The following is a 115,343-nucleotide window of genomic DNA, read 5'->3' as shown; positions in this document are numbered from 1 at the left end:
GGTGGTGTCGTCGTCGTTGGTGATCTCGTCGAAGGTGAAACCGTACTGGAAACCGGAGCAGCCACCACCTTGCACAAAAACGCGCAGCTTCAGATCGGGATTGCCTTCTTCGGCAATCAGATCGGCCACCTTGGCAGCAGCGCTGTCGGTGAAGACGATGGGGGAAGGCATTTCGGTGGTCGTGGTTTCAGCAACGGCGCTCATGGCATTACTCCGTAGTTTCTTGATTGCCTGAAATGGTACAGCAAGGGGCTCGGGAATACCGGCCGTATCTCTTTGTCGCCAGTGCAAGTGGGGGCTTTGCGCAGGCGCTGGACAAGGCTGCGGCCGCCCATGAAAAAACCGCCAGGAATTTGCATTCGAGGCGGTTTTTTCGTGAAAAGACTCCGCAGAGTCTTTCCTGCAGGGGAAACGGATTAACGCTTCGAGAACTGCTTGGCGCGGCGTGCGGAGTGCAGACCGACCTTCTTACGTTCGACTTCACGAGCGTCGCGAGTCACGAAGCCGGCTTGGCTCAGTGCAGGCTTCAGAGCTGCGTCATAGTCGATCAGGGCACGGGTGATGCCGTGACGGGTTGCACCGGCTTGACCGGATTCGCCGCCGCCATGGACGTTCACTTGAATGTCGAAAGTCTCCAGGTTCTCAGTCAGAACCAGGGGTTGCTTTGCGATCATGATGGAGGTTTCGCGACCGAAGTACTGCTGAATGTCCTTGCCATTCACAGTAATCTTGCCGGAGCCCTTCTTCAGAAACACGCGAGCGACGCTGGACTTGCGACGGCCTGTGCCATTGTTCCAATCACCAATCATCTAGGTCTCCTTAGATTTCCAGAGCCTTAGGCTGCTGTGCGGTATGGGGGTGCTCAGCACCGCCGTAAACCTTCAGCTTCTTGATCATGGCGTAGCCCAGAGGACCCTTGGGCAGCATGCCCTTGACGGCCTTCTCGAGAGCACGGCCAGGGAACTTGGCTTGCAGGTCGCGGAAGTTGGTGGCAGTGATGCCGCCGGGGAAACCGGAGTGACGGTAGTACACCTTGTCCAGGTTCTTGGTACCAGTGACCTTGAGCTTGGAGGCGTTGATGATGACGATGTAGTCACCGGTGTCAACGTGAGGTGTGTAAATGGCCTTGTGCTTGCCGCGCAGACGGAGTGCCACTTCGCTGGCGACACGTCCGAGCACCTTATCGGTGGCGTCAATCACAAACCACTCGTGTTGCACCTCAGCGGGCTTTGCGCTGAATGTAGACATGAGTTTTCTCTTTCAAGAAGGTTTGGCGGTCCCTTTTCCGCGGTCGGTGCTTCTTCTTGAAAAAGACAGGTCTTTTAAAGGAAGCCTCTTAGGCGGGGTTACTCGGACCAATTTAAACTCGGACCAAGCCTTCGCCGCGGGAACCATAAAATCGCTGCGAAGCCCGCCATTATACAAAAACGCCAGAATCTGCGTGTTTTCGTGCAGCAGCCTGTTGTGAAACAGCCCCTAGTGCCTGTTTCTCCCTCTGCACCCAGGCGCCGACAGCCTTTAAAGACCACAGGGTAAAAAGTGCTGTTCCCCTCTTGCCCTGCTGGTTACCATCCATTTCTATGTTCAGTTACCGCCACGCCTTCCATGCAGGCAATCACGCCGATGTGCTCAAGCACACCGTTCTGATTGCCACCGTGCAATACCTCACGCAAAAAGAGGCTGCGCTGACGGTGCTCGACACCCACGGCGGCGCCGGCCTGTACCGCCTGGACGGCGACTACGCCAGCAAGAGCGGCGAGGCCGATGAAGGCGTGCTGCGCCTGGCTGCCACCAAGGAGGCCGAGCTGGCCCCGGTGCTGCAGGACTATCTTCAGATGGTGCGTCGCTTCAACCAGGGCAATGCCATCCGCAACTATCCCGGCTCGCCCTTCATCACCCAGGCGCTGCTGCGCGGTCATGACCGTCTCAAGGCCTTCGAGCTGCACCCCACGGACATGCGCTCGCTGACCGGCAACATGGCCCAGCTGGAAGTCAGGCGCCAGGTCGCCATCCTGCATGAGGATGGCTTCGAAGGTGTGAAGAAATTCCTGCCTCCGCCATCGCGCCGCGCCTTGCTGCTCTGCGATCCGAGCTACGAATTGAAGACCGACTACGGCCGCGTGCTGGACATGGCGGCGGACGGTCTCAAGCGCTTTCCCACAGGCACTTACGCCGTCTGGTACCCCATCATCCCGCGCCCCGAAGCCCATGATCTGCCCAAGCGCCTCAAGACCATGGCCACCAAGGCCGGCAAGAGCTGGCTGCATGCCACGCTCACGGTCAAGAGCAACAAGACCTCCGAACGCGGCGGCCTGCCCGCCAGCGGCATGTTTCTGATCAACCCGCCGTTCAACCTCAAGGATCAGCTCAAGCCCGCCATGCCGCAGCTGGTCAAGCTGCTGGGTCAGGACAGCAATGCAGGATTCACGCTGGAGTCTGGCGGCTGATTGTGCGGCAGAGGGTCGGCCCTTGCCGGCCCTCTGCAGTCCGGGTGCACCAGCTTTACAAGCGGCGCGCCCCCTTCAACAGCAATAATGGCTCAGCGTTTGCGCTTGGCGCTCTGGGAGACCTTGCGCGCGGGCTGATTCGCGGATGCCGCGCGAGTCTTGGCGGCGGCAGCGCCCTGCGCCACACTGGGGTGACGCTTTCGGCTCGACGCATTGAGCGTGGCCGGGCACTCGTCCTCATCGGCGTCCAGCTGCCACAGCTCCACGGGCTTGATGCCCAGGCCCAGCATGCCAAGCTCCTGGGCCGCGGCCTTGCTCAGGTCGATGACGCGACCTGGCGCGAAGGGGCCGCGGTCATTGATACGCACCACCACGCTCTTGCCGGTCACGGAGCTGCGCACGCAAACGCGCGTCCCGAAAGGCAGGGTCTTGTGCGCTGCCGTCATGTCCATGCTGTCAAAGCGCTCGCCGCTGGCCGTCTTGCGGCCGTGGAACTGCTCGCCATACCAGGAGGCCAGGCCCGCCTGGTCGCTTTCTCGCGGAGGGCTCAGCTCGTACTTGTTGCTGTCTTCGGGCAAGTCTGCCCTGTCGGCATCCGCAGGCTTGTTGGCCTTGACGCCCAGGCCTTTGTCGCGATAGTTGCTGCGCGCATAGGCGTCGGGCAGCAGGGGGGCGGAGACACTGGGTTGCGCGCCCTTTTTTCGGGGATGGCTCTGAACGACGGGGGGCTGTTCCTCGGGCTTTTCCGGCAGTGGAGCACAGCCGGCCATGGTCGCGGTGACGACGGCAAGACCCATCCACTGACAACAACGCAAGCGCCAAAATTTCGGTTGCACGGGCGCAATCTCCTTGAAAGCTCAAGTGAGAGCCGCCCAAGACCGGCCGCCTCGCGGCCGGCAAGCTTTTGGCTTACAGACCCAGACGGTCGCAGATCTCCAGAGTGGCGACGCTCTGGTTCATCGTATAGAAGTGCAGCCCGGGAGCACCCTGGCTGCGCAACTGCTCGCATAGATGAGTCACGACATCCAGACCGAACGCACGAATGGAAGCGGTGTCATCTCCGAACGCCTGCAGACGCAGACGAATCCAGCGCGGAATCTCGGCACCACATGCATCCGAGAAGCGCATCAGCTGCGTAGAGCTGGTAATAGGCATGATTCCCGGCACGACCGGCACGTCGAGCCCCAGGGCCTTCACCTCATCGACAAAGCGCATGTATGCGTCGGCATTGTAGAAGTATTGCGTGATGGCGGAATCTGCACCAGCGCGCACTTTAGCAACAAATGCGTCCAGATCGCTGCGAGGGGACTTTGCTTGAGGGTGAGTTTCAGGATAAGCGGCGACTTCGATGTGAAACCAGTCGCCGAACTCCTGGCGCACGAAAGCCACCAGATCGCTGGCGTACTGGAACTCGCCGCCGAGGCCGTAGCCGCTGGGCAGGTCACCGCGCAAGGCGACGATGCGCTTGACGCCCATGGCCTTGAGTTCGTTCAATTCGGCGCGCACTTTTTCATGCGTGGCGCCGATGCAGGAGAAGTGCGAGGCCGCGCCCACGCCTTCGTTCTGGATGTCGCGCACCATGGTGAAGGTGCCGGCCTGGGTGGAGCCGCCCGCGCCATAGGTCACGGAGCAGAACTCGGGCTTGCGCGCATACAGGGCCTGGCGCACGCCCACATGCTTGGCAGCGCCTTCGGGCGTCTTGGTGGGGAAAAACTCGAAGCTGACGGGAAAGCTCATGGCGGTCTATGTCTCTGAATCCTGGGTCATGGGCGGGCTCCGAAGGCTCGGCACCCGCCACGCTTTTTTACTCAACGCTCAACGTTCGTTGCGTTTTTTCTGCTTGCTGCGGGCCGGGCCGGGCTGGCCGAAGCTGGCCACCTCGGGGTCCTCATACAGCTCCTGCTTGGCGCGCTGGGCCTTGATGTCGGCACGCGAAGGGCGCTTGGCGGCCGCCTTGACGGCCGGCCTGGCCGCAGCCGCTTCGTCCGCAACGACGGGGGCCGGAGTCTTGACTTCAGCGCCCTGCTGGGCCCAGACAAAGAATTCGTGATTGCCGTCGCCGCCCTCAATGGGCGAGTCCAGCCACTGCTTGACGCTCAGCCCCAGATCGCCGAGGCAGTCGCGAATGCGCTTTTCAACCTCGGCGTACAAGGCCGTGTCGCGCACGATGCCGCCCTTGCCGATCTGGCCGGGCTGCAGCTCGAACTGGGGCTTGACCAGCATCAGCAACTGGCCATGGGGCTTGAGCAGCTGCACCACGGCAGGCAGCACCAGGGTCAGCGAGATGAAGGACAGATCGCCGGTCACGAAATCGAAAGCCGGGCTGATGTCGATATTTTCGGTGCCGGGCTTGCGGCGCAATTCCACCGGAGCCAGACCTTCGGCACGGGCCTTGGCCTTGGCGGCGCGCTCGGCCTTGAAGCTCTCGACATCCTGCTCCTTGGCATCGTCGCTGTCGTCATAGTCCTCATCGACCTGACCGCCGTTGCGCATCCAGGCATAGGGAGCGACGGGCTGGGTGTCGTTGTCCTCTTCTTCCTCGATGACTTCGCACAGCGCCTCGTCGCAGGCCTTCTCCAGCAGCTCGGGCGTCAGCGCGCGGGCGTTGAAGCCCTCGACGCAGACCACGCGCTCGTCATTCTTCAGGCGCTCGTGCAGCTGGCCGTGGCCCACGTCGAGGCCGATGACCTGGGCCGCACCGGCCTGCAGCAGGCAATCGGTGAAGCCGCCCGTGCTCTGGCCCACATCCAGGCAGCGCAAGCCCTTGACGCTCAGGCCGGTCGCGGCCAGCGCGCCCTCGAGCTTGAGCCCGCCGCGCGAGATGTATTTGGCCTCTGCGGCGTCCAGCAGCTGCAGCTCGGCACCGGCAGGAATGTCATCGCCGTTCTTGGCCACTTTCTTCCATGGCGCCAGCGGCGTCAGGCGCCACTCCACACCCGAGGCGATCAGGCGCTGGGCCTGGGAACGGGTGGCAGCATGACCTGCTTCAACCAGAAAAACATCTGCGCGCATAGCGTCGCTTCCTTTGAAATAAACCGGTGCCAGGCGCTGCACGGCGTGCAGCGGGCAAAAGAAATCTTTTTTGATAGCTGCTTGCGTTCGTCCTGCTTAAGATTCAGATAGATATCCATCTGAAAGCATTACCTAACAAGCGCAAACAGCTATCAAATAAATCAACACAGTTCCGATACGGGCGCGCTCCAAGCTCAGGACAGCGAGCAAGGGCCGCCCCGCAGCGAGGCTGTCGTCCCCCTCCCATAGCGCGAAGCGCGTAGAGAGAGGGGGAAGCGGCAAAGCCGCTCAGGGGGTGCTTAGTAGCGATACGTTTCAGGCTTGTAAGGGCCTTCCTTCTTCACGCCGATATAGGCGGCTTGCGCTTCGGTCAGCTCGGTCAGCTGTGCGCCCACCTTCTTCAGGTGCAGGCGGGCCACCTTTTCGTCCAGCACCTTGGGCAGCACATAGACCTTGCCCACTTCGTAGGCGTCGGGGCGGGTGAACAGCTCGATCTGCGCCAGGGTCTGGTTGGCAAACGAGTTGGACATCACAAAGCTGGGGTGACCGGTGGCGCAACCCAGATTCACCAGACGGCCCTTGGCCAGCAGGATGATCTTCTTGCCATCGGGGAAGGTGATGTGGTCAACCTGGGGCTTGATCTCTTCCCACTCGTACTTCTCGATCGATGCGACATCGATTTCGTTGTCGAAGTGACCGATGTTGCAGACGATGGCCTCATCCTTCATCGCGACCATGTGCTCGTGGCGGATGATGTCCTTGTTGCCGGTGGTGGTCACGAAGATGTCGCACTTGTCGGCGGCATATTCCATGGTCACGACCTTGTAGCCTTCCATCGCAGCCTGCAGCGCGTTGATGGGGTCGATCTCGGTCACCCACACCTGGGCGCGCAGAGCGGACAGCGCCTGAGCGCAACCCTTGCCCACATCACCGTAGCCAGCCACCACAGCCACCTTGCCGGCGATCATCACGTCGGTCGCGCGCTTGATGCCGTCCACCAGCGATTCGCGGCAGCCGTACAGGTTGTCGAACTTGGACTTGGTCACCGAGTCGTTCACGTTGATCGCGCGGAACAGCAGGCTGCCGTTGGCCGACATTTCGTTCAGGCGGTGCACGCCGGTGGTGGTTTCTTCGGTCACACCCAGGATCTGGGCCGACTTGCGGCTGTACCAGGTGGAATCCACGGCCAGCTTGGCCTTGATGGCGGCGAAGACGATGCGCTCTTCTTCCGAACCGGGGTTGGCCAGCACGGACAGGTCCTTCTCGGCGCGCTTGCCCAGGTGCATGAGCATGGTGGCGTCGCCGCCGTCGTCCAGGATCATGTTGGGGCCTTCGCCTTCGGTGCCGGCGGCGCCGAATTCAAAGATGGAGTGGGTGTAGTTCCAGTAGTCTTCCAGCGACTCGCCCTTGATGGCGTAGACAGGCACGCCGGTTTCGGCGATGGCGGCAGCTGCGTGATCCTGGGTCGAGAAGATGTTGCACGAAGCCCAGCGCACTTGTGCGCCCAGAGCCGTCAGCGTCTCGATCAGCACGGCGGTCTGGATGGTCATATGCAGCGAGCCCGTGATGCGCGCGCCCTTCAGGGGCTGGGCAGCGGCGAACTCTTCACGCACGGCCATCAGACCGGGCATCTCGGTTTCGGCGATCCTGATTTCCTTGCGGCCCCAGGCAGCCAGGGAAATATCGGTAATGGCCGAATCAGCGGGGTTGAAGCGCACGGCAGCGTTCATGGTTTTCTCCAAATCTTGAATGAAAAACCACGTTCTGCAGCAGAGGGGGAATAAACCGGCTCACCGCACAGAAAGCGTGGGCGAGCGTCGTTGCGGGATGAAATCCGAGCCTCACGCCCCGCGCAGACCAGCTCATGGCTGGCTGGGGAACGCTGCAACGCTCCTCGGATGGACAGCGATTATAAAGGAATCAGCCTTCCAGGCCCACCAAGCGATAACCGACTTGCAACTCGGTTACCAGATGCCGGGGCTGGGCCGGATCAAGCTCTATCTTCTGGCGCAGATTGGCCATGTGCACGCGCAGATAGTGGGGGCGGTCCAGATATTCAGCGCCCCAGACCTGCAGCAGCAGCTGGCGGTGGGTCAGCACCTTGCCATGGCCTGCAATCAGGGCCGCCAGCAGGCGAAACTCTATGGGCGTCAGGTGCACGGCCACACCGTCACGCCTGACATCGTGCGCCGCCAGATCCACCACCAGAGCACCGAAACGCGCACAGCTGCCGGGCTTGTCTGCCGCCGATGCCTGCTGGCGGCGGCGCAGCATCACGCGCAGCCTGGCCAGCAGCTCGGGCACGCCAAAGGGCTTGGTCAGGTAGTCATCGGCCCCAGCGTCCAGCGCCGCCACCTTTTCCTCTTCCCTCTCGCGTGCGGACAGGATCAGAATCGGCAACTGGCTCCAGGCGCGCAGCTCTGCAATCACGGTCTTGCCATCGGCATCGGGCAGCCCCAGGTCCAGCACCACGGCGTCGGGCTGGCGGCTGGCGGCCTCGATCAGGCCGCGCCTGGCGGTTTCGGACTCGAACACCTGCCAGCCTTCGTCCTCCAGTGCCAGGCGCACAAAGCGGCGGATGCTGGCGTCGTCTTCAATCAGCAAGATGCGGGGTGCGGCGCTTGTCATGTTCGGATTTGCATGTGATGCACGGGATTGTCGGCTCATTCGTCCATGGCCGGCTGCTCGGGCACGGGCAGGTGTACGCTGAAAATGGAGCCCGGGCCGGGCTCTGCCTGTGCCACCTGCAATCGGCCGCCATGGGCCTGCACGATGCGCTGAGCCAGAGCCAGGCCGAGCCCCATGCCGAACACGGCACTCTCCGCCTGGCCGCGCGTGAACGGCTCGAACAGTTGCTCAGCCGACAGATGCCCGGGCAGACCCGGCCCCGCATCCTGCACGCTCAGCACACAATCGCTGCCCAGCACACGCGCGGCCACGGTGATCGTCGTGCCTTCGGGCGTGTACTTGATGGCGTTGTCCAGCAGATTGACCAGCACCCGCTCCATCAGCACGGCATCGAGCTGCAGCAAGGGCAGATCGGCCGGCAGCGAGGTCTGCAGCGCATGAGCGGCCAGTCGCTCGCGCATCTGCGCCAGCGCGCTGCCCACCAGCTCGTCCACCGGCAGCCATTCGCGCTTGAGCTGCACGCCGCCTTGCTGCAGGCGCGCCATGGCCAGCAGGTTGTCCACCAATTGCTGCAGCGCCTGTGCCTGATTGCGGATCTGCACCAGCATGTGATGCGCCGGACCTTGCGGCGCATGCGGCAAGGCCGCCTGGGCCGCGCCCAGGATGCCCGTCAGCGGCGTGCGCAGATCATGCGAGACGGCCGAGAGCAAGGTGTTGCGCATGCGCTCGCCTTCCATGGCGATCTGGGTCTGCTGCGCCACCTCCACAAAATGCACACGCTCCAATGCCAGGGCGATCTGGCTGGCACAGGCTTCAAGCAGGCGGCGCTCCTCGGGCACTCGCAATCGTTGCGGCGCACGCAACTGCAGTACCAGCACGCCGCGCGAACGCACGGGCGCCATCAGCGGCACATAAAGCGCCGGCGCAGCTGCCAGGGTATCGGTTCCATGACCAGCCATCTGGCCATGCTCCATGCTCCAGCGACCCACGCTGGTGTCGATCTGAGCTTCGCTGCCAGGTGCCAGCTGCAAGCGCTCATCGGCATCGGGAACAAGCAGTCCGGTCTGGGCATCAAAAACGCCGGAAATCGTAGTCAGCGCGATCTGCGTGACCTGCTCCTGCGTCAGCGCACCCGACAGGTCACGCGCCAGCCTGGCCAGTGCGCCGGCCCGCCTTTCGCGCTCTGCGGCCACGCGCGCCTCGTGGCGCAATCGCGCCGTCAGCTGGCCGCAGACCAGGGCCACACCCAGCATCAGGCTGAAGGTGAACAGGTATTGCGTATCGTTGACGCTGAAGGAGTTGCGCGGTGGCACAAAGTAGAAATCGAACAGCAGCACCGAAAGCAGGGCCGCCCATGCTCCGGGGCCGCGTCCCCAGCGCACGGCGGACAGCACCACCACCAGCAGGAAAAGCATGACCACATTGGCAGGGTCGAACACTCGCAGCAGCAGCTCCGCCACCGCTGTCGCGGCCAGGCAAGCCAGGGTCACGCCCGCATAGCCCTTCCATGGAATGGTATTTTCACGCGCCGCCGGCAATCGCAAGGTGCTCTCGTTCTTGCTTTGCTTGACGGACAGCAGCAGCACGTCCAGGCCGGGATCCAGCGCCGCAATCTGTTCGGACAGGCTGGGGGCACGCCAGCGCAGCCAGCGGCCCAAGGGTTCATGCACACGTGCCAGCACCAGATGACTGGCATTGCGCTCACGCGCAAAGTCCACCAGAGCCTGGGCCACATGGGCACCGGGGATGGTGGCCGTTTCCGCGCCCAGACGCGCCGCCAGCGCCAGGGTCTTGAGCACGGCCTCCTGCGCCGCCCGAGGCCGATGCTGGCGCTCCGGCGCATCCACATAGACCACCACCCAGTCGGCCTCCAGCCGCCTTGCCAGGCGTGCCACCTGGCGCACCAGGGCATCGTCACCGGCGCGGCCGCCCACGCCCACCAGCAGGCGCTCGCGCGTGGGCCAGACATCGCCGATGGAGCGCTCGCGGCGGTAGTCGCGCATGTCCTCATCGACACGATCGGCCGTGCGGCGCAAGGCCAGCTCGCGCAGTGCCAGCAAATTGCCCTGGCGAAAGAAATTGCGCGAGGCCCGCTCGGCCTGCTCCAGCGGGTAGACCTTGCCCGACTTGAGGCGCTTGAGCAGTTCCTCGGGTGGGATGTCGACCACGATGACCTCGTCGGCATCGTCAAAGATATGGTCGGGCACGGTCTCATGGACCTGTATGCCCACAATGCCGCTCACCACATCGTTCAGGCTTTCCAGATGCTGAACGTTGAGCGTGGTCCACACCTCGATGCCAGCCTCCAGCAGCTCCTGCACATCCTGCCAGCGCTTGGGATGGCGTGAGCCGCTCACATTGCTGTGTGCCAGCTCGTCGAGCAGCAGCACCTCCGGGCGGCGTGCCAGAGCGGCATCGAGGTCGAACTCGTCCAGCTGCCTGCCCTGGTAGGCCAGCATGCGCCGCGGCAGCAGCTCCAGGTCGTGCAACTGCTGCTCGGTCTCGGCACGGCCATGCGTCTCCACCAGCCCCACCAGCACCTTGCGCCCAGCCTGCCGCTCGCGCTGCGCGGCCGCCAGCATGGAATAGGTCTTGCCCACTCCGGCATTGGAGCCAAAGTAGATGCGCAGCTTGCCGAGATGGGCGCGCTGCCGGTCTGCCTGCAGTTGAGCGACCAGCGCGTCGGGGTCGGGGCGCTGCGCGGCGGATGAGGGTGTGGATGAAGGCATCAGGCGATCAGCGTATCACTCAAGTCCGGTCAGAACCCGGCACTCAGGCCCAGCAGCCAGCCGCTGCGCGCCAGATCACGCCATTGGCCACGACTGTTGACGGCGCTGTAGTACCTGGCATCGGCCGAGGTACCCGCGTAGGCAAGCGATGCCGTCCATGGGCCCCAGGCCCTGGATAGCGAGATGCGCCAGTCGGCATAGGAAACATCGCTGTAATTGCGCACCCAGGTGTAGCCGCCATGCAGGCCCAAGGTGGCGAGATCGCCCAGCCGATGCTGGTAGTTCAGATCCAGATACTGGCTGCCGCGGCTGCTGCCTGCTGGTTGCAGCGCAGTGGCAAACGCCGAGTCGGCGGTACTCTGACCCAGGCCGAAATAAGGCGTCAGTGCCACAGACCATTTGATGCTCAGACCACCATGAGTCGCCCCCAGATAGAGCTCGGTGGTGTCAAAGCGTTTGCTGCTGCCATCGCTTGTGCTCAGGCGCGCGCCGGGATAGCGGTACTGCAAAAGCCCGGCATCCAGCAACCAGTCAGGTACGAGCTCGCCGCGCCAGCCACCATAGATATCGTGTTCCAGCCCCTGGCCTCGGCCGTAGCTGTTGGTTGAGACATTGGACAGCGACGTGCCCAGATAAAAGCCCTTGGGCAAGGCCAGTTCCACTCCGCCCTGCACGGCAGCCCCCTGCTAGGTCTGCGAGATGCCGCGAAAGCGGTAGTCACTGATCAGGCCCAGCGAGCCGGTCAGGGAAGACCTGCTGTCGGCCTGCGCAGGAGCTGTGATTTCAGAAGCAGATTGCGCTTTCATTTCCTCGGCAGCAGAGGGCTTTGCACAGCTCAAGGCAATCATCAACAGCACAGAGCTGATGACCCAGGAACGCGATGCGTGAAATGTTTTTTGGGGATGGGAGAGACGCATGATGGTGAAGCAAACAGATCAGACTTGCCGCGCCCGCTGGGACGCGGACAAGCCAGAGAAACGAGAGAGCAAGGCTTGGAGATGACTCAGACGAGACCCAGCGCGGTCAGCAGCAGGTCTATGAGCTTGATGCCCACAAACGGCACGATCAGCCCGCCCAGGCCATAGATCAGCAGGTTTCGGCGCAGCAATATGGCGGCGCCCACGGCGCGATACTGCACACCACGCAAGGCCAGCGGCACCAGGGCGATGATGATCAGTGCATTGAAGATCACGGCACTCAGGATGGCGGAATCGGCGCTGTGCAGCTGCATCACGTTGAGCGAGGCCAGTTGCGGATAAGTGCCCACAAAGGCGGCAGGAATGATGGCGAAGTACTTGGCCACATCATTGGCAATGCTGAAGGTAGTCAACGCACCGCGCGTCATCAGCATCTGCTTGCCGGTTTCCACCACCTCGATCAACTTGGTGGGGTTGCTGTCCAGATCCACCATATTGCCGGCCTCTTTGGCAGCCTGGGTGCCGCTGTTCATGGCCACGGCGACATCGGCCTGGGCCAGGGCCGGAGCATCGTTGGTGCCGTCCCCCGTCATGGCCACCAGGCGGCCCGCCGCCTGATGCGAGCGGATCAGCTGCAACTTGTCTTCGGGCTTGGCTTCTGCCAGGTAGTCATCCACCCCGGCCTCGGCGGCAATGGCGGCAGCCGTCAGCGGGTTGTCGCCCGTCACCATCACCGTCTTTATGCCCATGCGGCGCAGCTCGGCAAAGCGCTCGCGCATGCCCGGCTTGACGATGTCCTTGAGTTCGATCACGCCCAGCACCTTGGCGCCATCGGCCACCACCAAAGGTGTGCTGCCCTTGCGCGAGACGTTGTCCACGGACAGTTGCACCTGAGCCGGGAAGCTGCCTCCCAGCGCCTCGACATGCCGGCGCACGGCATCGGCGGCGCCCTTGCGCAAGCTGCGCAAGCCTTGCGGGCTCTGCAGATCCACCCCGCTCATACGCGTCTGTGCGGTAAAGGGAACGAACTCGCCCGGAAAATCCTCGCTGCTGCGATCGGGCAAGCCATGGCGCTCCCTGGCCAGAGCCACCACGCTGCGGCCCTCAGGCGTCTCATCTGCCAGAGATGAGAGCTGTGCGGCTTCGGCCAGCTGCGCGGCGCTCGTTCCGGGGGCCGGCAGAAACTCGCAGGCCTGGCGGTTGCCCAGGGTGATGGTGCCGGTCTTGTCCAGCAGCAGCACGTCCACATCGCCGGCAGCCTCCACGGCCCGGCCTGAAGTCGCGATGACATTGGCCTGCATCATGCGGCTCATGCCGGCCACGCCAATGGCCGACAGCAGGCCGCCAATCGTGGTCGGAATCAGGCAGACCAGCAGCGCAATCAGCACGGCAATGCCGACCACCGAGCCCGTTCCGGCCTGTGACACCGCAAAGGCCGAGAAGGGCCACAGCGTGACGATGACCAGCAGGAAGACCAGCGTCAACCCCACGAGCAGGATCGTCAAAGCCATCTCGTTCGGGGTCTTCTGGCGCTTGGCCGATTCGACCATGGAGATCATGCGATCCAGAAACGACTCGCCGGGGTTGACCGTGACTTCCACCACCAGCCAGTCCGACAGCACGCGCGTGCCGCCGGTCACCGACGAGAAGTCGCCTCCGGCCTCGCGGATCACGGGTGCCGATTCGCCGGTGATCGCGCTTTCGTCCACCGAAGCAACGCCTTCTATCACCGTACCGTCAAGCGCAATCGTGTCGCCGGCTTCCACGAAGATGACCACGCCCTTGCGCAGTTCGCTGGCGCGCATGGGAATCCAGGAGCTGCCGAAATGCGGTTGCTGCAGCAGCTTGGCCACGGTATCGCGCTTCATGCCGCGCAGGCTGGCGGCCTGGGCGCGGCTGCGGCCCTCGGCCAATGCTTCGGCAAAGTTGGCAAACAGCACGGTGAACCACAGCCACAGCGCAATCGCCAGCACAAAGCCGCTGTTTTCGCTGCCCGGCTCCATCAGGCTCTGCCACCACAGCAGAGTGCTCAGGATCGCACCCAGATACACCACAAACATCACGGGGTTGGCCCACTGCGTACGCGGCGAGAGTTTGCGCACCGCATCCCATAGAGCCGATTTCACCAGCTTGGCATCGAGCAGGCTTCGGCCTGCCGTCATTTTCTTGGTGCTCATGGCTTACTCCTTCACTGCGCCGGTGGCGGGCTGCAAGGCATCCAGCGCCAGATTGAGTTGCAGCACATTCACGCGCGGCTCACCCAGCAAGCCCAGACTGCGCTGCTCCGTGGCCTGAGCCAGCAGCTCCTGCAGTTTGGCCTGGGGCAGCTGGCGTGCCTGCGCCACACGAGCCAGCTGAAGCTGGGCATTGGCCATCGAGATATGCGGGTCCAGGCCCGATGCCGACGCAGTGACTGCATCCACCGGCACCACCAGGTCTGAGGCCAGACCGTTATCGGCGCGGTACCGGGCGACACGCTGCGCCACGGCTTCGGACAAGTCCTTGTGCGTTGCCCCCTGGTTGCTGGCACCGGACAGGCCTGCGTTGTAGGGAGCCGCAATATTTGCACCCTCCTGGGTCGGATCGGGAGCGACTGTGGCGCTGGGACGGCCGTGGAAGTACTGGGGCCCGTTGAACTGCTGGCCGATCAGGGCCGAACCCACGATCCGGCCCTCGCGCTCGATCAGGCTGCCATTGGCCGCCTGGGGAAACAGCGCCTGCGCCACGCCCGTGGTCAGCAAGGGATAGGCAATGCCCGAGACCGCCATCACCAGCAAGGCAGCGCGCACGCTGCTGCCCAGCAGGCGTGGCCAGGAGGCGGATTGCGCCTCGGGCTGCGCTTGTGCATGGCTTGGCAGCACTGAAGTGCAAAGAGTTTGAGTCGATGTTTTCATGGTTTGCTCCCTGGTCTGCAGCCGTGCATGGGCTGCAGACCATTGGCATCAATGGGATAGGACGTTAGGCGTACAGCTGAGCCACCAGCATTTGCAGGTGTTCGATCACGGGCCCCAGGGCCAGCGCCGGCAGAAAGGTCAGACCGCCCACCACCAGCACGACAAACACCAGCAGCCCCATGAACAGCGGTGTGGCTGTGGGGAAAGTACCCGGGCCTGCGGGCACGGTGGCCTTGGCAGCCAGGCTGCCGGCCACGGCCAGCATGGGCAGCAGCGTCAGAAAGCGCCCCGCCAGCATGGCCAGGCCCGTGGTGGTGTTGAAGAAGGGCGTGTTGGCATTCAGCCCTGCAAAGGCCGAGCCGTTGTTGGCCGTGGCCGAGGCATAGGCGTAGAGAATCTCCGAGAAGCCATGCGGGCCGCGGTTGTTGAGACTGGCTGCAGCATCCGGCCAGAGCGCGGCAAGCGCCGTGAAACCCAGAATGCAGGCCGGCGGCACCAGCACCGCAAGCATGACCAGCTTGATCTCGCGCACCTCGATCTTCTTGCCCAGGAATTCAGGGGTACGACCAATCATCATGCCGGCCAGAAACACCGTGAGGATGGCGTACTGAATCAGATTGATCAGTCCCACGCCGTCGCCGCCGAAGACGCAGTTGAGCATCATCTGCGCCAGCGGCGTGATGCTGCCCAGCGGGGTCAGCGAATCATGCATGGCGTTGACCGAACCCGTGGTGGCTGCTGTCGTGGTGGCCACAAACAAGGCTGTATCGGCAATGCCGAAGCGCAGCTCCTTGCCCTCCATATTGCCGCCGCTCTGGGTCAGGCTGTATTGCTGATCGGCTCCGGCTCGCGCCAGCAACTGGCTGCCGTTTTGCTCGGCCACAAACACCAGGCTCAGAAAGCCGACGAACATCACCATGCAGGCCGCAAACAGCACCCAGCCCTGCTTGCGGCGCAGCAGCATGGAGCCAAAGGCGTAGGTCATGCCGGCCGGGATCAGCAGCATCGAGAGGATGTGCAGCAGATTGGTCAGCGGCGTCGGGTTCTCGAACGGATGTGCCGCATTCATGCTGAAGAAACCGCCGCCATTCGTGCCCAGATGCTTGATGCTCTCCAGGCTGGCCACGGGTCCCATCAGCAGCTGCTGCCGGGCACCCTCGAGCGTCGTCGCTACCGCGTCGGTGTGCAGAGTCTGCGGGATGCCCTGCCAGACATAGACCAGGGCCATGATGAAGGACAGCGGCAGCAGAACACGCCAGAACACGCGCACGAAGTCGACCCAGAAGTTGCCGATATCCTGGGCGCTTGACCGCGCCAGACCGCGCACGAAACCGGCGCCCGCGGCGACACCGGTGGTGGCACCGGCAAACATCAGGAAGGTGATGACCACCATCTGCGTCGCATTGCTCAGGCTGTTCTCACCCGCGTAGGCCTGCCAGTTGGTATTGGTGATGAAGGAGGCGGCGGTGTTGAAAGCCAGGTCGGGCGCCTGCGCCGCAATCTCCAGCGGGTTCAGTGGCAGTCCGCCCTGCAGGCGCAGCAGCAGATAACCCAGCATCATCATCAGCGCATTGCTCAGGACCAGGGCGGCGCCATAGCGCTGCCAGCCCATGCGCTCCTGCGGGTTCACGCCCATGACCCGGTAGCTCAGGCGCTCCAGCCAGCCATGGTGCTCGCTGGTAAAGCAGCGTGCCAGCCATTGGCCCATGGGTATGGTCAGCAAGGTTGCCGCAGTCAGCACGGCGGCAAATTCCATCCAGGGTAACCACATGATGTACCCCTTTCACAGACGCGCCAGGGCGCGCACAAAGCCCAGCAGTCCGACAAAGCAGACCACCGTCAGGCTCACAAAAATCAGGTCTTGCAGCACTTGCATGGCGGCCCCTTCAGAATTTCTCGGGGCGCAGCAGCGCATAGCCCAAATAGGCAAACAGCCCCAGCGCCGTCAGGGCGGCCAGGGCTTCAATCCAGGTGATGGTCATTTCATTCCTCCCGCAAGCCGTTCACGCGGCTTGATTGCGATGGAGGAACTTTAGGAATTAGCCCGTCAAGAACGGGTAGAGATTGGGCTTGCCGATATCAAGATGGCATCAAGAAGCGGCTCGATTCGCGGCCGCGACCTTGGCCAGCCACTGCACGCGCAGGGCCAGCACGATGACCAGCGCCAGCACCATCAGGGCCACGGAACCGACGCCCGTCCAGCCCCAGCGCGACCAGAACCAGCCCGCCCCGGCCCCCAGCACGCTGGAGCCCATGTAGTAGCCCCAGAGGTATAGCGATGATGCATGGCCCTTGGACTGCATGGCCAGCCGCCCCACCCAGCCGCTGGCCACCGAATGCGCGACGAAGAACCCTGCCGTCAGCAGGACGATGCCGGTCACGATGACGGCCAGCGGCTGCAACAGGGTCAGAACCACGCCCACGGCCATCAGCAAAGTGCCGGCAATCAGCACCGGGCCGCGACCCAGCCTGTCGGCCAGCCCTCCGGCAATCGGCGACGCCGCCGTGCCCAGCAGATAGGCGTAGAAGATATGGCTGATCTGCAGCTGGCTCAGGCCATAGGGCGATGCGCTGAGCAGAAAGCCGGCATAGTTGTAGATGCTGACAAACACGCCCATCAGGCCGAAGGCGATCAGGAACAGCAGCGGCAGGCCCGGATGGCGCAGATGCCGGCCCCAGGCCTGCAGGTGATACCGGGCCCCCAGCCCGGTCTTCTTGATGAAGTTGCGCGAGCTGGGCAGCAGCCAGACAAAGCCCAGGGCTGCCAGCAGGTCAAGCGCCGAAAGCGCAGCCATGGCGTGGCGCCAGCCCCAGAACTCGGTCATCGCGCTCATGCCGACCCGGCCCAGCATGCCGCCCAGTGCCGTGCCGCCCACATACAGGCCCATGGCAAAGCCCAGGCCGGGCGGGTCGATCTCCTCGGACAGATAGGCCATGGCCACGGCAGGCACGCCGCCCAGCAACAAGCCTTCCAGCGCACGCGCGGCCAGCAGCGCATGCCATTGCGGCATGAATGAAGCCAGCAGATTGCACAGCGCCGCCAGGGCCATGGAGATGAACATCAGCTTGCGCCGCCCCAGTCCCTCGGACAGGGCCCCTGCCAGCACGATGGAGCCGGCCAGGCAGGCCGTGGATACCGACAGCGCCAGCGCGCTCTGGGCCGGACTGACGGCAAAGCTGTGGGCCAGCTCCGGCAGCAGCGGCTGCACGCAGTACAGCAGGGAGAAGGTGGCAAACCCTGCCAGGAACAGCGCCACGCTGACCCGCCAGTACTCGGGAGTGCCGCGCTTGATCCATACCGGGGCGGCAGAGGCTGGAGGCTGGGCGGGTAAGGATGTGTTCACATCCTGCGGGGCGCTGTTCATGAGGGAAAAATGAGGGCCGGAGACTAGGCCCCTATTGTGCTGCGCATCTGCCGCCAGCCACAGCCGCAGGCCTTGGCCAATGACGTCGCCCGGCCCGCATTTCCGCAGCATCTCCAAGAATTGGCCCTGCCGTTAAAATAAGCGCCCTCAAGACTTATTCACAGGTCTGCCCTGCATGGGTGCGGGCCTGGTGCGGCAAACGGACCGCCGCACCTTTTGTTGTCACAGCCGGCGTTCTCCGGCTGTATTTACAGCTCTCAATACTGTGTCATACGCCCCAGAAACCCGGCGCCGTCGTACGTTCGCCATCATCTCCCACCCGGACGCGGGTAAGACCACGCTGACCGAAAAGCTGCTGCTGTTCTCGGGCGCGATCCAGATTGCCGGCGCCGTCAAGGGCCGCAAGGCCTCGCGCCACGCCACCTCCGACTGGATGGAAATCGAAAAGCAGCGCGGCATCTCGGTGGCCTCGTCGGTGATGCAGATGAGCTACCGCGACCATGTGATCAACCTGCTCGACACTCCCGGTCACAAGGACTTCTCGGAAGATACCTACCGTGTGCTGACGGCCGTGGACTCGGCGCTGATGGTGATCGACGCGGCCAACGGTGTGGAATCGCAGACCCGCCGCCTGATCGAAGTCTGCCGCCAGCGCAACACGCCCATCATCTCCTTCGTCAACAAGTTCGACCGGGAAGTGCGCGACCCGCTGGACATCATGGACGAAGTCGAGCGCGAACTGGGCATGCCCTGCTGCCCCATCACCTGGCCCGTGGGCCAGGGCAAGAGCTTCGGCGGCATCATCAATCTGCAGACGCAGAGCATGACGGTGTTTGCCGCCGGCAGCGAAAAGCGCCCCGAAGACTTCGAAGTCATTGCGCTGACGGAAGTCGACAGGCTGCGCGCCCGCTTCGGCCAGGCCTATGACGATGCCATCGAGAGCATGGAACTGGCCCAGGGCGCATCGGCCGAATGGGACCACCAGGCGTTTCTGGAAGGCAAGCTGACCCCCGTGTTCTTCGGCTCCGGCGTGAACAACTTCGGTGTGATGGAAGTGCTGAACGCCGTGGTCGACATGTCGCCCCCGCCCGGCCCGCGCGTCGCCTTCACCGAAGTGAACCGCCAGCGCGAAGAAGTCACCATCAACCCCGAAGACAAGACCTTCGCAGGCGTGGTGTTCAAGGTGCAGGCGAACATGGATGCCAATCACCGCGACCGCATCGCCTTTGTGCGCGTGGCCAGTGGCAAGTACACGCCTGGCATGAAAATGAAGGTGCAGCGCACCGGCAAGGAGCTGCGACCCACCTCCGTGGTGACCTTCATGTCGCAGCGCCGCGAGGCCGTTGACGAAGCCTATGCGGGCGACATCATCGGCTTCACGATTCACGGCGGCGTGCAGCTGGGCGACTCCATCACCGACGGCCCCAATCTGCAGTTCACCGGCCTGCCCTTCTTCGCACCCGAAATGTTCATGACCGTGGTGCTCAAGAACCCGCTGCGTACCAAGCAGCTGCAGCAAGGCCTGATGCAGCTGGGCGAGGAAGGCGCGATCCAGGTCTTCAAGCCCGATGTCGGCGGCAATATGCTGCTGGGCGCCGTGGGTCAGCTGCAGTTCGAAGTGGTGCAGCACCGCCTGAAGACCGAGTACGACTGCGACGTGCGCCTGGAAGGCTGCCAGTACACCGGGGCACGCTGGATCACGGCCGACTCGCCCGCCGAACTGCGCGAGTTCGAGAACGCCTATCCCATGCGTCTGGCGCACGATGCGGCCGACACTCTGGCCTATCTGTGCACCAGCCCCTATGACGTGCGCCTGGCGCAGGAGCGTTTCCCCAAGATCCATTTCCACCCGCTGCGCGAGCATGCGGGCCTGGCACTAGGCTCAGCGAACTGAGCGTGATCACCCCCTGAGCGGCTTTGCCGCTTCCCCCTCTCTGGAGGGGGACGACGCCCTGAGCGTAAGGGGCGGCCCTTGCTCGGCGTCACGCCGATGGGCCGCGCCAGGCTCAAGCGTCCTTTGCAATGCATTGAGAGTTTTCTGTGAGCCAAGAATTTCTGCGTCCTTTGTCTGAACTGCAGACGCCTGCCAAGCTGCTGGGCGTGCTGACCGATATCGACGACACGCTGACCACCGACGGCGTGGTGCCCGAGCATGTGGTGGCCGCCATTGCGCGCCTCAAGGATGCGGGTCTGAAAGTGGTGCCCATCACCGGCCGCCCTGTCGGCTGGAGCGTGCCGTTTGCATCGGCCTGGCCCGTGGACGCCATCGTGGCCGAGAACGGTGCCGTGGCCCTGCGCCGCAATGCCCAGGGCGGCCTGGACAAGCTCTACCAGCAATCTGCCGATGAGCGTGCCCGCAACTTTGCCCGCATGCAGCAGGTGCTCGAGCAAATCGAAGCCACCGTGCCCGGCGCCAGACGTGCCACGGACTCGGCCGGTCGCGAATGCGATATCGCCGTGGATCACAGCGAGTTCACGAACATGCCCCAGGCACAGATCGATGAATGCGTGGCCATCATGAAGGCCGCGGGCATGAACGCCACCGTCAGCTCCATCCACATCAACGGCTGGTTCGGCGAGCACAACAAGCTCGAAGGTGCGCGCTGGATCACACGCGAGCTGTTCGACATCGATCTGGACGCCACGCTGGCGCGCTGGGTGTATATCGGCGACTCGACCAACGACCAGCAGATGTTCGAGCACATGCCCCACAGCGTGGGCGTGGCCAATATCGCACGCTTCGTGCCCCAGCTCAAACATCTGCCGCGCCATGTGACCACGGCCGAGCGCGGCGACGGTTTTGTGCAGCTTGCGGATCAGTTGCTGACTCCACAAAAATAGTAGCTGTTACCGCACTTCGCTAAATGATTTCACAATCAAAACAATCTGAAATCATTTGACAACAAGCGCAAGCAGCTCTCATTTTCAAAAGCCTCCGTGCTTGCCGGCACAGAGGCCTTTTTTGATGCCCATCCATCGCCAAACACGATGCACCCACCCGTACAAGACGACCCCCGGGTGCGTAAAAACCCACGGTTGGCACTCACTACAATTTTTGATTCATTTCAAAACATTTCTGAGAGACCAACACCATGCGCATGATTCGCCGCACCTTCGTCGCCACGGCCGTGGCAGCAACAGCCGCCCTGACCGCAGGCACTGCATTTGCCCAAGGCAAGGAAGTCAAGATCGGCTATGCGCTGGCCGTCAATTCCCATTACGGCGCTGCCGCCAACGCCTGGGCCGAAGGCGTGGAAAAAGGCACCAACGGTGCCTACAAGTTCAAGCAGTTTCCCGCCTCCGCACTGGGTGGCGAGCGTGAACTGATCGAAGGCCTGCAACTGGGCACCGTGGAAGCCGCCATCGTCTCCACCGGCGCCCTGAGCAACTTCGTGCCCGATGTGGGCGTGGTGGACATCCCCTTCCTGTTCCGCGACACCCAGCACGCACGTGCCGTGATGGACGGCGCCTTCGGCCAGGACCTGCTGGCCAAGTTCCAGAAGCGCGGCCTGATCGCGCTGGCCTGGGGCGAGCAGGGCTTTCGCCATCTGAGCAACAACAAGCATGCCGTCAATGGCGTGGCCGATCTCAAGGGCCTGAAGATCCGCGTGACCGAGAACCCCGTGCACATCACGGCCTTCCGCACCCTGGGTGCCTCGCCCACTCCCATGTCCTGGCCCGAAGTCATCGGTGCGCTGCAGCAAGGCACGATCGACGGCCAGGAGAACCCCATCTCCGTGCTGGTGTCCGCCAAGCTGTGGCAAGTGCAAAAGCACCTGACCCTGACCTCCCACGTCTACGCCCCCATGGCCCTGATCGTGTCGCCCTCGTTCTGGGGATCGCTGAACGCCGCCCAGAAGACCGCCTTCACGGAAGCCGCCAAGAAGGGTGCACTGGCCTCGCGCGCCTTTGTGGACAACGTGGAGAAAAAGGGCGTTGAAGAAGCCAAGGCCAACGGCATGAAGGTCGTGGAGAAGGTCGACCAAGGCGCGTTCCGCACCGCGCTGGAGCCCGCCTACAAGGAATACGCCAAGAAGTTCGGCCAGAAGACGCTGGACTCCATCACCGCCGTCAAGTAAGCAACCGGCAACATGGGCCTGCCTCCGCGGAGTCAGGCCCGTGCATTTTTCTCCCTCCTGGGCAAGGCAGGTCCTTGCCCGGCTGCGGTCAGCACGAATGGACTTGCGCCAATTCCCGCCGATGATGACGCAGCCTTCAACTCCGTGACGCAGCCGGCTCTTGCGGCAGGTTTCGCCGCTGCCTCTGCTCACCCCCACTCCTATGCTTGATCGTATCGAACGCATTCTCGTAGCCGGCAATCGCTGGCTGCTGATCTTGCTGCTGCTGGCCATGGCCTGCATCGTTTTTGCCAACGTGGTGCTGCGCTACACCACGGGCGACTCCATCGTCTGGGCCGAGGAAGTGGCCCGACACATGATGATCTGGGTCACTTTTCTGGGCTCCGGCCTGGTGCTGCGCTTTGGCGGCCATGTGGCCATCGACAATCTGCACCGCAGCGTGAGCACTCGCAAGGCGCAGGCCATGCGCGGCTTTGTCGTAGTCGTCCTGGCGGTCTTCTTTGTCGTGATGACCGTGACCTCCTCGCAGTACGTGTACGCCACGCGCTTTCAGACCACAGCGGCCACGGACATCCCGATCTCCTATATCTACGGCGCCATGCCCGTGGGCTTTGTGCTGATGCTGATCCATCTGCTGTTCATCGCACGCGGCTACATCGCCGCAGGCAGCTTCGCCGAGTCCGATGAAATGGATGCGGATGCCGCAGCGTCGATATGAAACACCCCCTGAGTCGCTGCGCGCCTTCCCCCTGGAAGGGGGACGACAGCCTCGCTGCGGGGCGGCCCTTGCTCGCTGTCCCAGGCTTGGGTCAGGCCAGTTTTATGCGTTGCGCCACGAATCACTGATCGATTGAAACATCATGGGTATCACTTTATTTGTTGCCATCATCGCCCTGCTCACGCTGGGCTTTCCGGTGGCGTTTGCGCTGGCCATCTCGGCAGCCCTGGCGGTCTTTGTCGGCGGACGTTATCCACAGCTGATCGTCTTCAAGGAAATGTTCACGGGCATCGACAGCTTTCCGCTGATGGCCGTGCCCTTCTTCATCCTGGCCGCAGAGCTGATGTCCGGCGGTGCGCTGACTGCCGTGCTGCTGCGCTTTGCCGCCCAGTTCGTCGGCCATCTGCGCGGCGGCCTGGGCTATGCCAATGTGCTGTCGCTGACCATGTTCTCGGGCATCTCGGGCTCGGCCCTGGCCGATGCAGCCGGCCCCGGCTCCATGATGGTCAAGATGATGGACAAGGCCGGCTACAGCCGTCCCTATGCAGCCGCGCTGACGGCCAGCACCGCCATCGTCGGCCCCATCATTCCGCCGTCGGTCAGCATGATCATCTATGCGCTGCAAGATGAGAACGTGTCCGTGGGCGGCCTGTTCATGGCCGGCTTCATTCCCGGCATTCTGATCGCGCTGGCCATGGCTGCCGTCAACTGGTGGGTCTGCAAGAAGCGCAACTACCGCAGCACCGAGCCGCGCCCCTCGGCACGCGAGATGTGGAGCTCCAGCTTCAAGGCCATCCCCGCGCTGATGCTCATCGTGCTCATCGTGGTCGGCATCCGCTTCGGCATCTTCACGCCCACGGAAGCGTCCGTCGTGGCCGTGTTCTATGCCCTGGTCTGCGGCAAATGGGTTTACCGCACGCTCAAGTGGTCGGCCCTGCCCGGCATCCTGGCGCGCTCGGCCATGCTCACGGCCTCGGTGCTGCTGGTGATGGCGACCTCGGCCGCGTTTGCCTGGGTGCTCACGGTGGAAGGCATTCCGCAGTATCTGTCCGAGCTGATCGTGAGCTGGGAACTCTCGCCCGTCATGTTCCTGATTGCCGTGAACATTCTGCTGCTGGTCTTCGGCATCTTCATGGAGCCGCTGCCCGGCGTGATGATTCTGGTGCCCATTCTCGCGCCCATCGCCTTCAGCCTGGGCATCGATCCCACGCACTTCGCCATGGTGGTGATCGTCAACCTCACACTGGGCATGATCACGCCGCCGGTCGGCGGCCTGCTGTTCGTGACCGCCGTGTCCACGCGCGTCTCCATCACCGAGCTGACGCGCGAGATGCCGCTGTTCCTGCTGGCCCACTTCGTCGTGCTGTGCCTGCTGACCTTCATCCCGGCACTGTCCACCTGGCTGCCGCATACGCTGGGCTTCCAGTAAGCACTGCGCTCATCCGCCAAGGCTGCCTCCGGCAGCCTTTTTTGTTGGCGACCGGAATCCTGATACAAGGCCTGTTCAGCGCAGGCCGCCGCTGCCGGCAGCGCCATACCAGGCCACGGCGCCCGCATAGCCAGCTGCAGGCTCCAGCGGTGCGCAGTCCATGCCCGTCAGCCGCGCCTGCAGCGAGCCGCTCCATTCCGCCAGGCCCAGGCCAGCGCATTTAAGCCTGGCTTCGTGCTGCGTCCAGGCGCTCGCAAATGCTTCGAAGAAAAGAGTATCCGGCGCAATATCCAGAAGCTTCCGAGCGGTTTCCGGACTCAGAAACAGGCGCGCCACATCCTCCAGTTCGCGGCGCGGCGCAGTCGCGTCCACGGCCTGGATATCCACACCTACCGCAGCCCGGCCATGCCAGGCCAGCAGTGCCAGTCCCGGCGCATGGCTGATGGAACAGTGCGGCGCCGCAAGCGGCTTGCCGCGCAGCAACAGCTGCGGTGCCTGGTTGCGCACATTGCTGACCTCCAGCTCGGCCTCGGTACAGCCCAGCTCCGGTGCCAGACAGGCACGCAGCGCGGCCCGAGCCTGGCCACGCGCCCTGTCACGGTCCGTGGCATCCAGACCCTGTACCAATCGCAACTGTGGCGCACCGGCCCGTTGCTCGCCGGCAAGGAGGCAGGGCCGGATCTGCATCAGGCCATCCCGGTGCGACGCCGGGCCGGTGCGGCCGGCGCGCCCTCCCAGCGCGTGCGCGCGGGCAGGGTCTCGCCCTTCATCACCAGGGTCAGCGGGCCGAGCTGCACGTCGTCGCCGACGCTGGCACTGTAGAGCACAGTGCAGCGCGCGCCCATGGTCACGCGACTACCTATGGACACATGGTCTATCTTCATCACCCGGTCCTCGAACAGATGAGTCTGCGGGCAGCACAGTGCGTTGAGCTCGCTGTGGGCGCCGATCGTCACGCAGTCATGCTCGGTGATGTCGGTGGTATCCAGATAGACGCTGGCAGCAATCCTGCAGCCCATCAGGTTCATGGCCAGTGGCAGCCAGGGCGTGCCACGCAGGTAACGCAGGAAGTTGGGCACGGCCATGCCCTCGTACATATTGGTCGCGGCTTCGGAGAGCCAGACAAAAGGTGTCCACATGGGCACGGCCGTCTTGCCGTAGCGCCTGATCGTCAGCCATTTGAACAGCGCCACCAGAAAGAACGCCACGATCCCGAAGACCACCCCCGAAATGGCCAGGTCCAGCACCACGGCCCCCCAGCGCTCTTCAGAGGCCAGAGGCATCGCATCCAGCACAATGGCATAGCCGACGGCAATCACCAGCGCATGTGGAACGGCGATGCGAACCGCCTCCACCAATCCGCGTGCGACTCGCCGCCACGCAGAGGGGGCAAACGTCAGATGCTCTGGATAGCCCTGTGCAAGCTCGCGCGCCGGCAAATTGATCGCGGGGGCTCCCAGCCAGGTGTCGCCACTTTGCATGTCCGCATTGCGCGGCACGGCCGTCATCACGCCGATGAGCACATTCTCGGGGATGGTCGAGCCATCGGGCACGTAGGCGCCGTTGCCGATGAAGCTGCGGCGCGACACCACCGTGGGCTTGACCGTCATCCAGCCGCCGTCGATGAGTTCGTCGCCCAGCATCACGGCATCGGCCACGAAGCATTCGTCGCCCAGCGTCAGCATGTCGGGCACCACGCCAAGCGCGGTGGACAGCTCGGTCTGCTTGCCCACCTTGGCCCCCAGCAGCCGGTACCAGGTGGAGGAGTAGACCGTGGCGTAGATGCCGTGCAGCGTGCCCAGGCTCGCCTCCTGGATCTGGTTCACCAGCCATTTGCCCAGGTAGCGGCCGCTGTGCAGCGACCAGGTGCCGGCCCGGGTGCGCGGCAGGAACAGGTAGCGTACCAGCGCCGCCACCAATACCGTGCAGGCCACCAGCACTGCGCTGGATGGCAGCGCCAGCAGGAAGAACTTGACGAAGCGCAGGACGAACGCGCCCACGGCATCGACCACGCCATGCTCCAGCAGCGGCCGCACCGAGATCGCATCGATGTCGAGCACGTCGATCAACATGAAGGTGGGAAACACCGGCATGAAGAACAGCGTGGCCACCAGCAGGCCACCCGCCAGAAAGACGAACATCTCCCACACCAGGCGCGCCCGGCCCGCAGTCTGGCGCGGCGGCAGGCTGGCGGGGTCGAACTCGCCCACGGCCCGCGCGGGCGAGCCGGCCCACACGCTGCGCGCTGGCTGCACCATGCCGTCGGCCAGCGCCGACTGGCCCTCCAGGTGCGCCCAGTCCCCCATGCGGGTATTACCCTCGACCACCACGTACGAGTCTATGCAGGCCTCGTCGCCGATATCGATGCGGCCCAGCACCAGTTCGCCGCCTTCGACGCGGGCGTTCTCCAGGTTCACCGCGTTGCCGATGCTCACGCCGTCGCCGATCGAGAGCAGGTCGTGCGCGCGCACCGTCATCGAGCCGAGGTTGGTCTCGCGCCCCACCTTGGCGCCCAGCGCGCGCAGCCACAGCGGGTGCAGCGACGAGCCGGTGATCATCGCCATCGGCACCGCCTCCACCAGCCGGTCGGCAAACCACCAGCGGAAGTAGGTCAGCCCCCACAGCGGGTAGCGCCCGGGCCTGAGGCGCCCGGCCACCAGCCACTTGCCGGCCCAGGCGATGCCGAATTCGGCCAGGGTGGCGATCGCAAACGCCAGCACCGACATGGCCACGGCAAACCAGACCGAGTCGGTCTCGTCGCCGGTGAAGAAGTGGTAGGTGAAGAACGGCGCCAGCCACTGCGCCATTTTGATCAGCACCAGCAGCGGGATCACCACCGCCTGGGCCGCGCCGCAGCGCCAGCGCCGCCATGCGGAATGGATGCGGAACGGCCGTTCCCGCGCCGGGGCATCGCCCTGTGGCATCGCGGCCTGCAGCGCCTCGGCGATCAGCCCGATGCGGCGCTGCTGGTAGATGGTGCTCACCGTGGCCTGCGCAAAGCGCGCATCGGCGCGCAGCAGCGAGGTCAGCCGCGCCGCGAACAGCGAATGCCCGCCCAGGTCGCTGAAGAAATCCAGCCCCCTGCGGATGGGCTGGCCCGGAAAGAGCTGCGCCAGCGCGGCGAACAGCACTTCCTCGGCCGGTGTTTGCGCCGTGTCGGAATCGGACAGGTCCACCGCGGTGGACAGCTCCATGGCCTTGAGCGCCTTGCGGTCGATCTTGCCCGAGGTCAGGCGCGGCATCTCGGCCAGCGTCTCGAAGCGCGCGGGCACCATGTAGGGCGGCAGGCGCTCGGCCAGCGCACTGCGCAGCGCGGTGTGCGTGGGCGGCACCTCACCGGGCACATAGAAGGCCACCAGCTGGTCCATGCCGTCATCGCGCCGCAGCAGCACCGCCGTGGTGCCCACGCCCGGCTGCTGGGCCAGCACCGCCTCGATCTCGCCCAGCTCCACGCGAAAGCCGCGGATCTTGACCTGGTCGTCAGCCCGGCCCAGGCAATGGATCTGACCATGCTCGTCGATGCGCGCCAGATCACCGGTGCGGTACAGGCGCGTGTCGTGCGGCCCGTTGGCCCAGGGGTTGGCCAGGAATTTCTCGACCGTCAGCTCCGGGCGGCCCAGGTAGCCGGCGGCCACGCCAGGGCCGGTGATGCACAGCTCGCCCACCTCGCCCCGCGGCAATCCCACCAGAGCGGGCGCGGTGCCGGCCGGAAAGCTGTCGGCCTCGATCACCTGCACCACCACCAGGCCGTAATTGGGCAGCGGCGTGCCGATGGTCACCGGCTCGCCGGCCTTGAGTTCGGCCAGGCTGGCCGACACCGTGGCCTCGGTGGGGCCGTAGGTGTTGAACATCTGCCGATGGCCGTTGGCCCAGCGCGCCACCAGCGATTCGGGGCACATCTCGCCGCCGAGGTTGATGAGGCGCAGATTGGGCACGTCCTGCGCGAACAGCGCCAGCAGCGTGGGCACGGCGTGCAGCACCGTCACCTGCTGCTCGATCAGCGCGCGCGGCAGCGCCTCGGGGTCGCCGGCGATCTCGCGCGGCGCCAGCCACAGCGTCGCGCCTACGAGGTAGCTGATCCAGATCTCCTCGAACGACATGTCAAAGGCCACCGAGAAGCCCTGGTAGACCTTGTCGGTCTGGCGCACGCCGAGCCGGGCGTTCTCGCTGCGCAGGAAGTGGCAGATGCTGCCCTGGGTGATGGCGATGCCCTTGGGCTTGCCCGTGGAGCCGCTGGTGTAGATCACATAGGCCGGGTGGCCGGGCAGCGCGCCCTCGCGGTGGCGCACCGCGGCGCCCGCCGGCAGCGGTGCCAGCAGCTCGGTCTCGGTGAAGATCCGGGCAGCAATGCCTGCCTGCCCTTGCACCACCTGAACCTGCCGCTGCGCTGTCAGCAGCGCCTTGGCGCTGGCATCCTCCAGGCAGGTGGCGATACGCTCGGGCGGGGTTTCGGCGTCGAAGGGCAGCCAGGCCGCGCCCGTCTTGGCAATCGCCAGCTGCAGCGTGAGCAGCTCGATGCCGCGCGGCAGCCACAGGCCCACCATGTCGCCGGGGCGCACGCCGGCCTCGATCAGCCGGTGCGCGGCGCGGCTGGCATCAGCGTCCAGCTCCGCATAGCTGCACTGACGCAACTGCTCGCCCTGTCCCTCGATCAGCGCGATCTGTTCAGGGTGGGCTGCTGCAGTCGCTTCGAAGATATCGGCCAGCACCTCGTGGCGCAGCAGGTCTGGCCGCTCGGGCCCACGTAAAACAACAGTGTCAGACATAGATCAGCGGCTTACCCGGAGCAACCATGCGTCCGAACCTGGTGGCGCCGCTCTTTTCTGTCTGCCATTATTGAGCGTACCGCTCGCTTTCAGTGTTGCGCAGCCGGCTTCCCGCCCCGACGTCGCACAATATTTGCATTCATGGAGAGCAGCCACGGCGGCGGACCTGCCAGGCCTTCGACGGCTGGAGAGACGACCTCGCGTCAAGGTGCAGCTGCTCCTGGCCGCACGCTTCATCCTGCTGGGACTCCTGCCCATTGTGCCGACGCCGCATACGCACATGCCTGCGGCAAGCAATTCGTGGCCTTACCCTGCGGGATCAGCTGCGGCGGTGCAGGTGCTCGCGCCGCATGCCGTGCGGGCTTTGCACACCGATCAAGGCCATATTGCGCCGGATCTCGGAGGCCAGAATGCCGGCCGCGTGCAGGATTCCCGCCTCCCCCGCCACGGCTCCTGCGTAATTGAAGGGCCGGCCCACAAAGACGAACTTGGCTCCCAGTGCCAGTGCCAGCAGCACATCGTTGCCACGCCGGAAGCCGCTGTCGATCATGACCGCATATTCGGGCCCCAGCGCATCGACCACCTGCGCCAGCGTCTCCATGGGCGATATCGAGCCGTCGAGCTGCCTGCCGCCGTGGTTGGACAGAATGATGCCGTTCGCCCCTGCGTCGCGCGCGGACAGCGCATCCTGGGGCCGCAGAATGCCCTTGACGACCAGATTGCCTTGCCAGCGCTGGCGGATCAGGGCCAGATGATCCCAGCTCAGATGGTCGCGTGCGCCAAAGTCGCGCGTGACGCTGGAGGAGAGAATGGGCGCGCCGCGCGTGGCCTGCGAATTCTCGAAATGCGGCATGCCATGACAAACCAGGGTGCGCAGGGCCGTGCCCAGCAGCCAGCGCGGATGGGTGATGCCGTCCCAGGCCAGACGCAAGCTGGGCCGCAGCGGTGTCGAGAAGCCCGCGCGAATATTGTTCTCGCGGTTGCCCGAGACCGGCGTGTCGACCGTCACCACCAGGGTCTTGAAACCTGCGGCCTCGACACGCTCCAGCAGCCTGAGGATGCGCTCCTTCTCTCCGGGCACATAGGCCTGGAACCAGGCTTGCGGGTTGGCCTTGGCCACCTCTTCCATCGCGATCAGCGAAGTGCCGCTGAGTATGGCCGGGATATGGGCCCGCGCAGCGGCCCGTGCCTGGATCAGATCGCCCCGATAGGCGGACAGTGCGCTGATGCCCATCGGCGCGATACCGAAGGGAGCTGCGTAGGTCTGCCCCATCAACGTCGTTGCCAGCGTGCGCCCTGAGGTGTCGGTCAGCACGCTGCTCATCCAGCGGTAGCTGTCGAAGACCTCGCGGTTGCCGCGCAGGGACTTGTCGGTCTCGCAGCCGCCGCTCACATAGGCAAAGATGGGCGCCGGCAGATGCCTGCGCGCCGCTGTCTCGAAATCATCCAGAGACAGAATGCCGCGCAGCCTGCGAGGCGTGCCCGGCTGCGCATCCGCGCGGGAAGGTGCAGACGATGCAGGAGCGTTGAATTTCTCGATATCGAATCGGGCTTGCATGGAAGTGGCCGCTGAAACGTTGGCACTGGTTTCAAGAAATCGCCCCAAGCGCGCTTTCTGCAATTGAAAAAGCTGCTCTTGAGACGCCTTTCAGAGCACATGAAATGCGGCGCCGGTGCGGTTGCTCGCCCGCCCCGGCCCGAGGCACTCAGTTGAGCTTGATCTGGGCTTCGCGGATCAGCTTGCCCCACTTGGCATGCTCGCTCTTGATCCAGGCACCGAACTTCTCCGCACCGGCCGGGGTCGGCATGCTGCCCTCCTGCGCCAGCTTGTCCTGCACCTCCTTGGTGGCCAGCAGCTTCATGGTGGCGTCGCCGATGCGCCTGACCACATCGGGCGGCATGTTCGCGGGGCCCACCAGGCCCAGCCAGGTCGAAGCCTCGAAATCGGCATAGCCCTGCTCGGCCACCGTGGGCACATCGGGCATGGAAGGCACGCGCTGCGCCGAGGTCACGGCCAGGGCGCGGACCTTGCCCGAGGTCAGCTGCGGCATCACGGATACGGTGTTACCGAAGTACAGCTCCACCTGTCCGCCCAGCAGGTCCGTCATCGCCTGGTTCGCGCCCTTGTAGGGCACCTGCAGGATCTGGATGCCTGCGCGGCGCGCCAGCATCTCGCCAGCCAGGTGGCCCACCGTGCCGTTGCCGGCCTGGGCAATGCCGTAGGTGCCGGGCCTGGCCTTGGCGGCCTTGATGAAGTCGCCCAGATTCTTGAACGGCGAACCGGCGCGCACGGTCAACACCACGGGCTGCAGGGCCACGCTGACAATGGGCGTGAAGTCCTTGAGCGGATCAAAGGGCATCTTGGCATACAGGCTGGGATTGATCGCCAGGTTCGCGGCCTGGCCCATGCCTATGGTGTAGCCGTCGGGCGCCGCCTTGGCCACGGCATCGAGGCCGATGTTGCCGCCCGCGCCCGGCTTGTTGTCCACCACCACCGTCCAGCCCATGCCCAGATTGAGCTTGTCCGCTACCAATCGCGACGTGGCGTCGGTGCCGCCGCCCGGCGGGAAGGGCACCACCATGCGCACCGGGCGCTGAGGCCATTCGCCCGCCGCGCTGGCCATGCCCTGCACACCCATGGTCAGTGCGGCCATGGCAGCCGCTGTCAGAAATATTCTTTTATGCATGTCTTGTCTCCTGAAAGAATGTCCGGCCTCAGACCGGCAGGCCCTTGGCGCGCAGCACCGCATCGAAGCGCTCGGGGTCGGCAGTGCCCTCGCGATTGCTTTCGCGGATGGCGGCTTCCTTGACCAGATGCGCCCGGCTGCGCTGCAGAATCTCGGCCGCATCTGCTGCAGGCACGGCAATCACGCCATCGGCATCGCCCACGATCAGATCGCCGGGCAGCACCGCCATGCCGGCGCAGGAAACCGGCACATTGATCTCGCCCGGGCCATCCTTGCTGGGACCTCGATGGGTGTGACCACGCGCGAAAATCGGCATGCCTTCCTCGGCCCATTCGCAGAGATCGCGGATGGCACCGTCGATCACCAGGCCGGCGAGCTTGCGCGCCACACAGGTGGTGCGCATCAGACCTCCGACCAGGGCCTGGGAGACATCGCCCCCGCCGTCGATGACCAGCACATCGCCGGGCTGCACCATCATCAGCGCCTTGTGAATCATGAGGTTGTCGCCGGGGCGCACCCGCACGGTGACGGCCGGCCCGCAGAGCACGGCATCCAGCCTGGCGTGATATTGGCGCAGGCCCAGAGTGCCGACATTGCGGCTCATGGAGTCGCCGATGGCCGCCACGGGAATGGACTTGAATGCTTCAACGACCTCGGCCTCGGGGCCTGGGACGCACGGATTGATGCGATAGCCCGCGGGCCACTTTTTTTCACTAATGCTCATGCAGGTTCTCCGGAAAGAGAGGAATGGGATTCAAGGACCTCGGGGTTCACGCAGCGGCTGGCGGCCACGGGCCGGCCTTGCAGCCAGCCCAGCACATTCGCGGCCGCACCTTCGGCCATGGCGGCCAGCGCTGCGGGCGTGGAACCGCCCACATGCGGCGTCAGAACCACGTTCGGCAGGGCCGCCAGCGCGGAGTCCGCGGGCAGGGGCTCCACGGCCATGGTGTCCAGACCGGCCGCATGCAGGTGACCGCTGCGCAGGGCTTCGACGAGTGCGGGCTCGTCCACCACTTCGCCGCGTGCGGTATTGATCAGGATGGCGCCCTGCGGCAGGCAAGCCAGTCGCGCCGCGCCCAGCATGCCGCGGGTGCGCCGGTTGAGCGGCACATGCAGGCTGAGCACATCGACCAGCGGCAGCAGCTCGTCCAGCGAAGCCAGCAGCTTCACACCCGCCACGGGGCTGGACTGCAGCGCGGGATCGAAGGCAGCCACCTGCATGCCCAGGGCCTGGCAAACCTGGGCCACACGCTGGCCGACCTGGCCGAAGCCGACCAGACCCAGCGTCTTGCCGGACAGCTCGATGCCGTCCTGGGCGCGCGACCAGCGGCCACCGCGCAATTCCGCATCCATCCAGGCAATGCGGCGGGCCGCAGCAAACAGCAGGCCCAGGGTCATCTCCGCCACGGACTGCGCGTTCGCCCCGGGCGTCACATAGACCGGAATGCCGCGCGCGCCGGCTGCGGCCACATCGATATTGCTCACGCCCACGCCATGCTTGGAGATGACCTTGAGCGTGGGGCACGAGGCGATGGCGCGCGCCGAGAGCTCCAGGGTGCGCGAGATCACGGCATCGACGGGCTCGGTGGCCATGATGCGCTCCACCGCCCCGGCATCATCGCCGGGCGCCAGATAGATCACCCGCGCGCCGGCCCTGGCAAGAAGATCCGCCCCGCTGGAAGCCAGCTTGGGAGCGGTGACGAAAACGGTAAAGGCTTGTGTTGACATAAGGACTCCGATGAGCCCGGATTCTTGTCAGCATCACTCATTCCGTCTATTCGATAATATTCATTCAATCATCACTTTTATTCATCGATGGATCTGCATCTGCGCGATCTGCGCTTCTTCGAGATCGTGGCCGAGCTGGGCCACCTTGGACGGGCAGCCGAACAGCTGGGCCGCACCCAGCCGGCGCTGACCAAATGCATGCAGCGGCTGGAACAGGCCGTGGGCGGAGCATTGTTCGAGCGCGCCGGGCGCGGCATACAGCTCACGCCCGCAGGGCAGGTGCTGCTGGCCCGCGCACGCATGCTGCGCAACGCCAGCCAGGAGGCGCTGCGCGAGGTACGCGATTTCAACGAGGGGATTTCGGGCCATGTGCGCATAGGCAGCGGCCCCGTAGCCGCCGACCATCTGCTGCCCGAGCTGTGCAGCAAGGCGCTTGCCGGCGGGCGCAAGATCACCATCAGCATCGTGATCGGCCCGAGCTGGGAGCTGCGCGACCGCCTGCGCGAAGGCCAGCTCGATCTGCTGATCGGTCTGACGGCCGAAGGCGATGCGGAACTGGTCTCCTACCCCATCGTCGAGGATGTGGTCGTGGTGGCCGCCAGCCGCACGCATCCCATCTTCGAAAAATCCCGCATCACGCCGGCCGCGCTGCTGCAGCACTCCTGGGCCCTGCCCAGCGCCAACATTCCCAGTCGCCAGTGGCTGGATCAGGCTTTTACGTCGCGCGGCATGTCTCCGCCCACGGTGCAGGTCGAAGCGGGCTCCATCCCGCTGTTGCCGCGCATGGTGGCGAAGACGGATCTGCTGACCTTCGTCTCGCGTCACACGCTGCGGCTGGAGCGCAGCCGCACGCTCAAGGAGGTGCGCCTTGCCGCCACCACGCTGCGCCGTCACCTTGGTGTGACCTGCCGCAGGGACGGCTACCTGTCGCCCGCTGCCCAGCAGATTCTCAAGCTGCTGCGCGACGACGGACCCACACTGTTCGGCAGCGACGAGGCTTCCTTTGACGATATGTGAGCATGACTGAAACCGTCCAGGCCTAGGCATCAATCCCACGCTCTTCGCCATGGCGGTGATCGTCAACCTCACGCAGGGCATGATCACGCCGCCGGCCGGCGGCCTGCTGTTCATGACCGCCGTGCCCACGCGCGTGTCCATCACCGGTCTGACGCGCGAGATGCCGCTGTTCCTGCTGGCCCACTTCGTCGTGCTGTGCCTGCTGACCTTCATTCCGGCACTATCCACCTGGCTGCCGCATACGTTGGGCTTCCAGTAAAGCGGGCATGCAGGATCACCATGCCTGCGTGCATCACGCGGGCCTTTTTTCGATCAAGAATCGGTGCCGCTGACCCATGAACACCATGAGCCTGCCTTTGCAGAAATGGCGCGTGTGATGCGTGATGATGGTGAGGGGTGTTGTGGAAGGACGCGCTGCATGCGCCATATCGGCCGCCCTTGCGTGCGCGCTACAAGCGACGTTCGCTCACTTCCACGCGCGCACCCAGCCCCCCGAAATGCTGCACCAGACGGTCCTTTTGCAAGGCGCTGACGCTATCGTCGAGCAGCGTCAGCGGCAGCCGGGTCTTGAGTTTCAGCAGCTCCTGCGCAGACATCGTCGTGAAGATTTTCCTGAGCGCCAGCATGACCCTGGCCGGATCGGGCCCCAGCTCCAGCAGGCGCACGGTGTAGAAGATGGTGGAAGAGCGCGTTTCACGCGGCACAAGTGGCGCTTTGGCTGCCTTGGGCTGCACATGCGCCATCAACTCCTCGAGCGAGGCGAACAATGGCCTGGCCGCGCAGTGCGGCTCGTCATGCCACTTCCACAGCACAGGCACTTCGGGCCGGCTCATGTCACCGATCAGCGGGTCGCCATCCAGGCCATGGGTCAGCACCAGCCAGTGAGGGCTCCAGCCATCCGCCACAGCACCATCGATCCAGCGCAGATCACCGGGCGTGCTGGCCTTGAGGTCCAGGCCGAAGCGGTACTCACCAGTCTGAGACCACAGCCCTGCCGCATCGGTGGCACGCTGCATCGCGAGCCGGTTGCCCGCGCCTTCACGCCATGCAGGAAGCTGTAACCACGGCAGCTCATCCTTCCAGCCAAGCGCCCAGGTCATCCAGGTCTGCACCGCCGGCGGCAGCGGTGGATGCGCGATCTGCGCCATCCACGCGACACGCGAGGCCGCCAGCTCAGCCGGTGCAGGAAAGTTGCCACGCGAGAAGGACATGGTACGCGCCGCCTCTTACCGCGCCAGCACCGGCGCCAGTGCCTTGCCGGTGTGGGTGCCGATCTTCACCAGCTCCTCGGGAGTCCCCGTGGCCACGATGCGACCACCGTCCTTGCCGCCTTCGGGGCCCAGATCGATGATCCAGTCCGCCTCGGCAATCACGTCGAGGTCATGCTCGATGACCACCACGCTGTGGCCGCCGTCGACGAGTCGGTGCAGCACATGGATGAGCTTGTCCACATCGGCCATGTGCAGGCCCACGGTGGGCTCGTCCAGCACGTACAGCGTGTGCGGAGCCTTCTGTCCGCGTCGGCCGATATCGTCGCGCACCTTGGTCAGCTCGGTCACCAGCTTGATGCGCTGGGCCTCGCCGCCCGACAGCGTGGGCGATGGCTGGCCCAGGGTGAGATAGCCCAGACCCACGTCTTTCAGCAACTGCAGCGGATGGGCAATCGAGGGCATGGAGGCGAAGAACTCCACGGCCTCGTCGACCTCCATCTGCAGCACATCGCCAATGCTCTTGCCGCGCCAGCTCACGGCCAGCGTCTCGGGGTTGAAGCGTGCACCGTGGCAGACTTCGCAAGGCACTTTCACATCGGGCAGAAAGCTCATCTCGATGGTGCGCACGCCCTGTCCCTCGCAGGCCGGGCAACGCCCTTCGCCCGTGTTGAAGGAGAAGCGGCCAGCCGCATAGCCGCGGGCCTTGGCCTCCAGGGTCTCGGCAAACAGCTTGCGAATCGTGTCCCAGAAGCCGATATAGGTCGCCGGGCAGGAGCGCGGCGTCTTGCCGATCGGGGTCTGGTCGACTTCTAGCACGCGATCGACGGTCTCGAAGCCCTTGAGCCCCTTGCAGCCCACGAGCGCCGGCGACTTGCCGGCATCCATGGCATCGCGGCCGGCCTTGGTCGAGCGCTGCTGCACCCAGGCCGCCACATTGCTCAACAGCACATCGCGCGCCAGCGTGGACTTGCCCGAGCCCGAAACTCCGGTCACGGCCACCAGACGCTTGAGCGGAACGCGCGCATCCACGCTCTGCAGATTGTGCAGATTCGCGCCCAGTACCGTCAGCCAGTGCAATGCGTCGCTGTCTTGCTGCACTACATTTTCAGTAGCAGCTACCGCTTTCTTTTTCTTGGTTTTGGATGGTTTCTTATCTGAAACCTCCATATCACCAGCGTCAGAAGCTTCTGCATTGATAGCAGTCGACTGCACCGGAGGCTGGCCCTCCCCCACCCACAGACGCGGCTTGAAGGGATGCCGCATGGCGTGCAGCAGATAGCGCCCGGTGACCGAGTCCTTGGCCGCCATGATGTCGGCAACCGTTCCTTCGGCCACCAGACGGCCGCCGCGAATGCCGGCGCTGGGGCCGATATCGATCACGTGATCGGCGCGGCGAATCGTGTCTTCGTCGTGCTCCACCACCACCAGCGTGTTGCCCTTGTCGCCGAGCTTGTGCAAGGCATTGAGCAGAATCTGATTGTCGCGCGCATGCAGGCCGATGGTGGGCTCGTCCAGCACATAGCAGACGCCTTGCAGATTGCTGCCCAGCTGTGCGGCCAGTCGGATGCGCTGGGCCTCGCCCCCGCTCAGCGTGGGTGCACCGCGGTCCAGCGTCAGATAGTTGAGACCGACTTCTTCAAGGAATTCGAGACGACTCTGGATCTCGGGAATCAGATCGCGCGCAATATCGGCTTCGCGGCCCGTAAGCTCCAGACCCTGTATCCAGTGGCGCACATCGCTGACTGACAACTGGGCAATATCGGTAATCGCCTCGCCGTGAAACTTCACGGCTCGCGCCACGGGGTTCAGACGTGTGCCGCGGCACTTGGGGCATTCCACCTCGGCCAGGTCTTCGACCTCCTGGCCCTCGAACTTCACCTCACGGCCCCGGTTGTCGTCGGCCAGCAAGGTGTCGTCATAGACCTTGCGCTGGTCCTTGGTCAGCTTCACGCCCGTGCCCACGCAATCGGGACACCAGCCATGCTTGCTGTTGTAGGAGAACAGACGCGGGTCCAGCTCGGCATAGCTGGTGGCGCAGATCGGGCAGGCACGCTGGGTGGAGAACACCTGCAGCGCGCCGATGCCGACCGTGCTTTGGCCGCCCTGCATGGCGTCGGCCAGATTCTCGATGCCGGACAGCACATGCAGCACGCCCTTGCCGATTTCCAGCGCCTGGCGCAGATGACCGCGCAACTCCTTCTCGTTGGCCGCGGTCACCGTCACGCTGGCCACGGGCAGCTCGATGGTGTGTTCCTTGAAGCGGTCTATGCGCGGAAAGCCCGTGGTCGGCAGAAACTCGCCGTCCACGCGCAGATGCGTGTAGCCCTTGGGTCTGGCCCAGTCGGCCAGCTCGGTATAGACGCCCTTGCGGTTGACGACCAGCGGGCTCAGCAGGCCTATGGTCTGACCGCGGAAATTCGTCATCAGCTGCGCGGCAATGCTTTCCTCGGTCTGCGGCTGCACGATGGCATCGTCGTGTATGCAGTGCTGCACGCCCAGCTTCACATAGAGCAGGCGCAGAAAGTGCCAGACCTCGGTGGTCGTGCCCACCGTGGACTTGCGACCGCCGCGCGACAGACGCTGCTCGATGGCCACCGTGGGCGGTATGCCATAGACCGCATCGACCTCGGGACGGCCCGCAGGCTGCACGATGGAGCGCGCATAGGCATTGAGCGATTCGAGATAGCGGCGCTGGCCTTCGTTGAACAGAATGTCGAAAGCCAGCGTGGATTTTCCGGAACCCGAAACACCGGTCACCACATTGAACTTGCCGCGCGGCACGTCCACGCTCAGGGACTTGAGGTTGTGCTCCTTGGCATTGACGATCTCGATCGCGTTCTTGGCCTGGGGCGCCTTTTCGGCCTGGGCCTTGCGCTGGGGCTTGTAGAGCATGGGCGCGACTTCGCGCACCGCCTCGCCGCCCACGCCCATGGCCAGGTCGTATTCGCGCAAGGCCTGGGCCGTGTGCGACTCCTTCACATGACGCACATCTTCAGGCGTGCCCTGGGCCACGATCAGGCCGCCGCCGTCACCGCCTTCGGGTCCCAGATCGATGAGCCAGTCGCTGGCGCGAATCACGTCCAGATTGTGCTCGATGACGATCAGCGAGTGGCCGGCTTCCAGCAGCTTGCGCAATGCGCGCATGAGCTTGGCAATGTCTTCGAAATGCAGGCCGGTCGTCGGCTCGTCGAACAGGAACAGCGTGCCTTTCTTGGCCAGCGCCTGCCTGGATTTGGACTGCGCCTTGGCCGCCTCAGCCAGAAAGCCGGCGAGCTTGAGGCGCTGGGCCTCGCCGCCCGACAGCGTGGGCACGGGCTGGCCCAGCTTCACGTATTCCAGGCCCACATCGACGATGGGCTGCAGCGCGCGGATCACATCGCGGTCCTGCGCAAACAGCAGCGCGGCTTCGGCCACCGTGAGTTCCAGCACATCGGCCACATTCAGCGACTGGCCGTTGCGCTCGATTTTCACTTCCAGAATCTCGGGGCGATAACGGGTGCCGTTGCAGTCCGGGCAGCGCAGATAGACGTCCGAGAGGAACTGCATCTCCACATGCTCGAAGCCCGAGCCGCCGCAGGTCGGGCAGCGGCCGTCGCCGCTGTTGAAGCTGAACTTGGCGGCCGTGTAGCCGCGCTGGCGCGACAGCGGCGCCACGGCGAACAGCTCGCGGAGCGCATCCCAGGCGCCCACATAGCTGACCGGATTGGAGCGCGCCGTCTTGCCGATCGGCGACTGGTCCACGAACATCACATCGGCCAGATGGTCTGCACCCAGCAGGCGCTCGAACGCGCCCGCCGCATCGGTGGGCTTGCCGAAGTGGCGCATCAGCGCAGGCACCAGCACATCCTGGATCAGCGTGGATTTGCCCGAACCCGAAACGCCGGTGATGGTGACCAGGCGCTGCAGCGGAAAGTCCACGTTGATGTCCCGCAGATTGTGCTCGCGCGCGCCTTCGAGAATCAGGCGCGGCGTGCTCTCGGTCACCATGCGCTTGAGACCGAAACCCACCTGCTTGCGCCCGCCCAGATAGGCGCCGGTCAGGGTATCGGCCTGGCGCAGATCCTCGGGCGTGCCGTCGAACACGATCTGGCCGCCGCGCGCACCCGGGCCCGGCCCCATGTCTATCATGCGGTCGGCGGCAAACATCACGGCGGGATCATGCTCCACCACAACCAGCGTATTGCCCGCATCGCGCAGGCGCTGCATGGCTTCGGTGATGCGCTCCATATCGCGCGGGTGCAGGCCTATCGATGGCTCGTCGAGCACAAACAAGGTGTTGACCAGCGAAGTGCCTAAAGCAGTGGTCAGATTGATACGCTGCACCTCGCCACCGCTCAGCGTGCGGCTCTGGCGGTCCAGCGTGAGATAGCCAATGCCTACATCGCACAGATACTGCAGCCGCGTCATGACTTCTGCGTGCAGCATCTTCAATGCCTGGGCTTCGCCATCATTTTTGACGGCATCATTGTCTGGCGCCAGCTGCGCAAAGAAGTCACGCAGGCGCGTGATCGGCAGACGCATCAGATCATGCAGACACAGGCCAGGCAGGCTTTCCAGCTGCTCGCGGCTCCAGCCCACCGCCTGAGGCATGAAGCGCTGGTATCTGCCGCTCTCGTCGCCGGGCGGCAGCACGGCATCCGCGGCCTGCTTGCCGCCTATACGCCAGAGCAGGCTTTCGGTCTTGAGGCGAGCGCCGCCGCATGTCGGGCATTCGGTATAGCTGCGGTACTTGGACAGCAGCACCCGGATATGCATCTTGTAGGCCTTGCTTTCGAGATACTCGAAGAAGCGGCGAATGCCATACCAGGTCTGGCTCCACTTGCCGTTCCAGTTGGGCGAGCCTTCGATCACCCAGTCCTTCTGCGCCTGGGTCAGTTTGGACCAGGCCGTATCGCGCGGAATACCCTCGGCCTCGGAGTGGCGCATCAGGTCGTCCTGAATTTCCTTCCAGGCCGGCGTCTGGATCGGCTTGATGACACCGGTGCGCAAGGTGAGCTTTTCATTGGGAATCACCAGTCCCCAGTCCACTCCTATGACGCGCCCGAAACCACGGCAGGCATCGCAGGCGCCCACCGCGGAGTTGAAGGAGAACAACGAGGGAATCGGCTCCTGATAGGTCAGATTGCTCTCGGGGCAATGCAGACCCAGCGAGAATTTCCACAGCTCGGGCTCGACCGCCTCGACACCGCTTTCAGGCAACACATACACCGTGAGCCTGCCGCTGCCGCGCTTGAGGCCCACCTCGATCGCCTCCATGGCGCGGGACCGCTCGGCCTTGCCGAGGCGAAAGCGGTCGGCAATCACATCCAACACCTTGATCTTCTCGGGGGCTGGCTTGGCCTTTTTCTTGCCCTTGGCGACCTCATCGGCTGCGGCGTGAGCGCGCTCCACTTCGCGCTCGGCCTGCACCTTGGTGAAACCGCTGGCAGACAGCCATTGCTCCACCTCTTCGGACGAGGTATTGGCCGGCAGCTCCACCGGGAAGGTGATGGCAATGCGCGGATCGCCCGCGGCCTCGCAGCGCTGGGCCAATTCGGCATAAATGCTGTCCGCCGTATCGTGGCGCACCGGCAGGGCCGTCCTGCTGTCGAACAACTGGGCCGCGCGCGCAAACAGCAGCTTGAGGTGATCGTTGATCTCCGTCATCGTGCCCACGGTGGAGCGAGAGTTGCGCACCGGGTTGGTCTGGTCGATGGCAATCGCTGGCGGCACACCCTCGACCTTGTCCACGGCCGGCTTGTCCATGCGATCGAGGAACTGGCGCGCATAGGCGGAGAAGGTCTCGACATAGCGGCGCTGACCTTCGGCGTACAGCGTGTCGAACACCAGACTGGACTTGCCCGAGCCGCTGGGGCCGGTGACTACGGTCAGCTCACCGGTACGGATATCGATGTCCAGATTGCGAAGATTGTGCTGGCGAGCACCACGGATACGGATCAGGCCCTGCGTCATGTTCTGCGGTCTTTTCTATGAAGGCCAAACATTCTAGGCAGTCCTGACATGAGCCTTGGGTGCGCATGTGCATTACCGTTTCAGCGTACAGCCAGGGCCGCCACAAAAAAGCCCCGGCTGGCGGGGCTTTGATCGAGAACTGCTGCCTTCATTTGGATTCTGCCGGTGCATGAATCGCGTCCGCACCATGCTTTTCTCCACTCATATCCACCTTGTCACCGGCTTTCATGATGACAAACAGTGCCACGGCAGCAAACACCACAAAACCAATCGCCAGCTTCCACATATCAGTCTCCAGAGTGTTATGAATAAGCAGCTGGTGCAGCCGCTCGTGCCACGCCAGTCAGCACGACCATTGAGCCTGAGCGAGTTTGCGCGTGGCTTACTGCCAGGCACGCTGCTCATAAGAAAAAACCCCATGCCTTGCGACATGGGGTATGAACTTGGAGTAATGGTCTGCATTATCAGCTGCAGTTGCTGGAGACACCGCTTGCGCGGTGCACAAATTAGAAGTTGTGGCGGATACCCACAGCGATGGAGCTGAAGTCCTTGCCAGCTGGTGCGTTATATGCAGCACCGCTGTCGTTGTTCACACGGGTGTAGTAACCGTAAACCTTGGAGCGCTTGCTCAGGTTGTAGTTGTAGCCCAGAGTCCACTGGGTAGCTGCGGAGTCGGCAACCTTGCTCCACTTGTTGGCGTGGCCAACGTTCACGTGGAACTCGGAAGCACCCATGGTGTACATACCGGACAGGCGGAAGTTGTTGCGTGTGCCGATCAGGTCTTGGTCGTTGCGCTGGTAGTAAGCGCCAACCGTGAATTGACCAAATGTGTACAGACCACGCAGTGCGGCTTGCCAGTTCTCACCGACCTTGCTGAAACCGGCACCCAGGTGCAGAGGACCGGTGGCGTAGTTGGCGGCCAGATCGTAGCCGTTCTTGCGAGGACCGACCGTGGGGTCCTTCTCGTGCATGGACACGGAGGCATCCACCGTCAGACCGCCCATGCTGGGGGTGCGATAGCCGATCTTGTTCTTGGTGCTCAGACCGCCGAACCAGACGGGGTCGTAGTACAGCGCATCGGAAGAAGAACCGGTGTCGTGGTTGTGCATGCTGATGTAGTCAGCAGTTGCGTAGTAGGACTCGGGAACGAAGTTACCCAGACGGATCATGCCGAAACCGCCGGACAGGTTCACTTCGCTCTGACGCGCAAAGGACATGCCGGTGGTGGGGTGGGTCCAGGCGGAACCGGTACCGGTGTCGGAGTTGAAGCCGGACTCCAGGGTGAAGCCTGCCTTCAGGCCGCCACCCAGATCCTCGGTACCGCGAATGCCCCAGCGGGAAGCATTGTTGTACAGGCCGGACACCGACTCATCACCCACCTTCTGGCGTTCGACTGTGGTGTTGATACGGCCATACAGCGTCACGCTGCTCTGTGCCATTGCGGTGGTTGCGCCCATCACAGCCAGTGCGGCCAGTGCGATGCGAGTCATCTTGGTCATTCAATGCTCCTATGTTCTGGGATAGTGTTTTTTGCACCGCATTGGCTTGTAGGTTGTTGGCCCTCTCGCGGCTAGGTGTGATTCTAGGTTGACCCCTCTCAAAAGCATGATTTCCATCGCAAAAAAGTAACGCAATGATGCTTTGTTGCCACACTGCTGTAACCCATTAGTGCCGAAGCAAACAAAAAAGACCTGCAAAGCACAAGCCTTGCAGATCTTTGATGCGATGCTGCATAAATTGCAGCATCAGCGCCCGGCATCAGTCTTCGGCGTAGATGTCGCGATCCTTGGTTTCGGGCACGAACAGCGTACCGATCACCGCCGTCACACCAGCGATGATGATGGGGTACCAGAGACCGTTGTACATATTGCCGGTCTGCGCCACGATGGCGAAGGACATGGTGGGCAGCAGACCGCCAAACCAGCCGTTGCCGATGTGATAGGGCAAGCTCATCGAGGTGTAGCGGATACGTGTCGGGAACAGCTCCACCAGCATGGCCGCGATGGGGCCGTAGACCATGGTCACCAGCAGCACCAGATAGGTCAGGATCACGACCATCATGACCTTGTTCATCTTGGCGGGGTCGGCCTTGGTGGGATAGCCATCCTTGGCCAGCTCGGCGGCCACAGTCTTCTTGAACGCACCGTCCTTGGCCTTGGCGTCTTCAGGGCTCAGGCCCTTGAGCGAGAACGAAGGAATCTCGGTCGCGCCGATACGGATCATGGCCTGCGTGCCTGCAGCAGCATCTTCGGTTTCATAGCTCACGGAGCCCGCAGCCAGCACCTGCTTGGCCACGTCGCAGGAGCTGGTGAACTTGGTCGTGCCTGTGGGGTTGAACTGGAAGGAGCACTCCGCAGGATCGGCCACGATGACCACCTTGTTCTTGGCTTGAGCTGCAGCCAGGTCGGGGTTGGCGGCTTCGGTCAGCGCCTTGAAGGCGGGGAAGTAGGTCAATACGGCCAGAATGCAGCCCAGCATGATGATGGGCTTGCGGCCGATCTTGTCGGACAGCGTGCCGAAGATCACAAAGAAAGGCGTGCCGATCAGCAGTGCGGCGGCAATCATCAGATTGGCCGTCACGGCATCGACCTTGAGCTGCTGCGTCAGAAAGAACAGCGCATAGAACTGGCCGGTATACCAGACCACGGCCTGGCCGGCTGTCAGGCCGACCAGCGCCAGAATCACGATCTTGAGGTTCTTCCACTGACCGAACGACTCGGTCAGAGGCGCCTTGGACACCTTGCCCTCGGCCTTCATCTTCTGGAAGGCGGGGGATTCGGACAGCGTCATGCGAATCCAGACCGAGATGGCCAGCAGCAAAATGGAGACTAGGAATGGAATGCGCCAGCCCCAGTCGGCGAACTTCTCTTCGCCCATCGAGGTACGCACGCCCAGAATCACCAGCAGCGACAGGAACAGGCCCAGCGTGGCCGTGGTCTGAATCCACGAGGTGTAAGCGCCGCGCTTTCCATGCGGCGCATGCTCTGCTACATAGGTGGCAGCGCCGCCGTACTCACCGCCCAGGGCCAGACCTTGCAGCATGCGCAGCGCGATCAGGATGACGGGGGCGGCCACGCCAATGCTGGCGTAGTTGGGCAAGATACCGACGATGAAGGTGGACAGGCCCATGATCAGAATCGTCACCAGAAAGGTGTACTTGCGCCCGATCATGTCGCCCAGACGGCCGAACACCAGCGCACCGAAGGGGCGCACGATGAAGCCTGCCGCAAAGGCCAGCAACGCGAAGATGAAGGCTGAGCCCGCATCCAGACCGCTGAAGAACTGCTTGGCGATGATGGCTGCCAGAGATCCGTACAGATAGAAGTCGTACCACTCGAAAACGGTTCCGAGTGAAGACGCAAAGATGACTTTGCGCTCTTCCGGGCTCATCGGCCTTGGGGCCGATTTACCTCCCATATGTGCTGTCGCATTGATGGCCATGTTTGTCTCCTAGGTTTTGGAATTTCAGGCGCTGCCAACTCACCTGTTTGTCCAATATCAAAGCGACAACTGACCGCTAACTTACAAAAAAAAGCTTCTCAAAAATTCAAGACTGGGCATTACCCGACCCTCTCCGCACTTACCCGGATTCGTTTTTTTTTGATGTGAAAAACCAGGGGCAAACACCGATATCGTAAGTAAGGAGACGGTCAGACGGGCTTCTCAGAATGCATCGCAAGCAAGCCACCGAGCACCTGATGGCAGGCTGGAAAACTTCAAAGGAGACAACACTGTGCGAGACCCGGTGATAGAGACAATCCAAAGCAACCCCGCCTACCAGCAGCTGCGCCGCAAGCGCAATCGCCTCGGCCTGGCGCTGACCGTTCTGATGTTGATCGTGTACTACGGCTATGTCGCGCTGATCGCATTCGACAAGGAATTCCTGGCCCGGCCCATCGGCGCTGGAGTGACCACGCTGGGCATTCCCATCGGCATGGGCGTCATCATTTTTTCCGTGATCATTACCGGCCTCTATGTGCGCCGCGCCAACAACGAGTTTGATCAGCTCACCCGCGACATTCTCAAAGGCATCAAGCAATGAAGCAGCGCATCTCTTCCCAATGGCTGGCGGGCGCTGCGGCGCTGGTCGCGACAGCTCCCGTGCTGGCCGCCGGCGGTGACGTCGGCAACGCCGCCAAGCAGGCCACCAACTGGACGGCCATCATCATGTTCACCGCCTTTGTGGTGGCAACCCTGTGGATCACCAAATGGGCGGCGGGCCGTACCAAGTCGGCTTCCGATTTCTATACCGCAGGTGGCGGCATCACCGGCTTTCAAAATGGTCTGGCGATTGCGGGCGACTATATGTCCGCCGCCTCCTTCCTGGGCATCTCGGCCTCCGTCATGGCCAGCGGCTATGACGGCCTGATCTACTCCATCGGTTTTCTGGTGGGCTGGCCGATTCTGACTTTTCTGCTGGCGGAACGCCTGCGCAATCTGGGCCGCTTCACTTTTGCCGACGTGGCCGGCTACCGCTTCGAGCAAAAGCCCTTCCGGATTTTTGCCTCCTGCGGCACGCTGGTCGTGGTGGCCTTCTACCTGATTGCCCAGATGGTGGGCGCCGGCCAGCTCATCAAGCTGCTGTTCGGTCTGGACTACTGGATCGCGGTGGTGCTGGTGGGCGCGCTGATGATGATCTATGTGCTGTTCGGCGGCATGACGGCCACCACCTGGGTGCAGATCATCAAGGCCTGCCTGCTGCTGGCCGGCGTGACCTTCATGGGCTTCATGGTGTTGTCCAAATACGGCTTCAGCCCCGAGGCACTGTTTGCCGAAGGCGTGAAGGTACGCACCCAGATCGCCGCGAACGGCGGCGCAGAGCCTTCCGTGGCGGAAAAGCTCGGCCTGGCCATCATGGGACCGGGCGGCTTCATCAAGGATCCGATCTCCGCCATCAGCTTCGGCATGGCGCTGATGTTCGGCACCCTGGGCCTGCCCCACATCCTGATGCGCTTCTTCACCGTGCCTGATGCCAAGGAAGCACGCAAGAGCGTGTTCTGGGCCACGACCTGGATCGGCTACTTCTATGTGCTGATCTTCATCATCGGCTTCGGCGCCATCACCCTGGTGCTCACCAACCCCGAAATGGCGGACACGGCCAAGGGCGTGATCCACGGCGGCGCGGGCACGGCCAATATGGCCGCCGTGCTGGTAGCCAAGAGCGTGGGCGGCGATGTGTTCTACGGCTTTATCTCGGCCGTGGCCTTTGCCACCATTCTGGCTGTGGTCGCCGGTCTGACGCTGTCTGGCGCCTCGGCCGTCTCGCACGACCTCTACGCCACCGTCATCAAGAAGGGCAAGGCCGACAGCGCCTCCGAACTGCGGGTTTCGCGCATCACCACGCTGTGCCTGGGCTTTGTGGCCGTGCTGCTGGGCATTGTGTTCGAGAAGCAGAACATTGCCTTCATGGTCTCGCTGGCCTTTGCCGTGGCGGCTTCGGCCAACTTCCCGCCGCTGCTGCTGTCCGTGCTGTGGAAAGACTGCACCACCAAGGGCGCCGTCATCGGCGGCTTCATGGGCCTGGTCTCCTCCGTGGGCCTGACCATTGTGTCGCCCTCGGTATGGGAAGGCACCTTGGGCAACCCGGCCGGCTCGGCATGGTTCCCCTACGCCTCGCCTGCACTGTTCTCCATGGCGATCGGCTTCTTCGGCGTGTGGCTGTTCTCCGTGCTCGACAAGAGCGCCCAGGCTGCCAAGGAGCGCTCCGTGTTCCCTGCGCAGCAAGTGCGTTCGGAAACCGGTCTGGGTGCCGCAGGCGCATCCGGCCACTGATGATGTGAAAGGCCCGGCACCATGCCGGGCCCCGGCAGGAATCTGCCCTCACTCGGCCCGCAGAGACCGCCACGGTTTTCTGCGGGCCTTGCTCATTCCACGTCCAGCCCGCCGGCCTGCGCCAGCTCGAACAACAGCTCCCGCGCCCACTGGTGTCCGGGAGAACGATGGGTGCGCGCATGCCAGGCAGCCGTCTTGGTGAAACCCGGAATCTCCAGCGGAGGCTCCAGCACCACCAGTCCCGAGTCGGGCTTGACCAGACGCCGCGGCACGACGGCAATCAGATCGCTGCTGCGCAGGATTTCGGGCAGCACCAGAAAGCTGGTCACGGACAGCGCCACGCGCCGGCGCCGCCCCAATCGCTCCAGCGCCTCGTCCGTCACACCATGGAAACTGCCTCCGTCATAGGACACCAGCGCATGGTCCAGCGCGCAGAAGCGCTCCAGCGACAGGCCACGCCGGCGCACATCGGGATGGTCGCTGCGCATCACGCAGACATAGCGTTCGTCGAACAGTCGGCGCGCATGCAGATCGGGGGCCGTGCGCTCCGGCGTGACCAGCGCCAGGTCGATATCGCCGCGCTCCAGTCGCTCGTGCAGCGGCAGATGCTGGGCCGGCACCACGGCCACACACAGACCGGGCGCGCGCTGGCGCAACACGGCCAGAAACGGCAGCACCACCGCCTGCAGTGCGTAATCCGTGGCGGCAATGCGCAGCGTCATATGCGCCGTGGCCGGATCAAAGGCCTGGGGGCGCAGCAGCGCCTCGGCATTGCACAGCAACTCCTTGAGCGGCCCCGCCAGGGCCAGCGCGCGCAGCGTGGGAGCGATGCCGCGCTGCGTGCGCACGAACAAGGGGTCATCGAAGCTCTCGCGCAGCCGCGTCAACATGCCGCTGACCGCTGGCTGGGTCAGCGCCAGACGCTCGGCAGCGCGCGTCACGCTGCGCTCGTCCAGCAACGCATCCAGGGCCTTGAGCAGATTCAGGTCCAGGCTCTTGATATCAGTCGGCATGATTTCATAAATCAGAAATATCGATTGGATTTATTTCACCACAGACCCCATCATTTCCCCATTCCCTTCGAAAGAAGCCCTGCATGCACTGCATTCACTGGCCCGCCGACTACATGCCGGGCACTACCGAAAACTTCGGCTCCAGCGAGCTCATTGCCCAGGGCCTGTATTCGCCGCTTTCCTAGCCTCGCTGCCCTTGATTTTTTGATAGCTGCCAGCACCTTCATCTATTGATTTTCAGATGACTTTCATACTGAAAACAAGCAACGAAAAGCGCTAGGCGCTATCAAGCTTTTTGCATCCTGCTTTGCCGCGGGACTGCTGGCTCATTCCATTCGCACCACCGATACTCCGCATGTCTGCACTCTTTACCCCTTTCACCCTCAAAAGCCTGACCCTGCGCAACCGCATCGCCATTCCGCCGATGTGCCAGTACAGCGCCGTGGACGGCCTCACCAATGACTGGCACCAGGTTCACTACGCCTCCATGGCGCGCGGCGGCGCGGGGCTGGTGATCGTCGAAGCCACCGGCGTGTCGCCCGAGGGCCGCATCTCGCCCGATTGCACCGGCCTGTGGAACGACGCCCAGATAGAAGGCATGTCGCGCATTGCCGCCGGCATCAAGGCCGCAGGCGCCGTGCCCGGCATCCAGATCGGCCATGCCGGACGCAAGGCCAGCGCCAACAATCCCTGGGAAGGCGACGACCATATTGCCGAAGGCGATGCCCGCGGCTGGCAGCCGATTGCGCCATCGGCCATCGCCTTTGGCGGCGGTCTGCCGCGCGTCCCCCGTGCCATGACGCTTGCGGACATCGCCCGCGTGCAGGATGACTTTGTCGCAGCAGCCCGCCGCGCGCTTGCGGCCGGCTTCGAATGGCTGGAGCTGCACTTTGCCCACGGCTATCTGGCGCAGAGCTTTTTCTCGGCCCACAGCAACCAGCGCGACGACGCCTATGGCGGCAGCTTCAGCAACCGCGCCCGCTTTCTGCTGGAGACCGTGGCCAAGGTGCGCGAGGTCTGGCCCGAGCATCTGCCGCTGACAGCGCGTTTCGGCGTCATCGAGTACGACGGCCGTGACGAAGAAACCCTGGAGGAATCCATCGCCGTCACGCGCCAGATGCGCGAGCGCGGCCTGGACCTGCTCAATGTCAGCGTCAACTTCGTGATTCCCGATGTGAAGATTCCCTGGGGCACACCCGCCTTCCTGGCGCCGATCGCCCAGCGCGTGAGCCGCAGCGCCGGCCTGCCCGTGGCATCGAGCTGGGGCATGGATGATCCGCAGATTGCCGAGCGCATCGTGGCCGACGGCCAGGTCGATCTGGTGATGATCGGCCGCGCCCATCTGGCCAACCCGCATTACGCCTATCAGCTGGCGCAAAGCCTGGGCGTGGCCCGTCCCGACTGGACCCTGCCTGCTCCCTATGCCCATTGGCTGGAACGCTATCGCGGCGCCGCCAAGCAGGCAGCAGCCTGAGTCGGCCGTCGCCCCTCAACGCACCAAAGATCTCGATCGCAAAGAGGCCCGGCCCCACGACGAGCACCGCAGGACTGGACGCCGCCACGCGCAAGGGCAGGAAAGAGCACACCGCATCGAACCTCACCCGCTTGCCGTAAAGCCCCGGGATCATGAATGGCGTCGGCCCCGGGCCGGTTGTCGATGATGAAGGACCGGCCCAGCGGCCGGCTGGCATGGCCGGCAAGGGCGCGAGCCACCAAGGCGCTGGGCCCGCCCACGGCAAAGCCCACCGCCAGTCTCACCGGCCTTGCGGGACAGGCCCCGGCTCAGGAGACGCTGGCGCGCTCCAGCACCGCAAGCACGTTGCGCGCCGCTCCCACGCCCATGTTCACATAGGCATCCGAGGTCACGCCGCCGATGTGCGGGCTGAGGATGAAGCCTGGCTGGTGCAGGAACGGGTGGCCGGCCGCCATGGGCTCAACGGCAAAGCTGTCCAGGCCCGCAGCGCTGACCTGGCCTTCCTGCACGGCGGCCAGCAGCGCGGCCTCGTCGACGAGACCGCCCCGCGCGGTGTTGACCACAATCACGCCGCGCCTGCAGCACGCCAGGGTTGCGGCGTTGAGCAGGTTGCGGTTGTCGTCGGTCAGCGGGCAGTGCAGCGAGATCGCATCGCTTTCGCGCCACAGCGTATCCAGGTCCACGGCCTGCACGTAGCCGGGCAGCTGGCCCGCAAAGGGATCGAAGCCGATCACGCGCATGCCCAGTGCATCGGCCATCTTCGCAAAGCGCAGGCCTATGGCGCCCAGGCCGACCAGGCCCACGGTGCGCCCGGCCAGTTCCAGGCTTTTGTGCGTGGGCTTGTCCCAATGGCCGGAGTGCATGCGCGAGTCCAGCTGCACCACCGACTTGGCGCAGGCCAGCAGCAGGGCCAGGGCCTGTTCGGCCACGGCCGCCGCGTTGGCGCCGACCGCCGCCACGACCTCGATGCCGCGCTGCGCGGCCGCGGCTTTGTCTATGGTGTCCGTGCCGCTGCCGTGCTTGGAAATCACCTTGAGCGAAGGTCCGGCTTCCATGACCGCCGCCCCCACCTTGCCGTAGCGCACGATGATGGCGACGGGATCATGCCGGCGGCACAGGTCCACCAGGTCTTGCTCGGTGGGCGTCTTGCCCGCGTAGACTATGTCGTGGCCTTGCAGCAGATCCAGGGCCTGCTGCGCCAGGTCAGCGCCCGTGACGATGATGGTGCTCACAGCGTCTCTCCTTCCTTGAGCACGCCGGCCGCGCGCAGCGCGGCGGGCAGCCACTTCGAGGCCGTGTCGCCGCGGGCGATGGCCTCGATGCGCGCGGCCTCGTCGGCCACTTTCCTGTCGGCCAGCGCCAGCATGGCGGGCGCCTTGGCGCGCTCGATCACGACCACGCCGTCGGCGTCGCCCACCACCAGGTCGCCCGGGTTCACCGTCGCACCGCCACAGGAGATAGGGTGATTGATGCGACCGGGCACGAACTTGGTCGGACCTGCAGGATTGAAGCCGGCGCTGAACACCGCAAAGCCCAGCTCCAGCAGCTCGAGCTTGTCGCGGATCGCGCCATCCACGATCACGCCGCCAAGGCCTGTCTTCTTGCAGGCGCTGAGCATCAGCGTACCCATCAGGGCCGCAGTCTGGTCTCCCTTGCCGTCGATGACCAGGATATCGCCGGGCTTGGCCAGGGCGATGGCGGCGTGGATCATCAGGTTGTCTCCGGGGCGCACCTCGACGGTGAAGGCCGGACCGGCGAGCTTCATGTCCTGGTGCACGGGCGCCACGCGTGCGTTCATGGTGCCGCGGCGGCCTGCCACGTCGGCCAGGATGGCGGCCTGGAAGCTCGAGGCCTTCTGGACGACCTCGGCGCTGACGCGCTCGATGTCACGGATGATTTCTGGAAGTTGGCTCATGATGATTAGTCCGCGATTCGGTCCGGTTGCAGAGGTGAAAGTGAAGAAGGTGCAGTAGTGGCAGGGCGCACGGCGTCCTGCCCGCAAGGGCACATGCCAGACATATGCGCCAGGCATATGCGCCAGGCATATGCGCCAGACATGGCGCGGCAGGTGTGCTGGGTGGGTGGTTTGTTGGCGCGATGACGCGGTGGCGTGACCGGCCTCAGTCCAGGCTGGCGCCCGAGTCCTTGACGATGCGGCCCCAGCGCGGCACCTCGGTGCGCAGCAACTGGGCAAAGGTCTGGGGCGTGCCGCCCAGCACGTCGCCGCCCTCGGAGCGCAGTTTCTCGGCCACATCGGGCTGCTTCAGGGCCAGGTTGATGGCCTTGTTGAGCTGCTGCACGATGGCCTCGGGCGTTCCCGCGGGCGCCAGCACGCCGTACCAGGAGCTGGCCTCGAAGTCCTTGTAGCCGAGCTCGGCCAGCGTGGGCGTGTCGGGCAGTTGGCTGGAGCGCGCCAGCGAGGTCACGACAATGGGCCGCAACTTGCCGTTGCGCACCTGGCCCAGCAGCGTGGGAATGGCGGACATGTACAGATCGATCTGTCCGCCCACCAGGTCCGTCATGGCCTGGCCTGCGCCCTTGTAGGGCACATGGCGCAGGCTCATGCCCGAGATCTTCTGGGCCTGCTCGCCCGCCAGATGGGCCACGGTGCCGTTACCCGAATAGCCCAGGGTGATGCCGTCGGGCCTGGCCTTGGCCGCCGTCACCAGCTCGGCAAAGGTCTTGTAGGGCGTGTTGGCGGGAGCTGCCATGACGATGGGTGCCGAGGACACCAGGGCCACGGGCGCCAGGCTCTTGATCGGGTCGTAGGGCAGCTTGGCGTAGAGCCAGGGGTTGATGGCGAGATTGCTGGTCTGGCCCATGACCAGGGTGTAGCCGTCGGGCGCGGCCTTGGCCGCAGCGTCCACGCCCAGGTTGCCGCCCGCGCCGGGGCGGTTGTCCACCACCACGCTCCACTTGTTCTGCTCGGCCATCTTCTGCGCCACGGTGCGCGCAATCATGTCCGTGCCGCCGCCGGGCGGGAACGGCACGATCAGGCGGATCGGCTTGGTCGGATAGGCGGGCTGCGCCAGCGCTCCGGCGAAGGGAGTGACTACGGCCACGAAGCCGAGCACGGCGGCATGCAGGGCGCGCGAAAGCGGGCGAAAGTTCATCTATTGTCTCCTGTTGGTCGCTTTGAAGCGTGTTCTGATGTGTGCGGCCGGAAGCCCAACCGCTGGAGCAACTTTAGGCAAACGTTTCAACCCATACAATGATGTTTCGTAGAATGAAACGCATTGCACCATGAGCAACCCCACCCAATCCGCACAGAAGTCCGGCGACGGCGTCATCGCCGTCACCCGCGCACTGCAGCTGCTCGAGGCCTTTGCGCTGGGCGAATCGCATCTTTCGCTGGCCGAACTCAGCCGGCGCTGCGGCCTGCACAAGACCACGGTGCTGCGGCTGGCGCGCACGCTGGCCCGGTCGGGCTACATGGTGCAGCGCGAGGACGGGGAATGGCGGCTGGGTCCTTCCTCGGGCTGGCTGGGCGCGCGCTACCAGGCAGGCTTCGATGTGCAGAACGTGCTGGAGCCAGCGCTGCGCGAGCTCACCCAGCTCAGCGGCGAGAGCGCCGCTTTCTACGTGCGCGAGGGCCATGTGCGTACCTGCCTGGTACGCGTGGAAGGGCCGCAGGCCCTGCGCCACCATGCGCGCATGGGCGAGGGGCTGCCACTGGACAAGGGCTCGCCGGGCCGCGTCATCCTGGCGTTCTCGGGCGAGCCCGGCGAGATCTACGAGCAGATCCGCAGAAAGGGCTACCACTGCTCCATCGGCGAGCGCGAGCAAGGTGTGGCTACGGTCTCGGCGCCGGTGTTCGGCATGCACTGGCGGCTCATGGGATCGGTCTGCATCTCGGGCCCCGCATCGCGCCTGCCCGAGGCCAGGCTCGAAGCCCTGGCCCGGACCGTGATTGCCGCAGCCAACAAGCTGTCCTATGCGCTGGCCGGCAATTCCGCCACGCCGGCCGCCAGTCCTGTGCGCGCCACGCAGTGGCATCCCTGAGGGCAGGAAAGCAGCCCCCGAAAGGATTCATTCTTGTCGGAATGAAGGTTCAAAAAACAATAGCTTTGCTCGCTTATTGAAATTGAAATTCAGATACTTTTGCATCTGAATTACTTATCCATCAAGCGATAAGAGCTATCTTTTTATGCAATGGATGCGCTCAGGTGAGCTCAGCGCGCCCAGGCGCAGCCGCCGTCCACGACCAGGGTGGAACCCACCACATAGTCGCCGGCGCGCGAGGCCAGGAAGATGGCGGCGCCGGCCATATCCTCGGGCTCGCCGATGCGGCCCAGGGGCACGCGCCCCGCGGCCTCGTCCGCATGATCGCGCGCGTTCTTGTTCATCTCCGAGGCGAACGGCCCGGGCGCGATGGCGCTGACCACGATGCGCTCGGGCGCCAGGCGCAGGGCCATGCGCTTGGTCAGGTGGATCAGGCCGGCCTTGCTCGCTGCGTAGGAGTAGGTCTCCCAGGGGTTGACCGAGACGCCGTCGATGGAGGCGATATTGATGACCTTGGCCAGCTGCGCGCCTGCGGCCGACTTGCGCAGCATGGGCGTGAGCGCCTGGGTCAGGAAGAAGGGCGACTTCATGTTCAGGTCCACGACCTTGTCCCAGCCGCTTTCGGGAAATTCGTCATAGGGCGCGCCCCAGGCCGCGCCCGCGTTGTTGACGAGGATGGCCAGCTGGCCTTCGTGCGCCGCATAGGCATCGACCAGCGACTTCACGCCATCCATGGTGGACACGTCTGCGGGCAGCGAAACGCAGTGGCCCAGCTCCGACAGCTCGCGCGCCGTCTGGTCGCAGGCCTCGGCCTTGCGCGCCGAGATGTACACGCGCGCGCCCTGGCGCACAAAGCCTTCGGCGATCATGCGGCCGATGCCGCGCGAACCACCGGTGACAAGAGCCGTGCGGCCCTTGAGCGAAAACATCTGCTGGGTATCCATGGTGCGGTCTCCTTGATGGTCTTGAAAACCGCACCAGCTTATGCAAGGCCGGTCACGCCCGGCGTCGCCTAGGCGCCATGGCCGATGCCTGGAAGAAAGTACCGTCCTGCGCCTCGATCCCGGCTCAGGCCCCATACCTGCAGCCTTACTCCAGCCCCCAGGACACACCGGCAGCAGCCTCCCACTGCTGCGCAAACCACTCATCGCCACGCAGATAGGCCTGCAGCATGGGCAGGCCGTCCAGGCCCCAGAACACATGACCGTCCACCACCCAGGCCGGCACGCCGAATACGCCCGCCTGCTGCGCCTGCTCGGTATTGCTGCGCAGCCATTGCTTGACCTCGGCACCGCCCTCCTCATGGCGCAACTGCTCCTTCAGCTGCGCGCGCAGCTCCTGCAGGCGCTGCGCATCATTGGCCTCATGGCCGCCCTGCCAGACATGCTGCATCACCGCCTGTGCCACAAAGCGGTTGATGCTGCCGTCACGCCCATGGGCCAGCGCCAGCCGCAGCAGCGGCAACGGCTTGAACGGATGCCGGGCCGGCATCTGCAGCGGTATGCCCAGCGACCGGCCAAGCCATGTGACATGGCGGTAGGTCCAGGCGCGCTTGGCAGGAATACCGGCCGGTCCGGGGTTGGCATTGCCTTGCAGCAAGGCTCCCAGCAGCACCGGACGGTAGTCCACGTGATAGCTGAGCCCTTGCAGCGCCTTGGGCATCTGCTCCAGCGCCAGCCACGCATAGGGCGACACAAAGTCCAGATAACAGGTGATGTGCTTCATGTCGGCTCTCCTCAAAGGGGATCAGATCTCGGCCTGGCGCGGGTCCTCGAGGCCGGCGCGCTGCAGCAGCTGGCCCCAGATCTGCAGACGCAGCTCGGCATCGCCCTTGGACCAGGCGCGAATCTCGTCAATGGTTCTGAAGCAGCCCTGGCAATGGCTGCGGTCCGCCGTCATGCGGCAGACGTTGATGCAGGGCGAAGCAACGGGCTGGTCGGCCTCGGCCCAGACCAGGGCCACCTCGGCCTTGGCGGCCAGTTGCGCCAGCTGCTGTGCCTGCTGAGCCTGCTGCTCCTGAAGAAGTTCCGTACTCATGCCTGCTCCACCACGTCCGACCAGGGGGCTGCGGTCAACGCCTGCAACTGCGCGGGCGATGCAGGAAACACGCCATGCGGATGGCCTGCAGCGGCCCACACGGTCTCGAAGCGTTGCAGCTCGGCATCCATCAAGGTGACGACCTTGGTTGCATGGGCCACGGGGCTGACGCCGCCGATCGAGAAGCCGGTGCTGGACTTGACGAAATCCGCATCGGCGCGGCCGACCTTGCCCACCAGCTGCGTCACTTTCTTTTCATCGACACGCTTGTCGCCCGAGGCCACGACCAGCACGGCCGCGCCATCGCTCCTGCGCTTGAAGATGATGCTCTTGGCCACCTGCCCGACCAGAATGCTGAGCTGATCGGCGGCCTCCTGGGCGGTACGCGCAGCACCGTCCAGCATCTGCGGTGCATGCGGATGACCGGCATCCTGCAAAAAGCGGCTGACGCGCTGCACGCCTTCAGGCAGCGCGTGAAGTTCTGATCCACACATACAAACTCTCGAAGAAAGAGCGCCCACCGCGCCCCGTGCATCAAGTGTACTGAGTGATGAAGGCGCTGCACGCGCAAGGCGTACAGGCAAAGCCGTAAAGCATGCCGCCGCTGCCCCAGTAATGAGCGTCTGCACCATCAGCCTGCGGAATCTGAGAATCCAGCTGCAGCACAAAGCGCATGCTCTGGCCGCAGCAGGTGCACAGCGGCTGCCAGGGCGATTGAATCCACGCAGGCTCGCCCCCCACGCGGTACAGATTCTCGCGGCCGTTGGACTGGCCCCAATCCTGGCGCTGCCAGCGTGCGGGCGTTTCTGCCAGTGCCACCTCGGTAGCGCGCAAAGGCCCGTACTCCCAGTCCGGCTCCTGCAGCTGACCATCTGCGGCCGCGTTCAGGCAATGTGCCTGGCCTGTTTCATCGTGGCGGTAATGCAGCTCGCCCACGCCGCTTTCCATGCAGGACAGGCATAGCTGCAGATGCACGGTTTGGTCTGCAGGCTGATCGCTGCCAAATACCTTGCTGGCCGGCAAGCTGATCAGGTGCTGCAGCGGCTCGCCGCAATGCTGGCAGTTGCCTGCGCCCGCGCCGCCAAAGCGATAGCGTTCAGGGCTGTGCTGCAGATTCCAGCTGGGGTGCCAGTGCCGGGGAATCCAGGCAATTGCGTGATCCAGATAGCGCGGAGGGAATATCAAATGCATAGCTTCTTGCGCGCTATGCACCTGCTCTTCAGCCTCAAATTGCTCGACATCGCAGTCCAGTTCAGCAAGGGGCGCTATCAAAGGCTTGATGAGTTCAGGCTGTTGATAGCTGGCGGCTTCCAGCACCGTGCGCTCTGCCTCGCTCATGCTGCCGCGCGCCTGGGCCGATTGCAGGGCTGCGGCCACCAGCGCCGGCCAGTCGTCGTCGGCCAGCCAGGACAACGTGTCGTGCAGCGTCACATGCCAGCGCGTATTGCCCGCCAGCAGCGCCTGCGCCAGTTGCTTGACCTCGGCCGCTGGCGCCCGCTGCAGCCAGGGCATGAGCGCGCGCGAGATCGACTCCAGCTGCACGGCCTTGACGGATTCGTCCACATCCAGTGCCGTAATGAAATCTGCTGCTGTCTGCATCTGCGGCTGCGCTTACTTGGGCGGCATCTGCGCGAGCTTGAAGCGCAGTTGCAGCAACTCGAGATTCAGATCACGCAAGTCTTTCTCCACATAAGCAATATGACTGGAGCTGTTCCTGGCGCTGCGTGCTTCGCGCAGCTCTTTTTTCTTCATGTCGATGCGTTGCTGCAGCTGGGTCATTTCTTCCTGCATGTCCAGCCGCTCGCGCACCGGGCCATAGCCCTGCAAAAAGGCAGACTCCACCTGCGCCGGGCAGTAGCCGTACTGGTATTTGCGGCCCGTCTCGGCAAACGCCTTGCCGCTTTCAGCCGTGCAAAAACCCCGCAGTCCCTGCTGCCAGCCCTGCTGGTAGGCCCGCACATCCATCTGCACGCCGTTGTCCTTGCAGGTACGGAAATGGCGCTTGGCCCGGGTGGTGATGTCCTGCTTGCCGTCCATGGCGTCCAACTGGCCCAGATAGGCCCAGTCCGTGTCCCTGCACTCCTGGGCATCCATGCCGGCGCAGCCGCCCAGCAGGGCAGCGGCCACCAGACACAGGGCCCGCGAAAAACGTGATCTTGCTTGCATGGCGGCGATGGTAACAACGCCCATGCCGGTCCGGACCGGGCTTGGCCTCAACCCGCGCGCTTGGTCAGCAAGGCCTTGGCCACGCGCGACTGCGTGGGGCGGCCCAGGTACTCGCTGATGAACTGGCCCGCATCGATCAGCTTGTCGAGATCGATGCCGGTCTCTATGCCCATGCCCTGCAGCAGATAGACCACGTCTTCGGTGGCCACATTGCCCGTGGCGCCCTTGGCATAGGGACAGCCGCCAAGGCCAGCGACCGAGGACTGGAAGTTCCACACTCCCAGGTCCAGCGCCGCCAGCGTGTTGCTCAGGGCCTGACCATAGGTATCGTGGAAATGGCCGGACACCTGGTCGAGATCGAAGTGTGCCAGCGTGGCTTCCAGCGCCTTTTGCACCTTGACGGGCGTGCCCACACCGATGGTGTCGGCCACGTCCACGCGCTGCACGCCGATATTCTTCATCAGCCCGGCCAGATAGCCCACCTTCTCGGGCGCGATCTCGCCCTCGTAGGGGCAGCCCACGGTGCAGCTCATGGCGCCGCGCACGGCAATGCCGGCCTCAAGGGCCGCCTGCACCACGGGCGCAAAGCGCTCGATGCTCTCTGCAATCGAGCAGTTGATGTTGCGCTGGCTGAAGGCCTCGCTGGCCGCACCGAACACCACGATCTCGTCTGGCTTGCCGGCCAGCGCGGCCTCGAAGCCCTTGAGATTCGGCGTCAGCACCGAATACAGCACCCCGCCTCTGCGCGCTATGCCAGCCATGACTTCGGCGTTGTCCGCCATCTGCGGCACCCATTTGGGCGACACATAGCTGGTGACCTCGATTTCCTTGAGGCCGGCGTCCTGCAGGCGCTGCACCAGCTCGATCTTGACCGCGGCAGGCACAGGCTGCTTTTCGTTCTGCAGGCCGTCGCGCGGGCCCACATCGATGATCTTGACGCGTGCGGGGTATTTCATTTCGCTCTCCTATCGCTTCTTTACCTGGACCACTGAACAATCCCCCGTCGCAAGAGACGCCCAGCAAGGGCCGCCCCGCAGCGTTGGCGTCGTCCCCCTTCCGCAGAGAAAGGGGGAAGCCGCTAAGCCGCCTAGGCGCAACGGCTCAGGGGGTTAATACCCTTTTCTCAGATCGACTCGACCTGTGACGGGCTCTCCCCGGCTCATGGCAGCGACCTTGCCCACGATCTGGGCAATGCTGTCCGCCGCCAGCGTACGGGCCGAGGTATGGGGGGTGAGGATGATTCTGGATTGCTTCCAGAACGGATGATTCTCGGGCAACGGCTCCTCGCGGAACACATCCAGCATGGCGCCGCTGACATGGCCGGACTCGATCTGCGCAATCAGGTCGGCATCGACCACATGGCCGCCGCGCCCCACATTGATCACATAGGCTCCGGGCTGCAGCAGCGCCAGCGTGCGGGCGTTGATGATGTCGCGGGTCTCGTCGTGCAGGGGCAGCAGGTTGACCAGAATGCGCGTCTCGGACAGAAAGCGGTCCAGGCTGTCCATGCCGCTGAAGCATTCGACGCCCTGCAGCTCGCGCGGCGAGCGGCTCCAGCCATTGACCTTGAAATCGAACACCGTCAGCGCCCTGGCCACGCGCTCGCCCATCTTGCCCAGGCCCATCACGCCCACGGGATAGTCCACCCGCCTGGGGTTGCGCTGGTGCTGCCACAGGCCTTGCGACATATCGGACTCGTACTGATCGAGGCCGCGAAAGAAGCGGATCACGGCCTGGGCCACATACTCGGCCATCTGCACGGCCATGCCCGCATCTTCGAGGCGGTAGACGGGCAGCTCGGCGGGAATGCGCAGCGGCAGCAAGGCGTCCACGCCCGCGCCGATGTTGAACATGGCCTTCAGGCCGGCCGCCTGCTCGTCGAGGAACTGCTGGGGCGGCGCCCAGACCAGTGCATAGTCGGCCTGGGGCGCGCCCGGCTCCCAGATGGCAATCTCCGCGCCCGGCAGCGCGTCATGCAAACCTTTGAGCCAGGGTTCCGGCCGCGTATCGTCACAGCAAAATAAGACTTTCATGGATGCCAAGCCTAACGCTTTGCCATGCCTGCTGCAGACGCGGATGGCCAATGGACCGCTATCAAAAAAGAAGCTTCTTGCGCTTTACCCGACTCGATTTCATCATTGAAAGCAACTGAATTCATGGATGGTCCGGCGCAAGCCGCTCTTTTTGTTAAACAGTTCAACCCTGGCCGGATCAGGCGGCCACCTCGATACGCAGCAGCTCCGCGCCTTCGCTGACCTGGTCGCCGGGCACATACAGCAGCTCCAGCACCACGCCATCGCCTGGGGCAGCAATCGTGTGCTCCATCTTCATGGCTTCCATCACTGCCAGCGGCTGGCCCTTGCTGACCTTGTCGCCGGCCTTGACGGTGAAGGACACCACCTTGCCAGGCATGGGTGCCGTCAGGCGGCCGCCTTCATGGCCGGTATCGCCGGCGTGGGCCAGCTGGTCGACCACGGTGATCTGGGTGCTGCCCGCCTCGGTGAAGATGGACAGCTGGTCGCCCTGGGCATGGACCACGACCACCGTGCGCTTGCCGTCCAGGCCCAGCTCCAGCCGCCCGTCGGCCAGTGCGCGCCACTGCAGCGTGGCATCGCTGCGGCTCTCGCCCTCGCCAATGCCGAGCTGATAGGTCTGCGCCGCCTGCGTGCCGCGGCCATAGGCCAGGCCGGCCGTGAAGTCCTCGCCGCGGTAGGCAAAGCCGAAGGAGCGCACATAGCGGCCCGACATGCGCCAGCCGTCGCGGCGGCTGAAGGGGTCGGCACCCTGGCCTGCCTGCTCGCCCTGCAACTGCCAGGCCATGGCAGCGGCGACGGCCAGGTCGCGGCCCACGAAATCCTTGCCGAACAAGGCCTCGCGCTCGCGCTCGATCAGCGCGGTATCGAGCAAGGCATTGGAGAAAGCCTGGCTTTTCACCACCTGGCGCAGAAACTGCACATTGGTCGTCAGGCCCACGATATGGGTCTGGGCCAGCGCCGCATCCAGACGCGCCAGCGCCTGGGCACGGTCCTCGCCATGGACGATGAGCTTGGCGATCATGGAGTCGTAGAAGGGGCTGATCGCATCGCCCTCGCGCACGCCATCGTCAACGCGCACATCGCTGATCTCGAAGCTGCTGCACACGGGCTTGCGATAGACGGCCAGATGGCCGGTGGCGGGCAGGAAGTTGTTCTCGGGATTCTCGGCGCAGATGCGTGCTTCGATCGCATGGCCCAGGATACGGAGTTCCGACTGCGCCTTGGGCAAAGGCTGTCCCGAAGCCACCAGCAGCTGCCACCGCACCAGGTCCTCGCCCGTGATGGCTTCGGTCACGGGGTGTTCCACCTGCAGCCGGGTGTTCATTTCCATGAAGTAGAACTTCATGGCTTCGGGCTGGTCGTAGCCGCCGGGCTGCTCGACGATGAATTCCACCGTGCCCGCGCCCACATAGTTCACGGCCTTGGCGGCGGCCACGGCGGCCTCGCCCATCTTCTGGCGCAGCGCGGCAGTCATGCCCGGCGCCGGCGCTTCCTCGAGCACCTTCTGGTGGCGGCGCTGCACCGAGCAGTCGCGCTCGAACAGATAGACGCAGTTGCCCTGTGTATCGCCAAACACCTGAATCTCGATATGGCGCGGACGCAGCACGTATTTCTCGATCAGCACGGCATCGTTGCCAAAGCTGTTGATGGCCTCGCGCTTGCAGGACTCCAGCGAAGCCGCGAAGTCCTCGCTCTTTTCCACCAGACGCATGCCCTTGCCGCCGCCACCCGCGCTGGCCTTGATGAGCACGGGATAGCCGATGCGGTCGGCCTCGCGTTGCAGCAACTCGGGGTTCTGGTCATGACCGTGATAGCCGGGCACCAGCGGCACGCCGGCCTTTTCCATCAGCTGCTTGGACTCGGCCTTGAGACCCATGGCGCGAATCGCACTGGCGGGCGGGCCGATGAAGACCAGACCGGCCGCCGCGCAGGCATTGGCAAAGTCTTCGTTCTCGGAGAGAAAGCCATAGCCGGGGTGGATGGCCTCGGCACCTGTGGCTTGTGCGGCTTCGAGAATGCGCTCCCAGCGCAGATAGCTGTCCTTGGGCGCGCTGCCGCCGATGTGCACGGCCTCGTCGCAGGCCGCGACATGCTTGGCCCGGGCATCGGCATCCGAATACACGGCCACGGTCTTCACACCCATGCGACGGGCGGTGGCGGCTACGCGGCAGGCGATTTCACCTCTATTCGCAATCAGAATTTTCTTGAACATATCGTCTCCGTTTATCGGTCAAATCACCACTCAGCGCATATAAATCAAGCGCAAGCAGCTATGTTTTTTGCAATGAATCCTGCGCATCGCCACTGCCGCGCAGACGTCGAAAAATCGCCTTGAGAAAGCGCCACAGCGCCCAGATCACCAGCCACATCGCAATCACCACGACCAGCAGCACGGCGGCAAAGACCAGCGGATTGGTCAGCGCCAGCCAGATGGCACCCAGCGAAACCGTGTCCTCGGCCAGACTGGCTCCCACGTTAGAGAACGGTTCGGGCGAGGTGTTGATGAGGGCACGCGTCGTGGTCTTGGCAGCCTGGCTGGTCGCGGCCAGCGTTCCGCCCATCAAGGCGGCGGCCATGGCCATGGTGCTGCTGTCGGCAGCAAAGACCGAGGCCGCCAGTGCCGCCCCGGCGGGAATGCGCAACACGCTCTGGAACAGGTCCCAGACCGAATCGACCACGGGAATCTTGTCGGCAAAGAACTCCACGAACAGCAGACCGCCGCTGATGACCAGCACCATGGGATGCTGCAACACATGCAGACCGCCAGGCAGCGGCATCAGACCACTTGCACCCAGCAGGCCCACGACAAACACCACGGCATAAAGGCGAAAGCCGCTGGCCCAGCCCAGAGCCGCTGCCAGCGCAAGCATCGAGGCCATGTCCATCTGCCCCACGGCTTGCCCGGCCCTGGCGGCCACATCTGTGACCTGGCCAGCAGCATCGCCCACGGCCCTGGCCGTTTCGGGGGCTATGTGCAGGCCGATGCGGTGCAGCCAGTCGATGATGGTTTGCCAGATATCCATGGTGTTCATTCCCTATGTCTCGCCCGAACTCTAAAGCGCCCCGGACACAAGGTTTGTCATCTCATCCGGGCAGCCAGTTGGGTTTGCGCTTGTTGAGAAAGGCCTGCACGCCTTCCTTGCCTTCGCTGCTGGCGCGGATGGTGGCAATCGACTCCACGGTCGCCGCAATCAGCTGCTCGCTGATTTCGCGCTCGGCCATGTCCAGGACCAGGCGCTTGCAGGCTCGAACAGCGGCGGGGCCGGCACTCAGCAAATGCTTGAGCCAGCCGTCGACCACGGCGTCCAGCCCGTCGGCATCGACCACCTCATGCACATAGCCGATGCGATGCGCCTCCTGCGCCGAAAAGCGCTCGCCCGTGAGAAAGTAACGGTGCGCGGCTCTGGCACCCATGGCGCGGATCACATAGGGGCTGATGGTGGCGGGAATCAGGCCGATCTTGACCTCGCTGAGGCAAAAGCCCGCCGTGTCGGCTGCCACCGCCATATCGCAGCAGGCCACCAGACCCATGCCGCCTGCATAGACATCGCCCTGCACACGCGCAATCGTGGGTTTGGGACATTCGTAGATGACGCGCAGCATCTCGGCCAGCAGACCCGCATCGACACGGTTTTCGTCGCGCGAATAGTCAGCCATGCGGCGCATCCAGTTCAGGTCCGCGCCCGCGCAGAATGCGGGTCCTTCTGCGGCCAGCACCACGGCGCGCACATCGGCACGCTCGCCGACCTGGAGGAAGGCAGCGGTGATCTCGGCAATCGCCGCATCGCTGAAGGCATTGCGAATGGCGGGCTGAGCCAGCGTGACGCGGGCGATGCCGCCGTCCACGGTCAAAGTCAAAGCAGTCATGGCTTGTCTCCCAGTGAGTTAGGTCTTTGCAGTTGCGCAGCCGCCGTACCCGGCAGCTGCTGCATCAGGAATTCTCGGACCTGCGGCAACCATTGCCCGATATTGGCTGCGCGGTCAAAGAACTGGTGTCCCTCGGCGCCGCTGGATGGAGCGAACACCAGTTTCAGGTTCTGGCCTGCGGCCAGATAGCTTTCAGCCATCTTGCGCACCAGCGGCGGGCGAAAGTAGCTATCGTTCTCGGCATAAATCCACAGCTGGGGCACCTGGCTGGTGGCGGCAAAGCCGGCCACGGTCTTGAGCAGTTGCGCCTCGCCGCAAACCGCGGCTTTTTCACGCATCTGAGGCTGTGAACCCCGGCCGCCGGCAAAGTTGATGACGCCGCGCAAACCCGCGGGCTGCTGCGCCGCCAGTGCCAGCGAGGCAAAGCCGCCGGCAGACTTGCCCAGCAGCAGCACATGCGAGCCATCGACATAGGGCAGCTTTTGCCCGTAAGTCATGATGGCCGCTACATCGCGCGCTGCCTCCTGGGCCGCATGGGCGTAATCGGGGGCATCGCAGCTGCCATAGCGGTCGGCCAGAGGGCCATCCGATGCGCCATAGCCGCGCCGCAAGCCCGTCACCACCACATAGCCCAGCTCGGCCAGAGCACGGGCCTGAGGACCGTAGCGATCGCTCATGGCTTCGCGCGCCTCCTGGCCGCTGGGTGTGCCGTGGCTGAGCACGATCAGTCCCCAAGGACCCGCCCCCTGAGGACGATAGACATGGCCTGCCAACTCAGCGCTGTGTGCGGGCGAATCGCCGCTCGCTGGCACCCAGACCGGAATGCGCGCATCCATGCGCTGCACCGCTGGCTCGGCAGCACCAACCATGGGCATGGCCAGCGCAGCCGACAGCAGGACTGGCGGCAAGCAGGTGAGGAAATGGCGACGCGACATGATTGGCAGCCTCTGTCCGCTTACATGCGGAATACGCCGAAGCGCGTGTCTTCAATCGGAGCATTGCGCGCAGCAGCCAGGCCCAGCGCCAGCACGCGGCGCGTGTCGGCGGGATCGATCACGCCATCGTCCCAGAGACGCGCCGTGGCGTAATAGGGATGGCCCTGGTCTTCATACTGCTGGCGGATGGGCGCCTTGAAGCGTTCCTCTTCTTCGGCACTCCAGTTGCCGCCCTTGGCTTCGATGCCGTCGCGCTTGACGGTGGCCAGCACGCTGGCCGCCTGCTCGCCGCCCATGACGCTGATGCGCGCGTTGGGCCACATCCAGAGAAAACGGGGCGAATAGGCACGGCCGCACATGCCGTAGTTGCCCGCACCAAAGCTGCCGCCGATGATGATGGTGAACTTGGGCACCGCCGCCGTGGCCACGGCCGTGACCAGCTTGGCGCCATGACGGGCAATGCCTTCGTTTTCGTATTTGCGGCCGACCATAAAGCCCGTGATGTTCTGCAGGAACACCAACGGAATCTTGCGCTGGCAGCACAGCTCGATGAAGTGTGCGCCCTTGACGGCAGACTCGGAAAACAGAATGCCGTTGTTGGCGATGATGCCGACCTGCATGCCCTCGATGCGTGCAAAGCCGCAGACCAGGGTGTTGCCGAAGCGGGCCTTGAACTCATCGAACTGGCTGCCGTCCACGATGCGGGCGATGATCTCGCGCACATCGAAGGGCTTGCGCGTATCGACGGGAATCACGCCATACAGCTCTTCGCTCTCGAACAGCGGCGCCGCCGGCGCATGATCGGCCTGTGAGCCGGGCTTGTCCTTGTTCAGGTTCGCCACCGCCTGGCGCGCCAGCGCCAGCGCATGCAGATCGTTCTCGGCCAGATGGTCGGCCACACCCGACAGGCGCGTGTGCACATCGCCGCCGCCCAGGTCCTCGGCACTGACCACCTCGCCGGTGGCGGCCTTGACCAGGGGAGGGCCGCCCAGAAAGATGGTGCCCTGGTTCTTGACGATGATGGACTCGTCGCTCATGGCCGGCACATAGGCGCCGCCTGCCGTGCACGAACCCATGACCACGGCGATCTGGGCGATGCCCTGCGCGCTCATATTGGCCTGGTTGTAGAAGATGCGGCCGAAGTGCTCGCGGTCGGGGAAGACCTCGTCCTGATTGGGCAGATTGGCACCGCCCGAATCGACCAGATAGATGCAGGGCAGACGGTTCTGCGCGGCCACCTCCTGCGCGCGCAGATGCTTTTTCACCGTCATCGGGTAGTAGGTTCCGCCCTTCACGGTGGCATCGTTGCAGACGATCATGCAGTCCACGCCGCTGACGCGGCCCACGCCGACAATCACGCCGGCGCCCGGCGCATCGTTGTTGTACATATTGAGCGCGGCCAGCGGCGACAGCTCCAGAAACGGCGTGCCGGGGTCCAGCAGCCGCTGCACGCGCTCGCGCGGCAGCAGCTTGCCGCGCGCCACATGCTTGGCGCGTGCCGCTTCGTTGCCGCCCAGTGCGTTCTGATCGCAGCGCGCATGCAGCTCATTGACCAGCGCCTGCATGGCGGCAGCGTTGGCCAAGAAATCTGCCGAACGCGGATTCAGTTGTGTACCCAGAATGCTCATCGCTTGCCCTTAAAAAATGATTGCCCCTGAGCGGCTGCGCCGCTTCCCCCTAGGGGGACGACGGCCTCGCTGCGGGGCGGCCCTTGCCGGCCGTCCCTTGCTTGGCACACGCCTGTTTCACGGGTTACGGCTCGTACCTTGCCGCTTGATAACTGATGTGAGAACTTGGTTTTTTTCTTGCCCGGACACAGCGCTGCCACTGCAGTTGAAGAAAATGCCTTATGCACGCTGTTGAAACCGTTCTGCTTGTCTTGCTGCTGGGAGCGCTGACAGGCATTGTGGCCCGCTATATCCGGGCCATCCCCCTGCCTCTGATTCAAATCGCACTGGGTGCGCTGATTGCCTGGCCGCAAGCCGGTCTGCACATCGCGTTCGACCCGGAGCTGTTCCTGCTGCTCTTCATTCCACCGCTGCTGTTTGCCGACGGCTGGCGCATCCCCAAGCGTGAATTCTTCGCACTGGCCAAGCCTATCTTGCTGCTGGCCCTGGGCCTGGTTCTGTTTACCGTACTGGGCCTGGGCTATCTCATCCACTGGATGATTCCCGAGATTCCGCTGACCGTGGCATTTGCCCTGGCCGCCGTGATCTCGCCCACCGATGCCGTGGCCGTTTCGGCCATCACGCGCAATCTGGGCATGCCCGAGAAGACCATGCATGTGCTGGAGGGCGAGTCCCTGCTCAATGACGCATCGGGTCTGGTGGCGCTGAAATTTGCGATTGCAGCCACGCTGACCGGCATGTTCTCGTGGGGCGAAGTCGCCAAGGAATTCACCTGGATGGCCGTCGGCGGCCTGGGTGTGGGTGCGCTGATAGGCTGGGGCTTCAGCCATGCGCGCGGCACCATCACACGCCGCCTGGGTGACGTAGCCGCCACGCAGATGGTGTTGCTGCTGGTGCTGCTGCCTTTTGCCGCCTATATCGTGGGCGAGAAGATCGGTGTCTCCGGCATTCTGGCTGCCGTGGCCGCTGGCATCGCCACCAATTTCGCCGACCTGGAGCGCAGCAGCTATATCAGTGAACGCCTGCAGACCGAAGGCACCTGGAGCATGGTGGAAGCGGCCTTCAACGGCGCCATCTTCCTGCTGCTGGGCCTGCAGCTGCCATCCATCATCGGCGTGCCGCTGCATCAGGCCGGCCATGACTGGTGGATTCTGGTCGGCTATGTGGCCGCGATTTCGTTTGCGCTGCTGCTGATGCGCTGGATCTGGCTGGTGCTGGGTGTGCATGGCTCGCTGCTGCGCGCCCACCGCCAGGGCAAGATGACCGAACGCCCCTCCAAGCTGCTGAACCTGGCCACCACGCTGGCCGGCATTCGCGGCGCGGTCACGCTGGCCGGTGCGCTGTCCGTGCCCATGCTGCTGAACAACGGCCAGCCCTTCCCGGGTCGCGACATGCTGGTCTTTCTCGCCACGGGCACCATCTTGTTCACGCTGGTGATCGGGGCCGTGGGCCTTCCCATCGTGCTGCGCCATCTGCCCCCGCATGAAGAATCGCCCACCGTGCGTGAGGAGCGGCTGGCCCGCGAACAGGCCTGCATGGCGGCCATGGCCAAGCTGACGCTGAGCGAGGAGGAAGTACTGCGCCGCGACCCCGAATGGGTGGCGATGCGCCAGGAGGTCAACGGCCACCTGACCCAGGAATACCGCAACCGCATCCAGTTGCTGGACGACGGCAGCGGCGCCGCGCAAAGCATAGAACTGCTGCGCGAAGCGCCCGAAGTCGTGCGCCAGCGCAAGCTGCGCTATGTGATGGAAATCGAAACCCGCATCGAGTGCATTCATGCCGAACGGGACTTTTACTACGCCGAAAGACAGGCCCACCGCATCAACGACGAATCGCTGCGCAGCCTGGTCAGCGAGCTGGACATGCAGGAAATCGCCATGCGCAAGCGCCTCGTGGTTGCACGCCGCGCCGCCGGCCTTCCCATGACCAACGCGCCGTCCAATCACTAAACCAGAGACACTGAGGAAGGGCCGCCCCGCACCGAGGGTGTCGTCCCCCTTGGGGGGCACCCGGCGCAGGGAAGGTGCGAAGCAGCTCAGGGGGTAGCGCATATTCAGGCAGTCTTGATCACGCGCAGATCCAGCAACTCGATCATCTCGTCGCGAATCCTGAACTTCTGGATCTTGCCCGTCACCGTCATCGGAAAGGCCTGGACAAAGCGGATATAGCGCGGCACCTTGTAGTGCGCAATCTGGCCCTTGCAGAAGTCGCGCACCTCGTCCTCGCCGAGTTCCAGGCCGGGCTTGACAATGATCCAGGCACACAGTTCCTCGCCATAGCGCACATCGGGCACGCCGACCACCTGCACGTCCTGCACCTTGGGGTGGCGATAGAGGAATTCCTCGATTTCACGCGGGTAGATGTTCTCGCCGCCACGGATCACCATGTCCTTGATGCGGCCCACGATATTCACATAGCCTTCGCCGTCCATGGTCGCCAGATCGCCGGTGTGCATCCACTGCTCGGCATCGATGGCCTCGCGGGTTCTGGTCTCGTCTTCCCAGTAGCCGTGCATGACGGAATAACCGCGCGTGCACAGCTCGCCCGACTGGCCCGGCGCCATGATCTCGCCCGTGGACGGGTCCACGATCTTCACCTCCAGATGCGGCTGCACCTTGCCCACGGTGGCCACACGCTTTTCCAGGGGCGTATCGGCATCGCTCTGGCAGCTCACGGGGCTGGTTTCCGTCATGCCGTAGGCGATGGTGATTTCGCTCAGATGCATGTCGCGCACCACGCGCTTCATCACCTCGATGGGACAAGGCGAGCCAGCCATGATGCCGGTGCGCAGCGTGGACAGATCGAACTCGGCAAATCGCGGATGGTCGAGCTCGGCAATGAACATGGTGGGCACGCCGTGCAGGCCCGTGCATTTCTCGGCCTGTACTGCCTCCAGCACGGTGATAGGGTCAAAGCCATCATTCGGATAGACGATGGTCGAGCCATGGGTGAAGCAGGCCAGATTGCCCAGCACCATGCCGAAGCAGTGATACAGGGGCACGGGAATGCAGAGCCGGTCCTCGGGCGTGAGGCGCATGCATTCGCCAATGAAAAAGCCGTTGTTGAGGATGTTGCGGTGCGTCAGCGTCGCGCCCTTGGGAAAGCCCGTGGTGCCGCTCGTGAACTGGATGTTGATGGGGTCGAGATTGCTGAGCGTGGCCGCAATGGCATCAATGCGCTCATCCGCACTGGTTCCCTGTGCCATCAGCTGCGAAAAACGCAGCATGCCGGGCTGTTCGGCGTCCAGATCCGCCGCACCTGAGCCGGCCGCACCTGAGCCGGTCGCGTCAATCCACACCACCGTGCGCAAGGCTGGCAGGCGTTTGGATTGCAGCTGGCCTGGTGCGCAGTTCGCCAGCTCGGGCGCCAGCTCGCGCAGCATGCCCAGATAGTCGCTGGTCTTGAATCGCGGCATGGACACCAGCGCCTTGCAGCCCACCTTGTTGAGCGCGTATTCGACTTCAGAGGTGCGGTAGGCCGGGTTGATATTGACCAGCACCAGCCCCACCTGTGCCGTGGCCAGCTGCATCAGCACCCACTCGGCATTGTTATGGCTCCATATACCCACCCGGTCGCCCTTGACCAGCCCTTGCGACAGCAGCGCGCTGGCCAGCTGGCGCGCCGCCTGATGCAGCTGGGCATAGCTGTAGCGCAGACCCTGATGACGGCTGACCAGCGCATCACGCGTGCCCTGGCGCCCTGCCATTGCGGCAAAAAAATCGCCAATCGTCTGCTCGATCAGCGGCACATCCGTGCCCCCCTTGGCATAGCTGGCGGTCAGCGGGTTCACTTGCGATGGCATGGTCTTGTCTCCTTGCGTGCCGGCAGCCACCTGCGAACTGGCTGCGCAGCGTCCATTCAGCACCGTTTTCTGCGCCTCAGAATAAGGGCAAGCCCTGTTCAGAAGAGGTCACAAAGGTTGCAATAATTGCCAAATGCTCACCCCCTCTCTGGTCAAGACTCCTCTACCGCACCATGCCAGCTCCGTGCTCAAATCGCACCCGGCAATTACCCCCATGGCGTTTGTCAAAGCCATTGTCCGCGCTTATGAAGCAAGGCAGATGTCAGCGCTAGGTGCTCTGGAAAAGGCACAAATCCCGCCAGATCTGATTAACGATGCCGAGGAGCGCATCACGGCCCTGCAGATGGAGGCTCTATCCGATGCGGCCATGCGCGAACTCGACGACGAGGCCCTGGGCTGGTTCGAGCGCCGCCTGCCCTGGGGCAGCTACGGCATGCTGGCGCGTGCCAGCATCAGCGCTCCGCAACTGGGCCTGGCACTGGCGCGCTGGTGCCGCCATCACGGACTGATTGCGCAGGACATACAGCTTCAGCTCAGCGAGCAGGCTGGCATTGCCACCCTCACCCTGCATGAAAGCCGCCCGCTGGAAAGCATGCGCGAGTTCTGCATGGTATCGGTGCTGCGCAATATCCACGGCTTTGCCAGCTGGTTGATCAACGAACCGATCAGCCTGCTGCATGCCAGCTTTCCGTTTTCCGAACCCGCGCATGCCGATGTCTACAAGGTGCTGTTCGCACCAGGCAGCATCGCTTTTGACGCACCCGTCGCCAGCCTGCAGTTTGAAGCTCGCTGGCTGCAGGCGCCGCTGGCGCGCGACGAGGCGGCCCTCAACCGGATGCTGCAGCGCGCCTTGCCGATCCAGGTGCGCCCCTACCAGCGCGAGAAGACTCTGGTGCAGCGTGTGCGTCACCTGCTGGCCGCCAGCGGGGAGGAGCAGCAGACGGCTGAAACGCTGTCCCGCCAGCTGCATCTGTCGCAGCGCAGCCTGCACCGCCAGCTCAAGGAAGAAGGTATTTCGCTGCAGGCCCTCAAGGACGATATCCGGCGTGAACGCGCGATTGCACTGCTGCTGCGCACCAGCCGCCCCATCAAGCGCGTGGCCCAGGCCTGCGGCTTTCTCAACGACAAAAGCTTTATCCGCGCCTTTCGCCTCTGGACAGGGCTGTCCCCTTCGGAATTTCGCAAAACCGCCGGCCAGCGCGCCGCCTGACGCAAGGAGCTCTCCATGCAGGAATCCTCAGAAAACTGGCAGGCAATCGCTGATGGAGTCTGGGCACTCAGCTATCACTTCAGCAATGCAGGGCTGAAGGTCAGCACACGCATGACGGTGATCCGGCTGGCCGACGGTAGCCTGTTCTCGCACTCTGCAGTGCCGCTGACGGGCGGACAGAAAGCTGCGCTCGACGCCCTGGGTCCGCTGCAACACATAGTCGCACCCAGCGCCATGCACCATTTGTTCGTGGGCAAGCTGGCCAGGCTTTATCCACAGGCCCGGATCTATGGCACACAGGGCGTGCTGCGCAAGCGCCCGGACCTGCCGCTGCTGGAGCCCTTGCCACCGGACTCCGAAGCGCCCTGGGCAGGCGAGCTGCAATGCCTGCCGCTGGACGGCCTTCCCATGCTCGACGAGACGCTGTGGTTCCACCCGGCCAGCGGCAGCCTCATCGCCACCGACGTGCTGCAATGCTGGCAGGGACCGCTAAGCCTGCCGGTACGCATGTATCTGGGCCTGACGGGCGGACATGAGCGCCTTACCGTGCCGCGCACCGTGCGCCTGCTGGTCAGGGACAAGGCCGCCGTGCGCAACTGGGTGAAGCGGGTCGAAAGCTGGCCCGTACAGCGCGTGATCCTGCTGCACAACAGCGTGATCGACGATCAGCCAGTGAAACGGCTGCGCGAAGCGCTGTCGATCTGGGACTGAGCGCGCTTTACCGCAGGTCGTGCTCGTCGTCTTCGCCGGCCGAGGCGCTGGCGGCACTCCTGCGCACGGCTTCGAACATGGCAGGCAGATCGCCCATATCACCGAACACGCAGGCGGCGCCAGCCTCGAGCAACTGCTCTGCCGAGGCATGGCCCTGATCGGCAGGGAAATAGCCCCAGACGGTGGCACCGGCGGCCACGCCGGCCTGAACCCCGGTCATGGTGTCCTCGATCACCAGGCACTTGGCAGGATCGGCCTTCAGCGCTTCGGCCGCTGCCAGATACACATCGGGAAAGGGCTTGCTGCGCGGCATTTCATGACCGCTGTAGACATGGCCTTCGAAGTAAGGCGCCATGCCTACCTTGGCGAGCTGCATCTCCACCTTGGCACGGTCCGCACCGGAAGCGCAGGCAATGCGCCCGTTGCACAGCGCATGAATCTGCCTGACTGCTTCCTGCGCGCCATCGATGGCCACCAGCTCGGCACGCAGGGCGGCATTGCGACGCTCGTAGAACTCGGCCATCCAGGCGTCGGTCAGAGGCTTGCCGGTATGGGCCTCGATCACGGCCGCCTGACTGCGCACCGTCTTGCCGATGAAGTCACGCGTGCACTGCTCCTGGCTGATGGCCCAGCCGGATTCGTTGAGCATGGTGCACAGCACGCGATTGGTGATGGATTCGCTGTCCACCAGCACACCATCACAGTCGAAAAGCACAGCGTCAAAAGCAGTCATGGAAGCATTACCAGAGCATCGTCGGATGCAAAAAAGGCGCCCAACGGCGCCTAGTATCAAGAAACAGAGGGCGTGATTATGCGCTCACGCCCTTTTCGAGTTCAGGGGAAGGTCACTCCGGCCAGCGGATTGATCATCCACACGCTGTTCTTGGCGTAGATGGTGCTGGTCTTGCCGTCGGCAGTCATGATGCCGCTGAAGTAGAAGAATCCATTGGCCGCATTGGCATTCATATTGTTCAGCTGGGTCGTGAGCGAGTCACTGCTTGCCGAGGCCTCGACCAGATACTCGATGGCGCCATTCTGTGCCGAGCTTTTCTCGAAGACATCCACATAGTTCATGTTCAGCGGGTCGCCGCCCAGCTCCTGCGTGCCACGGATGAACCAGCCATCCGCCCCCTTCTGGGCCAGGCGTGCTCTCATCGCTGCAGCATCGGCGGCCGAGGATGCGCTGCCGAGCTTGTCGACCTGATAGGTATAGGTGACGCTGTCATTGCGCTTGGCATACAGGCTGAACAGCTCGCTGTTGATGATCTGAGGCCCCAGATAGCGATAGCCTTCGGCCCCTTGTCCATTGAGCTCCGTGGCAAAGGCTTCGGCGGTCGTGGCGACCGGCGTCACCGCTCTGTAGCTGAACTGGTCGCTGCGGCTGTTGTCCTTGACATAGACGCTGCGGATGTCGCCGACATCGCTGAACACCGCATCGGACTTGTACATATAGCCGCTGCTGCCCTGTTGGTTCAGCTGGGCCAGAAAGGCGATGCGCGATGGCTGCGCCGCAGGATTGACATAGCTGAACTTGCGCCCTGCATGCGCGGTATCCGTGAGATAGAAATCGCCGATCTCCGTACTGGTCGGACTGATCGAGCCTGCCAGGGAGCTGAACAGCGCATAGCCATCGGCCCCCATGCTGTTGGCGGCATCGAGCATCTGCGCATGGCTGGTGGCCGTCTGGCCGCCCATCTTGTAGGTTCCCGTGACGGCCTGATTGCCGGTGCCGCCACCGTTGCCGCCTCCCGTATTGCCTCCGCCGCCTTCGGAGCCACCTCCTCCGCCGATGCTTCCGCTGCTGCCGCCATCTCCACCGCCGCCACAGGCGGCCAGGGTGGAAATCAGCAGCAAGGCTGCAGTTCTACGGGTGATTTGCATAAGAGATGGCACGGGCTTGCTCCTCGGTCTTGATGTTGGTTGAAAATGTCCATATCCCGACACTGAGATAACAAGCAGCGTCGTCTTACAGACATTGTCAGAAGGCTTGCGAGCAGACCACTCCCTACCGAGGAGGGGTCTTTGTTACCAAGCCCCAAAGGAACGCTCATGCCCGATCTACTGCAAATCCTGAGCACCACTCAACTGAGCGCACAGCCCTATGCGCTGGTGGTGGATGATCACCCGCTGGTCGCGGAAGGCGCAGCCCATGTGCTGATGACCAGCGCCGGCGTGCAGCGGGTGCGCTGTGCGGCACACGGCAATGAGGCTCTGGCCATGATTGCTGCGCTGGGCGAACCCGTTATCACCGTGATGGACTTCTGGCTAGAGGACGGCGCATCACTGGAATTTGTGCACAGCATCCTGGCCTTGGCTCCTGGCACACGCATTCTGGTGACCAGCGGCGACAAGCACCCGGCCATCGCCAGCAAGGCCGCAGCCGCAGGGGTTCATGGCTTTGTGCACAAAAGCAGCCCGTCTCAGGAATTTCAGGCAGCAGTGCAAGCCCTGCTGAGCGGCCGCACCTGGTTTGAGGCCCTGCCGCCCATCCCCACCTCCCCTCCGGCGCCAACTGCAGGCAGCATCTTGCATATGAGCGCCAGAGAGCTCGGCATCACTGCCCGCCAGGCGCAGGTGCTGAGCCTGTTGCTGCAGGGCAAGCCCAATCGCGCCATTGCGCAGGCACTGAACCTGTCCGAATACACGGTCAAGGAGCATGTCACCGCCCTGCTGCAGCGCCTGGGCGCCAGCAATCGCGTGGCCCTGATCACGCGCATGCGAGGCATCGAGATCGACTTGGACTAAGGCTGACGGATCGTCATACAGCGCGCCAGCACCGCATGCAGCTGGTCGGGCTGCAGCGGGGTCGCCAGGGCGAGATAACCCTGATCCTGGACCTGCTCCAGCATCTCCTCATCACCGCTCATCAAAGCACCGCTGGCTTGCGGATGCTGGTCCAGCAGCTGCATCAAACACTCAAGCCCGCTTGCACCATCCTTCAATCGCTCGTCGCACAGTACAAAGTCTGGCCACAACCCATCGGCCAGCAATTGCTGCGCCTCAACCAAGCTGCGCGCTCTTTGCACCTGCACACCCCAGCTCTGCAAAATCTGTACCAGCACCGGGGCCAGCTGCGCATCGTTTTCCACGACCAGACAGTGCCCCTGCAAGGGGGCAAACCACTGCGGCCCAGTCGATATCGGCGGCGCCGGCAGCACAGACGAGGTCTGCCACTGCTCGGCATCCTGCGGCCAGCGCAGCCAGAAACATGAACCTTTTCCCGGCAGCGACTGAACCCCGCATTCCACACCCAGCCGCTGCGCCGCCAGCGCCACCACAGACAAGCCCAGGCCACGCCCGCGCAATGGCGCCGGCACGCCATCCCTGGCATCGCGCTGCTGGCGCACAGGGCTGCGATAGTGACGCATGAAGACCTGTGCGCATTCCTGCTCGCTCATGCCGCAGCCGCTGTCCCACACCTGCAAAAGCCAGCGCCCCTGCCTGTGCCTCAGCGCCAGCAGCACCCCGCCCTGGTCGGTGTAGCGCAGCGCGTTTTGCAGCAGATTGAAAACCATCTGCCGCAACAGCACCGCATCCGTGCACAGTGCCGGCATATGAGCTGGCTGTCTCACGCGCAGACGCAGACCGCGCTGCGCTGCCTCGCGCGCGAACAGGCGCCGAGCCTCGTCCAGCACCGCACTCATGGAGACCGCCTGCCATTGCGGTGCGAAGCTGTCGCCCTCAAGTCGCGACAGATCCATCAGGTCATTGAACATGGAGCCCAGATCGCGCGTGCAGGCCTGCATTTCCTGCAGCAGTTGTGCCAGCTCGTCATCCTGATTGCGCTGGTGGGCGGCTTGCAGCATCAGGCCCATGGCATGCAGGGGTTGTCGCAGATCATGGCTGGCGGCGGAAATGAACCAGTTCTTCTCGGCCAGCGCATTCTCGGCCTGCTCCTTGGCCTCGCGATAACGCTCCGCCAGTGCCTGACGCTCCAGCTCGTGCGCCATCTGCTGCTGCACGAAACGCCGCGCGCCCCAGGCGTGGCGTGCAAGTATGGCGCCGTACAGCAGCAGCAGCGGCAACAGATAAGGGCCTTTTTTCGGAAAGTAATGCAGCGTGCACAGCAGCATGGGCAAGTAGATACCCGCCATGAAGGCGGCAAATACCTGCAGTACGGGCGCCAGAAAGGTGGCAGCCGATGCCATCACGCCCAGCAGTACCAGATAGATCAGCAGGCGCAGCTCACTATGGCTCTCGCCCCAGGTAAAGGCCAGCACGCTGACCCAAAGCAAGCCGTTGATCAGTGCGGCCAGCGCCAGCTGCCGCTGCCAGGTCGTCAATGCTGCCAGCAGTCGCGAAGGCTCCCAATCGCGCGCCGACCGCCACTGACGATGCAGGCTGCGGCGGAACAGCAGAAAGCCCAGCGCCATGACGATCATCAGCCCCCACCACCAGGCCAGCCCCGCGCTGACGGCCGGGCTGTTGCGGGTACTGACCCACAGCAGCAGGGCCGGAATCAGCAATGCGGCGATTTCGGAGGAGCCACGCGAAGCCAGGGACTGCAACAGGCGCAACCTGGCCTGCAGCCGGGTCAACTGCGCCGAATCGACTTCAGAATTGGTCGCCATCGACGTAGAACCAGCGCCCACCCTCGAGCACAAAGCGGCTGCGCTCATGCAGGCGCACGGCACGACCCGCCAGACGATAGCGGGCGACGAATTCGACCTCCGCAGAGGCATCGCCGGTTGACTGAAACTGCTTCACATCCAGCCCCAGCCATTTGGTGGTGGCATCGAAATCGAGCTGCGACGGGCGCTGGCTGGCATGCCAGGTGGCTTGCAAATATTCCTGGTTCTCCGACACGAAGGCCGTATAGCGCGAGCGCATCAGCGCCTCGGCATCGGGAGCGGGCCGTGCATCCCAGTGATCGATGTAGCGGCCGCAGCAATCGGCATAGGCCAGCGGCCGCCCCTTGGCATTCTTGCGTCCACAGGGACAGTCCCGCTTTTTCTCGGCTTCTTTCACAACTTTGGCAGTCTTGATTGGCAATGCTGCATTGTCGACCAAGTCGAACAACGAGCAAGCCGGCTTGCGCAGTCGGTCGCCTCAGAGCACAGTAGCGGCAGTCCAAAGCTCTCTGCTAAAAGGTTTGCCTATGTTCTCCATGGCGGTTCCCTGGTGGGAGTTCGTGATTCGCGGTGTTGGCGTCTACCTGTTTCTGCTGGTGTTTCTGCGCCTGACCGGCAGGCGCCAGACCGGCCAGTACGCACCTTTCGACCTGGTGCTGCTGCTGATTCTTTCCAATGCAGTACAGAACTCCATGAATGCGGGCGACAACTCACTGATCGGCGGCCTGATCAGTGCCGGCACGCTGCTGGCCTGCCATGCGCTGCTCTCCCGCCTGAGTTACCGCTTTGCGAGGCTTCGCAGGCTGGTGAACGGCAAACCCAAGGTTCTGATTCACCAGGGCATTGTGCAACCCAGTCTGATGACGCAAGAGCAGATCACTGCCGAAGACCTGGCGGCAGCCCTGCGCTCCAATGGCTGCCTCAACGCGCATGAGGTGGAGCGAGCCACGATCGAGACCAACGGCCAGATCACCGTGGTACTGCGCAAGCGCAGCATGGCTGAGCTGGGGGAGGCCTGAGAGCCTCAGAACGTGTTTAGGTTCTCAGTGCAGGCCGTCCAGAAACTGCCTGATGGCCGCATTCACGGGTTCCGGATGCGTGAGATTGGCGGCATGGCCTGCGCCGGCCACATCCACCCACTGGGCCTGGGGCAAGCCCTTGAACATGGCCCGCGCACGCTCCACACCGATGGCCGCATCCTTGTCGCCATGAATCACCAGCGCAGGCACCTTGATTTCGGCCAGGCGCGGGCTGATGTCATCGCGCAGCGCCAGCGTCGCAAAGCTCTGCCCCAGGTTGATCGGCGAGGCCTGCTTCCATTTGGCGCGCCACTGCGCAGCTCCGGGCCAGCCCTGGCCCAGAATCGTGTGCTCCACGATGGTGGCCATGTCATCCGACAGCCCATGCTCCATCCAGGCCTTGAGCAGCGCCTCATGGTGCGGCATCTGTTCGGGATCCTCCAGCATGGCCTGGGTATCGATCAGCACCAGCGCGCCCACGACATCCGGATGAATCAGCGCGCAGCGCAGCGACAGATAGCCGCCTTGCGACATGCCCGCCAGCACCGCTTTTTCCACACCCAGATATTTGAGCAAGGCCGCCAGATCGTCGGCCGAGTCATAGTAGCTGAACGCTTCGCAATGCTCGGGATCTGCGGTCTGCCCGTGACCGCGCTCATCCCAGCTGATGCAGCGATACTGCCCCTGCAAAGCCTGTATCTGCGGCTCGAACATGGTGTGATCCATGAGCAGGCCATGCGAGAACACAATGGCCGGACCACGCCCTCCCGTGTCCTCGTAGTAGATATTCTGACCATTGACCTGGGCAAAAGGCATGCCGGACTCCTGCTGCAAATGGTTGAAACCCCTGGGTGAACTCCCCACACTGAGCACATCCTAAGCAGGCCTTGTGACATCGGCAACCGGCCCGTCCCCTGATGTGCCACAGCCTCATGCACAGCAGTTGACAGCGGCGGGCTTTTGCCACCTGACTCAGATCAGGCCAGCGCCCGCTGGATCAAGATCTTCTGCACATCGCTGGTGCCTTCGTAGATCTGGCATACGCGCACATCGCGATAGATGCGCTCCACGGGAAAGTCGCTCACCACGCCATAGCCGCCCAGGGTCTGGATGGCGGCGCTGCATACGCGCTCGGCCATTTCGCTGGCAAAGAGCTTGGCCATGGCTGCTTCCTTGAGGCAGGGAAGACCCGCATCACGCAGGCTGGCAGCATGCCAGATCAGTTGCCGGGCCGCTTCGATCTGCGTCGCGCATTCGGCAAGCCTGAAGCCCACGGCCTGATGGTTGAAGATGGGCTGGCCAAAGCTCTCGCGTTCCTTGCTGTATTGCAGCGCGCATTCAAAGGCCGCACGCGCCATGCCCACGCTTTGTGCGGCAATGCCGATACGCCCGCCTTCGAGGGCAGAAAGTGCAATCTTGTAGCCTTCGCCCTCGGCCCCGATCAGGTTCGCGGCGGGAATGCGGCAGTTCTCGAAATTGATCTGCGCCGTATCGCTGCTGTGCTGGCCCAGCTTGTCTTCGAGACGTGCCACCTGGTAGCCAGGATTGCCGGTGGGCACGATGAAGGCACTCATGCCCTTCTTGCCCGCCACCTTATCGGTGACGGCAATGACGATGGCCACATCGCCATTCTTGCCGCTGGTGATGAACTGCTTGACGCCGTTGATCACATACTCGTCGCCATCGCGCACGGCCGTGGTACGCAGCGCCGAGGCATCGCTGCCCACATGGGGCTCGGTCAGGCAGAAGGCACCCAGCATCTGGCCCTGCGCCAGCGGACGCAGCCATTGTTCCTGCTGGCCGGCATTGCCGTACTTCATGAGGATGGCATTGACAGGGCAATTGGTCACGCTGATGACGGTGCTGGTGCCGCCATCGCCAGCGGCGATTTCCTCGAGCACCAGCGCCAGACTCACATAGTCCAGGCCCGCACCGCCGAGTTCCTCGGGCACGCAGATGCCATAGGCACCGAGCGCGGCCAGCCCCTGGTGCACGTCCTTGGGGAACTCGTGCTCCTTGTCCCAGCGCGCGGCATGGGGTGTGATCTGCTCGCGCACAAAATCGCGCAAAGCGTCGCGGATCATTTCCTGGTCCTGATTCAGCAGCATGTTGTCTCCGATATTTATAGCTATATGCCCTTTGTTCAGCCTGGGCTAGGCGTCTAGAAGCTTGACGTATCTGCCGTCGTGGCGCAGCAGCTGACCACGGTCTTCGGGCTTGACCTGCGCCAGGGCCTGCATCAGCCCCTGCACGCTTTGAGCCACCGACAGCGGGGCCGCAGTGCCGCCCATCTCGGTCTGCACCCAACCCGGGTCCAGCGCCAGCAGCGTCAGGCCCGGCCATTGGCGGCAGGCCGAGACCACGGCCATATTGAGCGCAGCCTTGCTGACGCGGTACAGCCAGGCGCTCTCGTCCGCATCGCCCAGCAGGGACATGCCGCTGGAAAAGGCGCCGATCACGCCGCCAGCCTCCTGCACCATAGGCGCAATCTGCGGCAGAGCCTGCATAAAGCCCAGCACATTGCTGTGCATCACCAGATCGAACTGCTGCTGGGTAGGCGGCACGCCTGCGTCATGACCGTCCCAGACACCGGCCACGTACAGCGCGATATCGATGCTGGCCCCGTCGAGCTGCCAAGCCAGGCCGCTGACGCTGGCAGGATCTGCCAGATCGACCTGCAGCACCCGGGCGCCGCGTGCCTGCAGCGCGACCATGTCTTCAGCCTTGCGCACGGTGGCAATCACCTGGTGGCCCTGTGCCAGATAGGCCTCGGCCAGGGCTCGGCCCAGGCCGCGCGATGCGCCCATGATGAGTATCAAAGCCATAGCTGCTTGCGCCTATGAATGTTGGGTTTCAAAACGTTTTCCATCGAAAATCCTTTCATGACAAGCGCTGTCAGCTATCAACTTTTCTTGACCTGCTCGGCGGCAATCATGGCGCCATAGCGGGCCACCATGCTTTCCTGCGATTCAGGCTGGACAGTCAGCCCCATTTGGGCATGGATGATCTGATTGAGCGTGGGCATGACGTTGCGCGCCACCCTGGCTTCCTCGCTCCACAGGCGCGAGCGCATCAGCGCCTTGGCACAGTGCAGATAGGCTTCCTGCACATGGACTTCGATCACCAGCTTGGGGCGGAAATGATCGCTGGCAAACAAGGCCGTGTAATGCGCCTCGTCACGCAGCTGGGCCGTGCCGTTGACGCGCAGGGTTTCGTCAAAGCCCGGCACAAAGAACAGCAAACCCAGGCGCGGGTCGTCGAGCAGATTGCTCAGGCTGTCCAGCCGGTTGTTGCCGCCCGCATCGGGAATGAGCAAGGTATTGGCGTCTGGTGCCTTGACGAAGCCAGGCTTGCCGCCTCGTGGCGAAGCATCGAGCAAGGTGCCGCCCGCACCGCCGGTGGCCATGACCAGAAACGGTGACAGCGCGATAAAGCGCAGGCAGTGCCGATCCAGCTCCCACTGCTGTTTGAGCAACGCCCGCTCGGCAGGAGGGTCGTACAACTGCAGCAGTTGTTCGCGCGAAGTGATCATGAAGCCAGGACCTCCTCGGGACGGTCGTTGCGATGGATGGCGGCATACAGTGACAGGAATTCGTTCCAGGACGGATCGAAGCTCACGCTGAGCTCGCCTTCCAGCTCGGGCACATGCTGCCTGCCCAGCTGTGCGGCCAGCTGCACCGCATGGGCCGGATCTTCCACATAGTAGGTGGCCACGCGGGCACTCATGTTTTCCACGCGCGAGAAGGCAAGAATGCCGCGCTGCTCACGGCTGAGCTGCTCGTCCAGCGCATCCTGGGCGTCACGCACGCCGTCCAGCTCCTGTTGGCTGGAGAAGCTGAAGCGCCATTCCATGAAATGCGACAGATCGGCACGCGTGGCCACGGCATTGGCACCGTCGTGGAAGGTCAGGATGTCGGGCGGTGCATCCTCGTCGGCATCCTGTGCACGCACTTCGAGCGAGAGCCAGCGGTCGCTGTCCTCCTGGGGGAATTCATAGCTGCGGCCCAGTTGCTGGCGGATGAAGCCATCGAACAGCGGCGGAAACTCCGACAGCAGAGCGGAGCCGTAGACATCGGCCGCAGCCTCGTCGACGAACTCCACCGGACCCACGCGTACGGAAAAATCCCACTCGCCCAGCACATGATCCAGCATGATGAAAGCCATGTGCTGCGCATGCTCGGTCATATCCCGGGCAATCGGTTTTTCGAACGAGAGCTTGAGGCCGATGATGCCTCCCGCATCGTAATAACCCACCCGGATATCGGAGCAGGCCAGCTCGAAGCCGTCCATGCGCATGCCGAAGTTGCTGCCCAACGCGCGGCTGCGAAACGCCTGCACGCTGTAATGCTCGAAACGCGGCGCCTGGCGTACCAGTGCCTGGGCATTCTCGAACTGCGCCGTGTTGCCATGGGCCGAGATCACCAGCCGGGAACCGGCCTCCCCGAGCTTGCCTTCCAGCTCCAGACTCAGGCCCGGTGCATATTGGTGCAGCAACTCATTGGAGCTTTCCACAAACTCCTGGCGATCGAGCTCCTCCAGCTGGCTCAGCTGGTTGGAAAAATCGCCCCAGAAAGCATCAATCTGCTGCGGCTCCAGCGGCTTGATGGTCTCGCTCTCGTCGTGGTGAATGTCTGCGCTCATGAATGATTTCCGCAATGTGAGCTGCACACATTCAGCGCGAATGCGTGCAATCCGTTGAACATGCGTTCACTGTAGAGCAAACCGGTGACGGTTCTGAGCAAATGGCGTCAGATCAGCTCAATTGCCATGGCCGTGGCCTCACCGCCACCGATGCACAGCGTAGCCAGGCCCTTCTTCTTGCCGCGTGTCTTGAGCGCGTGCAGCAGGGTGACCAGAATGCGCGCGCCGCTGGCGCCGATCGGGTGTCCGAGAGCGCAGGCGCCGCCATTCACGTTGACCTTGTCATGCGAGACCTTGAGATCGGCCATCAGCGCCATGGGCACCACGGCGAAGGCTTCGTTGATTTCCCACAGGTCCACATCCTCCACGGCCCAGCCGGCCTTCTTCAGCGCCTTTTCGGTGGCGCCCACGGGTGCAGTGGTAAACCACTCGGGGGCCTGTGCAAAGGTCGCGTGCGAGACGATGCGCGCCAGCGGCTTGCAGCCCAGCTGCTTGGCCGTGGACTCGCGCATCAGCACCATGGCGGCGGCGCCGTCGTTGATGCTGGAGCTGGAAGCGGCAGTGATGGTGCCATCCTTCTTGAACGCAGGCTTGAGGCTGGAGATCTTGTCCAGCTTGGCCTTGGCCGGGCCTTCGTCCACGCTGACGGTCACGTCGCCCTTGCGGGTCTTGACGGTGACGGGCGTGATTTCGGCGTCAAAAGCACCGTTTTGCGCGGCGGCCTGGGCGCGCTGCACGCTGGCAATGGCAAACGCATCCTGCGCTTCACGCGTGAACTGGTATTTGGCAGCACAGTCCTCACCGAAGGTGCCCATGGAGCGGCCTGCTTCATAGGCGTCCTCCAGACCGTCGAGCATCATGTGGTCGAAGATCTTGTCGTGCCCCATGCGGTAGCCGCCACGCCCCTTCTTGAGCAGGTAGGGCGCATTGGTCATGCTCTCCATGCCGCCGGCAATCATCACCTCGCGGCTGCCGGCGATGAGCTGGTCGTGCGCCAGGATGGTGGCTTCCATGCCGGCGCCGCACATCTTGGACAGGGTCACGGCACCCGTGCTTTGCGGCAGGCCGCCCTTGAAGCCGGCCTGGCGAGCTGGAGCCTGGCCCTGGCCCGCCATCAGGCAGTTGCCGAACAGCACCTCCTCCACCAGCTCGGGCCGGATGCCGGCGCGCTCGACTGCCGCCTTGATGGCTGCGCCACCCAGGTCATGGGCGGCCAGATCGGAAAAATCGCCCTGGAACGCGCCCATGGGAGTGCGGGCAGCGCTGACGATGACAACGGGATCCTGATGCATGGTTTGTCTCCTTGAAAAATGGATGGATGTGATCTGCCTCTTCAAGCGAGGCTATTGGCGGGAATCTCGAAACGCTGCGTGTCCAGGCCTGCGTCGCCAGCATGCAGAAAGCGGCTGCGCTCGTAGGGGAACACGTCCAGAAAATGACCGTCACGGATACGGCTCTGGTGGCCGCGCCAGAACTCGGCCTCCAGCAGATCGGCGTGATGGCGCATGAAGATGTCGCGCACGGCCGGGTGGCCCAGCAGAAAAGGCCCGAAGGTCTCGGGGAAGACATCCCTGGGGCCGACCGAGTACCAGATGTCGCCCGACATCTCCTCTTCCTCGGTGCGCGGCTGCGGCACCTCGCGGAAGTTGCAATCGGTCAGGTATTCGATCTCGTCATAGTCGTAGAACACCACCTTGCCGCCACGCGTGACGCCAAAGTTCTTCCACAGCATGTCGCCGGGAAAGATATTGGTGGCGACCAGATCCTTGATGGCATTGCCGTACTCGAGAATCGCCCTCTCCATGGCGGCACGGCGCTCCGGCTTGGTATCTGCCTCGGCCAGGCACTCCATCAGGAACAGGTTCAGCGGCACCAGACGGCGCTCGATGTAGAGATGGCTGATGATGACTTCCATCTGCCCGTCGCCATCACGGTCACTGATCTCGATCTGCTCGGGAGCCTGGGCGTGCAGCTCGGCCAGCAGCTCATCGCTGAAACGCTCCTTGGGAAAGGCCACCAGGCTGTATTCCATGGTGTCGGCCATGCGGCCGCCGCGGTCATGCTTCTTGACCAGCTGGTACTTGGCCTTGACCTGGGGACGCGACACATCCTTGCTACTGGCGATACGGTCCTTGATGAGCTTGAACACATAGGGAAAGCTCGGCAGGTCGAACACCAGCATGACCAGGCCCTTGATGCCGGGCGCAATGCGCAGCTGATCGCTGGAATGGCGCAGATGATGCAGAAAATCGCGGTAGAACAGCGTCTTGCCCTGCTTGGCCAGACCCAGGGCGTTATAGATTTCCGCCTTGGGCTTGCGCGGCATGAGGCTGCGCAGAAAGCTCACATAGGCGCTCGGCACTTCCATGTCCACCATGAAGTAGGCGCGCGCAAAGCTGAACAACGCATGCAGGTCGTCCTCACCGAACAGGGCCGCATGCAGTATCAGCTGCTCCTTTTCTCCATGCAGGATGGGAATCGCCAGCGGCAGCTCGGTATAGCCGGTGATGATCTTGCCGACCAGGTACGCCCCCTTGTTGCGATAGAACAGGCTGGACAGCACCTGAAGCTGGAAGTTGGCCCTGAGCGTCAGGCCCGCCAGCCTCTCGCGTATGCGCTCGGCCAGCAGATGCACGTCGCGCTGCAGGTCTTCGAAGCGGCATTGCAGCTGCAGCTGCTCGAACAGGCTCTGCAGCGTGCCTTCGATCTGGGCGAGGTTGCCGGGGTAATAGGCACGGTAGATGGGCACAGCCCCCGGCGCAGTGTTTTCCAGATACTCGGTGCTGACGGCCGCACGCACGAAGATGAAGTCGTTCTGGAAATGGGTGCGATGCAGAATCTTGGTGGTGACCGAGTTGAAGAAGGTCTCGGCCAGCTCGGGCTGCAGATGATCGACCATCAGGCCGATGTAATGAAGCTTGACCTGCTGCCAGACAGCCATGCTCTGCAGGCTGGCGGCAAACTCCTCTTCCAGCCTCTGGATGCAGGCACGCACCTGCCGATCGTAGAACTCTATGCGTTCACGCTGGGCCTGCTGCTGGCCCGGCCAGTCCAGGGTCTCGAAGCGTTGCTTGGCTCGGGCAGCTTCCGCACTGAACATGCGGTAATGCTGGTTGTAGCCGTGCATCAGGGCCTGCGCAATGGCATAGGCCTCGGGGGCGTCCAGTCGTTGCGGAAACATGGCGGGCCAGTCGCTCCAGATAAGTGAGCAGCACTCTCAAGCGGAACAAGCGACACAGGCCTTGAGTCCGCTTGAGGGCACTGCAACTGCGCAGCGGCAGCGATCAGTCGCGCTTGCGCGCAGCGACCTTCTCGACAGCCTTGTTGTAGACATCCTCCAGGCCGCCCACACCAGGCACGGTCATTTCGAGGTTGGTGATGTGGCCGTTGTTGAGGCTGTAGCACCAGCCGTGCAGCGTCACCTTCTGGCCGCGGGCCCAGGCATCCTGCATCACGGTGGACTGGGCCACGTTGACCACCTGCTCGATGGCGTTGAGCTCGCACAGCACATCGTGGCGGAACTGGGTGGAGATGCCTTCCAGCAGCTTGATGTGCTTGTCGCGCACGTCGCGCACATGGCGGGTCCAGTTGTCCACCAGACCCAGACGCAGATTGTTCAACGCCGCATACACACCGCCGCAGCCATAGTGGCCCACAACCATCAGGTGCTCGATCTTCAGATGATCGACCGAGTACTGGATGGTGGACAGGCAGTTCAGATCGCTGGGCACGACCACGTTGGCCACGTTGCGGTGCACGAACACCTCGCCAGGCTCCAGACCCGTGATCTGGTTGGCTGGCACGCGGCTGTCCGAGCAGCCGATCCACATGTATTTGGGTTTTTGCTGCGCCATCAGTCCGGTAAAGAAACCAGGACGATCACGCTCCATCTGGTCTGCCCATTCGCGGTTGTGGACAAACAGTTCTTCGATGGAGGTCGTTGTCATGAAGCTATCCTTCTTTTTGTGGTTGAAAGAACGGCGCAGCTCCTGCTTTTTCAGCAGGTTTCAGCAAACAGCTCGCGGCCTATGAGCATGCGGCGAATTTCGCTGGTGCCAGCGCCAATCTCATAGAGTTTCGCATCTCGCCACAGACGACCAAGCGGATACTCGTTGATATACCCATTACCGCCATAGATTTGCACGCCCTCGCCGGCCATCCAGGTGGCCTTCTCGGCGCACCACAGGATGACGCTGGCGCAGTCCTTGCGAACCTGACGCACATGATCGGTTCCCAGAAGATCCAGGTTTTTAGCGACCGTATAGGCAAAAGAACGGCCTGCTTGCAGCACGGTGTACATGTCTGCCACCTTGCCCTGAATCAGCTGGAACTCGCCGATGCTCTGGCCAAACTGCTTGCGGTCGTGGATATAGGGGACGACATTGTCCATGACGGACTGCATGATGCCCAGCGGGCCGCCGGTCAGGACGGCGCGTTCATAGTCCAGGCCGCTCATCAATACCTTGGCGCCCATGTTCAGGCCGCCAAGAATGTTTTCAGCCGGCACTTCCACATCCTGGAACACCAGCTCGCCCGTGTGGCTGCCTCGCATGCCCAGCTTGTCGAGCTTTTGCGCGATCGAGAAGCCCTTCATGCCCTTCTCGATCAGAAAGGCCGTCACGCCACGAGCGCCCATCTCCGGCTCGGTCTTGGCATAGACAACCAAGGTGTCGGCATCGGGCCCGTTGGTGATCCACATCTTGCTGCCGTTGAGCAGGTAGTAGCCGCCCTTGTCCTCGGCCTTGAGCTTCATGCTGATGACGTCAGAGCCGGCACCGGGCTCGCTCATGGCCAGCGCGCCCACATGCTCCCCAGTGATGAGCTTTGGCAGGTATTTGGCCTTCTGCGCCTCGCTGCCGTTGCGATTGATCTGGTTCACGCACAGATTGCTGTGCGCGCCATAGGACAGGCCCACCGAGGCACTGGCGCGCGAGATTTCCTCCATGGCCACCATATGCGCCAGATAGCCCATATCGGCGCCGCCATACTGCTCGGGTACGGTGATGCCGAGCACGCCCAGCTCGCCGAACTTGCGCCACACGTCCATGGGGAACTGGTCGGTGCGATCAATCTCGGCCGCACGCGGAGCAATCTCGCTCTGAGCGAATTCACGCACCGCATCACGCAGCGCATCGATGTCTTCACCGAGCTGGAAGTTCAGTCCGGGCAGATTGGCAAGGCTCATGGTTGTCTCCTGTAGATATGGGTCTGACGAATCGTCTTGTCAGTGTTGTATGCCTTCACGGTTCTGCACACACATCAGAGTGCAGCCCATTGTGGCAATCAGTTTCTCTTTTCCCTGGTCAATGGCAAATGCCTTGCCTTCGGATACGGTGATGGTGCGTCCGGGCTTGATGACCCGGCCTTCCATGCGAAAGCGCTGGCCTTTGGCCGGGGCCAGCAGATTGATCTTGAATTCGATGGTGAGCACGGCCGCATCGGCCGGCATCAGCGTCAGGCCCGCGTAACCGCAGGCCGAGTCCAGTGCGGTGGATACCATGCCGGCGTGCAGAAAGCCATGCTGCTGTGTCAGGCCCGCAGCCCAGTCCAGGCAGATATCCACAGCGCCAGGCTCCACCAGGGTCAGCTCTGCACCAATCGTGGCCATGGCGCCTTGCTTCGCAAAGCTCTGCTTCACCCGATGAACAAAATCCAGAGACTCGGTGGCACCTGCAACAGACATGGCAACTCTCCCGCAAAGCTTTGCAATTGACGTTTACGTAAACGTCAATTATGCGCCATTTTTGCTCTCGCTCCTTTTCAATAGCGTGCGAGCCTCTTTTTCCTGCTCTCGCACCTCATCCAGAGTCACCTGCAGATCGGCCATCTGCGCCTCGAGCTGCTTGCGGTGGATAGCCAGCACATCGAGAAACTTGCGCAGCTGCACGCCTGTATCACGCGGGCTGTCATACATGTCAATGATTTCCTTGGCCTCCGACAGCGACAGTCCCAGGCGCTTGGCCCGCAGCGTCAGGCGCAGACGTGCGCGGTCTCTCGATGAATACACGCGATTGCGACCGCCTGCGCCGGAGCGCTCCGGCTGCAGCAAACCCATGTCCTCATAAAAACGGATGGCCCGGGTCGTGAGGTCGAACTCTTTGGCAAGATCACTGATGGTGTAAATGGTCGACATGATTCTGTGGGGTTGTAAGTCTTGCATCGCACAGGCGACTGCCAGAGGCGGCTTGATCTTTAAAATGCTTTGACAAAACTGACGTTTACGTTAACGTCAATGCTAAACGAAATACCGCCCCATGACCTCAAGCCAAGAATCCGCTCTTCATTACCCGCTCGGCGACACCTTGCCCGGTCCTGCCCAGACTCTGGAAGTCGCACCCGGCGTCAAGTGGATCCGCATGACCTTGCCGTTTGCCCTCGATCACATCAACCTCTGGCTGCTGCGTGATCGCCAGACCGATCTGCATGGCCAAGTATGCGAGGGCTGGACAGTCATCGACTGCTGCGTCAATCGCACCGAGGCCCGCGAGCAATGGGAACAGATTTTTGCCTCTGCGCTTGAAGACCTGCCTGTTCTGCGTGTCATCGTCACCCATATGCACCCCGACCATATCGGTTTGGCCGGCTGGCTCTGCCATCAATGGAATGCGCCCTTGTGGATCAGTGCCACCGATTACAACGTCGCCCGCGTCGCCATGAAGGACAGAGACGGCTTCGGCGGCGAATCCGGTGCGGACTTCTACAGCCTGCACGGACAAAGAGATGAGGAATTTCTGCTCCATGTGCGCGGCCGTGGCAGCTACTACTCTTCCCTGGTGGCCCCCATCCCCGACATCTATCACCGCATCATGGATGGCGACCAGATCGACATCAACGGCCGCACATGGCAATGCATTGCCGGCTATGGTCACGCGCCAGAGCACATGGCGCTGTACTGCGCCGAGCTCGAGACACTGATCAGCGGCGACATGGTCCTGCCCCGGATTTCCGCCAATGTCAGCGTGCATTCTTCCGAGCCCGAAGCCAACCCGCTGCAGCTGTTTCTCACATCGCTGAAGCGCTACTTCGCGCTCCCACAGAATACCTATGTTCTGCCCTCGCATGGCAAACCATTCACGGGATTGCATGTCCGTGTCCAGCAACTGCTGGACCATCATCAGGAACGTCTGGACGACATCATGCAGGCCTCCCTGCTACAGGGGCTGAGCGCTGCCGACATCCTTCCCATCCTCTTCAAACGCCAACTGGACACCCACCAGATGACTTTCGCCATGGGCGAGGCTCTGGCCCATCTGCACTACCTCTGGTACAGCCGACAACTGACGCGGCGCCTGGATGAAAGCGGCATCCTGCGCTTCTACGCCCTCACGCACAAATAAAAAGAGAGCGCCTAGCGCTCTCTTTTTATGGGTTTCCGGTATTTTTACAGCGGTAATGCTTTGACAACCTGCGGCAAGCGCTCCTTATTTCGAAGCGCCCAATAAAAAACCCCGTAATCTTTCGACTACGGGGTTTTCACTGTAAGAGCCTGACGATGACCTACTTTCACACGGGAACCCGCACTATCATCGGCGCAAAGTCGTTTCACTGTCCTGTTCGGGATGGGAAGGAGTGGTACCAACTTGCTATGGTCATCAGGCATAAACTTTTTGTCAGATTGACGGCGCCTCGATTAACTTCTTAATCTCGCTCACCTTCAGTCCAACGAATTCATAGAGTCTTCATCAGCTTTTCGATTGCGCCTTTTCGGCATAACTAGAACTTGCGTTCTGTCTTTTCATTTTTCCAGGCTTACCCAAAGTTATAGGGTCAAGCCGCACGGGCAATTAGTACTGGTTAGCTTAACGCATTACTGCGCTTCCACACCCAGCCTATCAACGTCGTGGTCTACAACGACCCTTCAGGGGGCTCAAGGCCCCGGCAGATCTCATCTTGAAACGAGTTTCCCGCTTAGATGCTTTCAGCGGTTATCTCTTCCACACTTAGCTACCCTGCGATGCCACTGGCGTGACAACAGGTACACCAGAGGTGTGTCCACTCCGGTCCTCTCGTACTAGGAGCAGGCTTCCTCAAATCTGCAGCGCCCACGGAAGATAGGGACCAAACTGTCTCACGACGTTTTAAACCCAGCTCACGTACCTCTTTAAATGGCGAACAGCCATACCCTTGGGACCGACTACAGCCCCAGGATGAGATGAGCCGACATCGAGGTGCCAAACACCGCCGTCGATATGAACTCTTGGGCGGTATCAGCCTGTTATCCCCAGAGTACCTTTTATCCGTTGAGCGATGGCCCTTCCATACAGAACCACCGGATCACTATGTCCTGCTTTCGCATCTGCTCGACTTGTCAGTCTCGCAGTTAAGCACGCTTATGCCATTGCACTATCGTCACGATGTCCGACCGTAACTAGCGTACCTTCGAACTCCTCCGTTACGCTTTGGGAGGAGACCGCCCCAGTCAAACTGCCTACCATGCACTGTCCCCGATCCAGATAATGGATCCAGGTTAGAACCTCAAACGCACCAGGGTGGTATTTCAACGTCGGCTCCATGCGATCTAGCGACCGCACTTCAAAGCCTCCCACCTATCCTACACAGATCCGTTCAAAGTCCAATACAAAGCTACAGTAAAGGTTCATGGGGTCTTTCCGTCTTTCCGCGGGGAGATTGCATCATCACAAACATTTCAACTTCGCTGAGTCTCAGGAGGAGACAGTGTGGCCATCGTTACGCCATTCGTGCAGGTCGGAACTTACCCGACAAGGAATTTCGCTACCTTAGGACCGTTATAGTTACGGCCGCCGTTTACTGGGACTTCAATCAAGAGCTTGCACCCCATCATTTAATCTTCCAGCACCGGGCAGGCGTCACACCCTATACGTCCACTTTCGTGTTTGCAGAGTGCTGTGTTTTTATTAAACAGTCGCAGCCACCAATTTTTTGCAACCCCTTTGAGCTCCGTTTGTACAACTTCACTTACTTGGGGTACACCTTCTCCCGAAGTTACGGTGTCAATTTGCCGAGTTCCTTCTCCTGAGTTCTCTCAAGCGCCTTAGAATACTCATCTCGCGCACCAGTGTCGGTTTGCGGTACGGTCGTCAATAGCTGAAGCTTAGTGGCTTTTCCTGGAAGCAGGGTATCACTCACTTCGTCTGCAAGCAGACTCGTTATCACCCCTCATCTAAGCCTGGCGGATTTGCCTACCAGGCACGACTACAGGCTTGAACCAACATATCCAACAGTTGGCTGAGCTAACCTTCTCCGTCCCCACATCGCACTATTGATCGGTACAGGAATATTGACCTGTTTCCCATCAGCTACGCATCTCTGCCTCGCCTTAGGGGCCGACTCACCCTACGCCGATGAACGTTGCGTAGGAAACCTTGCGCTTACGGCGAGGGGGCTTTTCACCCCCTTTAACGCTACTCATGTCAGCATTCGCACTTCTGATACCTCCAGCATCCGTTACCAGACACCTTCACAGGCTTACAGAACGCTCTCCTACCACTTGCAATAAATTGCAAATCCGCAGCTTCGGTAACTGGCTTAGCCCCGTTACATCTTCCGCGCAGGACGACTCGATCAGTGAGCTATTACGCTTTCTTTAAATGATGGCTGCTTCTAAGCCAACATCCTGACTGTTTTAGCCTTCCCACTTCGTTTCCCACTTAGCCCGTTTTAGGGACCTTAGCTGGCGGTCTGGGTTGTTTCCCTCTTGAGTCCGGACGTTAGCACCCGGTGCTCTGTCTCCCAAGCTGTACTCGTCGGTATTCGGAGTTTGCATAGGTTTGGTAAGTCGCCATGACCCCCTAGCCTAAACAGTGCTCTACCCCCGACGGTAATACTTGAGGCACTACCTAAATAGTTTTCGGAGAGAACCAGCTATTTCCAAGTTTGTTTAGCCTTTCACCCCTATCCACAGCTCATCCCCTAATTTTGCAACATTAGTGGGTTCGGACCTCCAGTACCTGTTACGGCACCTTCATCCTGGCCATGGATAGATCACTTGGTTTCGGGTCTACACCCAGCGACTAGTCGCCCTATTCGGACTCGATTTCTCTTCGCCTCCCCTATTCGGTTAAGCTTGCCACTGAATGTAAGTCGCTGACCCATTATACAAAAGGTACGCCGTCACCCCTAAGGGCTCCGACTTTTTGTAAGCATACGGTTTCAGGATCTATTTCACTCCCCTCCCGGGGTTCTTTTCGCCTTTCCCTCACGGTACTGGTTCACTATCGGTCGATGATGAGTATTTAGCCTTGGAGGATGGTCCCCCCATATTCAGACAGGGTTTCTCGTGCCCCGCCCTACTTGTCTGCAGCCTAGTACCACCGATCGGTTTTCACATACGGGACTATCACCCACTATGGTCGGCCTTTCCATGCCGTTTTGTTAACTGATCGACTATCACTGCAAGGCTCTTCCGAATTCGCTCGCCACTACTATCGGAATCTCGGTTGATGTCTTTTCCTCTGGGTACTTAGATGTTTCAGTTCTCCAGGTTCGCTTCGTGCACCTATGTATTCAGTGCACGATACCTCTTGCGAGGTGGGTTCCCCCATTCAGAAATCTCCGGATCAAAGCTTATTTGCCAGCTCCCCGAAGCTTATCGCAGGCTATCACGTCTTTCGTCGCCTATCATCGCCAAGGCATCCACCATATGCTCTTAGTCACTTGACCCTATAACTTTGGACTCTCTTAGCGAGAATCAAAGCCTGGTGTTCAAAGACTGGTGAGGTCTTGCACCTCACGCGTTATGCCGTAATGTGAATATCTTTGGCTGCATCTTTCAATGCAGCTTAGAGAATATTCGTCATTACTAGATAAATTTGCATTCGCAAAATATCTGTTTTGACGCAATCAAAATGTTGCTGGCGGCACGGTGCACAAACCTTGGTTTGCGCTTTCCACCAGCAACGCTGATTTCGACTCTATGAATTTTTAAAGAACAGCCAATTGATCGACGTTTCGATCAATACAAAAGCAGTCTTTGCAAGACTGCTTTTGTATTGGGAAGCCTTCGATTATAGCACCATTAGCGCTATCATTTTTGGTGGAGGATGACGGGATCGAACCGACGACCCCCTGCTTGCAAAGCAGGTGCTCTCCCAGCTGAGCTAATCCCCCGGGATCCTCTGACCAGATATTGGAATCTTGGTGGGTCTAGTTGGGCTCGAACCAACGACCCCTGCGTTATCAACACAGTGCTCTAACCAGCTGAGCTACAGACCCATTCCATGCAACCCGCTGTTACTCAGCAGGCCACCTGGCTTGTTCCAACAACCGATAAGTGTGGACGTTCAATTTGAAGCAGCATTTTTCCAGAAAGGAGGTGATCCAGCCGCACCTTCCGATACGGCTACCTTGTTACGACTTCACCCCAGTCACGAACCCCGCCGTGGTAAGCGCCCTCCTTACGGTTAGGCTACCTACTTCTGGCGAGACCCGCTCCCATGGTGTGACGGGCGGTGTGTACAAGACCCGGGAACGTATTCACCGTGACATTCTGATCCACGATTACTAGCGATTCCGACTTCACGCAGTCGAGTTGCAGACTGCGATCCGGACTACGACTGGCTTTATGGGATTAGCTCCCCCTCGCGGGTTGGCAACCCTTTGTACCAGCCATTGTATGACGTGTGTAGCCCCACCTATAAGGGCCATGAGGACTTGACGTCATCCCCACCTTCCTCCGGTTTGTCACCGGCAGTCCCATTAGAGTGCTCAACTGAATGTAGCAACTAATGGCAAGGGTTGCGCTCGTTGCGGGACTTAACCCAACATCTCACGACACGAGCTGACGACAGCCATGCAGCACCTGTGTGCAGGTTCTCTTTCGAGCACCAAACCATCTCTGGTAAGTTCCTGCCATGTCAAAGGTGGGTAAGGTTTTTCGCGTTGCATCGAATTAAACCACATCATCCACCGCTTGTGCGGGTCCCCGTCAATTCCTTTGAGTTTCAACCTTGCGGCCGTACTCCCCAGGCGGTCAACTTCACGCGTTAGCTTCGTTACTGAGTCAGTTAAGACCCAACAACCAGTTGACATCGTTTAGGGCGTGGACTACCAGGGTATCTAATCCTGTTTGCTCCCCACGCTTTCGTGCATGAGCGTCAGTGCAGGCCCAGGGGATTGCCTTCGCCATCGGTGTTCCTCCGCATATCTACGCATTTCACTGCTACACGCGGAATTCCATCCCCCTCTGCCGCACTCTAGCCTTGCAGTCACAATGGCAGTTCCCAGGTTGAGCCCGGGGATTTCACCACTGTCTTACAAAACCGCCTGCGCACGCTTTACGCCCAGTAATTCCGATTAACGCTTGCACCCTACGTATTACCGCGGCTGCTGGCACGTAGTTAGCCGGTGCTTATTCTTACGGTACCGTCATGACCCGGGGATATTAGCCCCAGGCTTTTCGTTCCGTACAAAAGCAGTTTACAACCCGAGGGCCTTCATCCTGCACGCGGCATTGCTGGATCAGGCTTTCGCCCATTGTCCAAAATTCCCCACTGCTGCCTCCCGTAGGAGTCTGGGCCGTGTCTCAGTCCCAGTGTGGCTGGTCGTCCTCTCAGACCAGCTACAGATCGCAGGCTTGGTAAGCCTTTACCCCACCAACTACCTAATCTGCCATCAGCCGCTCTAGTAGCACAAGGCCCGAAGGTCCCCTGCTTTCATCCGTAGATCTCATGCGGTATTAGCTACTCTTTCGAGTAGTTATCCCCCACTACTAGGCACGTTCCGATGTATTACTCACCCGTTCGCCACTCGTCAGCATCCGAAGACCTGTTACCGTTCGACTTGCATGTGTAAAGCATGCCGCCAGCGTTCAATCTGAGCCAGGATCAAACTCTATAGTTCGATCTTGAATTTAAAGTCTTTCGACTGCTCACTCACTTGACGGAATCAAGAAGAATAAATTCTTCCTCATTACTGTTTTTGTGAGCGTTTGATAACTCCGAAGAGTTTTGTTCCGAAGAACTGGCTGCTTGCCCTCAAACGCCCACGCTTATCGGCTGTATTTTTTTAAGGAACCGAGTGCAAAATCAGAAATCCTGATCTTGAATCTCGTTGCTTGCTGCGATCAGCGAAGCCTTCTATTGTAGCACTGTTTTCACAGCACTTTTAAAACGTTTTTGCGTTTTCTTCTCACCCCTCAGCACAAGGAGGGAGAAGAAAACGCCTGGCGTGAGCCAGGCGTTTTGGCGTAAGAGCCTGACGATGACCTACTTTCACACGGGAACCCGCACTATCATCGGCGCAAAGTCGTTTCACTGTCCTGTTCGGGATGGGAAGGAGTGGTACCAACTTGCTATGGTCATCAGGCATAAACTTTTTGTCAGATTGACGGCGCCTCGATTAACTTCTTAATCTCGCTCACCTTCAGTCCAACGAATTCATAGAGTCTTCAATCAGCTTTTCGATTGCGCCTTTTCGGCATAACTAGAACTTACGTTCTGTCTTTTGTTTTTCCAGGCTTACCCAAAGTTATAGGGTCAAGCCGCACGGGCAATTAGTACTGGTTAGCTTAACGCATTACTGCGCTTCCACACCCAGCCTATCAACGTCGTGGTCTACAACGACCCTTCAGGGGGCTCAAGGCCCCGGCAGATCTCATCTTGAAACGAGTTTCCCGCTTAGATGCTTTCAGCGGTTATCTCTTCCACACTTAGCTACCCTGCGATGCCACTGGCGTGACAACAGGTACACCAGAGGTGTGTCCACTCCGGTCCTCTCGTACTAGGAGCAGGCTTCCTCAAATCTGCAGCGCCCACGGAAGATAGGGACCAAACTGTCTCACGACGTTTTAAACCCAGCTCACGTACCTCTTTAAATGGCGAACAGCCATACCCTTGGGACCGACTACAGCCCCAGGATGAGATGAGCCGACATCGAGGTGCCAAACACCGCCGTCGATATGAACTCTTGGGCGGTATCAGCCTGTTATCCCCAGAGTACCTTTTATCCGTTGAGCGATGGCCCTTCCATACAGAACCACCGGATCACTATGTCCTGCTTTCGCATCTGCTCGACTTGTCAGTCTCGCAGTTAAGCACGCTTATGCCATTGCACTATCGTCACGATGTCCGACCGTAACTAGCGTACCTTCGAACTCCTCCGTTACGCTTTGGGAGGAGACCGCCCCAGTCAAACTGCCTACCATGCACTGTCCCCGATCCAGATAATGGATCCAGGTTAGAACCTCAAACGCACCAGGGTGGTATTTCAACGTCGGCTCCATGCGATCTAGCGACCGCACTTCAAAGCCTCCCACCTATCCTACACAGATCCGTTCAAAGTCCAATACAAAGCTACAGTAAAGGTTCATGGGGTCTTTCCGTCTTTCCGCGGGGAGATTGCATCATCACAAACATTTCAACTTCGCTGAGTCTCAGGAGGAGACAGTGTGGCCATCGTTACGCCATTCGTGCAGGTCGGAACTTACCCGACAAGGAATTTCGCTACCTTAGGACCGTTATAGTTACGGCCGCCGTTTACTGGGACTTCAATCAAGAGCTTGCACCCCATCATTTAATCTTCCAGCACCGGGCAGGCGTCACACCCTATACGTCCACTTTCGTGTTTGCAGAGTGCTGTGTTTTTATTAAACAGTCGCAGCCACCAATTTTTTGCAACCCCTTTGAGCTCCGTTTGTACAACTTCACTTACTTGGGGTACACCTTCTCCCGAAGTTACGGTGTCAATTTGCCGAGTTCCTTCTCCTGAGTTCTCTCAAGCGCCTTAGAATACTCATCTCGCGCACCAGTGTCGGTTTGCGGTACGGTCGTCAATAGCTGAAGCTTAGTGGCTTTTCCTGGAAGCAGGGTATCACTCACTTCGTCTGCAAGCAGACTCGTTATCACCCCTCATCTAAGCCTGGCGGATTTGCCTACCAGGCACGACTACAGGCTTGAACCAACATATCCAACAGTTGGCTGAGCTAACCTTCTCCGTCCCCACATCGCACTATTGATCGGTACAGGAATATTGACCTGTTTCCCATCAGCTACGCATCTCTGCCTCGCCTTAGGGGCCGACTCACCCTACGCCGATGAACGTTGCGTAGGAAACCTTGCGCTTACGGCGAGGGGGCTTTTCACCCCCTTTAACGCTACTCATGTCAGCATTCGCACTTCTGATACCTCCAGCATCCGTTACCAGACACCTTCACAGGCTTACAGAACGCTCTCCTACCACTTGCAATAAATTGCAAATCCGCAGCTTCGGTAACTGGCTTAGCCCCGTTACATCTTCCGCGCAGGACGACTCGATCAGTGAGCTATTACGCTTTCTTTAAATGATGGCTGCTTCTAAGCCAACATCCTGACTGTTTTAGCCTTCCCACTTCGTTTCCCACTTAGCCCGTTTTAGGGACCTTAGCTGGCGGTCTGGGTTGTTTCCCTCTTGAGTCCGGACGTTAGCACCCGGTGCTCTGTCTCCCAAGCTGTACTCGTCGGTATTCGGAGTTTGCATAGGTTTGGTAAGTCGCCATGACCCCCTAGCCTAAACAGTGCTCTACCCCCGACGGTAATACTTGAGGCACTACCTAAATAGTTTTCGGAGAGAACCAGCTATTTCCAAGTTTGTTTAGCCTTTCACCCCTATCCACAGCTCATCCCCTAATTTTGCAACATTAGTGGGTTCGGACCTCCAGTACCTGTTACGGCACCTTCATCCTGGCCATGGATAGATCACTTGGTTTCGGGTCTACACCCAGCGACTAGTCGCCCTATTCGGACTCGATTTCTCTTCGCCTCCCCTATTCGGTTAAGCTTGCCACTGAATGTAAGTCGCTGACCCATTATACAAAAGGTACGCCGTCACCCCTAAGGGCTCCGACTTTTTGTAAGCATACGGTTTCAGGATCTATTTCACTCCCCTCCCGGGGTTCTTTTCGCCTTTCCCTCACGGTACTGGTTCACTATCGGTCGATGATGAGTATTTAGCCTTGGAGGATGGTCCCCCCATATTCAGACAGGGTTTCTCGTGCCCCGCCCTACTTGTCTGCAGCCTAGTACCACCGATCGGTTTTCACATACGGGACTATCACCCACTATGGTCGGCCTTTCCATGCCGTTTTGTTAACTGATCGACTATCACTGCAAGGCTCTTCCGAATTCGCTCGCCACTACTATCGGAATCTCGGTTGATGTCTTTTCCTCTGGGTACTTAGATGTTTCAGTTCTCCAGGTTCGCTTCGTGCACCTATGTATTCAGTGCACGATACCTCTTGCGAGGTGGGTTCCCCCATTCAGAAATCTCCGGATCAAAGCTTATTTGCCAGCTCCCCGAAGCTTATCGCAGGCTATCACGTCTTTCGTCGCCTATCATCGCCAAGGCATCCACCATATGCTCTTAGTCACTTGACCCTATAACTTTGGACTCTCTTAGCGAGAATCAAAGCCTGGTGTTCAAAGACTGGTGAGGTCTTGCACCTCACGCGTTATGCCGTAATGTGAATATCTTTGGCTGCATCTTTCAATGCAGCTTAGAGAATATTCGTCATTACTAGATAAATTTGCATTCGCAAAATATCTGTTTTGACGCAATCAAAATGTTGCTGGCGGCACGGTGCACAAACCTTGGTTTGCGCTTTCCACCAGCAACGCTGATTTCGACTCTATGAATTTTTAAAGAACAGCCAATTGATCGACGTTTCGATCAATACAAAAGCAGTCTTTGCAAGACTGCTTTTGTATTGGGAAGCCTTCGATTATAGCACCATTAGCGCTATCATTTTTGGTGGAGGATGACGGGATCGAACCGACGACCCCCTGCTTGCAAAGCAGGTGCTCTCCCAGCTGAGCTAATCCCCCGGGATCCTCTGACCAGATATTGGAATCTTGGTGGGTCTAGTTGGGCTCGAACCAACGACCCCTGCGTTATCAACACAGTGCTCTAACCAGCTGAGCTACAGACCCATTCCATGCAACCCGCTGTTACTCAGCAGGCCACCTGGCTTGTTCCAACAACCGATAAGTGTGGACGTTCAATTTGAAGCAGCATTTTTCCAGAAAGGAGGTGATCCAGCCGCACCTTCCGATACGGCTACCTTGTTACGACTTCACCCCAGTCACGAACCCCGCCGTGGTAAGCGCCCTCCTTACGGTTAGGCTACCTACTTCTGGCGAGACCCGCTCCCATGGTGTGACGGGCGGTGTGTACAAGACCCGGGAACGTATTCACCGTGACATTCTGATCCACGATTACTAGCGATTCCGACTTCACGCAGTCGAGTTGCAGACTGCGATCCGGACTACGACTGGCTTTATGGGATTAGCTCCCCCTCGCGGGTTGGCAACCCTTTGTACCAGCCATTGTATGACGTGTGTAGCCCCACCTATAAGGGCCATGAGGACTTGACGTCATCCCCACCTTCCTCCGGTTTGTCACCGGCAGTCCCATTAGAGTGCTCAACTGAATGTAGCAACTAATGGCAAGGGTTGCGCTCGTTGCGGGACTTAACCCAACATCTCACGACACGAGCTGACGACAGCCATGCAGCACCTGTGTGCAGGTTCTCTTTCGAGCACCAAACCATCTCTGGTAAGTTCCTGCCATGTCAAAGGTGGGTAAGGTTTTTCGCGTTGCATCGAATTAAACCACATCATCCACCGCTTGTGCGGGTCCCCGTCAATTCCTTTGAGTTTCAACCTTGCGGCCGTACTCCCCAGGCGGTCAACTTCACGCGTTAGCTTCGTTACTGAGTCAGTTAAGACCCAACAACCAGTTGACATCGTTTAGGGCGTGGACTACCAGGGTATCTAATCCTGTTTGCTCCCCACGCTTTCGTGCATGAGCGTCAGTGCAGGCCCAGGGGATTGCCTTCGCCATCGGTGTTCCTCCGCATATCTACGCATTTCACTGCTACACGCGGAATTCCATCCCCCTCTGCCGCACTCTAGCCTTGCAGTCACAATGGCAGTTCCCAGGTTGAGCCCGGGGATTTCACCACTGTCTTACAAAACCGCCTGCGCACGCTTTACGCCCAGTAATTCCGATTAACGCTTGCACCCTACGTATTACCGCGGCTGCTGGCACGTAGTTAGCCGGTGCTTATTCTTACGGTACCGTCATGACCCGGGGATATTAGCCCCAGGCTTTTCGTTCCGTACAAAAGCAGTTTACAACCCGAGGGCCTTCATCCTGCACGCGGCATTGCTGGATCAGGCTTTCGCCCATTGTCCAAAATTCCCCACTGCTGCCTCCCGTAGGAGTCTGGGCCGTGTCTCAGTCCCAGTGTGGCTGGTCGTCCTCTCAGACCAGCTACAGATCGCAGGCTTGGTAAGCCTTTACCCCACCAACTACCTAATCTGCCATCAGCCGCTCTAGTAGCACAAGGCCCGAAGGTCCCCTGCTTTCATCCGTAGATCTCATGCGGTATTAGCTACTCTTTCGAGTAGTTATCCCCCACTACTAGGCACGTTCCGATGTATTACTCACCCGTTCGCCACTCGTCAGCATCCGAAGACCTGTTACCGTTCGACTTGCATGTGTAAAGCATGCCGCCAGCGTTCAATCTGAGCCAGGATCAAACTCTATAGTTCGATCTTGAATTTAAAGTCTTTCGACTGCTCACTCACTTGACGGAATCAAGAAGAATAAATTCTTCCTCATTACTGTTTTTGTGAGCGTTTGATAACTCCGAAGAGTTTTGTTCCGAAGAACTGGCTGCTTGCCCTCAAACGCCCACGCTTATCGGCTGTATTTTTTTAAGGAACCGAGTGCAAAATCAGAAATCCTGATCTTGAATCTCGTTGCTTGCTGCGATCAGCGAAGCCTTCTATTGTAGCACTGTTTTCACAGCACTTTTAAAACGTTTTTGCGTTTTCTTCTCACCCCTCAGCACAAGGAGGGAGAAGAAAACGCCTGGCGTGAGCCAGGCGTTTTGGCGTAAGAGCCTGACGATGACCTACTTTCACACGGGAACCCGCACTATCATCGGCGCAAAGTCGTTTCACTGTCCTGTTCGGGATGGGAAGGAGTGGTACCAACTTGCTATGGTCATCAGGCATAAACTTTTTGTCAGATTGACGGCGCCTCGATTAACTTCTTAATCTCGCTCACCTTCAGTCCAACGAATTCATAGAGTCTTCAATCAGCTTTTCGATTGCGCCTTTTCGGCATAACTAGAACTTACGTTCTGTCTTTTGTTTTTCCAGGCTTACCCAAAGTTATAGGGTCAAGCCGCACGGGCAATTAGTACTGGTTAGCTTAACGCATTACTGCGCTTCCACACCCAGCCTATCAACGTCGTGGTCTACAACGACCCTTCAGGGGGCTCAAGGCCCCGGCAGATCTCATCTTGAAACGAGTTTCCCGCTTAGATGCTTTCAGCGGTTATCTCTTCCACACTTAGCTACCCTGCGATGCCACTGGCGTGACAACAGGTACACCAGAGGTGTGTCCACTCCGGTCCTCTCGTACTAGGAGCAGGCTTCCTCAAATCTGCAGCGCCCACGGAAGATAGGGACCAAACTGTCTCACGACGTTTTAAACCCAGCTCACGTACCTCTTTAAATGGCGAACAGCCATACCCTTGGGACCGACTACAGCCCCAGGATGAGATGAGCCGACATCGAGGTGCCAAACACCGCCGTCGATATGAACTCTTGGGCGGTATCAGCCTGTTATCCCCAGAGTACCTTTTATCCGTTGAGCGATGGCCCTTCCATACAGAACCACCGGATCACTATGTCCTGCTTTCGCATCTGCTCGACTTGTCAGTCTCGCAGTTAAGCACGCTTATGCCATTGCACTATCGTCACGATGTCCGACCGTAACTAGCGTACCTTCGAACTCCTCCGTTACGCTTTGGGAGGAGACCGCCCCAGTCAAACTGCCTACCATGCACTGTCCCCGATCCAGATAATGGATCCAGGTTAGAACCTCAAACGCACCAGGGTGGTATTTCAACGTCGGCTCCATGCGATCTAGCGACCGCACTTCAAAGCCTCCCACCTATCCTACACAGATCCGTTCAAAGTCCAATACAAAGCTACAGTAAAGGTTCATGGGGTCTTTCCGTCTTTCCGCGGGGAGATTGCATCATCACAAACATTTCAACTTCGCTGAGTCTCAGGAGGAGACAGTGTGGCCATCGTTACGCCATTCGTGCAGGTCGGAACTTACCCGACAAGGAATTTCGCTACCTTAGGACCGTTATAGTTACGGCCGCCGTTTACTGGGACTTCAATCAAGAGCTTGCACCCCATCATTTAATCTTCCAGCACCGGGCAGGCGTCACACCCTATACGTCCACTTTCGTGTTTGCAGAGTGCTGTGTTTTTATTAAACAGTCGCAGCCACCAATTTTTTGCAACCCCTTTGAGCTCCGTTTGTACAACTTCACTTACTTGGGGTACACCTTCTCCCGAAGTTACGGTGTCAATTTGCCGAGTTCCTTCTCCTGAGTTCTCTCAAGCGCCTTAGAATACTCATCTCGCGCACCAGTGTCGGTTTGCGGTACGGTCGTCAATAGCTGAAGCTTAGTGGCTTTTCCTGGAAGCAGGGTATCACTCACTTCGTCTGCAAGCAGACTCGTTATCACCCCTCATCTAAGCCTGGCGGATTTGCCTACCAGGCACGACTACAGGCTTGAACCAACATATCCAACAGTTGGCTGAGCTAACCTTCTCCGTCCCCACATCGCACTATTGATCGGTACAGGAATATTGACCTGTTTCCCATCAGCTACGCATCTCTGCCTCGCCTTAGGGGCCGACTCACCCTACGCCGATGAACGTTGCGTAGGAAACCTTGCGCTTACGGCGAGGGGGCTTTTCACCCCCTTTAACGCTACTCATGTCAGCATTCGCACTTCTGATACCTCCAGCATCCGTTACCAGACACCTTCACAGGCTTACAGAACGCTCTCCTACCACTTGCAATAAATTGCAAATCCGCAGCTTCGGTAACTGGCTTAGCCCCGTTACATCTTCCGCGCAGGACGACTCGATCAGTGAGCTATTACGCTTTCTTTAAATGATGGCTGCTTCTAAGCCAACATCCTGACTGTTTTAGCCTTCCCACTTCGTTTCCCACTTAGCCCGTTTTAGGGACCTTAGCTGGCGGTCTGGGTTGTTTCCCTCTTGAGTCCGGACGTTAGCACCCGGTGCTCTGTCTCCCAAGCTGTACTCGTCGGTATTCGGAGTTTGCATAGGTTTGGTAAGTCGCCATGACCCCCTAGCCTAAACAGTGCTCTACCCCCGACGGTAATACTTGAGGCACTACCTAAATAGTTTTCGGAGAGAACCAGCTATTTCCAAGTTTGTTTAGCCTTTCACCCCTATCCACAGCTCATCCCCTAATTTTGCAACATTAGTGGGTTCGGACCTCCAGTACCTGTTACGGCACCTTCATCCTGGCCATGGATAGATCACTTGGTTTCGGGTCTACACCCAGCGACTAGTCGCCCTATTCGGACTCGATTTCTCTTCGCCTCCCCTATTCGGTTAAGCTTGCCACTGAATGTAAGTCGCTGACCCATTATACAAAAGGTACGCCGTCACCCCTAAGGGCTCCGACTTTTTGTAAGCATACGGTTTCAGGATCTATTTCACTCCCCTCCCGGGGTTCTTTTCGCCTTTCCCTCACGGTACTGGTTCACTATCGGTCGATGATGAGTATTTAGCCTTGGAGGATGGTCCCCCCATATTCAGACAGGGTTTCTCGTGCCCCGCCCTACTTGTCTGCAGCCTAGTACCACCGATCGGTTTTCACATACGGGACTATCACCCACTATGGTCGGCCTTTCCATGCCGTTTTGTTAACTGATCGACTATCACTGCAAGGCTCTTCCGAATTCGCTCGCCACTACTATCGGAATCTCGGTTGATGTCTTTTCCTCTGGGTACTTAGATGTTTCAGTTCTCCAGGTTCGCTTCGTGCACCTATGTATTCAGTGCACGATACCTCTTGCGAGGTGGGTTCCCCCATTCAGAAATCTCCGGATCAAAGCTTATTTGCCAGCTCCCCGAAGCTTATCGCAGGCTATCACGTCTTTCGTCGCCTATCATCGCCAAGGCATCCACCATATGCTCTTAGTCACTTGACCCTATAACTTTGGACTCTCTTAGCGAGAATCAAAGCCTGGTGTTCAAAGACTGGTGAGGTCTTGCACCTCACGCGTTATGCCGTAATGTGAATATCTTTGGCTGCATCTTTCAATGCAGCTTAGAGAATATTCGTCATTACTAGATAAATTTGCATTCGCAAAATATCTGTTTTGACGCAATCAAAATGTTGCTGGCGGCACGGTGCACAAACCTTGGTTTGCGCTTTCCACCAGCAACGCTGATTTCGACTCTATGAATTTTTAAAGAACAGCCAATTGATCGACGTTTCGATCAATACAAAAGCAGTCTTTGCAAGACTGCTTTTGTATTGGGAAGCCTTCGATTATAGCACCATTAGCGCTATCATTTTTGGTGGAGGATGACGGGATCGAACCGACGACCCCCTGCTTGCAAAGCAGGTGCTCTCCCAGCTGAGCTAATCCCCCGGGATCCTCTGACCAGATATTGGAATCTTGGTGGGTCTAGTTGGGCTCGAACCAACGACCCCTGCGTTATCAACACAGTGCTCTAACCAGCTGAGCTACAGACCCATTCCATGCAACCCGCTGTTACTCAGCAGGCCACCTGGCTTGTTCCAACAACCGATAAGTGTGGACGTTCAATTTGAAGCAGCATTTTTCCAGAAAGGAGGTGATCCAGCCGCACCTTCCGATACGGCTACCTTGTTACGACTTCACCCCAGTCACGAACCCCGCCGTGGTAAGCGCCCTCCTTACGGTTAGGCTACCTACTTCTGGCGAGACCCGCTCCCATGGTGTGACGGGCGGTGTGTACAAGACCCGGGAACGTATTCACCGTGACATTCTGATCCACGATTACTAGCGATTCCGACTTCACGCAGTCGAGTTGCAGACTGCGATCCGGACTACGACTGGCTTTATGGGATTAGCTCCCCCTCGCGGGTTGGCAACCCTTTGTACCAGCCATTGTATGACGTGTGTAGCCCCACCTATAAGGGCCATGAGGACTTGACGTCATCCCCACCTTCCTCCGGTTTGTCACCGGCAGTCCCATTAGAGTGCTCAACTGAATGTAGCAACTAATGGCAAGGGTTGCGCTCGTTGCGGGACTTAACCCAACATCTCACGACACGAGCTGACGACAGCCATGCAGCACCTGTGTGCAGGTTCTCTTTCGAGCACCAAACCATCTCTGGTAAGTTCCTGCCATGTCAAAGGTGGGTAAGGTTTTTCGCGTTGCATCGAATTAAACCACATCATCCACCGCTTGTGCGGGTCCCCGTCAATTCCTTTGAGTTTCAACCTTGCGGCCGTACTCCCCAGGCGGTCAACTTCACGCGTTAGCTTCGTTACTGAGTCAGTTAAGACCCAACAACCAGTTGACATCGTTTAGGGCGTGGACTACCAGGGTATCTAATCCTGTTTGCTCCCCACGCTTTCGTGCATGAGCGTCAGTGCAGGCCCAGGGGATTGCCTTCGCCATCGGTGTTCCTCCGCATATCTACGCATTTCACTGCTACACGCGGAATTCCATCCCCCTCTGCCGCACTCTAGCCTTGCAGTCACAATGGCAGTTCCCAGGTTGAGCCCGGGGATTTCACCACTGTCTTACAAAACCGCCTGCGCACGCTTTACGCCCAGTAATTCCGATTAACGCTTGCACCCTACGTATTACCGCGGCTGCTGGCACGTAGTTAGCCGGTGCTTATTCTTACGGTACCGTCATGACCCGGGGATATTAGCCCCAGGCTTTTCGTTCCGTACAAAAGCAGTTTACAACCCGAGGGCCTTCATCCTGCACGCGGCATTGCTGGATCAGGCTTTCGCCCATTGTCCAAAATTCCCCACTGCTGCCTCCCGTAGGAGTCTGGGCCGTGTCTCAGTCCCAGTGTGGCTGGTCGTCCTCTCAGACCAGCTACAGATCGCAGGCTTGGTAAGCCTTTACCCCACCAACTACCTAATCTGCCATCAGCCGCTCTAGTAGCACAAGGCCCGAAGGTCCCCTGCTTTCATCCGTAGATCTCATGCGGTATTAGCTACTCTTTCGAGTAGTTATCCCCCACTACTAGGCACGTTCCGATGTATTACTCACCCGTTCGCCACTCGTCAGCATCCGAAGACCTGTTACCGTTCGACTTGCATGTGTAAAGCATGCCGCCAGCGTTCAATCTGAGCCAGGATCAAACTCTATAGTTCGATCTTGAATTTAAAGTCTTTCGACTGCTCACTCACTTGACGGAATCAAGAAGAATAAATTCTTCCTCATTACTGTTTTTGTGAGCGTTTGATAACTCCGAAGAGTTTTGTTCCGAAGAACTGGCTGCTTGCCCTCAAACGCCCACGCTTATCGGCTGTATTTTTTTAAGGAACCGAGTGCAAAATCAGAAATCCTGATCTTGAATCTCGTTGCTTGCTGCGATCAGCGAAGCCTTCTATTGTAGCACTGTTTTCACAGCACTTTTAAAACGTTTTTGCGTTTTCTTCTCACCCCTCAGCACAAGGAGGGAGAAGAAAACGCCTGGCGTGAGCCAGGCGTTTTGGCGTAAGAGCCTGACGATGACCTACTTTCACACGGGAACCCGCACTATCATCGGCGCAAAGTCGTTTCACTGTCCTGTTCGGGATGGGAAGGAGTGGTACCAACTTGCTATGGTCATCAGGCATAAACTTTTTGTCAGATTGACGGCGCCTCGATTAACTTCTTAATCTCGCTCACCTTCAGTCCAACGAATTCATAGAGTCTTCAATCAGCTTTTCGATTGCGCCTTTTCGGCATAACTAGAACTTACGTTCTGTCTTTTGTTTTTCCAGGCTTACCCAAAGTTATAGGGTCAAGCCGCACGGGCAATTAGTACTGGTTAGCTTAACGCATTACTGCGCTTCCACACCCAGCCTATCAACGTCGTGGTCTACAACGACCCTTCAGGGGGCTCAAGGCCCCGGCAGATCTCATCTTGAAACGAGTTTCCCGCTTAGATGCTTTCAGCGGTTATCTCTTCCACACTTAGCTACCCTGCGATGCCACTGGCGTGACAACAGGTACACCAGAGGTGTGTCCACTCCGGTCCTCTCGTACTAGGAGCAGGCTTCCTCAAATCTGCAGCGCCCACGGAAGATAGGGACCAAACTGTCTCACGACGTTTTAAACCCAGCTCACGTACCTCTTTAAATGGCGAACAGCCATACCCTTGGGACCGACTACAGCCCCAGGATGAGATGAGCCGACATCGAGGTGCCAAACACCGCCGTCGATATGAACTCTTGGGCGGTATCAGCCTGTTATCCCCAGAGTACCTTTTATCCGTTGAGCGATGGCCCTTCCATACAGAACCACCGGATCACTATGTCCTGCTTTCGCATCTGCTCGACTTGTCAGTCTCGCAGTTAAGCACGCTTATGCCATTGCACTATCGTCACGATGTCCGACCGTAACTAGCGTACCTTCGAACTCCTCCGTTACGCTTTGGGAGGAGACCGCCCCAGTCAAACTGCCTACCATGCACTGTCCCCGATCCAGATAATGGATCCAGGTTAGAACCTCAAACGCACCAGGGTGGTATTTCAACGTCGGCTCCATGCGATCTAGCGACCGCACTTCAAAGCCTCCCACCTATCCTACACAGATCCGTTCAAAGTCCAATACAAAGCTACAGTAAAGGTTCATGGGGTCTTTCCGTCTTTCCGCGGGGAGATTGCATCATCACAAACATTTCAACTTCGCTGAGTCTCAGGAGGAGACAGTGTGGCCATCGTTACGCCATTCGTGCAGGTCGGAACTTACCCGACAAGGAATTTCGCTACCTTAGGACCGTTATAGTTACGGCCGCCGTTTACTGGGACTTCAATCAAGAGCTTGCACCCCATCATTTAATCTTCCAGCACCGGGCAGGCGTCACACCCTATACGTCCACTTTCGTGTTTGCAGAGTGCTGTGTTTTTATTAAACAGTCGCAGCCACCAATTTTTTGCAACCCCTTTGAGCTCCGTTTGTACAACTTCACTTACTTGGGGTACACCTTCTCCCGAAGTTACGGTGTCAATTTGCCGAGTTCCTTCTCCTGAGTTCTCTCAAGCGCCTTAGAATACTCATCTCGCGCACCAGTGTCGGTTTGCGGTACGGTCGTCAATAGCTGAAGCTTAGTGGCTTTTCCTGGAAGCAGGGTATCACTCACTTCGTCTGCAAGCAGACTCGTTATCACCCCTCATCTAAGCCTGGCGGATTTGCCTACCAGGCACGACTACAGGCTTGAACCAACATATCCAACAGTTGGCTGAGCTAACCTTCTCCGTCCCCACATCGCACTATTGATCGGTACAGGAATATTGACCTGTTTCCCATCAGCTACGCATCTCTGCCTCGCCTTAGGGGCCGACTCACCCTACGCCGATGAACGTTGCGTAGGAAACCTTGCGCTTACGGCGAGGGGGCTTTTCACCCCCTTTAACGCTACTCATGTCAGCATTCGCACTTCTGATACCTCCAGCATCCGTTACCAGACACCTTCACAGGCTTACAGAACGCTCTCCTACCACTTGCAATAAATTGCAAATCCGCAGCTTCGGTAACTGGCTTAGCCCCGTTACATCTTCCGCGCAGGACGACTCGATCAGTGAGCTATTACGCTTTCTTTAAATGATGGCTGCTTCTAAGCCAACATCCTGACTGTTTTAGCCTTCCCACTTCGTTTCCCACTTAGCCCGTTTTAGGGACCTTAGCTGGCGGTCTGGGTTGTTTCCCTCTTGAGTCCGGACGTTAGCACCCGGTGCTCTGTCTCCCAAGCTGTACTCGTCGGTATTCGGAGTTTGCATAGGTTTGGTAAGTCGCCATGACCCCCTAGCCTAAACAGTGCTCTACCCCCGACGGTAATACTTGAGGCACTACCTAAATAGTTTTCGGAGAGAACCAGCTATTTCCAAGTTTGTTTAGCCTTTCACCCCTATCCACAGCTCATCCCCTAATTTTGCAACATTAGTGGGTTCGGACCTCCAGTACCTGTTACGGCACCTTCATCCTGGCCATGGATAGATCACTTGGTTTCGGGTCTACACCCAGCGACTAGTCGCCCTATTCGGACTCGATTTCTCTTCGCCTCCCCTATTCGGTTAAGCTTGCCACTGAATGTAAGTCGCTGACCCATTATACAAAAGGTACGCCGTCACCCCTAAGGGCTCCGACTTTTTGTAAGCATACGGTTTCAGGATCTATTTCACTCCCCTCCCGGGGTTCTTTTCGCCTTTCCCTCACGGTACTGGTTCACTATCGGTCGATGATGAGTATTTAGCCTTGGAGGATGGTCCCCCCATATTCAGACAGGGTTTCTCGTGCCCCGCCCTACTTGTCTGCAGCCTAGTACCACCGATCGGTTTTCACATACGGGACTATCACCCACTATGGTCGGCCTTTCCATGCCGTTTTGTTAACTGATCGACTATCACTGCAAGGCTCTTCCGAATTCGCTCGCCACTACTATCGGAATCTCGGTTGATGTCTTTTCCTCTGGGTACTTAGATGTTTCAGTTCTCCAGGTTCGCTTCGTGCACCTATGTATTCAGTGCACGATACCTCTTGCGAGGTGGGTTCCCCCATTCAGAAATCTCCGGATCAAAGCTTATTTGCCAGCTCCCCGAAGCTTATCGCAGGCTATCACGTCTTTCGTCGCCTATCATCGCCAAGGCATCCACCATATGCTCTTAGTCACTTGACCCTATAACTTTGGACTCTCTTAGCGAGAATCAAAGCCTGGTGTTCAAAGACTGGTGAGGTCTTGCACCTCACGCGTTATGCCGTAATGTGAATATCTTTGGCTGCATCTTTCAATGCAGCTTAGAGAATATTCGTCATTACTAGATAAATTTGCATTCGCAAAATATCTGTTTTGACGCAATCAAAATGTTGCTGGCGGCACGGTGCACAAACCTTGGTTTGCGCTTTCCACCAGCAACGCTGATTTCGACTCTATGAATTTTTAAAGAACAGCCAATTGATCGACGTTTCGATCAATACAAAAGCAGTCTTTGCAAGACTGCTTTTGTATTGGGAAGCCTTCGATTATAGCACCATTAGCGCTATCATTTTTGGTGGAGGATGACGGGATCGAACCGACGACCCCCTGCTTGCAAAGCAGGTGCTCTCCCAGCTGAGCTAATCCCCCGGGATCCTCTGACCAGATATTGGAATCTTGGTGGGTCTAGTTGGGCTCGAACCAACGACCCCTGCGTTATCAACACAGTGCTCTAACCAGCTGAGCTACAGACCCATTCCATGCAACCCGCTGTTACTCAGCAGGCCACCTGGCTTGTTCCAACAACCGATAAGTGTGGACGTTCAATTTGAAGCAGCATTTTTCCAGAAAGGAGGTGATCCAGCCGCACCTTCCGATACGGCTACCTTGTTACGACTTCACCCCAGTCACGAACCCCGCCGTGGTAAGCGCCCTCCTTACGGTTAGGCTACCTACTTCTGGCGAGACCCGCTCCCATGGTGTGACGGGCGGTGTGTACAAGACCCGGGAACGTATTCACCGTGACATTCTGATCCACGATTACTAGCGATTCCGACTTCACGCAGTCGAGTTGCAGACTGCGATCCGGACTACGACTGGCTTTATGGGATTAGCTCCCCCTCGCGGGTTGGCAACCCTTTGTACCAGCCATTGTATGACGTGTGTAGCCCCACCTATAAGGGCCATGAGGACTTGACGTCATCCCCACCTTCCTCCGGTTTGTCACCGGCAGTCCCATTAGAGTGCTCAACTGAATGTAGCAACTAATGGCAAGGGTTGCGCTCGTTGCGGGACTTAACCCAACATCTCACGACACGAGCTGACGACAGCCATGCAGCACCTGTGTGCAGGTTCTCTTTCGAGCACCAAACCATCTCTGGTAAGTTCCTGCCATGTCAAAGGTGGGTAAGGTTTTTCGCGTTGCATCGAATTAAACCACATCATCCACCGCTTGTGCGGGTCCCCGTCAATTCCTTTGAGTTTCAACCTTGCGGCCGTACTCCCCAGGCGGTCAACTTCACGCGTTAGCTTCGTTACTGAGTCAGTTAAGACCCAACAACCAGTTGACATCGTTTAGGGCGTGGACTACCAGGGTATCTAATCCTGTTTGCTCCCCACGCTTTCGTGCATGAGCGTCAGTGCAGGCCCAGGGGATTGCCTTCGCCATCGGTGTTCCTCCGCATATCTACGCATTTCACTGCTACACGCGGAATTCCATCCCCCTCTGCCGCACTCTAGCCTTGCAGTCACAATGGCAGTTCCCAGGTTGAGCCCGGGGATTTCACCACTGTCTTACAAAACCGCCTGCGCACGCTTTACGCCCAGTAATTCCGATTAACGCTTGCACCCTACGTATTACCGCGGCTGCTGGCACGTAGTTAGCCGGTGCTTATTCTTACGGTACCGTCATGACCCGGGGATATTAGCCCCAGGCTTTTCGTTCCGTACAAAAGCAGTTTACAACCCGAGGGCCTTCATCCTGCACGCGGCATTGCTGGATCAGGCTTTCGCCCATTGTCCAAAATTCCCCACTGCTGCCTCCCGTAGGAGTCTGGGCCGTGTCTCAGTCCCAGTGTGGCTGGTCGTCCTCTCAGACCAGCTACAGATCGCAGGCTTGGTAAGCCTTTACCCCACCAACTACCTAATCTGCCATCAGCCGCTCTAGTAGCACAAGGCCCGAAGGTCCCCTGCTTTCATCCGTAGATCTCATGCGGTATTAGCTACTCTTTCGAGTAGTTATCCCCCACTACTAGGCACGTTCCGATGTATTACTCACCCGTTCGCCACTCGTCAGCATCCGAAGACCTGTTACCGTTCGACTTGCATGTGTAAAGCATGCCGCCAGCGTTCAATCTGAGCCAGGATCAAACTCTATAGTTCGATCTTGAATTTAAAGTCTTTCGACTGCTCACTCACTTGACGGAATCAAGAAGAATAAATTCTTCCTCATTACTGTTTTTGTGAGCATTTGATAACTCCGAAGAGTTTTGTTCCGAAGAACTGGCTGCTTGCCCTCAAACGCCCACGCTTATCGGCTGTATTTTTTTAAGGAACTGAGTGCAAAATCAGAAATCCCGATCTTGAATCTCGTTGCTTGCTGCGATCAGCGAAGCCTTGTAGTGTATCACAGCTTTTTCAATCCTGGGCAAGAACTTCTGAGTTTTTGCGAGGCAGTCGTTTGCTGCGATGGATCGAACTATAGCATAGGTGAAACCCTAGCCATGCCGTTTCTGACACAAAAGATTCATCTGCCAGCGTGGTCTTTGCCTGGGCTGTGTCCAGAGCCAGAGATAGAGACAGCGGCCTTACGGCCGCTGTCTCTATGGAGGCCAACGATAATGCAGGCACGATGGCACTGATTACTTTGTTAGACGCTCAATTGGCGTTCGGGCACGTGGCCCTGCTGGACCACGCAAATTTTTCCCTGGAGACCGGCGAGCGCGTCGGCCTGATCGGCCGTAACGGCGCCGGCAAGTCTTCACTGCTCAAGATTCTGGGCGGCCTGGCAAAGGCCGATGACGGCCAGCTCCAAGTGCAGAACGGGGTCCGCATTACCTATGTGGCACAGGAGCCCGACCTGAACCCGGAGCACACCATCTTCGAGTCGGCGTCGGACGGCATTGCAGCCGTGATTGCGATTCGCGAGCGCTACCTGGCTGGCGGCGAGGGCGAGGATCTGGACGAGTTGCAGACACAGATCGAGGCTTATGACGCCTGGAACTGGGAGCAGCGCGTAGAAGAAACATTGCAGCGCCTGCATCTGGATCCGAACGCTGTGGTGGGCAGTCTGTCCGGCGGCACCCGCAAGCGCGTGGCACTGGCCCAGGCTCTGGTGGCCCGCCCCGATGTCCTGTTGCTCGACGAGCCAACCAACCACCTGGACCTGGACTCCATCGAGTGGCTGGAGGAGTTGTTGATTGCCTTCAAGGGCAGCGTGATCACGATCACCCACGACCGCAGCTTTCTGGATCGTATTGCCACCCGCATTGTGGAGCTGGATCGGGGCATTCTGCGCACCTACCCCGGCAACTTCTCCCAGTACGTGCTGCAAAAGGAAGAGCAGCTCAACCAGGAAGCCGTCATCAACGCCAAGGCGGACAAGCTGCTGGCCCAGGAAGAAGTCTGGATCCGCAAGGGCGTGGAAGCCCGCCGGACCCGCAGCCAGAGCCGCATCAGCCGTCTGCAGGAATTGCGTGCCAGCCGTGCCCAGCGCCGTGATGTGCTGGGCAGCGTGAACATGGATATCGCATCCGGCAAGGGCGACGGCTATCAGGGCAAGATCGTGGCCGAGCTGACCGATGTCAGCAAGTCCTTTGGCGAAAAGAAAATCGTCGAGAAGTTCAGCGGCACCATTTTGCGTGGCGACAAGGTCGGCTTGCTGGGCCCCAACGGCGCAGGCAAGACAACGCTGCTGAAGATGATTCTGGGCGAGCTGGCTCCGGACAGCGGCCAGGTGCGTCTGGGCGGCAATCTGCAGGTGGCCTACTTTGACCAGATGCGCCATCAGGTGAATCTGGATGCCACACTGGAGGACTTCATCAGCCCCGGCAGCGAGTGGATCGAGATCGGCAACCAGAAAAAGCACGTGAAGAGCTATCTGGCGGACTTTCTGTTCTCTCCGGCGCGTGCGCATTCCCCGGTCCGATCGCTGTCAGGCGGCGAACGCAACCGCCTGCTGCTGGCCCGTTTGTTTGCGCGACCAGCCAATGTTCTGGTGCTGGACGAGCCGACCAACGACCTGGACATCGAGACGCTGGACATGCTGGAAGACCTGCTGCAAAGCTATGACGGCACGGTCTTTCTGGTCAGCCACGACCGCACCTTCCTCGACAACGTGGTCACTAGCACGATTGCCTGGGAAGGCCCCGGCCACTGGCGTGAATACGAAGGTGGCGTGACGGACTGGATGGAGCAATCGCGCCGCAGCAAGGCCATGGCCGAAGCCGCGCAGGCCAGGTCCGCCCCCAAGGAGGAGCCCAAGCCCGTCGCAAGCCGCACCGACGCTGCGACCAGCCCCAAGAAGAAGCTCAGCTACAAGGATCAACGCGAACTGGAAGCCCTGCCGGCCACGATTGCCGCACTGGAGACCGAGCAAAAGCAGATTCAGCAAGCGCTGGCCGACGGCAGCCTGTTTGCCAGCGACAACGCCAAGGCCGTCGCCATGCACCAGCGCGACGCGGAGATCGATGAAGCACTGATGGAGGCGCTGGAGCGCTGGACCTTGCTGTCTGAATAATCAGGTCATCAAATAAGAGAGCGTCTTGTGCCTGTCAGCTCTTGATTTCAAAGCTCTAGAAGCCTGAAGTCATTACCTGACAAGCGCAAGGCGCTCTCTTTTTATGCGATCTCAGATACGGTGATGCACCTGATCCGAGCCGCCACGCAGCTTGGTCAGCAGGGCATGAGCGATCTGCGGCAGAGGCAGCACCTCGTCGGCCGCGCCATGGGCAATGGCTTCTCGGGGCATGCCGAAGACGATGCAGGTGCTCTCGTCCTGCACCAGGTTGTAGCTGCCAGCGTCGCGCATCTCGCGCATGGCGGTGGCGCCATCGGCCCCCATGCCGGTGAGCATGATGCCGTAGGCGTTGCGACCCGCGCTGGCCGCCACCGACTTGAACAGCACTTCCACCGAGGGCTTGTGACGGTTGACGGGCGGTGCATCATCGACCACGGCCACATAGTTGGCACCGCTGCGCGTAATGGAGAAATGCTTGCCGCCAGGGGCGATATAGGCGTGACCGGGCAGCAAACGCTCGCCGTGTGCGGCTTCCTTGACCGTCATCTGGCACAGGCTGTTGAGGCGCGCCGCAAAACTGGTGGTGAAGCCCGGCGGCATGTGCTGGGTGATGACGATAGCCGGGCAGTCAGCCGGCAGAT

Annotated in this window: 77 protein-coding genes, 8 tRNA genes, 12 rRNA genes, 2 pseudogenes and 1 riboswitch (2 of these 100 running past the window's edge); of the genes and pseudogenes, 19 read left to right on the top strand and 80 right to left on the bottom strand. The window is 61.1% G+C overall.

Annotation, left to right across the window (positions count from 1 at the left end; all coding sequences use genetic code 11):
- The 3 genes from erpA to rplM form a co-directional block, all read right to left on the bottom strand.
- Window positions 1–204: the 5' portion of an iron-sulfur cluster insertion protein ErpA gene (gene erpA, locus CTR2_RS02855; protein ID WP_003059000.1), read on the bottom strand. Its footprint begins 162 nt before the window's first position; only the first 204 of its 366 coding nucleotides appear in the window; it begins with the start codon at window positions 202–204; its stop codon lies off the left edge, out of view.
- Window positions 205–416: 212 nt separating this feature from the next.
- Window positions 417–809, bottom strand: coding sequence for a 30S ribosomal protein S9 (rpsI, locus tag CTR2_RS02850; protein WP_003059002.1), 393 nt, complete (start codon window positions 807–809; stop codon window positions 417–419).
- 10 nt (window positions 810–819) lie between these two features.
- Window positions 820–1,248 (bottom strand): 50S ribosomal protein L13, encoded by a 429-nt coding sequence (gene rplM, locus CTR2_RS02845; RefSeq protein WP_003059004.1) that lies wholly within the window; start codon window positions 1,246–1,248, stop codon window positions 820–822.
- Window positions 1,249–1,580: 332 nt separating this feature from the next.
- On the opposite strand from rplM, the gene CTR2_RS02840 reads away from it, so the two are divergent.
- Window positions 1,581–2,447 carry a 23S rRNA (adenine(2030)-N(6))-methyltransferase RlmJ gene (locus CTR2_RS02840; protein ID WP_087085159.1) on the top strand — a complete coding sequence of 289 codons (867 nt, stop codon included), beginning with the start codon at window positions 1,581–1,583 and terminating at the stop codon, window positions 2,445–2,447.
- Window positions 2,448–2,539: 92 nt separating this feature from the next.
- On the opposite strand, the gene CTR2_RS02835 is transcribed toward CTR2_RS02840, so the two are convergent.
- The 12 genes and pseudogenes from CTR2_RS02835 to CTR2_RS02780 form a co-directional block, all read right to left on the bottom strand.
- Window positions 2,540–3,217 carry a septal ring lytic transglycosylase RlpA family protein gene (locus CTR2_RS02835; RefSeq protein WP_087085268.1) on the bottom strand — a complete coding sequence of 226 codons (678 nt, stop codon included), beginning with the start codon at window positions 3,215–3,217 and terminating at the stop codon, window positions 2,540–2,542.
- A gap of 139 nt (window positions 3,218–3,356) precedes the next feature.
- Complete coding sequence (metF, locus tag CTR2_RS02830; RefSeq protein ID WP_034364143.1) at window positions 3,357–4,184, bottom strand: methylenetetrahydrofolate reductase [NAD(P)H]; 828 nt, start codon at window positions 4,182–4,184, stop codon at window positions 3,357–3,359.
- A 78-nt stretch (window positions 4,185–4,262) separates the two neighbouring features.
- Complete coding sequence (locus CTR2_RS02825; RefSeq protein WP_087085160.1) at window positions 4,263–5,459, bottom strand: TlyA family RNA methyltransferase; 1,197 nt, start codon at window positions 5,457–5,459, stop codon at window positions 4,263–4,265.
- 299 nt (window positions 5,460–5,758) lie between these two features.
- Window positions 5,759–7,189 (bottom strand): adenosylhomocysteinase, encoded by a 1,431-nt coding sequence (gene ahcY / locus CTR2_RS02820; protein ID WP_087085161.1) that lies wholly within the window; start codon window positions 7,187–7,189, stop codon window positions 5,759–5,761.
- A gap of 75 nt (window positions 7,190–7,264) precedes the next feature.
- Window positions 7,265–7,361, bottom strand: a riboswitch (S-adenosyl-L-homocysteine riboswitch).
- 18 nt (window positions 7,362–7,379) lie between these two features.
- Entirely contained in the window at window positions 7,380–8,087 is a 708-nt protein-coding gene (locus CTR2_RS02815; RefSeq protein ID WP_034379245.1) for a response regulator, read from the bottom strand.
- A 35-nt stretch (window positions 8,088–8,122) separates the two neighbouring features.
- Window positions 8,123–10,816, bottom strand: a complete 2,694-nt coding sequence (locus tag CTR2_RS02810) for a sensor histidine kinase (protein ID WP_087085162.1) — start codon at window positions 10,814–10,816, stop codon at window positions 8,123–8,125.
- 29 nt (window positions 10,817–10,845) lie between these two features.
- Window positions 10,846–11,733, bottom strand: a pseudogene (locus tag CTR2_RS02805) (TorF family putative porin).
- Between the two features lie 86 nt (window positions 11,734–11,819).
- The gene (kdpB, locus tag CTR2_RS02800) at window positions 11,820–13,910 is read right to left on the bottom strand and encodes a potassium-transporting ATPase subunit KdpB (protein ID WP_087085163.1); all 2,091 of its coding nucleotides are present in this window, start codon (window positions 13,908–13,910) and stop codon (window positions 11,820–11,822) included.
- 3 nt (window positions 13,911–13,913) lie between these two features.
- Window positions 13,914–14,627 carry a potassium-transporting ATPase subunit KdpC gene (gene kdpC, locus CTR2_RS02795; RefSeq protein WP_087085164.1) on the bottom strand — a complete coding sequence of 238 codons (714 nt, stop codon included), beginning with the start codon at window positions 14,625–14,627 and terminating at the stop codon, window positions 13,914–13,916.
- 64 nt (window positions 14,628–14,691) lie between these two features.
- A complete protein-coding gene (kdpA, locus tag CTR2_RS02790; protein WP_087085165.1) occupies window positions 14,692–16,398 on the bottom strand; it encodes a potassium-transporting ATPase subunit KdpA in 1,707 nt (568 codons plus the stop codon).
- A 115-nt stretch (window positions 16,399–16,513) separates the two neighbouring features.
- The gene (gene kdpF / locus CTR2_RS02785; RefSeq protein ID WP_003061706.1) at window positions 16,514–16,609 is read right to left on the bottom strand and encodes a K(+)-transporting ATPase subunit F; all 96 of its coding nucleotides are present in this window, start codon (window positions 16,607–16,609) and stop codon (window positions 16,514–16,516) included.
- A 108-nt stretch (window positions 16,610–16,717) separates the two neighbouring features.
- Window positions 16,718–17,992: an MFS transporter gene (locus CTR2_RS02780; protein ID WP_087085269.1), complete on the bottom strand. Its 1,275-nt coding sequence runs from the start codon at window positions 17,990–17,992 to the stop codon at window positions 16,718–16,720.
- 265 nt (window positions 17,993–18,257) lie between these two features.
- Between CTR2_RS02780 and CTR2_RS02775 the strand changes: the two genes are divergently transcribed.
- From CTR2_RS02775 to CTR2_RS02755, 5 genes are all read left to right on the top strand, one after another.
- Window positions 18,258–19,886 (top strand): peptide chain release factor 3, encoded by a 1,629-nt coding sequence (locus CTR2_RS02775; protein ID WP_087085166.1) that lies wholly within the window; start codon window positions 18,258–18,260, stop codon window positions 19,884–19,886.
- A 146-nt stretch (window positions 19,887–20,032) separates the two neighbouring features.
- Window positions 20,033–20,833, top strand: a complete 801-nt coding sequence (locus CTR2_RS02770; protein ID WP_087085167.1) for an HAD-IIB family hydrolase — start codon at window positions 20,033–20,035, stop codon at window positions 20,831–20,833.
- A 251-nt stretch (window positions 20,834–21,084) separates the two neighbouring features.
- Window positions 21,085–22,071, top strand: a complete 987-nt coding sequence (locus tag CTR2_RS02765; protein ID WP_087085168.1) for a TRAP transporter substrate-binding protein — start codon at window positions 21,085–21,087, stop codon at window positions 22,069–22,071.
- Window positions 22,072–22,273: 202 nt separating this feature from the next.
- Window positions 22,274–22,789 (top strand): TRAP transporter small permease, encoded by a 516-nt coding sequence (locus CTR2_RS02760; RefSeq protein ID WP_087085169.1) that lies wholly within the window; start codon window positions 22,274–22,276, stop codon window positions 22,787–22,789.
- A gap of 142 nt (window positions 22,790–22,931) precedes the next feature.
- Entirely contained in the window at window positions 22,932–24,218 is a 1,287-nt protein-coding gene (locus CTR2_RS02755) for a TRAP transporter large permease (RefSeq protein ID WP_087085170.1), read from the top strand.
- A 75-nt stretch (window positions 24,219–24,293) separates the two neighbouring features.
- Here the strand turns inward: CTR2_RS02755 and CTR2_RS02750 are convergent, their stop codons facing one another.
- The 6 genes from CTR2_RS02750 to CTR2_RS02725 all read right to left on the bottom strand — a co-directional run bounded on the left by CTR2_RS02750 (window position 24,294) and on the right by CTR2_RS02725 (window position 33,399).
- On the bottom strand, window positions 24,294–24,905 hold the full coding sequence (locus CTR2_RS02750; protein WP_087085171.1) for a 4'-phosphopantetheinyl transferase family protein: 612 nt from the start codon (window positions 24,903–24,905) through the stop codon (window positions 24,294–24,296).
- Window positions 24,905–28,984, bottom strand: coding sequence for a Pls/PosA family non-ribosomal peptide synthetase (locus CTR2_RS02745; RefSeq protein ID WP_087085172.1), 4,080 nt, complete (start codon window positions 28,982–28,984; stop codon window positions 24,905–24,907). Before CTR2_RS02745 ends, CTR2_RS02750 begins: the two co-directional genes overlap by 1 nt.
- Before the next feature lie 319 nt (window positions 28,985–29,303).
- Entirely contained in the window at window positions 29,304–30,542 is a 1,239-nt protein-coding gene (locus tag CTR2_RS02740; RefSeq protein WP_087085173.1) for an alpha-hydroxy acid oxidase, read from the bottom strand.
- Between the two features lie 148 nt (window positions 30,543–30,690).
- Window positions 30,691–31,671 (bottom strand): Bug family tripartite tricarboxylate transporter substrate binding protein, encoded by a 981-nt coding sequence (locus CTR2_RS02735; RefSeq protein WP_087085174.1) that lies wholly within the window; start codon window positions 31,669–31,671, stop codon window positions 30,691–30,693.
- A 28-nt stretch (window positions 31,672–31,699) separates the two neighbouring features.
- Window positions 31,700–32,395 (bottom strand): RraA family protein, encoded by a 696-nt coding sequence (locus CTR2_RS02730; RefSeq protein ID WP_087085175.1) that lies wholly within the window; start codon window positions 32,393–32,395, stop codon window positions 31,700–31,702.
- Entirely contained in the window at window positions 32,392–33,399 is a 1,008-nt protein-coding gene (locus CTR2_RS02725) for a hydroxyacid dehydrogenase (RefSeq protein ID WP_087085176.1), read from the bottom strand. Before CTR2_RS02725 ends, CTR2_RS02730 begins: the two co-directional genes overlap by 4 nt.
- An 87-nt stretch (window positions 33,400–33,486) precedes the next feature.
- On the opposite strand from CTR2_RS02725, the gene CTR2_RS02720 reads away from it, so the two are divergent.
- Window positions 33,487–34,416 (top strand): LysR substrate-binding domain-containing protein, encoded by a 930-nt coding sequence (locus CTR2_RS02720; protein ID WP_087085177.1) that lies wholly within the window; start codon window positions 33,487–33,489, stop codon window positions 34,414–34,416.
- A gap of 22 nt (window positions 34,417–34,438) precedes the next feature.
- Window positions 34,439–34,675: pseudogene (locus CTR2_RS02715) on the top strand (TRAP transporter large permease subunit); the annotation flags it as partial.
- A gap of 190 nt (window positions 34,676–34,865) precedes the next feature.
- On the opposite strand, the gene CTR2_RS02710 reads toward CTR2_RS02715, so the two are convergent.
- The 5 genes from CTR2_RS02710 to CTR2_RS02690 all read right to left on the bottom strand — a co-directional run bounded on the left by CTR2_RS02710 (window position 34,866) and on the right by CTR2_RS02690 (window position 45,020).
- Window positions 34,866–35,627, bottom strand: coding sequence for a hypothetical protein (locus CTR2_RS02710; protein ID WP_087085179.1), 762 nt, complete (start codon window positions 35,625–35,627; stop codon window positions 34,866–34,868).
- A 15-nt stretch (window positions 35,628–35,642) separates the two neighbouring features.
- Window positions 35,643–41,579, bottom strand: coding sequence for an excinuclease ABC subunit UvrA (gene uvrA / locus CTR2_RS02705; protein ID WP_087085180.1), 5,937 nt, complete (start codon window positions 41,577–41,579; stop codon window positions 35,643–35,645).
- Window positions 41,580–41,727: 148 nt separating this feature from the next.
- Window positions 41,728–41,865 carry a hypothetical protein gene (locus CTR2_RS02700; protein WP_003059044.1) on the bottom strand — a complete coding sequence of 46 codons (138 nt, stop codon included), beginning with the start codon at window positions 41,863–41,865 and terminating at the stop codon, window positions 41,728–41,730.
- A gap of 220 nt (window positions 41,866–42,085) precedes the next feature.
- On the bottom strand, window positions 42,086–43,078 hold the full coding sequence (locus tag CTR2_RS02695; RefSeq protein WP_087085181.1) for a porin: 993 nt from the start codon (window positions 43,076–43,078) through the stop codon (window positions 42,086–42,088).
- 259 nt (window positions 43,079–43,337) lie between these two features.
- Window positions 43,338–45,020, bottom strand: coding sequence for an MFS transporter (locus CTR2_RS02690; protein ID WP_063662012.1), 1,683 nt, complete (start codon window positions 45,018–45,020; stop codon window positions 43,338–43,340).
- Between the two features lie 292 nt (window positions 45,021–45,312).
- On the opposite strand from CTR2_RS02690, the gene CTR2_RS02685 reads away from it, so the two are divergent.
- Window positions 45,313–45,621 carry a DUF485 domain-containing protein gene (locus CTR2_RS02685; protein ID WP_003061686.1) on the top strand — a complete coding sequence of 103 codons (309 nt, stop codon included), beginning with the start codon at window positions 45,313–45,315 and terminating at the stop codon, window positions 45,619–45,621.
- A complete protein-coding gene (locus tag CTR2_RS02680) occupies window positions 45,618–47,351 on the top strand; it encodes a cation acetate symporter (RefSeq protein ID WP_087085182.1) in 1,734 nt (577 codons plus the stop codon). Before CTR2_RS02685 ends, CTR2_RS02680 begins: the two co-directional genes overlap by 4 nt.
- A gap of 92 nt (window positions 47,352–47,443) precedes the next feature.
- On the opposite strand, the gene CTR2_RS02675 is transcribed toward CTR2_RS02680, so the two are convergent.
- Window positions 47,444–48,364 (bottom strand): LysR family transcriptional regulator, encoded by a 921-nt coding sequence (locus CTR2_RS02675; protein WP_087085183.1) that lies wholly within the window; start codon window positions 48,362–48,364, stop codon window positions 47,444–47,446.
- A 355-nt stretch (window positions 48,365–48,719) separates the two neighbouring features.
- Here CTR2_RS02675 and CTR2_RS02670 point away from each other — a divergent pair, with 355 nt between their 5' ends.
- Entirely contained in the window at window positions 48,720–49,838 is a 1,119-nt protein-coding gene (locus CTR2_RS02670; RefSeq protein WP_087085184.1) for an NADH:flavin oxidoreductase/NADH oxidase, read from the top strand.
- Between the two features lie 308 nt (window positions 49,839–50,146).
- Here CTR2_RS02670 and CTR2_RS02660 read toward each other — a convergent pair whose 3' ends face one another.
- From CTR2_RS02660 to CTR2_RS02650, 3 genes are all read right to left on the bottom strand, one after another.
- Window positions 50,147–51,070 (bottom strand): NAD(P)-dependent oxidoreductase, encoded by a 924-nt coding sequence (locus CTR2_RS02660; protein ID WP_087085185.1) that lies wholly within the window; start codon window positions 51,068–51,070, stop codon window positions 50,147–50,149.
- On the bottom strand, window positions 51,067–51,753 hold the full coding sequence (locus tag CTR2_RS02655) for an RraA family protein (protein WP_087085186.1): 687 nt from the start codon (window positions 51,751–51,753) through the stop codon (window positions 51,067–51,069). The genes CTR2_RS02660 and CTR2_RS02655 overlap by 4 nt, the downstream gene beginning before the upstream one ends.
- A gap of 205 nt (window positions 51,754–51,958) precedes the next feature.
- Window positions 51,959–52,951 (bottom strand): Bug family tripartite tricarboxylate transporter substrate binding protein, encoded by a 993-nt coding sequence (locus CTR2_RS02650; RefSeq protein WP_087085187.1) that lies wholly within the window; start codon window positions 52,949–52,951, stop codon window positions 51,959–51,961.
- Between the two features lie 130 nt (window positions 52,952–53,081).
- Here CTR2_RS02650 and CTR2_RS02645 point away from each other — a divergent pair, with 130 nt between their 5' ends.
- On the top strand, window positions 53,082–53,840 hold the full coding sequence (locus CTR2_RS02645) for an IclR family transcriptional regulator (RefSeq protein ID WP_057091461.1): 759 nt from the start codon (window positions 53,082–53,084) through the stop codon (window positions 53,838–53,840).
- A 170-nt stretch (window positions 53,841–54,010) separates the two neighbouring features.
- Here the strand turns inward: CTR2_RS02645 and CTR2_RS02640 are convergent, their stop codons facing one another.
- From CTR2_RS02640 to CTR2_RS02580, 13 genes are all read right to left on the bottom strand, one after another.
- On the bottom strand, window positions 54,011–54,784 hold the full coding sequence (locus tag CTR2_RS02640) for a glucose 1-dehydrogenase (protein ID WP_087085188.1): 774 nt from the start codon (window positions 54,782–54,784) through the stop codon (window positions 54,011–54,013).
- A gap of 145 nt (window positions 54,785–54,929) precedes the next feature.
- Window positions 54,930–55,565 carry a 2-hydroxychromene-2-carboxylate isomerase gene (locus tag CTR2_RS02635; RefSeq protein ID WP_087085189.1) on the bottom strand — a complete coding sequence of 212 codons (636 nt, stop codon included), beginning with the start codon at window positions 55,563–55,565 and terminating at the stop codon, window positions 54,930–54,932.
- 21 nt (window positions 55,566–55,586) lie between these two features.
- Complete coding sequence (locus CTR2_RS02630; protein ID WP_087085190.1) at window positions 55,587–55,877, bottom strand: DUF1289 domain-containing protein; 291 nt, start codon at window positions 55,875–55,877, stop codon at window positions 55,587–55,589.
- The gene (locus CTR2_RS02625; RefSeq protein ID WP_087085191.1) at window positions 55,874–56,371 is read right to left on the bottom strand and encodes a YbaK/EbsC family protein; all 498 of its coding nucleotides are present in this window, start codon (window positions 56,369–56,371) and stop codon (window positions 55,874–55,876) included. Before CTR2_RS02625 ends, CTR2_RS02630 begins: the two co-directional genes overlap by 4 nt.
- Window positions 56,372–56,411: 40 nt before the next feature.
- The gene (locus tag CTR2_RS02620) at window positions 56,412–57,476 is read right to left on the bottom strand and encodes a hypothetical protein (RefSeq protein WP_087085192.1); all 1,065 of its coding nucleotides are present in this window, start codon (window positions 57,474–57,476) and stop codon (window positions 56,412–56,414) included.
- A 12-nt stretch (window positions 57,477–57,488) separates the two neighbouring features.
- Entirely contained in the window at window positions 57,489–58,067 is a 579-nt protein-coding gene (locus tag CTR2_RS02615; RefSeq protein WP_176391747.1) for a DUF2799 domain-containing protein, read from the bottom strand.
- Window positions 58,068–58,090: 23 nt separating this feature from the next.
- Window positions 58,091–58,999 (bottom strand): hydroxymethylglutaryl-CoA lyase, encoded by a 909-nt coding sequence (locus tag CTR2_RS02610; protein ID WP_087085193.1) that lies wholly within the window; start codon window positions 58,997–58,999, stop codon window positions 58,091–58,093.
- A gap of 153 nt (window positions 59,000–59,152) precedes the next feature.
- Window positions 59,153–60,076 (bottom strand): 2-hydroxyacid dehydrogenase, encoded by a 924-nt coding sequence (locus CTR2_RS02605; RefSeq protein ID WP_087085194.1) that lies wholly within the window; start codon window positions 60,074–60,076, stop codon window positions 59,153–59,155.
- A gap of 178 nt (window positions 60,077–60,254) precedes the next feature.
- Window positions 60,255–62,291, bottom strand: a complete 2,037-nt coding sequence (locus CTR2_RS02600) for an acetyl/propionyl/methylcrotonyl-CoA carboxylase subunit alpha (protein ID WP_087085195.1) — start codon at window positions 62,289–62,291, stop codon at window positions 60,255–60,257.
- Between the two features lie 58 nt (window positions 62,292–62,349).
- Window positions 62,350–63,102, bottom strand: a complete 753-nt coding sequence (locus tag CTR2_RS02595) for a DUF4126 domain-containing protein (RefSeq protein ID WP_087085196.1) — start codon at window positions 63,100–63,102, stop codon at window positions 62,350–62,352.
- A 61-nt stretch (window positions 63,103–63,163) separates the two neighbouring features.
- Window positions 63,164–63,946: an enoyl-CoA hydratase/isomerase family protein gene (locus CTR2_RS02590; protein ID WP_003059063.1), complete on the bottom strand. Its 783-nt coding sequence runs from the start codon at window positions 63,944–63,946 to the stop codon at window positions 63,164–63,166.
- Complete coding sequence (locus CTR2_RS02585; protein ID WP_087085197.1) at window positions 63,943–64,881, bottom strand: alpha/beta hydrolase family protein; 939 nt, start codon at window positions 64,879–64,881, stop codon at window positions 63,943–63,945. Before CTR2_RS02585 ends, CTR2_RS02590 begins: the two co-directional genes overlap by 4 nt.
- Window positions 64,882–64,901: 20 nt before the next feature.
- Window positions 64,902–66,509 carry a carboxyl transferase domain-containing protein gene (locus CTR2_RS02580; protein WP_087085198.1) on the bottom strand — a complete coding sequence of 536 codons (1,608 nt, stop codon included), beginning with the start codon at window positions 66,507–66,509 and terminating at the stop codon, window positions 64,902–64,904.
- A 221-nt stretch (window positions 66,510–66,730) separates the two neighbouring features.
- Here CTR2_RS02580 and CTR2_RS02575 point away from each other — a divergent pair, with 221 nt between their 5' ends.
- Complete coding sequence (locus CTR2_RS02575) at window positions 66,731–68,461, top strand: Na+/H+ antiporter (protein WP_087085199.1); 1,731 nt, start codon at window positions 66,731–66,733, stop codon at window positions 68,459–68,461.
- 104 nt (window positions 68,462–68,565) lie between these two features.
- Here the strand turns inward: CTR2_RS02575 and CTR2_RS02570 are convergent, their stop codons facing one another.
- The gene (locus tag CTR2_RS02570) at window positions 68,566–70,314 is read right to left on the bottom strand and encodes an AMP-binding protein (RefSeq protein WP_087085271.1); all 1,749 of its coding nucleotides are present in this window, start codon (window positions 70,312–70,314) and stop codon (window positions 68,566–68,568) included.
- 133 nt (window positions 70,315–70,447) lie between these two features.
- Here CTR2_RS02570 and CTR2_RS02565 point away from each other — a divergent pair, with 133 nt between their 5' ends.
- On the top strand, window positions 70,448–71,524 hold the full coding sequence (locus CTR2_RS02565) for an AraC family transcriptional regulator (RefSeq protein WP_087085200.1): 1,077 nt from the start codon (window positions 70,448–70,450) through the stop codon (window positions 71,522–71,524).
- A 15-nt stretch (window positions 71,525–71,539) separates the two neighbouring features.
- On the top strand, window positions 71,540–72,235 hold the full coding sequence (locus CTR2_RS02560) for a DUF4336 domain-containing protein (RefSeq protein ID WP_087085201.1): 696 nt from the start codon (window positions 71,540–71,542) through the stop codon (window positions 72,233–72,235).
- 7 nt (window positions 72,236–72,242) lie between these two features.
- On the opposite strand, the gene CTR2_RS02555 is transcribed toward CTR2_RS02560, so the two are convergent.
- Window positions 72,243–72,968 (bottom strand): HAD family hydrolase, encoded by a 726-nt coding sequence (locus CTR2_RS02555; protein WP_087085202.1) that lies wholly within the window; start codon window positions 72,966–72,968, stop codon window positions 72,243–72,245.
- A gap of 101 nt (window positions 72,969–73,069) precedes the next feature.
- Window positions 73,070–74,116, bottom strand: coding sequence for a hypothetical protein (locus tag CTR2_RS02550; RefSeq protein WP_254913463.1), 1,047 nt, complete (start codon window positions 74,114–74,116; stop codon window positions 73,070–73,072).
- A gap of 168 nt (window positions 74,117–74,284) precedes the next feature.
- Between CTR2_RS02550 and CTR2_RS02545 the strand changes: the two genes are divergently transcribed.
- Window positions 74,285–74,980 (top strand): response regulator transcription factor, encoded by a 696-nt coding sequence (locus CTR2_RS02545; protein ID WP_087085204.1) that lies wholly within the window; start codon window positions 74,285–74,287, stop codon window positions 74,978–74,980.
- Here CTR2_RS02545 and CTR2_RS02540 read toward each other — a convergent pair.
- Together CTR2_RS02540 and CTR2_RS02535 are read right to left on the bottom strand one after the other, a co-directional pair.
- Window positions 74,977–76,806, bottom strand: a complete 1,830-nt coding sequence (locus CTR2_RS02540; RefSeq protein WP_087085205.1) for a hybrid sensor histidine kinase/response regulator — start codon at window positions 76,804–76,806, stop codon at window positions 74,977–74,979. The two genes, CTR2_RS02545 and CTR2_RS02540, sit on opposite strands and share 4 nt — an antisense overlap.
- Window positions 76,790–77,203 (bottom strand): YchJ family protein, encoded by a 414-nt coding sequence (locus CTR2_RS02535; RefSeq protein WP_176391748.1) that lies wholly within the window; start codon window positions 77,201–77,203, stop codon window positions 76,790–76,792. The genes CTR2_RS02540 and CTR2_RS02535 overlap by 17 nt, the downstream gene beginning before the upstream one ends.
- 130 nt (window positions 77,204–77,333) lie before the next feature.
- Between CTR2_RS02535 and CTR2_RS02530 the strand changes: the two genes are divergently transcribed.
- Window positions 77,334–77,825 carry a DUF421 domain-containing protein gene (locus CTR2_RS02530; protein WP_087085207.1) on the top strand — a complete coding sequence of 164 codons (492 nt, stop codon included), beginning with the start codon at window positions 77,334–77,336 and terminating at the stop codon, window positions 77,823–77,825.
- 24 nt (window positions 77,826–77,849) lie between these two features.
- Here CTR2_RS02530 and CTR2_RS02525 read toward each other — a convergent pair whose 3' ends face one another.
- From CTR2_RS02525 to CTR2_RS02475, 11 genes are all read right to left on the bottom strand, one after another.
- Window positions 77,850–78,641, bottom strand: a complete 792-nt coding sequence (locus CTR2_RS02525; RefSeq protein ID WP_087085272.1) for an alpha/beta fold hydrolase — start codon at window positions 78,639–78,641, stop codon at window positions 77,850–77,852.
- Window positions 78,642–78,802: 161 nt separating this feature from the next.
- Entirely contained in the window at window positions 78,803–79,933 is a 1,131-nt protein-coding gene (locus CTR2_RS02520; protein ID WP_087085208.1) for an acyl-CoA dehydrogenase family protein, read from the bottom strand.
- A 45-nt stretch (window positions 79,934–79,978) separates the two neighbouring features.
- Window positions 79,979–80,650, bottom strand: a complete 672-nt coding sequence (locus CTR2_RS02515) for an SDR family oxidoreductase (RefSeq protein ID WP_087085209.1) — start codon at window positions 80,648–80,650, stop codon at window positions 79,979–79,981.
- Between the two features lie 77 nt (window positions 80,651–80,727).
- The gene (locus CTR2_RS02510) at window positions 80,728–81,357 is read right to left on the bottom strand and encodes an MSMEG_1061 family FMN-dependent PPOX-type flavoprotein (protein WP_087085210.1); all 630 of its coding nucleotides are present in this window, start codon (window positions 81,355–81,357) and stop codon (window positions 80,728–80,730) included.
- Complete coding sequence (locus CTR2_RS02505) at window positions 81,354–82,466, bottom strand: hypothetical protein (protein ID WP_087085211.1); 1,113 nt, start codon at window positions 82,464–82,466, stop codon at window positions 81,354–81,356. Before CTR2_RS02505 ends, CTR2_RS02510 begins: the two co-directional genes overlap by 4 nt.
- Window positions 82,467–82,573: 107 nt before the next feature.
- Complete coding sequence (locus tag CTR2_RS02500; RefSeq protein WP_087085212.1) at window positions 82,574–83,758, bottom strand: acetyl-CoA C-acyltransferase; 1,185 nt, start codon at window positions 83,756–83,758, stop codon at window positions 82,574–82,576.
- Window positions 83,759–83,799: 41 nt separating this feature from the next.
- Window positions 83,800–85,647, bottom strand: a complete 1,848-nt coding sequence (gene aceK, locus CTR2_RS02495) for a bifunctional isocitrate dehydrogenase kinase/phosphatase (protein WP_087085213.1) — start codon at window positions 85,645–85,647, stop codon at window positions 83,800–83,802.
- Between the two features lie 103 nt (window positions 85,648–85,750).
- Window positions 85,751–86,413, bottom strand: a complete 663-nt coding sequence (gene can / locus CTR2_RS02490; RefSeq protein ID WP_003059108.1) for a carbonate dehydratase — start codon at window positions 86,411–86,413, stop codon at window positions 85,751–85,753.
- A gap of 50 nt (window positions 86,414–86,463) precedes the next feature.
- Complete coding sequence (locus CTR2_RS02485) at window positions 86,464–87,651, bottom strand: isovaleryl-CoA dehydrogenase (RefSeq protein WP_087085214.1); 1,188 nt, start codon at window positions 87,649–87,651, stop codon at window positions 86,464–86,466.
- Between the two features lie 39 nt (window positions 87,652–87,690).
- Window positions 87,691–88,149: a PaaI family thioesterase gene (locus tag CTR2_RS02480; protein WP_087085215.1), complete on the bottom strand. Its 459-nt coding sequence runs from the start codon at window positions 88,147–88,149 to the stop codon at window positions 87,691–87,693.
- Between the two features lie 48 nt (window positions 88,150–88,197).
- Window positions 88,198–88,599, bottom strand: a complete 402-nt coding sequence (locus CTR2_RS02475) for a MerR family transcriptional regulator (protein ID WP_003061601.1) — start codon at window positions 88,597–88,599, stop codon at window positions 88,198–88,200.
- A gap of 121 nt (window positions 88,600–88,720) precedes the next feature.
- Here CTR2_RS02475 and CTR2_RS02470 point away from each other — a divergent pair, with 121 nt between their 5' ends.
- Window positions 88,721–89,803 (top strand): MBL fold metallo-hydrolase, encoded by a 1,083-nt coding sequence (locus CTR2_RS02470; protein WP_087085216.1) that lies wholly within the window; start codon window positions 88,721–88,723, stop codon window positions 89,801–89,803.
- Window positions 89,804–89,950: 147 nt separating this feature from the next.
- Here CTR2_RS02470 and rrf (CTR2_RS02465) read toward each other — a convergent pair.
- The 20 genes from rrf (CTR2_RS02465) to CTR2_RS02370 all read right to left on the bottom strand — a co-directional run bounded on the left by rrf (CTR2_RS02465) (window position 89,951) and on the right by CTR2_RS02370 (window position 112,346).
- Window positions 89,951–90,063: ribosomal RNA gene (rrf, locus tag CTR2_RS02465) — 5S ribosomal RNA — on the bottom strand.
- A gap of 166 nt (window positions 90,064–90,229) precedes the next feature.
- Window positions 90,230–93,107: ribosomal RNA gene (locus tag CTR2_RS02460) — 23S ribosomal RNA — on the bottom strand.
- 371 nt (window positions 93,108–93,478) lie between these two features.
- Window positions 93,479–93,554, bottom strand: a tRNA-Ala gene (locus tag CTR2_RS02455).
- A gap of 28 nt (window positions 93,555–93,582) precedes the next feature.
- Window positions 93,583–93,659: transfer RNA gene (locus tag CTR2_RS02450), tRNA-Ile, on the bottom strand.
- A gap of 93 nt (window positions 93,660–93,752) precedes the next feature.
- A 16S ribosomal RNA gene (locus CTR2_RS02445) occupies window positions 93,753–95,285 on the bottom strand.
- Window positions 95,286–95,637: 352 nt separating this feature from the next.
- A 5S ribosomal RNA gene (gene rrf / locus CTR2_RS02440) occupies window positions 95,638–95,750 on the bottom strand.
- A 166-nt stretch (window positions 95,751–95,916) separates the two neighbouring features.
- Window positions 95,917–98,794: ribosomal RNA gene (locus CTR2_RS02435) — 23S ribosomal RNA — on the bottom strand.
- Between the two features lie 371 nt (window positions 98,795–99,165).
- Window positions 99,166–99,241, bottom strand: a tRNA-Ala gene (locus CTR2_RS02430).
- A 28-nt stretch (window positions 99,242–99,269) separates the two neighbouring features.
- Window positions 99,270–99,346 (bottom strand) — tRNA-Ile (locus CTR2_RS02425).
- Window positions 99,347–99,439: 93 nt separating this feature from the next.
- Window positions 99,440–100,972: ribosomal RNA gene (locus tag CTR2_RS02420) — 16S ribosomal RNA — on the bottom strand.
- Between the two features lie 352 nt (window positions 100,973–101,324).
- Window positions 101,325–101,437: ribosomal RNA gene (gene rrf, locus CTR2_RS02415) — 5S ribosomal RNA — on the bottom strand.
- Window positions 101,438–101,603: 166 nt separating this feature from the next.
- Window positions 101,604–104,481: ribosomal RNA gene (locus CTR2_RS02410) — 23S ribosomal RNA — on the bottom strand.
- A 371-nt stretch (window positions 104,482–104,852) separates the two neighbouring features.
- Window positions 104,853–104,928: transfer RNA gene (locus tag CTR2_RS02405), tRNA-Ala, on the bottom strand.
- A gap of 28 nt (window positions 104,929–104,956) precedes the next feature.
- Window positions 104,957–105,033: transfer RNA gene (locus CTR2_RS02400), tRNA-Ile, on the bottom strand.
- Window positions 105,034–105,126: 93 nt separating this feature from the next.
- Window positions 105,127–106,659, bottom strand: a 16S ribosomal RNA gene (locus CTR2_RS02395).
- 352 nt (window positions 106,660–107,011) lie between these two features.
- Window positions 107,012–107,124 (bottom strand): 5S ribosomal RNA (rrf, locus tag CTR2_RS02390).
- Window positions 107,125–107,290: 166 nt separating this feature from the next.
- Window positions 107,291–110,168: ribosomal RNA gene (locus CTR2_RS02385) — 23S ribosomal RNA — on the bottom strand.
- A 371-nt stretch (window positions 110,169–110,539) separates the two neighbouring features.
- A tRNA-Ala gene (locus CTR2_RS02380) sits at window positions 110,540–110,615 on the bottom strand.
- A gap of 28 nt (window positions 110,616–110,643) precedes the next feature.
- Window positions 110,644–110,720 (bottom strand) — tRNA-Ile (locus CTR2_RS02375).
- Between the two features lie 93 nt (window positions 110,721–110,813).
- Window positions 110,814–112,346: ribosomal RNA gene (locus CTR2_RS02370) — 16S ribosomal RNA — on the bottom strand.
- Together the 16S, 23S and 5S rRNA genes with 8 tRNA genes alongside form the textbook arrangement of a ribosomal RNA operon.
- A gap of 469 nt (window positions 112,347–112,815) precedes the next feature.
- On the opposite strand from CTR2_RS02370, the gene CTR2_RS02365 reads away from it, so the two are divergent.
- Window positions 112,816–114,702: an ATP-binding cassette domain-containing protein gene (locus tag CTR2_RS02365; protein ID WP_087085748.1), complete on the top strand. Its 1,887-nt coding sequence runs from the start codon at window positions 112,816–112,818 to the stop codon at window positions 114,700–114,702.
- Between the two features lie 111 nt (window positions 114,703–114,813).
- Here CTR2_RS02365 and CTR2_RS02360 read toward each other — a convergent pair whose 3' ends face one another.
- A protein-coding gene (locus CTR2_RS02360; protein ID WP_217896257.1) for a protein-glutamate methylesterase/protein-glutamine glutaminase crosses the window boundary here: on the bottom strand, window positions 114,814–115,343 show its 3' end. The gene runs 586 nt beyond the window's last position; only the last 530 of its 1,116 coding nucleotides appear in the window; its start codon lies off the right edge, out of view; it ends in the stop codon at window positions 114,814–114,816.

It is taken from the genome of Comamonas thiooxydans (assembly GCF_002157685.2).
GTDB classification, from domain to species: Bacteria; Pseudomonadota; Gammaproteobacteria; order Burkholderiales; family Burkholderiaceae_C; genus Comamonas; species Comamonas testosteroni_H.
The sequence above is the reverse complement of the archived record's forward strand: the minus strand, read 5'-3'. Positions and strand labels throughout refer to the sequence as shown.

Bases quoted from the DNA above. Each gene is read 5' to 3' on its own strand.
- CTR2_RS02515 (WP_087085209.1), bottom strand. From the start codon at position 80,650: ATGGCTTTGATACTCATCATGGGCGCATCGCGCGGCCTGGGCCGAGCC.
- CTR2_RS02480 (WP_087085215.1), bottom strand. From the start codon at position 88,149: ATGTCTGTTGCAGGTGCCACCGAGTCTCTGGATTTTGTTCATCGGGTG.
- kdpB (WP_087085163.1), bottom strand. From the start codon at position 13,910: ATGAGCACCAAGAAAATGACGGCAGGCCGAAGCCTGCTCGATGCCAAG.
- CTR2_RS02810 (WP_087085162.1), bottom strand. From the start codon at position 10,816: ATGCCTTCATCCACACCCTCATCCGCCGCGCAGCGCCCCGACCCCGAC.
- CTR2_RS02540 (WP_087085205.1), bottom strand. From the start codon at position 76,806: ATGGCGACCAATTCTGAAGTCGATTCGGCGCAGTTGACCCGGCTGCAG.
- CTR2_RS02570 (WP_087085271.1), bottom strand. From the start codon at position 70,314: ATGCCATCGCAAGTGAACCCGCTGACCGCCAGCTATGCCAAGGGGGGC.
- CTR2_RS02710 (WP_087085179.1), bottom strand. From the start codon at position 35,627: ATGTCCTTCTCGCGTGGCAACTTTCCTGCACCGGCTGAGCTGGCGGCC.
- CTR2_RS02670 (WP_087085184.1), top strand. From the start codon at position 48,720: ATGTCTGCACTCTTTACCCCTTTCACCCTCAAAAGCCTGACCCTGCGC.
- CTR2_RS02720 (WP_087085177.1), top strand. From the start codon at position 33,487: ATGGATCTGCATCTGCGCGATCTGCGCTTCTTCGAGATCGTGGCCGAG.
- CTR2_RS02780 (WP_087085269.1), bottom strand. From the start codon at position 17,992: ATGAACAGCGCCCCGCAGGATGTGAACACATCCTTACCCGCCCAGCCT.
- CTR2_RS02690 (WP_063662012.1), bottom strand. From the start codon at position 45,020: ATGGCCATCAATGCGACAGCACATATGGGAGGTAAATCGGCCCCAAGG.
- CTR2_RS02620 (WP_087085192.1), bottom strand. From the start codon at position 57,476: ATGCAGACAGCAGCAGATTTCATTACGGCACTGGATGTGGACGAATCC.
- CTR2_RS02530 (WP_087085207.1), top strand. From the start codon at position 77,334: ATGTTCTCCATGGCGGTTCCCTGGTGGGAGTTCGTGATTCGCGGTGTT.
- CTR2_RS02590 (WP_003059063.1), bottom strand. From the start codon at position 63,946: ATGACTGCTTTGACTTTGACCGTGGACGGCGGCATCGCCCGCGTCACG.
- rpsI (WP_003059002.1), bottom strand. From the start codon at position 809: ATGATTGGTGATTGGAACAATGGCACAGGCCGTCGCAAGTCCAGCGTC.
- CTR2_RS02505 (WP_087085211.1), bottom strand. From the start codon at position 82,466: ATGAGCGCAGACATTCACCACGACGAGAGCGAGACCATCAAGCCGCTG.
- CTR2_RS02625 (WP_087085191.1), bottom strand. From the start codon at position 56,371: ATGTGTGGATCAGAACTTCACGCGCTGCCTGAAGGCGTGCAGCGCGTC.
- CTR2_RS02525 (WP_087085272.1), bottom strand. From the start codon at position 78,641: ATGCCTTTTGCCCAGGTCAATGGTCAGAATATCTACTACGAGGACACG.
- CTR2_RS02745 (WP_087085172.1), bottom strand. From the start codon at position 28,984: ATGTCTGACACTGTTGTTTTACGTGGGCCCGAGCGGCCAGACCTGCTG.
- uvrA (WP_087085180.1), bottom strand. From the start codon at position 41,579: ATGACGCAGGGCCTGATCCGTATCCGTGGTGCTCGCCAGCACAATCTT.
- ahcY (WP_087085161.1), bottom strand. From the start codon at position 7,189: ATGAACGCTGCCGTGCGCTTCAACCCCGCTGATTCGGCCATTACCGAT.
- CTR2_RS02750 (WP_087085171.1), bottom strand. From the start codon at position 24,905: ATGCAGATCCGGCCCTGCCTCCTTGCCGGCGAGCAACGGGCCGGTGCG.
- CTR2_RS02695 (WP_087085181.1), bottom strand. From the start codon at position 43,078: ATGACCAAGATGACTCGCATCGCACTGGCCGCACTGGCTGTGATGGGC.
- CTR2_RS02645 (WP_057091461.1), top strand. From the start codon at position 53,082: ATGAGCAACCCCACCCAATCCGCACAGAAGTCCGGCGACGGCGTCATC.
- CTR2_RS02565 (WP_087085200.1), top strand. From the start codon at position 70,448: ATGCTCACCCCCTCTCTGGTCAAGACTCCTCTACCGCACCATGCCAGC.
- CTR2_RS02510 (WP_087085210.1), bottom strand. From the start codon at position 81,357: ATGATCACTTCGCGCGAACAACTGCTGCAGTTGTACGACCCTCCTGCC.
- CTR2_RS02760 (WP_087085169.1), top strand. From the start codon at position 22,274: ATGCTTGATCGTATCGAACGCATTCTCGTAGCCGGCAATCGCTGGCTG.
- rplM (WP_003059004.1), bottom strand. From the start codon at position 1,248: ATGTCTACATTCAGCGCAAAGCCCGCTGAGGTGCAACACGAGTGGTTT.
- CTR2_RS02610 (WP_087085193.1), bottom strand. From the start codon at position 58,999: ATGAAATACCCCGCACGCGTCAAGATCATCGATGTGGGCCCGCGCGAC.
- CTR2_RS02755 (WP_087085170.1), top strand. From the start codon at position 22,932: ATGGGTATCACTTTATTTGTTGCCATCATCGCCCTGCTCACGCTGGGC.
- CTR2_RS02825 (WP_087085160.1), bottom strand. From the start codon at position 5,459: ATGCGCGCAGATGTTTTTCTGGTTGAAGCAGGTCATGCTGCCACCCGT.
- CTR2_RS02575 (WP_087085199.1), top strand. From the start codon at position 66,731: ATGCACGCTGTTGAAACCGTTCTGCTTGTCTTGCTGCTGGGAGCGCTG.
- CTR2_RS02600 (WP_087085195.1), bottom strand. From the start codon at position 62,291: ATGTTCAAGAAAATTCTGATTGCGAATAGAGGTGAAATCGCCTGCCGC.
- CTR2_RS02615 (WP_176391747.1), bottom strand. From the start codon at position 58,067: ATGGGCGTTGTTACCATCGCCGCCATGCAAGCAAGATCACGTTTTTCG.
- CTR2_RS02655 (WP_087085186.1), bottom strand. From the start codon at position 51,753: ATGAGCCAACTTCCAGAAATCATCCGTGACATCGAGCGCGTCAGCGCC.
- CTR2_RS02725 (WP_087085176.1), bottom strand. From the start codon at position 33,399: ATGTCAACACAAGCCTTTACCGTTTTCGTCACCGCTCCCAAGCTGGCT.
- CTR2_RS02580 (WP_087085198.1), bottom strand. From the start codon at position 66,509: ATGAGCATTCTGGGTACACAACTGAATCCGCGTTCGGCAGATTTCTTG.
- CTR2_RS02485 (WP_087085214.1), bottom strand. From the start codon at position 87,651: ATGAGCCTTGCCAATCTGCCCGGACTGAACTTCCAGCTCGGTGAAGAC.
- CTR2_RS02520 (WP_087085208.1), bottom strand. From the start codon at position 79,933: ATGCTGCTGAATCAGGACCAGGAAATGATCCGCGACGCTTTGCGCGAT.
- CTR2_RS02470 (WP_087085216.1), top strand. From the start codon at position 88,721: ATGACCTCAAGCCAAGAATCCGCTCTTCATTACCCGCTCGGCGACACC.
- CTR2_RS02550 (WP_254913463.1), bottom strand. From the start codon at position 74,116: ATGCAAATCACCCGTAGAACTGCAGCCTTGCTGCTGATTTCCACCCTG.
- CTR2_RS02730 (WP_087085175.1), bottom strand. From the start codon at position 32,395: ATGAGCATTAGTGAAAAAAAGTGGCCCGCGGGCTATCGCATCAATCCG.
- CTR2_RS02365 (WP_087085748.1), top strand. From the start codon at position 112,816: ATGGCACTGATTACTTTGTTAGACGCTCAATTGGCGTTCGGGCACGTG.
- CTR2_RS02650 (WP_087085187.1), bottom strand. From the start codon at position 52,951: ATGAACTTTCGCCCGCTTTCGCGCGCCCTGCATGCCGCCGTGCTCGGC.
- CTR2_RS02765 (WP_087085168.1), top strand. From the start codon at position 21,085: ATGCGCATGATTCGCCGCACCTTCGTCGCCACGGCCGTGGCAGCAACA.
- aceK (WP_087085213.1), bottom strand. From the start codon at position 85,647: ATGTTTCCGCAACGACTGGACGCCCCCGAGGCCTATGCCATTGCGCAG.
- CTR2_RS02640 (WP_087085188.1), bottom strand. From the start codon at position 54,784: ATGGATACCCAGCAGATGTTTTCGCTCAAGGGCCGCACGGCTCTTGTC.
- kdpA (WP_087085165.1), bottom strand. From the start codon at position 16,398: ATGTGGTTACCCTGGATGGAATTTGCCGCCGTGCTGACTGCGGCAACC.
- CTR2_RS02815 (WP_034379245.1), bottom strand. From the start codon at position 8,087: ATGACAAGCGCCGCACCCCGCATCTTGCTGATTGAAGACGACGCCAGC.
- CTR2_RS02700 (WP_003059044.1), bottom strand. From the start codon at position 41,865: ATGTGGAAGCTGGCGATTGGTTTTGTGGTGTTTGCTGCCGTGGCACTG.
- CTR2_RS02675 (WP_087085183.1), bottom strand. From the start codon at position 48,364: ATGCCGACTGATATCAAGAGCCTGGACCTGAATCTGCTCAAGGCCCTG.
- can (WP_003059108.1), bottom strand. From the start codon at position 86,413: ATGACAACGACCTCCATCGAAGAACTGTTTGTCCACAACCGCGAATGG.
- CTR2_RS02735 (WP_087085174.1), bottom strand. From the start codon at position 31,671: ATGCATAAAAGAATATTTCTGACAGCGGCTGCCATGGCCGCACTGACC.
- CTR2_RS02605 (WP_087085194.1), bottom strand. From the start codon at position 60,076: ATGAAAGTCTTATTTTGCTGTGACGATACGCGGCCGGAACCCTGGCTC.
- CTR2_RS02475 (WP_003061601.1), bottom strand. From the start codon at position 88,599: ATGTCGACCATTTACACCATCAGTGATCTTGCCAAAGAGTTCGACCTC.
- CTR2_RS02740 (WP_087085173.1), bottom strand. From the start codon at position 30,542: ATGCAAGCCCGATTCGATATCGAGAAATTCAACGCTCCTGCATCGTCT.
- CTR2_RS02635 (WP_087085189.1), bottom strand. From the start codon at position 55,565: ATGAAGCACATCACCTGTTATCTGGACTTTGTGTCGCCCTATGCGTGG.
- CTR2_RS02835 (WP_087085268.1), bottom strand. From the start codon at position 3,217: ATGGCCGGCTGTGCTCCACTGCCGGAAAAGCCCGAGGAACAGCCCCCC.
- kdpF (WP_003061706.1), bottom strand. From the start codon at position 16,609: ATGACCATCACCTGGATTGAAGCCCTGGCCGCCCTGACGGCGCTGGGG.
- CTR2_RS02560 (WP_087085201.1), top strand. From the start codon at position 71,540: ATGCAGGAATCCTCAGAAAACTGGCAGGCAATCGCTGATGGAGTCTGG.
- metF (WP_034364143.1), bottom strand. From the start codon at position 4,184: ATGAGCTTTCCCGTCAGCTTCGAGTTTTTCCCCACCAAGACGCCCGAA.
- CTR2_RS02545 (WP_087085204.1), top strand. From the start codon at position 74,285: ATGCCCGATCTACTGCAAATCCTGAGCACCACTCAACTGAGCGCACAG.
- kdpC (WP_087085164.1), bottom strand. From the start codon at position 14,627: ATGAAAACATCGACTCAAACTCTTTGCACTTCAGTGCTGCCAAGCCAT.
- CTR2_RS02595 (WP_087085196.1), bottom strand. From the start codon at position 63,102: ATGGATATCTGGCAAACCATCATCGACTGGCTGCACCGCATCGGCCTG.
- CTR2_RS02585 (WP_087085197.1), bottom strand. From the start codon at position 64,881: ATGTCGCGTCGCCATTTCCTCACCTGCTTGCCGCCAGTCCTGCTGTCG.
- CTR2_RS02840 (WP_087085159.1), top strand. From the start codon at position 1,581: ATGTTCAGTTACCGCCACGCCTTCCATGCAGGCAATCACGCCGATGTG.
- CTR2_RS02500 (WP_087085212.1), bottom strand. From the start codon at position 83,758: ATGCATCAGGATCCCGTTGTCATCGTCAGCGCTGCCCGCACTCCCATG.
- CTR2_RS02630 (WP_087085190.1), bottom strand. From the start codon at position 55,877: ATGAGTACGGAACTTCTTCAGGAGCAGCAGGCTCAGCAGGCACAGCAG.
- CTR2_RS02555 (WP_087085202.1), bottom strand. From the start codon at position 72,968: ATGACTGCTTTTGACGCTGTGCTTTTCGACTGTGATGGTGTGCTGGTG.
- CTR2_RS02680 (WP_087085182.1), top strand. From the start codon at position 45,618: ATGAAGCAGCGCATCTCTTCCCAATGGCTGGCGGGCGCTGCGGCGCTG.